Origin of the sequence: Chryseobacterium sp. FH2 (genome assembly GCF_001045455.1) — a bacterium.
Taxonomy (GTDB): domain Bacteria; phylum Bacteroidota; class Bacteroidia; order Flavobacteriales; family Weeksellaceae; genus Chryseobacterium.
The window spans coordinates 1-115,343 of record NZ_LFNE01000005.1; the positions used below are offsets into that span (position 1 = coordinate 1).

At 33.8% G+C, this 115,343-nt stretch carries 107 protein-coding genes and 1 tRNA gene (1 of these 108 running past the window's edge); 36 read left to right on the forward strand and 72 right to left on the reverse strand.

The genetic code is table 11. The features are described 5' to 3' along the window. Nucleotides 1-223: 223 nt before the first annotated feature. From ACM39_RS09005 to ACM39_RS09045, 8 genes are all read right to left on the reverse strand, one after another. Nucleotides 224-622, reverse strand: a complete 399-nt coding sequence (locus ACM39_RS09005) for a VanZ family protein (RefSeq protein WP_410470245.1) — start codon at nucleotides 620-622, stop codon at nucleotides 224-226. Beyond that, nucleotides 576-953, reverse strand: a complete 378-nt coding sequence (gene gcvH / locus ACM39_RS09010; protein WP_048510726.1) for a glycine cleavage system protein GcvH — start codon at nucleotides 951-953, stop codon at nucleotides 576-578. Before gcvH ends, ACM39_RS09005 begins: the two co-directional genes overlap by 47 nt. 106 nt (nucleotides 954-1,059) lie before the next feature. After that, nucleotides 1,060-8,067 (reverse strand): cell surface protein SprA, encoded by a 7,008-nt coding sequence (sprA, locus tag ACM39_RS09015; protein ID WP_048510727.1) that lies wholly within the window; start codon nucleotides 8,065-8,067, stop codon nucleotides 1,060-1,062. 57 nt (nucleotides 8,068-8,124) lie between these two features. Further along, nucleotides 8,125-8,709, reverse strand: coding sequence for a Holliday junction branch migration protein RuvA (gene ruvA / locus ACM39_RS09020; protein ID WP_048510728.1), 585 nt, complete (start codon nucleotides 8,707-8,709; stop codon nucleotides 8,125-8,127). 181 nt (nucleotides 8,710-8,890) lie between these two features. Then, nucleotides 8,891-9,970, reverse strand: a complete 1,080-nt coding sequence (gene gwsS / locus ACM39_RS09025) for a grasp-with-spasm system SPASM domain peptide maturase (protein WP_048510729.1) — start codon at nucleotides 9,968-9,970, stop codon at nucleotides 8,891-8,893. 175 nt (nucleotides 9,971-10,145) lie between these two features. Beyond that, complete coding sequence (gwsG, locus tag ACM39_RS09035) at nucleotides 10,146-11,042, reverse strand: grasp-with-spasm system ATP-grasp peptide maturase (protein ID WP_048510731.1); 897 nt, start codon at nucleotides 11,040-11,042, stop codon at nucleotides 10,146-10,148. A 2-nt stretch (nucleotides 11,043-11,044) separates the two neighbouring features. Beyond that, complete coding sequence (locus tag ACM39_RS09040; RefSeq protein ID WP_048510732.1) at nucleotides 11,045-11,911, reverse strand: hypothetical protein; 867 nt, start codon at nucleotides 11,909-11,911, stop codon at nucleotides 11,045-11,047. Nucleotides 11,912-12,072: 161 nt separating this feature from the next. Continuing rightward, a complete protein-coding gene (locus ACM39_RS09045) occupies nucleotides 12,073-12,276 on the reverse strand; it encodes a TIGR04139 family peptide modification target (RefSeq protein ID WP_048510733.1) in 204 nt (67 codons plus the stop codon). A gap of 228 nt (nucleotides 12,277-12,504) precedes the next feature. Here ACM39_RS09045 and ACM39_RS09050 point away from each other — a divergent pair, with 228 nt between their 5' ends. Next, nucleotides 12,505-12,873 carry a helix-turn-helix domain-containing protein gene (locus tag ACM39_RS09050; protein WP_048510734.1) on the forward strand — a complete coding sequence of 123 codons (369 nt, stop codon included), beginning with the start codon at nucleotides 12,505-12,507 and terminating at the stop codon, nucleotides 12,871-12,873. 52 nt (nucleotides 12,874-12,925) lie between these two features. Here ACM39_RS09050 and ACM39_RS09055 read toward each other — a convergent pair whose 3' ends face one another. The 3 genes from ACM39_RS09055 to ACM39_RS09065 all read right to left on the reverse strand — a co-directional run bounded on the left by ACM39_RS09055 (nucleotide 12,926) and on the right by ACM39_RS09065 (nucleotide 16,427). Continuing rightward, the gene (locus ACM39_RS09055) at nucleotides 12,926-15,211 is read right to left on the reverse strand and encodes an NADP-dependent malic enzyme (RefSeq protein WP_048510735.1); all 2,286 of its coding nucleotides are present in this window, start codon (nucleotides 15,209-15,211) and stop codon (nucleotides 12,926-12,928) included. Nucleotides 15,212-15,226: 15 nt separating this feature from the next. After that, the gene (locus ACM39_RS09060) at nucleotides 15,227-16,078 is read right to left on the reverse strand and encodes a BadF/BadG/BcrA/BcrD ATPase family protein (protein ID WP_048510736.1); all 852 of its coding nucleotides are present in this window, start codon (nucleotides 16,076-16,078) and stop codon (nucleotides 15,227-15,229) included. Between the two features lie 85 nt (nucleotides 16,079-16,163). After that, a complete protein-coding gene (locus ACM39_RS09065; protein WP_048510737.1) occupies nucleotides 16,164-16,427 on the reverse strand; it encodes a hypothetical protein in 264 nt (87 codons plus the stop codon). A 242-nt stretch (nucleotides 16,428-16,669) separates the two neighbouring features. On the opposite strand from ACM39_RS09065, the gene ACM39_RS09070 reads away from it, so the two are divergent. The 4 genes from ACM39_RS09070 (at nucleotide 16,670) to ACM39_RS09085 (ending at nucleotide 20,393) form a co-directional block, all read left to right on the forward strand. Then, nucleotides 16,670-17,128, forward strand: coding sequence for a GtrA family protein (locus ACM39_RS09070; RefSeq protein WP_048510738.1), 459 nt, complete (start codon nucleotides 16,670-16,672; stop codon nucleotides 17,126-17,128). Between the two features lie 3 nt (nucleotides 17,129-17,131). Beyond that, a complete protein-coding gene (locus ACM39_RS09075) occupies nucleotides 17,132-17,860 on the forward strand; it encodes a lysophospholipid acyltransferase family protein (protein WP_082140560.1) in 729 nt (242 codons plus the stop codon). A 42-nt stretch (nucleotides 17,861-17,902) separates the two neighbouring features. Then, a complete protein-coding gene (locus tag ACM39_RS09080) occupies nucleotides 17,903-19,348 on the forward strand; it encodes an MFS transporter (RefSeq protein ID WP_048510739.1) in 1,446 nt (481 codons plus the stop codon). A 91-nt stretch (nucleotides 19,349-19,439) separates the two neighbouring features. Then, nucleotides 19,440-20,393 (forward strand): DUF3810 domain-containing protein, encoded by a 954-nt coding sequence (locus ACM39_RS09085; RefSeq protein ID WP_117590737.1) that lies wholly within the window; start codon nucleotides 19,440-19,442, stop codon nucleotides 20,391-20,393. Nucleotides 20,394-20,829: 436 nt separating this feature from the next. Here the strand turns inward: ACM39_RS09085 and ACM39_RS09090 are convergent, their stop codons facing one another. The 5 genes from ACM39_RS09090 to ACM39_RS09110 form a co-directional block, all read right to left on the reverse strand. Further along, nucleotides 20,830-21,678 carry a thiopeptide-type bacteriocin biosynthesis protein gene (locus ACM39_RS09090; RefSeq protein ID WP_228377090.1) on the reverse strand — a complete coding sequence of 283 codons (849 nt, stop codon included), beginning with the start codon at nucleotides 21,676-21,678 and terminating at the stop codon, nucleotides 20,830-20,832. Further along, complete coding sequence (locus ACM39_RS09095) at nucleotides 21,679-23,865, reverse strand: lantibiotic dehydratase family protein (protein ID WP_048510741.1); 2,187 nt, start codon at nucleotides 23,863-23,865, stop codon at nucleotides 21,679-21,681. Beyond that, on the reverse strand, nucleotides 23,866-26,094 hold the full coding sequence (locus ACM39_RS09100; protein WP_048510742.1) for a CocE/NonD family hydrolase: 2,229 nt from the start codon (nucleotides 26,092-26,094) through the stop codon (nucleotides 23,866-23,868). It lies immediately after the preceding gene. Nucleotides 26,095-26,229: 135 nt separating this feature from the next. After that, nucleotides 26,230-26,445: a hypothetical protein gene (locus ACM39_RS09105; RefSeq protein ID WP_048510743.1), complete on the reverse strand. Its 216-nt coding sequence runs from the start codon at nucleotides 26,443-26,445 to the stop codon at nucleotides 26,230-26,232. A gap of 11 nt (nucleotides 26,446-26,456) precedes the next feature. After that, nucleotides 26,457-26,657: a hypothetical protein gene (locus ACM39_RS09110; RefSeq protein ID WP_048510744.1), complete on the reverse strand. Its 201-nt coding sequence runs from the start codon at nucleotides 26,655-26,657 to the stop codon at nucleotides 26,457-26,459. Between the two features lie 272 nt (nucleotides 26,658-26,929). On the opposite strand from ACM39_RS09110, the gene ACM39_RS09115 reads away from it, so the two are divergent. The 4 genes from ACM39_RS09115 (at nucleotide 26,930) to ACM39_RS09130 (ending at nucleotide 34,053) form a co-directional block, all read left to right on the forward strand. Further along, nucleotides 26,930-28,573: a helix-turn-helix domain-containing protein gene (locus ACM39_RS09115; protein WP_165585110.1), complete on the forward strand. Its 1,644-nt coding sequence runs from the start codon at nucleotides 26,930-26,932 to the stop codon at nucleotides 28,571-28,573. Nucleotides 28,574-28,963: 390 nt separating this feature from the next. After that, nucleotides 28,964-30,490, forward strand: a complete 1,527-nt coding sequence (locus ACM39_RS09120) for a thioredoxin domain-containing protein (RefSeq protein ID WP_048510746.1) — start codon at nucleotides 28,964-28,966, stop codon at nucleotides 30,488-30,490. A 73-nt stretch (nucleotides 30,491-30,563) separates the two neighbouring features. After that, nucleotides 30,564-32,759: a peptidase domain-containing ABC transporter gene (locus ACM39_RS09125; RefSeq protein ID WP_048510747.1), complete on the forward strand. Its 2,196-nt coding sequence runs from the start codon at nucleotides 30,564-30,566 to the stop codon at nucleotides 32,757-32,759. Then, on the forward strand, nucleotides 32,749-34,053 hold the full coding sequence (locus ACM39_RS09130) for an HlyD family secretion protein (RefSeq protein ID WP_048510748.1): 1,305 nt from the start codon (nucleotides 32,749-32,751) through the stop codon (nucleotides 34,051-34,053). Before ACM39_RS09125 ends, ACM39_RS09130 begins: the two co-directional genes overlap by 11 nt. Before the next feature lie 448 nt (nucleotides 34,054-34,501). Here ACM39_RS09130 and ACM39_RS09135 read toward each other — a convergent pair. The 7 genes from ACM39_RS09135 to greA all read right to left on the reverse strand — a co-directional run bounded on the left by ACM39_RS09135 (nucleotide 34,502) and on the right by greA (nucleotide 40,409). Further along, nucleotides 34,502-34,575, reverse strand: a tRNA-Met gene (locus ACM39_RS09135). 44 nt (nucleotides 34,576-34,619) lie between these two features. Next, nucleotides 34,620-35,906, reverse strand: a complete 1,287-nt coding sequence (locus ACM39_RS09140) for a TlpA family protein disulfide reductase (RefSeq protein ID WP_048510749.1) — start codon at nucleotides 35,904-35,906, stop codon at nucleotides 34,620-34,622. 61 nt (nucleotides 35,907-35,967) lie between these two features. Then, nucleotides 35,968-36,192: a hypothetical protein gene (locus ACM39_RS19100; RefSeq protein ID WP_048510750.1), complete on the reverse strand. Its 225-nt coding sequence runs from the start codon at nucleotides 36,190-36,192 to the stop codon at nucleotides 35,968-35,970. Between the two features lie 5 nt (nucleotides 36,193-36,197). Continuing rightward, nucleotides 36,198-38,165: a T9SS type A sorting domain-containing protein gene (locus ACM39_RS09150; RefSeq protein ID WP_048510751.1), complete on the reverse strand. Its 1,968-nt coding sequence runs from the start codon at nucleotides 38,163-38,165 to the stop codon at nucleotides 36,198-36,200. Nucleotides 38,166-38,242: 77 nt separating this feature from the next. Then, on the reverse strand, nucleotides 38,243-39,430 hold the full coding sequence (clpX, locus tag ACM39_RS09155) for an ATP-dependent Clp protease ATP-binding subunit ClpX (protein WP_048510752.1): 1,188 nt from the start codon (nucleotides 39,428-39,430) through the stop codon (nucleotides 38,243-38,245). A 72-nt stretch (nucleotides 39,431-39,502) separates the two neighbouring features. Further along, entirely contained in the window at nucleotides 39,503-39,892 is a 390-nt protein-coding gene (locus tag ACM39_RS09160; protein WP_048510753.1) for an HIT family protein, read from the reverse strand. A 46-nt stretch (nucleotides 39,893-39,938) separates the two neighbouring features. Then, entirely contained in the window at nucleotides 39,939-40,409 is a 471-nt protein-coding gene (gene greA, locus ACM39_RS09165) for a transcription elongation factor GreA (RefSeq protein WP_048510754.1), read from the reverse strand. A 109-nt stretch (nucleotides 40,410-40,518) separates the two neighbouring features. Here greA and ACM39_RS09170 point away from each other — a divergent pair, with 109 nt between their 5' ends. Further along, nucleotides 40,519-40,971 (forward strand): hypothetical protein, encoded by a 453-nt coding sequence (locus ACM39_RS09170; protein WP_048510755.1) that lies wholly within the window; start codon nucleotides 40,519-40,521, stop codon nucleotides 40,969-40,971. 42 nt (nucleotides 40,972-41,013) lie between these two features. On the opposite strand, the gene ACM39_RS09175 is transcribed toward ACM39_RS09170, so the two are convergent. From ACM39_RS09175 to ACM39_RS09185, 3 genes are all read right to left on the reverse strand, one after another. Next, nucleotides 41,014-41,856 carry a GLPGLI family protein gene (locus ACM39_RS09175; protein ID WP_165585111.1) on the reverse strand — a complete coding sequence of 281 codons (843 nt, stop codon included), beginning with the start codon at nucleotides 41,854-41,856 and terminating at the stop codon, nucleotides 41,014-41,016. 78 nt (nucleotides 41,857-41,934) lie between these two features. Next, complete coding sequence (locus ACM39_RS18720) at nucleotides 41,935-42,720, reverse strand: GLPGLI family protein (RefSeq protein ID WP_082140561.1); 786 nt, start codon at nucleotides 42,718-42,720, stop codon at nucleotides 41,935-41,937. A gap of 12 nt (nucleotides 42,721-42,732) precedes the next feature. Beyond that, complete coding sequence (locus ACM39_RS09185) at nucleotides 42,733-43,002, reverse strand: hypothetical protein (protein ID WP_048510757.1); 270 nt, start codon at nucleotides 43,000-43,002, stop codon at nucleotides 42,733-42,735. 108 nt (nucleotides 43,003-43,110) lie between these two features. Between ACM39_RS09185 and ACM39_RS09190 the strand changes: the two genes are divergently transcribed. From ACM39_RS09190 to ACM39_RS09200, 3 genes are read left to right on the forward strand one after another with little or no spacing between them, the layout of a single operon-like run. Further along, a complete protein-coding gene (locus ACM39_RS09190; RefSeq protein ID WP_048510758.1) occupies nucleotides 43,111-43,449 on the forward strand; it encodes a helix-turn-helix domain-containing protein in 339 nt (112 codons plus the stop codon). A gap of 1 nt (nucleotide 43,450) precedes the next feature. Further along, nucleotides 43,451-43,900 carry a D-aminoacyl-tRNA deacylase gene (dtd, locus tag ACM39_RS09195; protein WP_048510759.1) on the forward strand — a complete coding sequence of 150 codons (450 nt, stop codon included), beginning with the start codon at nucleotides 43,451-43,453 and terminating at the stop codon, nucleotides 43,898-43,900. Between the two features lie 30 nt (nucleotides 43,901-43,930). Beyond that, entirely contained in the window at nucleotides 43,931-44,614 is a 684-nt protein-coding gene (locus ACM39_RS09200) for an FKBP-type peptidyl-prolyl cis-trans isomerase (RefSeq protein ID WP_053073314.1), read from the forward strand. Nucleotides 44,615-44,692: 78 nt separating this feature from the next. Here the strand turns inward: ACM39_RS09200 and ACM39_RS09205 are convergent, their stop codons facing one another. The 9 genes from ACM39_RS09205 to ACM39_RS09245 all read right to left on the reverse strand — a co-directional run bounded on the left by ACM39_RS09205 (nucleotide 44,693) and on the right by ACM39_RS09245 (nucleotide 50,942). Beyond that, the gene (locus ACM39_RS09205) at nucleotides 44,693-45,205 is read right to left on the reverse strand and encodes a hypothetical protein (protein ID WP_048510760.1); all 513 of its coding nucleotides are present in this window, start codon (nucleotides 45,203-45,205) and stop codon (nucleotides 44,693-44,695) included. A gap of 51 nt (nucleotides 45,206-45,256) precedes the next feature. Beyond that, nucleotides 45,257-45,796, reverse strand: a complete 540-nt coding sequence (locus ACM39_RS09210) for a hypothetical protein (protein WP_048510992.1) — start codon at nucleotides 45,794-45,796, stop codon at nucleotides 45,257-45,259. A gap of 172 nt (nucleotides 45,797-45,968) precedes the next feature. Beyond that, a complete protein-coding gene (locus tag ACM39_RS09215; RefSeq protein WP_048510761.1) occupies nucleotides 45,969-47,339 on the reverse strand; it encodes a DUF4153 domain-containing protein in 1,371 nt (456 codons plus the stop codon). Nucleotides 47,340-47,358: 19 nt separating this feature from the next. Further along, nucleotides 47,359-47,844 carry a Coq4 family protein gene (locus ACM39_RS09220; protein WP_048510762.1) on the reverse strand — a complete coding sequence of 162 codons (486 nt, stop codon included), beginning with the start codon at nucleotides 47,842-47,844 and terminating at the stop codon, nucleotides 47,359-47,361. Nucleotides 47,845-47,862: 18 nt separating this feature from the next. Beyond that, nucleotides 47,863-48,162, reverse strand: a complete 300-nt coding sequence (locus ACM39_RS09225; protein WP_048510993.1) for a hypothetical protein — start codon at nucleotides 48,160-48,162, stop codon at nucleotides 47,863-47,865. 3 nt (nucleotides 48,163-48,165) lie between these two features. Then, nucleotides 48,166-49,011, reverse strand: coding sequence for a metallophosphoesterase (locus tag ACM39_RS09230; protein ID WP_048510763.1), 846 nt, complete (start codon nucleotides 49,009-49,011; stop codon nucleotides 48,166-48,168). A gap of 62 nt (nucleotides 49,012-49,073) precedes the next feature. Then, on the reverse strand, nucleotides 49,074-49,364 hold the full coding sequence (locus tag ACM39_RS09235; RefSeq protein WP_048510994.1) for a winged helix-turn-helix domain-containing protein: 291 nt from the start codon (nucleotides 49,362-49,364) through the stop codon (nucleotides 49,074-49,076). Nucleotides 49,365-49,425: 61 nt separating this feature from the next. After that, a complete protein-coding gene (locus ACM39_RS09240) occupies nucleotides 49,426-50,043 on the reverse strand; it encodes a hypothetical protein (RefSeq protein ID WP_048510764.1) in 618 nt (205 codons plus the stop codon). A 134-nt stretch (nucleotides 50,044-50,177) separates the two neighbouring features. Then, a complete protein-coding gene (locus ACM39_RS09245) occupies nucleotides 50,178-50,942 on the reverse strand; it encodes an enoyl-CoA hydratase/isomerase family protein (RefSeq protein WP_048510765.1) in 765 nt (254 codons plus the stop codon). 253 nt (nucleotides 50,943-51,195) lie between these two features. Here ACM39_RS09245 and ACM39_RS09250 point away from each other — a divergent pair, with 253 nt between their 5' ends. From ACM39_RS09250 to ACM39_RS09260, 3 genes are read left to right on the forward strand one after another with little or no spacing between them, the layout of a single operon-like run. Further along, nucleotides 51,196-51,747 (forward strand): phage tail protein, encoded by a 552-nt coding sequence (locus tag ACM39_RS09250; protein WP_048510766.1) that lies wholly within the window; start codon nucleotides 51,196-51,198, stop codon nucleotides 51,745-51,747. A gap of 32 nt (nucleotides 51,748-51,779) precedes the next feature. Further along, entirely contained in the window at nucleotides 51,780-52,601 is an 822-nt protein-coding gene (locus ACM39_RS09255; RefSeq protein WP_048510767.1) for a T9SS type A sorting domain-containing protein, read from the forward strand. Nucleotides 52,602-52,649: 48 nt separating this feature from the next. Continuing rightward, nucleotides 52,650-53,582, forward strand: a complete 933-nt coding sequence (locus ACM39_RS09260; protein WP_048510768.1) for a phosphatidylinositol-specific phospholipase C — start codon at nucleotides 52,650-52,652, stop codon at nucleotides 53,580-53,582. A 66-nt stretch (nucleotides 53,583-53,648) separates the two neighbouring features. Here the strand turns inward: ACM39_RS09260 and ACM39_RS09265 are convergent, their stop codons facing one another. The 18 genes from ACM39_RS09265 to ACM39_RS09350 all read right to left on the reverse strand — a co-directional run bounded on the left by ACM39_RS09265 (nucleotide 53,649) and on the right by ACM39_RS09350 (nucleotide 69,706). After that, entirely contained in the window at nucleotides 53,649-54,338 is a 690-nt protein-coding gene (locus ACM39_RS09265; RefSeq protein ID WP_048510769.1) for an SMUG2 DNA glycosylase family protein, read from the reverse strand. Nucleotides 54,339-54,539: 201 nt separating this feature from the next. Beyond that, entirely contained in the window at nucleotides 54,540-57,038 is a 2,499-nt protein-coding gene (paaZ, locus tag ACM39_RS09270; protein ID WP_048510770.1) for a phenylacetic acid degradation bifunctional protein PaaZ, read from the reverse strand. 95 nt (nucleotides 57,039-57,133) lie between these two features. After that, nucleotides 57,134-57,385 (reverse strand): hypothetical protein, encoded by a 252-nt coding sequence (locus tag ACM39_RS09275; protein ID WP_048510771.1) that lies wholly within the window; start codon nucleotides 57,383-57,385, stop codon nucleotides 57,134-57,136. Beyond that, nucleotides 57,385-58,212 (reverse strand): alpha/beta hydrolase, encoded by an 828-nt coding sequence (locus ACM39_RS09280; protein WP_053073315.1) that lies wholly within the window; start codon nucleotides 58,210-58,212, stop codon nucleotides 57,385-57,387. Before ACM39_RS09280 ends, ACM39_RS09275 begins: the two co-directional genes overlap by 1 nt. A gap of 22 nt (nucleotides 58,213-58,234) precedes the next feature. Next, the gene (locus ACM39_RS09285; RefSeq protein ID WP_048510772.1) at nucleotides 58,235-58,828 is read right to left on the reverse strand and encodes a transferase hexapeptide repeat family protein; all 594 of its coding nucleotides are present in this window, start codon (nucleotides 58,826-58,828) and stop codon (nucleotides 58,235-58,237) included. A 163-nt stretch (nucleotides 58,829-58,991) separates the two neighbouring features. Then, nucleotides 58,992-60,197 (reverse strand): 3-oxoadipyl-CoA thiolase, encoded by a 1,206-nt coding sequence (gene pcaF / locus ACM39_RS09290; protein ID WP_048510773.1) that lies wholly within the window; start codon nucleotides 60,195-60,197, stop codon nucleotides 58,992-58,994. Between the two features lie 68 nt (nucleotides 60,198-60,265). Continuing rightward, on the reverse strand, nucleotides 60,266-60,679 hold the full coding sequence (locus ACM39_RS09295) for a PaaI family thioesterase (protein ID WP_048510774.1): 414 nt from the start codon (nucleotides 60,677-60,679) through the stop codon (nucleotides 60,266-60,268). Between the two features lie 2 nt (nucleotides 60,680-60,681). Further along, on the reverse strand, nucleotides 60,682-61,011 hold the full coding sequence (locus ACM39_RS09300) for a hypothetical protein (protein ID WP_048510775.1): 330 nt from the start codon (nucleotides 61,009-61,011) through the stop codon (nucleotides 60,682-60,684). A gap of 70 nt (nucleotides 61,012-61,081) precedes the next feature. Then, nucleotides 61,082-62,212, reverse strand: coding sequence for a 3-hydroxyacyl-CoA dehydrogenase NAD-binding domain-containing protein (locus ACM39_RS09305; protein WP_048510776.1), 1,131 nt, complete (start codon nucleotides 62,210-62,212; stop codon nucleotides 61,082-61,084). A 105-nt stretch (nucleotides 62,213-62,317) separates the two neighbouring features. After that, nucleotides 62,318-62,602 carry a four helix bundle protein gene (locus ACM39_RS09310; protein WP_316932889.1) on the reverse strand — a complete coding sequence of 95 codons (285 nt, stop codon included), beginning with the start codon at nucleotides 62,600-62,602 and terminating at the stop codon, nucleotides 62,318-62,320. 35 nt (nucleotides 62,603-62,637) lie between these two features. Next, entirely contained in the window at nucleotides 62,638-63,438 is an 801-nt protein-coding gene (locus ACM39_RS09315; RefSeq protein WP_048510777.1) for an enoyl-CoA hydratase/isomerase family protein, read from the reverse strand. A 123-nt stretch (nucleotides 63,439-63,561) separates the two neighbouring features. Next, nucleotides 63,562-64,026, reverse strand: coding sequence for a 1,2-phenylacetyl-CoA epoxidase subunit PaaD (paaD, locus tag ACM39_RS09320; RefSeq protein WP_048510778.1), 465 nt, complete (start codon nucleotides 64,024-64,026; stop codon nucleotides 63,562-63,564). Between the two features lie 238 nt (nucleotides 64,027-64,264). After that, entirely contained in the window at nucleotides 64,265-65,014 is a 750-nt protein-coding gene (gene paaC / locus ACM39_RS09325; RefSeq protein WP_048510779.1) for a 1,2-phenylacetyl-CoA epoxidase subunit PaaC, read from the reverse strand. Nucleotides 65,015-65,106: 92 nt separating this feature from the next. Next, nucleotides 65,107-65,388 carry a 1,2-phenylacetyl-CoA epoxidase subunit PaaB gene (gene paaB / locus ACM39_RS09330; RefSeq protein ID WP_002981782.1) on the reverse strand — a complete coding sequence of 94 codons (282 nt, stop codon included), beginning with the start codon at nucleotides 65,386-65,388 and terminating at the stop codon, nucleotides 65,107-65,109. A 79-nt stretch (nucleotides 65,389-65,467) separates the two neighbouring features. Beyond that, nucleotides 65,468-66,406: a 1,2-phenylacetyl-CoA epoxidase subunit PaaA gene (paaA, locus tag ACM39_RS09335; RefSeq protein WP_048510780.1), complete on the reverse strand. Its 939-nt coding sequence runs from the start codon at nucleotides 66,404-66,406 to the stop codon at nucleotides 65,468-65,470. A 114-nt stretch (nucleotides 66,407-66,520) separates the two neighbouring features. Beyond that, nucleotides 66,521-67,606, reverse strand: a complete 1,086-nt coding sequence (locus ACM39_RS09340; RefSeq protein WP_048510781.1) for a 2Fe-2S iron-sulfur cluster-binding protein — start codon at nucleotides 67,604-67,606, stop codon at nucleotides 66,521-66,523. After that, nucleotides 67,603-68,922 carry a phenylacetate--CoA ligase family protein gene (locus ACM39_RS09345; protein WP_048510782.1) on the reverse strand — a complete coding sequence of 440 codons (1,320 nt, stop codon included), beginning with the start codon at nucleotides 68,920-68,922 and terminating at the stop codon, nucleotides 67,603-67,605. The genes ACM39_RS09340 and ACM39_RS09345 overlap by 4 nt, the downstream gene beginning before the upstream one ends. Before the next feature lie 193 nt (nucleotides 68,923-69,115). After that, entirely contained in the window at nucleotides 69,116-69,706 is a 591-nt protein-coding gene (locus ACM39_RS09350; protein WP_228377091.1) for a TetR/AcrR family transcriptional regulator, read from the reverse strand. 331 nt (nucleotides 69,707-70,037) lie between these two features. Here ACM39_RS09350 and clpB point away from each other — a divergent pair, with 331 nt between their 5' ends. From clpB to ACM39_RS09375, 4 genes are all read left to right on the forward strand, one after another. Next, nucleotides 70,038-72,632, forward strand: coding sequence for an ATP-dependent chaperone ClpB (gene clpB, locus ACM39_RS09355; RefSeq protein ID WP_048510784.1), 2,595 nt, complete (start codon nucleotides 70,038-70,040; stop codon nucleotides 72,630-72,632). Between the two features lie 370 nt (nucleotides 72,633-73,002). Then, complete coding sequence (locus ACM39_RS09360) at nucleotides 73,003-73,572, forward strand: hypothetical protein (RefSeq protein WP_048510785.1); 570 nt, start codon at nucleotides 73,003-73,005, stop codon at nucleotides 73,570-73,572. Nucleotides 73,573-74,238: 666 nt separating this feature from the next. Next, the gene (locus ACM39_RS09370; RefSeq protein WP_048510787.1) at nucleotides 74,239-75,024 is read left to right on the forward strand and encodes a sensor histidine kinase; all 786 of its coding nucleotides are present in this window, start codon (nucleotides 74,239-74,241) and stop codon (nucleotides 75,022-75,024) included. Next, the gene (locus ACM39_RS09375; RefSeq protein WP_048510788.1) at nucleotides 75,021-75,665 is read left to right on the forward strand and encodes a response regulator transcription factor; all 645 of its coding nucleotides are present in this window, start codon (nucleotides 75,021-75,023) and stop codon (nucleotides 75,663-75,665) included. The genes ACM39_RS09370 and ACM39_RS09375 overlap by 4 nt, the downstream gene beginning before the upstream one ends. 67 nt (nucleotides 75,666-75,732) lie before the next feature. Here ACM39_RS09375 and ACM39_RS09380 read toward each other — a convergent pair whose 3' ends face one another. From ACM39_RS09380 to ACM39_RS09400, 5 genes are all read right to left on the reverse strand, one after another. After that, nucleotides 75,733-77,595, reverse strand: coding sequence for a M1 family metallopeptidase (locus ACM39_RS09380; RefSeq protein ID WP_048510789.1), 1,863 nt, complete (start codon nucleotides 77,593-77,595; stop codon nucleotides 75,733-75,735). A 132-nt stretch (nucleotides 77,596-77,727) separates the two neighbouring features. Then, entirely contained in the window at nucleotides 77,728-78,663 is a 936-nt protein-coding gene (locus ACM39_RS09385; protein WP_131701435.1) for a hypothetical protein, read from the reverse strand. Between the two features lie 303 nt (nucleotides 78,664-78,966). After that, nucleotides 78,967-80,430, reverse strand: coding sequence for an AraC family transcriptional regulator (locus ACM39_RS09390; protein ID WP_131701436.1), 1,464 nt, complete (start codon nucleotides 80,428-80,430; stop codon nucleotides 78,967-78,969). Nucleotides 80,431-80,546: 116 nt separating this feature from the next. Next, nucleotides 80,547-81,374, reverse strand: a complete 828-nt coding sequence (locus ACM39_RS09395) for an endonuclease/exonuclease/phosphatase family protein (protein WP_048510996.1) — start codon at nucleotides 81,372-81,374, stop codon at nucleotides 80,547-80,549. Between the two features lie 133 nt (nucleotides 81,375-81,507). Continuing rightward, nucleotides 81,508-82,389, reverse strand: coding sequence for an SDR family oxidoreductase (locus ACM39_RS09400; protein ID WP_048510792.1), 882 nt, complete (start codon nucleotides 82,387-82,389; stop codon nucleotides 81,508-81,510). Nucleotides 82,390-82,516: 127 nt separating this feature from the next. Here ACM39_RS09400 and ACM39_RS09405 point away from each other — a divergent pair, with 127 nt between their 5' ends. Then, nucleotides 82,517-84,817, forward strand: a complete 2,301-nt coding sequence (locus ACM39_RS09405; RefSeq protein WP_082140562.1) for a GH92 family glycosyl hydrolase — start codon at nucleotides 82,517-82,519, stop codon at nucleotides 84,815-84,817. 70 nt (nucleotides 84,818-84,887) lie between these two features. On the opposite strand, the gene ACM39_RS09410 is transcribed toward ACM39_RS09405, so the two are convergent. Next, nucleotides 84,888-85,274: a winged helix-turn-helix transcriptional regulator gene (locus ACM39_RS09410; protein ID WP_048510793.1), complete on the reverse strand. Its 387-nt coding sequence runs from the start codon at nucleotides 85,272-85,274 to the stop codon at nucleotides 84,888-84,890. A gap of 112 nt (nucleotides 85,275-85,386) precedes the next feature. On the opposite strand from ACM39_RS09410, the gene ACM39_RS09415 reads away from it, so the two are divergent. Continuing rightward, entirely contained in the window at nucleotides 85,387-85,989 is a 603-nt protein-coding gene (locus tag ACM39_RS09415) for an FMN-dependent NADH-azoreductase (protein ID WP_048510794.1), read from the forward strand. Between the two features lie 119 nt (nucleotides 85,990-86,108). Here ACM39_RS09415 and ACM39_RS09420 read toward each other — a convergent pair whose 3' ends face one another. Continuing rightward, nucleotides 86,109-87,446 carry a dihydroorotase gene (locus tag ACM39_RS09420; protein ID WP_048510795.1) on the reverse strand — a complete coding sequence of 446 codons (1,338 nt, stop codon included), beginning with the start codon at nucleotides 87,444-87,446 and terminating at the stop codon, nucleotides 86,109-86,111. 161 nt (nucleotides 87,447-87,607) lie between these two features. Between ACM39_RS09420 and ACM39_RS09425 the strand changes: the two genes are divergently transcribed. The 8 genes from ACM39_RS09425 to ribA all read left to right on the forward strand — a co-directional run bounded on the left by ACM39_RS09425 (nucleotide 87,608) and on the right by ribA (nucleotide 94,659). Further along, nucleotides 87,608-89,035 (forward strand): oligosaccharide flippase family protein, encoded by a 1,428-nt coding sequence (locus tag ACM39_RS09425; protein WP_048510796.1) that lies wholly within the window; start codon nucleotides 87,608-87,610, stop codon nucleotides 89,033-89,035. Between the two features lie 149 nt (nucleotides 89,036-89,184). Further along, on the forward strand, nucleotides 89,185-90,201 hold the full coding sequence (locus ACM39_RS09430) for a sugar phosphate nucleotidyltransferase (protein WP_048510797.1): 1,017 nt from the start codon (nucleotides 89,185-89,187) through the stop codon (nucleotides 90,199-90,201). 105 nt (nucleotides 90,202-90,306) lie between these two features. Beyond that, nucleotides 90,307-91,149 (forward strand): DUF4292 domain-containing protein, encoded by an 843-nt coding sequence (locus ACM39_RS09435; protein WP_048510798.1) that lies wholly within the window; start codon nucleotides 90,307-90,309, stop codon nucleotides 91,147-91,149. Further along, nucleotides 91,146-92,708 (forward strand): murein hydrolase activator EnvC family protein, encoded by a 1,563-nt coding sequence (locus ACM39_RS09440; RefSeq protein ID WP_048510799.1) that lies wholly within the window; start codon nucleotides 91,146-91,148, stop codon nucleotides 92,706-92,708. The genes ACM39_RS09435 and ACM39_RS09440 overlap by 4 nt, the downstream gene beginning before the upstream one ends. A gap of 34 nt (nucleotides 92,709-92,742) precedes the next feature. Continuing rightward, nucleotides 92,743-92,955 (forward strand): twin-arginine translocase TatA/TatE family subunit, encoded by a 213-nt coding sequence (locus tag ACM39_RS09445; RefSeq protein WP_048510800.1) that lies wholly within the window; start codon nucleotides 92,743-92,745, stop codon nucleotides 92,953-92,955. 19 nt (nucleotides 92,956-92,974) lie between these two features. After that, nucleotides 92,975-93,586, forward strand: a complete 612-nt coding sequence (locus tag ACM39_RS09450; protein WP_048510801.1) for a DUF4254 domain-containing protein — start codon at nucleotides 92,975-92,977, stop codon at nucleotides 93,584-93,586. Continuing rightward, nucleotides 93,583-94,041, forward strand: a complete 459-nt coding sequence (locus tag ACM39_RS09455; RefSeq protein ID WP_048510802.1) for a hypothetical protein — start codon at nucleotides 93,583-93,585, stop codon at nucleotides 94,039-94,041. The genes ACM39_RS09450 and ACM39_RS09455 overlap by 4 nt, the downstream gene beginning before the upstream one ends. Nucleotides 94,042-94,062: 21 nt before the next feature. Next, complete coding sequence (gene ribA, locus ACM39_RS09460) at nucleotides 94,063-94,659, forward strand: GTP cyclohydrolase II (protein WP_053073316.1); 597 nt, start codon at nucleotides 94,063-94,065, stop codon at nucleotides 94,657-94,659. A gap of 83 nt (nucleotides 94,660-94,742) precedes the next feature. On the opposite strand, the gene ACM39_RS09465 is transcribed toward ribA, so the two are convergent. Next, nucleotides 94,743-95,252 (reverse strand): hypothetical protein, encoded by a 510-nt coding sequence (locus tag ACM39_RS09465; RefSeq protein ID WP_048510803.1) that lies wholly within the window; start codon nucleotides 95,250-95,252, stop codon nucleotides 94,743-94,745. Nucleotides 95,253-95,367: 115 nt separating this feature from the next. On the opposite strand from ACM39_RS09465, the gene ACM39_RS09470 reads away from it, so the two are divergent. From ACM39_RS09470 to ACM39_RS09490, 5 genes are read left to right on the forward strand one after another with little or no spacing between them, the layout of a single operon-like run. Beyond that, nucleotides 95,368-97,104, forward strand: a complete 1,737-nt coding sequence (locus tag ACM39_RS09470) for a glycoside hydrolase family 3 protein (RefSeq protein ID WP_048510804.1) — start codon at nucleotides 95,368-95,370, stop codon at nucleotides 97,102-97,104. Nucleotides 97,105-97,108: 4 nt separating this feature from the next. After that, nucleotides 97,109-98,257, forward strand: coding sequence for an N-acetyl-alpha-D-glucosaminyl L-malate synthase BshA (gene bshA / locus ACM39_RS09475; protein WP_048510805.1), 1,149 nt, complete (start codon nucleotides 97,109-97,111; stop codon nucleotides 98,255-98,257). Between the two features lie 27 nt (nucleotides 98,258-98,284). Then, nucleotides 98,285-99,559 (forward strand): DUF2851 family protein, encoded by a 1,275-nt coding sequence (locus tag ACM39_RS09480; RefSeq protein WP_048510806.1) that lies wholly within the window; start codon nucleotides 98,285-98,287, stop codon nucleotides 99,557-99,559. Further along, nucleotides 99,552-99,773, forward strand: a complete 222-nt coding sequence (locus ACM39_RS09485; protein WP_048510807.1) for a PspC family transcriptional regulator — start codon at nucleotides 99,552-99,554, stop codon at nucleotides 99,771-99,773. The genes ACM39_RS09480 and ACM39_RS09485 overlap by 8 nt, the downstream gene beginning before the upstream one ends. Before the next feature lie 2 nt (nucleotides 99,774-99,775). Then, nucleotides 99,776-100,288: a GNAT family N-acetyltransferase gene (locus ACM39_RS09490; protein ID WP_048510808.1), complete on the forward strand. Its 513-nt coding sequence runs from the start codon at nucleotides 99,776-99,778 to the stop codon at nucleotides 100,286-100,288. 139 nt (nucleotides 100,289-100,427) lie between these two features. Here ACM39_RS09490 and ACM39_RS09495 read toward each other — a convergent pair whose 3' ends face one another. The 3 genes from ACM39_RS09495 to ACM39_RS09505 all read right to left on the reverse strand — a co-directional run bounded on the left by ACM39_RS09495 (nucleotide 100,428) and on the right by ACM39_RS09505 (nucleotide 102,872). After that, nucleotides 100,428-101,162: an SIMPL domain-containing protein gene (locus ACM39_RS09495; protein WP_048510809.1), complete on the reverse strand. Its 735-nt coding sequence runs from the start codon at nucleotides 101,160-101,162 to the stop codon at nucleotides 100,428-100,430. Between the two features lie 81 nt (nucleotides 101,163-101,243). Then, on the reverse strand, nucleotides 101,244-102,017 hold the full coding sequence (locus tag ACM39_RS09500) for a hypothetical protein (protein WP_082140567.1): 774 nt from the start codon (nucleotides 102,015-102,017) through the stop codon (nucleotides 101,244-101,246). A gap of 60 nt (nucleotides 102,018-102,077) precedes the next feature. Continuing rightward, entirely contained in the window at nucleotides 102,078-102,872 is a 795-nt protein-coding gene (locus tag ACM39_RS09505; protein WP_048510811.1) for a hypothetical protein, read from the reverse strand. 181 nt (nucleotides 102,873-103,053) lie between these two features. Here ACM39_RS09505 and ACM39_RS09510 point away from each other — a divergent pair, with 181 nt between their 5' ends. Beyond that, the gene (locus tag ACM39_RS09510; protein ID WP_048510812.1) at nucleotides 103,054-106,194 is read left to right on the forward strand and encodes a UvrD-helicase domain-containing protein; all 3,141 of its coding nucleotides are present in this window, start codon (nucleotides 103,054-103,056) and stop codon (nucleotides 106,192-106,194) included. A gap of 58 nt (nucleotides 106,195-106,252) precedes the next feature. On the opposite strand, the gene ACM39_RS09515 is transcribed toward ACM39_RS09510, so the two are convergent. The 8 genes from ACM39_RS09515 to folE form a co-directional block, all read right to left on the reverse strand. Beyond that, on the reverse strand, nucleotides 106,253-106,762 hold the full coding sequence (locus ACM39_RS09515; protein WP_048510813.1) for a ferritin: 510 nt from the start codon (nucleotides 106,760-106,762) through the stop codon (nucleotides 106,253-106,255). A gap of 127 nt (nucleotides 106,763-106,889) precedes the next feature. Beyond that, nucleotides 106,890-107,348, reverse strand: coding sequence for a hypothetical protein (locus ACM39_RS09520; protein WP_048510814.1), 459 nt, complete (start codon nucleotides 107,346-107,348; stop codon nucleotides 106,890-106,892). 180 nt (nucleotides 107,349-107,528) lie between these two features. Then, nucleotides 107,529-108,542: a hypothetical protein gene (locus tag ACM39_RS09525; protein WP_048510815.1), complete on the reverse strand. Its 1,014-nt coding sequence runs from the start codon at nucleotides 108,540-108,542 to the stop codon at nucleotides 107,529-107,531. A 139-nt stretch (nucleotides 108,543-108,681) separates the two neighbouring features. Beyond that, nucleotides 108,682-111,333 (reverse strand): 4-alpha-glucanotransferase, encoded by a 2,652-nt coding sequence (locus tag ACM39_RS09530; RefSeq protein ID WP_048510816.1) that lies wholly within the window; start codon nucleotides 111,331-111,333, stop codon nucleotides 108,682-108,684. Nucleotides 111,334-111,457: 124 nt separating this feature from the next. Further along, nucleotides 111,458-112,627 (reverse strand): T9SS type A sorting domain-containing protein, encoded by a 1,170-nt coding sequence (locus tag ACM39_RS09535; RefSeq protein WP_048510999.1) that lies wholly within the window; start codon nucleotides 112,625-112,627, stop codon nucleotides 111,458-111,460. Nucleotides 112,628-112,924: 297 nt separating this feature from the next. Then, complete coding sequence (gene cysS / locus ACM39_RS09540; protein WP_048511000.1) at nucleotides 112,925-114,391, reverse strand: cysteine--tRNA ligase; 1,467 nt, start codon at nucleotides 114,389-114,391, stop codon at nucleotides 112,925-112,927. Between the two features lie 154 nt (nucleotides 114,392-114,545). Continuing rightward, on the reverse strand, nucleotides 114,546-114,977 hold the full coding sequence (locus tag ACM39_RS09545; protein WP_048510817.1) for a DinB family protein: 432 nt from the start codon (nucleotides 114,975-114,977) through the stop codon (nucleotides 114,546-114,548). A 10-nt stretch (nucleotides 114,978-114,987) separates the two neighbouring features. Continuing rightward, a protein-coding gene (gene folE / locus ACM39_RS09550; protein ID WP_048510818.1) for a GTP cyclohydrolase I FolE crosses the window boundary here: on the reverse strand, nucleotides 114,988-115,343 show its 3' portion. It continues 313 nt past the right edge of the window; the window shows 356 of its 669 coding nt (coding positions 314-669); its start codon lies off the right edge, out of view; the stop codon is at nucleotides 114,988-114,990.

The following is a 115,343-nucleotide window of genomic DNA, read 5'->3' on the forward strand; positions in this document are numbered from 1 at the left end:
AAAATTTTATACTCAGGAACTGTTATTTATATTATATACACTAGACCCGATAGAAACGCTTACCCCGCAAAAGGATGCTGGAGAAAAAGGGGTGCAGAGTGGGAAGCCATAGCCTGAGGAATAAGTCGTGCGGGAAACACATGCTTATCAAATGCCGTGTGAAGATGAGTTTTTGAGATTGCTTCGTCGCTTCGCTCTTCGCAATGACAAACGTTTTCCCAGATTAGAAAAATCGCTTGACAAGTATCTTATATATATAATACCCGATCAAACAGCCAATAGTATCTGCTACAATATCTAGCGTTTCCATAGATCTTCCGAATCCCATTTCTTCCTGAAGAATCTCGGTAAGGAAAGCATATATAAGAATGATTTGAAAAAAGTAAGAAAATTTGATTTTGGGAAAGGTCGCCATAAAACAGAAACCCAGCATGCTAAAGATACTTAGATGCAAAACCTTATCGATACCGTTGAACATGAACCAATATTCATGGTTCTCTTCTCCCGGTTTGAGAAGCATGTATGTAAGAAATGCCCAATAAATGGGCAATATCTTACTAAATATTTTTGAAATTTTATCCAAGGATTGCCTGGTATTCTTCAGCAGAAAGTAATTCTGCATGATCTGCTCCGTCAGCAACTTCTAATTTGATGATCCATCCGTTTCCGTAAGGATCTGTATTCAATAATTCCGGCTGAGCTTCCAATTCAGAATTAAACTCAATAACTTTTCCAGAAACAGGCAAAAATAAGTCTGAAACAGTTTTTACCGCTTCAACACTTCCGAAAACTGCTCCTCCTTCTAAATCATCATCTACAGTATCTACATCTACGTATACGATGTCTCCAAGTTCTCCCTGAGCAAAATCTGTAATACCAATTGTAGCAACATTACCTTCGATCTTTATCCATTCGTGATCTTTAGTGTACTTTAATTCTGATGGTGTGTTCATTTTTAAATTTTTATTTTTACAAATGTATTCAAAATTATATCAGCTTCAAATACCAGGAATAAAAAAGTCTCTCAAAATTGAGAGACTTTTTTATTCCTGGTATTTTCTAGAAACCACCTCCGGAATCACCAAACGTAAACGTCGCAGAAATACCCGCTCTGATTGTTGATAACGGGAATGCCGTAGAGATTTTATACTTAGACGTCATCTGCTCATAGAACACTCTCAGGTTAAGGTTTTCTGAGACGTTGTAATCAGCAGAAATTTTAATATTCATTAATTTTTGCCCTCCCGTAATCTGAGAGTCATTTAACAAAATATTTGTGATACTTGTTTTACTATCTCTTAGAGAAAAATCTCCCCTGATGTTAAGATCGCTTCCTTTTCCTTTACCTCTCCCTCTTACATTAGTCATTCCTAATCTAAAGTTTCGGATGATATATCCTACCCTAACTACATATTCTGAGTTTGCATCTTCGGTAAGTGTATGGTTTACCAATCCTAATATCAACATTCTGTTTCTATTATACTGTAAACCAAACTGCATATTGTTTCTCATTGTAACATCTACCCCAATAAGTGGTGAGAATGATTCTACGTATCCAACCTGAGAGAATGTAAATGGATTGATATAATCTCCGTTAACATCAAATCTCTCATCAAGAGGCATTGAAAGGCTGTTAAAATAATCTATACTTGACTGAATGCCTGTCGCTGTATACGTAGCAGTGTATCCATGTAAAATATCAAACTTAGAGAACTGCCCGTTAATAATCGGAACATTTCTCAATCCTGAATAAGTAACTTTCCAGTTTGGCATCGGTAGTCCTGCCTTTTTAGCATCACCAACGGGTTTCCCGGATTTCCCTTCAACCGCAGCTCTGAATGCAGGAATTAAAACATAAGCATTTGCAATACTGTGGCCTTCGGTAAATCCATCAGTTCCGACCGTACCTCCCATTTGTTGAGATATAGCTCTCGCATTTTCTCTAATAGACTTATAAATCGATGCTCCGTCTTTAAAAGCAGTTTTCAGAAGTATGACAGAATTTGAATAGGTCACAAAGTCATTAGCAAAAACATAATCGTGATTTGCGGTTGCTAAATTTTCCCTTAAGTTGTATCCAACCTGAGAGAAGTTTCTGTTATAATTATGCAAAGCATTGATATCAATCCGGAGTTCGTTTATAGGGACTACCTGTAAATTTGCCCGCAATTCCTTCGTAGATGTCTGCATATAAGGATCTGTCATATACGCAGAATCTCCAATCCAACCATTCTCAATAGCTGTTCTTCTGATGTCAGCTTGCGAACCTAACAGGAAACCAATTGTTGGGCCTCCAAGTGTTTGTCCGTAGCCGTACCAGTTTGGAGCAGATATTAAACCAGGAAGCACAGTACCATTATTTTCAGAATAATTAATATCCAGCTGTTTCATTGAAGTCAGCAAGAATGCCGCACTCTGTAAGACAGTCAGTCTGTTTTTGAATTTATATTTCTTATATGTATATCTGTTCTTTTCCCATTGCTGAGTATACACATTATTTAAAGAGTCGATTTCTTGTTTACGTTTCTGAAGTTTGGCTGAAATATTTTTGAAATATTTAAACTGACCAAAGAATTTAGGGAAATCGGCCGTAGCCGTAGCCTGGATTACATTCGTATTCTGACCGATTGAGCCTAAACTTACCTGTTTGTTTGTATCAGGATCAAAGAAACTGCTCAATACCGTAGATCTTGCATTCCAGTTATAAGTGAATCCGTACCCTAATTCAGCATCAATGAAATCCAAATACGGTAAATACTGGAATGGCAATTTATAATTCAACTGTACTCTGTGATTGTATAAAACAGGTCTACCCGATCTGAATACATTTCCAAAGATTGAACTATTATCCATCGTATTCACATCAACCTCATCATTAAGAGTCCTCATTGCAGAATTGATATCTAATTTCAACGATTTTGTAAAGTTGAAGCCTAAGCCATACTGCCAACCGAAATAGAAGTTCCTGTTTTTAATAGCAGCAAACTCATCGTTCATATTTCCACTCAGGATAGATTCGATATTTCTAAACTCAAGCTCATTATAATTTCTGTCAATCTCTGTTCTGAAAGATAATCTTGTAGGAATAGGATTTAAATTAAATTCTTTCACCCATCTCAAATACTTCGCTGATTTTGCCGTATCACTAATCAATTTATTGAAAGGCTTTATCACCCAGGGTTTGAATGTATAATTGTAATCAATATATCCTCTAAGATATTGCCTTAAGTTTTTCTTAGTATAAATATCCCTGTAATAATCATCATTATAGACTGCAGTTACAGAAACGTTTTCTATATCATAAAACTTAGGTTTCTTATTCGGATTTACTCTTTCTTTGTGCATATTCACAACACCCAAACTTCTTTGTTGCGTGTAAGTTCTTGCTACTTTTTTCAGCTCTTCTTTATTCGCTGCTTTACTAAACTCAACATCAGTATCCAAAGGATTATATTTTGGATCTTCAATGGTTTGTGAATAAGAATAATTCACAGGGATTTTTACCCCGCTTTTTTCAGGAAGGAACTTGTCTACATTTACCGCAGCATTAATACTAAACGCCGATTGCGTAGACTGATTTCTTTCTGCCGGCTTAGAATCAATATTTCCGAAACCTACTGAAGTATATGAAGCTGCTGTATTAATAACAGCAAAATCTCCAAGGTTAAAGTTTAAGCTTGCATTTCCGGCATAACCTCCATCGTTCTCAATTTCTGAAAGGCGGATTTCGTTTATCCAAAGGGTTCTTCGTATTGCCGTGCTTCCCGCATTTCGGATACCTAAAACAATTGTCGTAACGGCTCCTAAACTTGGACGTCCTTTGATGTATATTTTCTTAAAATTATCTCCTGCATCAAAGGTTGGGTCTGCAATTCTTTTAGCAATATCATTCGGATTATTTTTATCCCTTCTGATTTTAGCATCGACTAAATCCTGAATATTTAATTCTACATTGTTTTCAACAGGCCAGATTTCTAATGGAGTTGTTGCATTTTTTTGAGTGATATTCAAAGATGCTTCGTATTCGTAATAGTTATCTGTAGCATCACTACCAAAACGGATGAAAAATTTAGTATTCGGTTCTAATCCATTTTCTCTGTTATTTAAATCTTCAGCATGTACAAAAAGTTTTAATTTTTTATATCTTCTCATATCCAAGTTTGTATTCTTGAATACCCCCCTAGCTTCAGTTGTAGGTAATGCATCCACCTTCATATATAGAGAAGATTCATTTTGTCTCTGCGCTCCTGCATTTCCACTAAGAACCTGTCTGTCGATTCCCGGAGGCAATACATAAGGAGGCTGGTTCAATGCATTTTCTTCAATATTTACACTTCCTATTTCTAAAATAGATAAATCAAGAGGTGTAAGAGCAATCGAGCCTTCATCAGTTGCATCTCCCGTAGTTTTAGCAATATTTTTAGGATACGTTCTCCAATCTGATCTTACTAAATCTAATGTCCCGAATCTTAACGTTGAAGTCTGGTCAAAACCTGTTAACATTAATCTTGCAAATCTTACATTATTTAAAATTCCCGGGTCATGATCACCCGCCGCCGGATCAAATTTTGAAACCGGAATCCTGAATAAATACCATTTTACATCTGCAGACTGTCCGTTTTGGAATTGTCCTTTTACTGTTTTTACATCTACGATATTGTTATCACCTAACTGTAAGCTCGGCTGATCTAACCTAATTTCGTATTGGTTATAACTTTCGGTTTGATCTAAGTTGTAGTCTTTATTAATATCTTCCGCATCCGGAGTCTGAGAAGCAACTTCCAAAGAATTACTTTTCGAGTTTCCTTCCGGGCCTCTGAAATATTTATATCTCTGAACAACCGAAGAAGCCATATTTCCTGTAAACTTATCAGACATAAAGAATACGAAATCATCCACCGCAGGGTCAGCTAAATTGGTAACCGGGTTTACAAATGTATTCCCGAACCTCATCGCTTCCTGATCAGAGCTAAGACCATCATATCCCAAATCCTGCACTGTTCTGTCCTCCCCTTCTGTAGAGAATGCATATAAAATAGGTGGCTGCTTTGGCTGCACTCCCCAGTTTGAACTCGTTGTTGTAGAAGGCGTAGAAGCAGTTGGTAAACCATTTTCATACTGCATATACCCATCCTTCAATACGTCTTCAGATACGTTCCCTAAATGTAGTAACATTTTAGGGTTAGCTCCTAAAGTATTACCATCGGCATAAGGATCCATCATCCAGAATTCTACATACTCAATATTTGAATTTACAAAGTTGGAAACACTGATTGGTCTCATAATACCTGCCCATCTTTGCTGTGTGGTTTCATTATTCGGATTTACGTTATAAGGTCCTTTTTCCTGAGGATAATATGAAATATCGAATGTATTCGTATAAGTCTGCTCACCCGCAACAAAATCTCTGTTGTTATAAATTTCAGAATACTGAACCCTTCTCGAAGCGTGATTAGAAACTGATTGTGGAGTGATCCCCGCAGGAGCTTTACCTCCTATACCCCAGAATCTTGGATCAATATTATACCAAGACAATAGCCCTCTGCCATATCCACTTGTAATATCATCGTTCGCGGTGCCTGTTCCAAAAACTCCACCTGATTTTTCAGGTTTTGAAGCTAAGCTCCAGGCCGTGGGTTCTTTTAATGAAATTTTAGAAGTTGTCTGTTCAAAATCGTCAATATAAGATTGGTCATTTGTTCCTTTATTTAATCCCGGAAGCAAATAAGCAGCTTCCATTTTGAAATTTAAGTTTGACGGCGCTTCTGTTTTTACTAAAGGAATTTTATCTGTAAGTCTTGTCAGGAATGGCAACTCATTGTTGTACATTAAGTTGACTCCTGCCATTGTATTATTTACAGCTTCCTGTCCGTAATTTACCTTTTGCGTCAATGGTGATTCAGAATAATTTACAACAGTTCCTCCTAAAATAAAGTTTTCATTAAATCTTCTCTCTAAATTTACCCCCAAAAATCTCTTTCTTTGAGTATTAAATGTCAATTGATTCTCCAATGAAATATTAATAGCCTGTCCGGATTGTTTTACCTGCTCGTTCAGGATTGTCACTGTTCCAAGCATATAATCTACCGTATAGTCTACCCCTTCCGAAAGCTGTACTCCATTTGCTGTTACTTTTACTGAACCTTGAGGAACGTTTACTGCCCCCAAAGAAATCCCCTGCCCCTGTGTACCTTTATAGCGTCCTTCTAACGTATATCGCTGAGCCAAATTACTCGAAGTCGCCACCTGCTTCTGTTGGTTATATAAATCTGAGAATACATACTGCGGATCATTACTTCCCAAGACCTCCTGCATATAGCTGCCAAAAGGCTGAACTTTCGTAAAAATTACTTTTCCTGTTTCAGGTCTGATGGTAATCCCGTTAACAAAGTCAAAGATACCATCTCCGGTACCTCCTCCGGCTCCGGTCTGTAAATCGCCGTTCATATTCAGACGATCCCAATTTAATAATTTTAATAAATTCAAATCCTTCACGGGTGTATCAGGAAGATAGTTTACTTTACCTCCCGTTTTAGGATCTCTGTAAAATAAATTAAGAATAAAGCCATCTTGGTTTACCTGCCCCGCATCTAAAGAATAGATGTTTTTCATCATCAATTTCCACATCGGAGAACTTGTGTTTATCACATTATTCGGCTTCAAAACTTTTGTAACCAATACAGGGCTTTCTTCTGAGAATTCCCCTACTTTGTAGACTTTATTGTCCCCGTTGGTATATGAATACGAAACCGCCAAAAGCTGGTTATCATTTAGCTTTTGATTCAATGAAATGTACCCTAATTGCGGCTGATAGATATATTCGTTTGAACTTAATCTTCTTGCTTTTGTATTATAGATAAATTCTTCTCCATTTTGGTAAGGAGTTGCAGTCCCCGGAAATGTCTGCCCCTGGAAAGTACTCGCATAATTTTTCCCTGCATCTCTTGGAGTCCCCATTGCCGTAGAAATAGCCGCATAAAGGCCATTTTGAGAGTTGTCAGGCAAGCCTGCACCTTCCCCTAAATCTCTAATACCTACAATACTTTTTTGATAAGCCAGGTTACTGTTCCCCTGATCTAAAACCCAAACTTCTAATCTTGTAATGTTAACTTTAGAATTGATTTGAGGGTAATTAAGCAGCGATCCGTCATATTTATCCAGGAAATAGTGTCCTAAAAAGTAGTGTTGGTTCTCTTCGTAATCAATTGCATTTAATTTGAAGGTATTCATTACACCTCCTCCCTGTACGACAATATTACGGGCTTCACCTCTTTGCTGCGAAAGCACCACTGTTCCGTACGTTTTACCTAGCTGGAACTCAGTTTTTACCCCAAACAAAGACTCGGAACCACGAATAAGGCTCGTAGAAAGCGGCATATTTACGTTACCAAATTCTACTCTTTTTATGATTTTATCTTCACCTCCTGCATTGGGTGCATTTACATCATTCAGACCTTTTTGCTGAAGATCTTTCCAGCTTCCTTTTGCCTGCCAGACCAGATTCATCCTGTTCTCAAAAGCGAAACCGCTCTGTGTGTCATAATTCGCTTTTAATTGAAGGTTTTCCCCTACTTTTCCCAGCAAGCCAAGCTGAATCCTCTGATCAATATCAAAGGTAAAACTCGTTCTGTTTTGCGGTAAAATCAGCGGATTATCAATCTTTTGGTAAAGTCCTGCAAAATCGAAAGAAGCATACCCCGAAGGGATAATTTCAATTTTATTGCTTCCGAAAATCGTTTCGAACAGCTTGTTTCGAATCGTAAGAGAAGGAATCAGACCCTTTCTGGCTGCATCGCTTTTATCTTTTCTGAAAAGCAAATTATATCTGTCTGACTTTTCTTTATAATAAGCCCGCGACTGAGTGGCGAGCATAAATTCTTTGTATTCTTCGGGAGACATCGCGGTAGGAGGCCCCGTGACTGTATTTCCGATTTTCGGATATACATAATACATTCCGGTTTTTATGTCATAAAAGGCTTCATACGTAGTAGGATCAGCCAATTCATAGTCTTTCTTAATGATAGGAGGTCCGGCAGGAACTTGCTGTGCAAATGTACTGACCGACATGCATAAGAACGACAGGAACAAAAATATATTGAGATACTTATTATTTGCCACCAAATGTTAAATGTTTTTTAAAATTTGTTTCACCAGTTCCTCTACAGAAATGTCTGGTTCCAGTTTTATTATTTTATCCGCAAGCTTCTCGCTCATACGTTTAGGAATCCCTAAAACTTCTAATGCAGATAACGATTCTTCCTTGATTTTATTATTCGCAAATGTAGAAATATTTTGCTCCGGATCGCTGAATTTTTGGACTTTATCTTTTAAGTCAACTATAATTCTTTCAGCGGTTTTCGCTCCAATTCCTTTTGCTTTTTGAATCAACGCGCTGTTGCGGGAAAGTATAGCCGAAGCTATCTCATCAAGACTCAAAGTTGACAATAAAATGAGTGCTGAAACAGCTCCTACCCCGTTAACGCTTATTAACAGATTAAACATCTCTTTTTCAGAACGAGTGTTAAACCCAAAAAGTAAATGCGCATCTTCCCGGATGATTTGTTGAATAAAAAGGAATGTTTCCTTATTTAAAGCTAGTGTTTGTGAGGTCATCAAGCTGATACCTACATAGTAACCAACTCCCTGTACGTTGATCACTGCGTAAGTAGGCGTAAGTTCCTGAACATTGCCTTGTAGTGAAAATATCATTATTAATTTTTAAAACTCCCAAATATAGTAATTTAAACTAATTAATGTTTTCATTTCACGCGCGAATGATTTTTAACTTAATTTTTGTTGATGATTTTAAAGATTTTGCACAAAAACAAAAAACTCCAAAATCTGGAGTCTCTATTAATGTATTACTATTATACTGTCAAAAAGTAAATATTTATCTGTTATCTTTCTTTTCATAATACTGTATTGCTTTCTGCTTTAGAGGATTTGTACTCCATTCTTCCCATTCTCCGGTGTAGGGATCATAACCGCATTTCAAAGGTTTTGAAATGTCTAATCCGTTTTCATTACTGTGGGTTCTTTCTGTATATGCTCTGCAATCTGTACAAATGTACCTGAACTCACAATCTTTGCAGACTTCTATTTCATCTTTGGTAAGATTCCAGTATTTTTTGAAATCAGCATGTTGTAAAGCCTGCTCTAAAGTTGTATTTTTAATATTTCCGAAAGATTGTGGCATTGCAGGACAGTTTCTAATATTCCCGTCTTTGTCTATTGCTATTTTTTTGTGAAGGCAGGAATTGTGATTGACCGCTTCCAAAACTTTGGGCAGATTGGTGTTGAAATATTTCAAATCTACTTTCCCACAGGAATTTATCTGTATTTCTTCTTTTATAAAAGATAGGGCAAATTTATATTTATCCTCATATCCGAACGGACTCTTTGGACAGCTGAAAAATACCAGATGGTAAATCCTGCTGCAAAAACGGTCTATCGTTGCAAAGAAAGATTCATTGTGAGTTTCATGGTATCTTGAAAAAATTTCTATCGATGTTACAGTCGAATTTTTGAATGTTTCTTCGATAAATTTCATTTCTTCTGCATTTAATATCTTGTTGTAATATATCACAACATGTTCAGTTCCCAAATTTGATAATGATTTATTTATTTGATTTAGAATGATGATATTTTCAATCTCTAGGTAAGCATTTGTAATGTTATTTGGACTAGAAAAATCATACGAAAGAGATGGGAAATTTTTATCCCAATCATTTATAGAAATGAAGCCGTATTCTTTTTGTAAAAGTATGTCTATATATTCTTTTACAAATTCCTGTGATTCAAAATCATAAGAATTAATAACATCCTCAATAGATTTTTTACTTAGTTCAAAAAAAATATCGTTAAACTCTAAAGGATATAACTCAGAATTATCACGTTGTAAGTCAGTAACTAAGACTCTTTGAATACCTTTTGTGACCAAAATGTTGCTAAAAAGATTAAAATAATTCACAGTAAACGAGTAATTGATTTATATGGTTTAGATCTTACCAAAAACTCTGTTTGGTATTTTTCGCATTCAACGAAAAATGTTAGTTTGGATTTATCTTTAATTGGTAATTTATTTTTTGAAAACTCAATATATTTAAAAATAAGAGGTAAAATATTTTTTTCTTTAGATATTTTTTTCATAAACTTATTGCTATTTCTCTATTTAATTCATAATTACAGTAAGTTGAGACATTTCCAAACTGACCAATAGCATTTACTTCTAAAAAGTAATATTTTTCGCCACTTTTTATAAAATCTAAAGAACCTGAAGTTAAATCAAGTTTATCCATAAGCTTTATGATTTTATTTTCGACATCTTGAGGAAGATTATATCTTACATTTCTATTTGGTTTGTCTTTGTTGTACTTTCTATAATCTACCTTTGTTTGATCATCATTTTGTGAAAAAATAGCCATAGACCATAGTTTTTTATTAAGGTAGAATGTTCTTATTTCAAAATCTTTGTCTATCTTTTGTTGAAAAAAAGTAATAAAAAAATTCTTTTTTTCCTTTTCTTTAACAATGGAAGTATACATTGTTCCATTATAGTCCTTAAATTCTAAAATTCCATTTCCGGCTATTGTTTTAGTAATAGTATTTTCAACTATTACTTCATTTGTATTTTCCGCTAAGAAATAATCTGGAATATCAAAACCGATTTCTTTTGCAATATCTAATACAATTAATTTATTAAGATGATAATTACTTTCTTTATTGATGTGTTTCTTCCTTTCTAAATAATTTCTAACATAGTCCTCCAGCCAATGTTGATATTCATTCATGTGAAGATTAATTGCCAGTTCTTCATACCTTATTCTTAAAAACCTAAGCCCACCCCTTCTGAACCATACACTTTTGATTTCATCAATAAAAAAACAATTCCTATGGCTTTCGATGTAGATTCGCTTTTCTTTTACCTTTATTTCAAAAATCTCATCCTCATGCACACGGATGAATTTTTTATTCAAAGAAACCAACCAACGGATTATTTCATTAGTTGTTCTTTCATTATTTTCAGAAATTATAAGTATCATATTTATTCTTTAAAATAATCATCATGAATTTTTTTTGCATGTTTCAAACTAGGCATCCCTATTTTTTTACGGTTTTTATCAGTTTTTGCAGAATCTACAATAGGCACATTGCTAAAAGTACAATAGATACAATCAGTTTTATTTATCATACTATATTTATCAACCATACCAGCATAATCATCGGGAGGGCAATCTCCTCTTTTTACATATTCTAAAATCTTTTCTTTAAAATATTCATATCTTTTAGAGTCTGCTGCATGATTTAGTATAGAAATCATTGGCATAAAAGTATTATTATTCCCCCAAAGACCTATTTTCTGTAGAGAAGGATACCCATAATTATTAAATGTCCAAAGAAGTAGTAGCTCATTCTTTTCATCATTCTTTCGCCTTAAGACAGCATCTGATCTATGTTTTTCTTGATCACGAAAACTGGCAACTGAGAAGGAATCAACTAACTTTTTATTAAGAGTTTTTTTCCAATCATCAACTTTCTTTTCAACTTCCAGACTGTCTATTCCATATTTTTTATAGAGAGCGAAATATTTATCATCCATTCTATTATATTTCCAGTTTGGAGCTATTAGAGGAATCAGTTTATAAAGACTTTCTTTTCCTCCAAAATCTTTGTTATATTTATCTGAAATGATAATATAAGTCTGATATTCTTCGATAAGAGGAGAATTATGCGGAAGATATTTTTTAAATAATTTTTTGTATTTTTTTAAAGCAGTAAGACTATCATTTTTTATTCGGTAAATACTATCAATTTCATTTACTTTGTTTAGATAAGTAATATGATTATAACTTCTAGTTTCACAAGAAAATAGAACAGATAGAAATAAAATATAGAAAATATTTTTCAACATTACATAAATTTTAAAATAAACAGCTAAAATTAATTATACTTCAGCAGCAGCCCTTTTTTGAAAGTATGAAGGATTTTTCGAAATATATTAATATCAAATAAGACTGTTGATAGTTGATAAATAAAGGCTGTCATTATAATCTAAAGACAGCCTTAACTTTTTTAACAATCAGCACCAGTTTGTCCGCCACCCGTTCTTACGCCATCTACGTAAATATAAACATCTTCACATCCATTATCACATGTGCCATTTGACCATGTATCATTAGAAGCAGCCATTAAACCACCATTGATTGAAGATAAGCTTGATAATTTTTTGTTTTCTAAAGAAGAAAAATTTTTCTTCATTCCTGTTAATTTTTTCATTTTTTATAATTTTAATTAATAAATTATCCTTGCCATATAAAAACTCTGACATGGAATTTTAAAAATCTATTTTGTACTGTACACATACAAAATAGATTATATCAACGTTGATGAATCAAAACTAAAAATAAAAATCCAAGAATAGAGAAATAAAATTTGCATTTTTTGTGCATTTTTCTTGCAAAATGTGTACATATTTTGCATATTTGTATAAAACATACAGAAATGATGGTTCAGGAAAAATTAAGAAGTCTAAGGAAACAAAAAGGCATATCACAAGAAAAAATGGCAAAAATATTAGGCACTGATACCTCTAACTATTCACGAAAAGAACGTGGAGAAGTAAGAATTTTTGATGACGAATGGGAAAAAATGGCAAAAACGTTAGAAGTTCCTCTAGAAGATATTAAAGGTGAAGAAGCGAAGTTTTCTTTTCAATTTGAAAATTCTACTTTTCATGACCATTCAGGTAGTAATATTACCTATTCAAATGTTCCTGATTTCTTTTTAGAAACCCAAAGAAAATATATAGAAAAGCTGGAGAAAGAAAATGCCGTACTTCTTGAAGAAATTACCGCTTTGAAAGCTCAGAAATAAAAATAAAAAAACCGTCAAAAGACGGTTTTTTTATTTCGATAGATACCATTATTTATTTCTTCTCTCTTCTCTGTGCATCAAGAACTGCCACAGTAGCCAAGTTTACAATTTCATCTACACTTGAACGCATCTGTAAAACATGAACAGGCTGCTTTAATCCCATCAGGATGGGCCCTATAACCTGAGCCACTTTCATTCCTCTGATGATTTTATATGATAAGTTTGCACTTTCAAGATTCGGGAATATGAACGTATTGGCCGGGGTTGTCCCTAATTTTGAAAAAGGATAATCACTCAAATGATCTGCATTCATCGCAAAATCCGGCTGAATCTCTCCATCCACAATCATTTTAGGGTATTTTTCGTGAAGAATATTTACCGCTTTTGCTACTTTTTTGGAAGTATCAGAAATAGCAGCAAAGTTTTCGAAACCTAACATGGCAATTCTCGGCTCAATAGCAAAAGTTTTAACAGTAATTTCCGCCATTTTAGCAATATTTACCAAATCTTCAGCCGTCGGGTTCTGGTTAATAGAAGTATCAGCGAAGAAAATAGGCTTCTTCTCAGATAAAATCATCATCATGGCTGCTACTTTATCTACTCCTTTATCTTTTTCGATAACTTCTAAAACAGGTCTCAGAACTGAAGTATAATTTTTAGAGAAACCAACGATAAGCCCGTCTGTATCACCATGTCTCAGCATCAATGGCCCGAAATAATCTCTCTGACGAACAAATCTTTTCGATTTGTATTCGTTCATCCCTTTTCTCTGGCGAAGTTTCCACAGCGTTTCTCTATATTTCTTTCTGTTCTCTTTTTGATCATCATCACTTGGATCGATGATCGGAACATCTAAATTGATACCATAACGCTCCATCTGTTTTTTGATGTACTTCTTATCTCCTAAAAGACTCGGATAGGCAATTCCTTCTTCATAAAGAATCTGCGCAGCCTTCAATACATTATATTCTTCGGCATTTCCTAAAGTAATTCTTTTCGGATTAGATTTTGCACGGCTCTGCATCATTCTTACCAGCTTCTCATCTCTTCCCATCCTGTCAAGAAGATGATTTTCATATTCATCAAAATCAGCAATTGTTTTTCCGGCCACTCCGCTTTCAATAGCTGCTTTCGCCACCGCACTTGACACTTTGGTAATCAATCTGTTATCAAATGGTTTCGGAATAAAATATTCTCTGCCAAATTGTAAATTCTGAACATTATAAGCCAGGATTACAGCTTCGGGAACCGGCTCTTTTGCCAAATCAGCAATCGCATGAACAGCAGCCAGTTTCATTGCTTCGTTGATTCCTTTTGCCTGAACATCCAATGCTCCCCGGAAAATATAAGGAAATCCAAGGACGTTATTTACCTGATTGGGATAATCACTTCTTCCCGTCGCCATGATAACGTCTTTACGGGTTTTCAGCGCTACATCATAAGCAATTTCAGGATCCGGGTTTGCCAATGCAAAAACAATAGGATTTTCGTTCATGCTCAACAACATTTCCGCAGTCATTACATTTCCCTTCGACAGTCCCACAAAAACATCAGAACCTTTTACCGCATCCTCCAGTGTGTCAATATCAGTCTGCGCTACGAAGTCTATTTTCTCAGGGGTAAGGTTTTCTCTTTTGTGATTGATAACCCCTTTACTGTCACACATCAGGACATTTTCTCTTTTCAGCCCTAAAGAAATATATAAATTGGTACATGCAATAGCCGCTGCTCCTGCCCCGTTTACCACCATTTTTACCTCTTCAATCTTCTTATTGGCAATTTGCAATGAATTAATCAATGCTGCCGCAGAAATAATTGCCGTACCGTGCTGATCATCATGCATCAAAGGAATATCCAGCTCCTCTTTTAATCGCTGCTCGATGTAGAAAGCTTCAGGAGCTTTAATATCTTCAAGGTTGATCCCCCCGAAAGTAGGTGCAATACCTTTTACAATTTCAATAAATTTATCCGGATCCTTTTCATTAATTTCAATATCAAAAACGTTGATATCTGCAAAAATTTTGAATAAAAGACCTTTCCCCTCCATTACAGGCTTTGAAGCCTCTGCTCCGATATCACCCAAACCAAGAACCGCCGTACCATTGGAAATTACTGCTACCAGATTCCCTTTTCCTGTATAATCGTAAACAGTTTCCGGTTTCTCAAAGATTTCCATACAAGGAACGGCCACTCCGGGAGAATATGCCAAAGACAAATCTCTCTGAGAAGAGTGTGGTTTTGAGGGTATTACCTCTATTTTACCTTTCGGCTCTACCTTATGATAATCTAATGCAGCCTGTTTAAAATTATTTTCGTCTCGATGAGTTTTACTAGACATAAAGATTCTTTTTTGTTAAAGTATATATTTAATATGGTAACCGACTAAACTTTCGATAGGTTTTTGTACAACATTACCAACATTTAAATTAAGCTCTGCCGCTGCAGAACGTAGTATATTTTCGTAATAATAAGCAATGGAACCGATAAAATTGATTTCAACATTTTTTGCCTCTTCGTATGGAAGCACCTGATAATCGAAGAAATTTTTCATCTCATCAAAAACCATCTGCCGGAAATACGGGTGGTCTTTTCTTTCTACTACAAATTTATTGAAATTTGCCAGATAAGCATTGGGCCTTGTTTTATGATACATGTTTTCAAGAGCCTCTTCAATAGTAAGATTGTAGGTTTCTGTAAACTGCTGCTGTAAGTCTTCCGGAAGCTTCTTCATAAAATATCTTCGCACCAATTGTTTTCCAATGGCACTTCCGCTTCCTTCATCACCCATAAGAAAGCCCAAAGAAGGAAGTTTTATTTTTAAATTTTCCCCGTCGAAAAAACAAGCATTAGAACCTGTGCCCAAAATACAAACGATTGCAGGTTTTCCACTATACGCCGCATAAGCAGCAGCCATGAGATCTTCCTTAGCCGTAACATCTGCTGCGGTAAAAAATTTTTTCAGCTCACGCTCAATAGTAGCACAGTTTTGTGGTATCCCACAGCCTGAACCATAGAAAAAGACTTTTGTAATAGAAGTTCTAACAGAACCCAGGCTGATATTTTTTTCAATTTCCGGAACAATAAGTTCTGCTGCAATATTATTAGGATTAAAACCAATGGTTTCAGTTTTTAGAAAGACTTTGTTGAAGTCATCCAAAATCACCCAATCACATTTAGTGGAGCCACCATCAACAATAGCAACCATATTTTACATTTTAGTTTAAGGGTGCTAAATTAGGAATTTATCTTCAAACAGCCCTTACAAACACTTCGGAAGCTGTCTAAAATCACTAATGTTTTATATCAGCTTTCTTCTCATTGAATTGTATCAGCCAGTCTTCTATTTCATCTTCCAGATATGACGTTTGCAGAATCATGGCGTTGATAAAATCATCAGGAACAGGATCGCCATTAGAATTTTCAATATTCCAGAGCTCATTTGACATATTTTCATACTCAGAATACACTCTTTTGAAACGGGTATTCTCTTTTTCAAGGGCCTCAATATTTTTCTGCTGAAGCTGAAATTTTCTGTATTTGTTTTGACGTTTCATACAAATAATGGTAATTAAGTGGCAATAAAGCGGTTATAATTTGAGAAGTATGACAAGTAGCCATGCTTTACAAGATAGAAAAAACCATCAACACAAATAGTTGAAAATGAATTTATTATCAGGTTATATCATTCGGTCTTCAATAGAATAAAATTAGAAATTATTTTGATTCAAAAAAAATATTTAACATCTTTTTTTACTGTTTAACATATAGTTATAAATTTGCACATCATATATATTGAATGAAAGAATTAATACTACGTCAGAAACAAATTTTGTTCTTCATCCTTGCAGGAGGACTCAGCGCGGTTGTAGAAATCGGAAGTTTCAAGCTATTCAGCACCCATCTTCCAAGCATCATTTCTAATGAGCAGAATTTCCACGGAATACATTACCCGCTAAGTAATATTCTTTCTACAAGCTGCGGAATTATCAGCAATTATTTCCTGAGCATTTGGTTTGTATTTGAAAGAGGAAAACATTCTAAGAGAAAAGAGTTTGCTTATTTTATGGTTGTTTCTTTCATCTCGACTTTATTAAGCCTTGGTTTTTTCCAGGTATTCTACAGCTTTATCTTTAAAGACAATATCGATTTGAGTATTTATACACTAAGTCCCGAAATTATTAGTAAAATCGCGGCAATTTTATTAGTTTCGGTTCTGAATTATTCGATTAAGAAAAAAATAATTTTTAATGGTTAACCTGTGGTAAAGATTTTAAATTATCTGTGGAGATTCTGGCTTTTGCTGCTGGCTTTTGTTTTGACAATCACTTTCGGGATTCCGGTTTACATTTTATCTTTTAATAAAAAGCACTATAAATATGCTTATAAATTTATCAGGTTCTGGAGCTACGGAATGTTTTACGGAATGGGCCTGAGATATGAGATAACCCATCTCTCTGATCAAAAAATTGACAGGAACAAACAATACGTCATTATTTCTAACCATACTTCTATTATGGATATTATGCTTACCTGTATCTTGTTCCCACATCATCCTTTGTGTTTTGTGGGTAAAAAAGAACTGGTAAAAATCCCGATTTTCGGGACTATATATAAAAGGATATGTGTAATGGTCGATCGAGGCAGCGCAAGAAGCCGCGCGGATGTATACCGAAGATGTGCAGAGAAAATGGAAGAAGGAAACAACATTGTCATTTTCCCCGAAGGCGGAGTTCCGGACGATACTTCTATTATTTTGGATGAATTTAAAGACGGCGCATTTACTTTATCTTCAAAACATCACTCTCCTATTGCAATCCATACTTTTGTCGGTTTAAAGGATATTTTTCCGTTTGACAGCTCAAAGGGTTATCCCGGTAAAGTAAAAGTTTATTTTAACGGAATTTTAGAACCTTCCGACTCTCCGAAAAACCTTAAACAAGAGGCTTTTATTGAAATAAAAAAAACATTGGCGAAACACGCTATTTAAAAGAAATAATATATATTTGTTATTAAGAAATTTTTAACAAACATGTCAAATTATTCAAAACAAACTAATTGGGGACAATTTATACCATTAGTTACTGTATTTTTTTTCTGGGGATTTGTAGCGGCAAGTAATGACATTCTCATCCCGGTTTTCAAAAAGGCATTTAATCTATCTCAAACCGAAAGTATGCTCGTGCAAATATGCTTTTATGTGGCATATACTGTAGGTTCTCTTATTTATATGGTGGTTTCAAAAGGCTTGAAACAAGATTTGGTAAACAAAATCGGTTATAAAAATGGTTTAATTGTAGGCCTCCTCATTTCTGCAGCAGGAACTTTATTATTTTATCCGGCAGCTAATATGGGATCGTTTCCATTAATGATTTCCGGCCTGTTTATCGTAGGTCTGGGATTCTCTTTACAGCAGATTGTTGCCAATCCTTTGGCCATAGAAATCGGGCCTTCCGAAACAGGTTCTCAAAGATTGACAATGGCGGGAGGTATTAATAATCTGGGAACGACAATTGGCCCTCTTATTGTTTCTTTTGCTATTTTCGGTTCTGCGACTGCTGCCAGTAATGATATCAGTATTGAAAGTGTAAAAGTTCCTTATCTTATTTTGGGAGCAGCGTTTGTTTTGGTTGCAATTATGCTTAAATTCTCTTCCCTTCCTACCATAACTCCGACAATCACTGAAGATACGGATGATTCTACTCCGGGAGAACACAGAAAATCTGCACTCCAATACCCTCAGCTGATTATGGGTATGATTGCCATATTTGTATATGTAGGTGTAGAAGTTTCTACAGCCAGTAATTTACCGGCGTATATGGAAAAAGATTTAGGTTTTGAAACGAAAGATGTAGCGCCCTATATTTCTTTATATTGGGCATCAATGATGATCGGCCGTTGGACGGGAGCGGTAGACGCTTTTGACTTCAGCGCAGGATTCAAAAAAATATTAAGATTCTTAGCTCCATACCTGGCCTTCGGCGTATTCCTTTTGGTAAATGCTATTGCCAAACATGATTTACAGCCTTTCTATGTTTACGGATTAATTATTATTGCAATGATCATTTGCGACATAATAAGCAAAGGTAATCCGGCAAGAATGCTTCTTATCTTCTCTTCTGCAGGGATTGCAGCATTATTAACAGGGATGCTGACAACCGGTATGGTTTCCGTATATGCTTTCACAAGTGTCGGGCTTTTCTGCTCTACTCTCTGGCCTTGTATATTTGCATTGGCAATCAATGGTCTTGGAAAACATACGAATCAAGGTTCCGGCCTGCTAATCATGATGATTATGGGAGGTGGTATTGTAAGTTTAATTCAGGGTTATGTAGCTGACCTTAGTACTATCCATGTAAGTTATATCGTGGGAGTTGTCTGTTTTGCTTACCTTGCTTTCTATGCCATCCGTGTAAGCGGAATCTTAAAAGCTCAGGGAATTGATTTAGATAAAATATCAAAAGGCGGTGGTCACTAATACTATAAAAATACTATATAAGAAAAGATTTTGGGCGGGTTTGTTACTTGCCCAATTTCTTTTGTTCTTTGTTTTCTCAAAACTGAAATTTATGATTTCTTTTTTTGAATGCTTCTTTGAGTTTCAGAAAAACCTTCATCAGGTTCTGTTCTCCTGGTTGCCTTTTTCGTTTGGAGATGTTTTATATATTTTATCCGGCATTTCCATTTTGTACTTTATCATTAGATTTTTTAAAAAGAAAAAAAGGCATAAATCTCTTTTAAATATTTTGATTTTAATTAATATCTTTTATTTCGCCTATCAGATTTTTTGGGGAATGTTATATTTTCAGACTCCGATCATAGAAAAGCTTCCGAAGGGTGAAATAACGCTAAACAAAAGGAAAGAATTAGCCCTACAATATCTTGAAAAATGTAAAACAACCAGGAAATTAGTATCCCAGGACAAAAACGGAATTTTTGTGGTGACAGACCTGGAATCTATCCAAAAAGAAATCCTTCGCAATCAGGCAAAACTTCCCAGGTATATTTCTGATAAAAAAGCGACACAGATCAATTCCTTTAAACCAAGTCTTTTCAAAAACGTTATGAGTTTTACGGGAATCCTGGGATACTATAACCCTTTTAGTGCAGAAGCTCAATATAACTCCGAATTGCCATCTACTTATTTACCTTTTACATCCGCTCATGAAAGTTCCCATCAACTCGGCTTCGCAAGAGAGCAGGAAGCAAACTTTATCGGGTATTTAATCGGCGTTAATTCAGAAAATCCGGAATTAAGGTACAGCACGGAATATTTTACGTTAAAAAGTCTCTTAAACTCTATCGTTGAAGAAGACGAAAATTTTGTAAAAGCAGCTTTAAAAAACTACTCCCCAGAAATGAAAAGGGATAGGCTTTATGAAAAGGCTTTTATTTATAAACATCAGGGATTGCTGGACGATTTTTTCAGGTTTACCAATAACCTGTTTCTTAAAAGTAATCAACAGGAAGGCTCTGTTACTTATTCATATTTCATCGGCTTATTGGTACGTTATGAAAAGTAGTTATAACAAAAGAATCGTATCAGGCGATACGATTCTAAAAACACAAATGATGAAAAAAAATTTATTACCTTGACTTGTTCCCTCATTCAAGGCGATGTAAAAGTACAACATATTTTATAAATACAAAAACTTTTCTATTCTTTTTTAAAACTTTATGAAAACTTTAAGATTTTTTAAGTTCAAGCCTGAATTTTATGAATAATTCACAATTGAAAGACATTTAATAAAAATTTATAATCAATAATGAAATTATATAAAAATTTAAATTTAATCACAAAAAAATCACGAATCCAATCAATTGATTGAATCGGAGCGTTTCTTCATTATCTCAAACTAAGACTTTATATAAATTTTCAAAAAAAAGCTCAAAATAAAATTTGAACTTTTTTGTCCTACTATTTCTAAAAAAAATTTAAAATCTTCGCAAAATAGAACTTTATTTTTGATTGTTTTGAAACGAAACTGTTTTATAATACCGATATAGATAATCATAAATAATCATCTCAAAGATTCTCTGATTAGATACAAACATCCTGTTGATGCTCATATGGAACAAACTCTGGAAGAAACCCTTCAAAAAATGTTCATCGCTTTTAGAGGTAATATCTCGCATACTGCATCCACATTCCCTGATATTTGATAAAACTACATTTCTAAAATCAAGATAGTCAACAGACTCAAGAAAATCCAGATATTTAGGTTTAAATAATCTGTATTTTTTATCCAGCTGGCTGTTCAGCTTCTTATCTGCATTGAATTCGGCTTTAAACGAATTATTAAAATCTCTTATCCAATCAAGTTTTTTATCTATTGGAAGCCCCAGATTTGAAAGCAATTCATCAATATAAAATAAAGAGGTTATTATTTTCTCTTCATCATCTAAAAACAAACATTCTTTAATGAAAAATTCACTGTTTTTAAAAAACAAAAACTCGGCTTCATTTATCGTCTGCGTTCCATATCTTTCTAATTCTCTATTGTAAATATCGAATATAAGACTTGAAATTTCGCCGGAATCAATATAGTCGTTAAGAACTTCCCGAATCTTCAAAAGAATAATATTGTAATTATTAATATCATTCAGCTCAAATCGAATTCTCAAATGAATTTTAGGATCATTATACCGAATAAAAAACCATTTTTTTATAAGATTTTCTTTAAGTAAAAAAGTTACTAATGGCTGAATTGCTTCGTCAAGAATGACATCAGCAGTCTTAGCTCCAGTGTATAATTTCAGATATAGCCATTCACTTCCGGGAACAAATTTTCTCTTTAATTCCATCATTTACTTAGCTTTATAAAGTGAAAACACAAATTCGCGCCTATAATCATCATTTTTATTCCAAAGAAATTCTTCAATAAAAACTATTTTATGCTTTTTGACAATATCAATAAATAGTTTTGCAAAATCATAGTTTTCCAGGTTTATTGTTAGCGTATTATCAGACATTGCCCACTGTATCCATTTTGGAATTTTTCTTTTATCTCTCCAATGTTGTAATTCGCTTAAAAAATCCTCTTTGTTTTTTATAATGGAAATGAAAGCCTGAAGATCTTTTTCTTCGATTTTCCATTGAGCTTTCGATAAAATAACATTTTTATATTCTATTCTCGGAAAAAATGTATATATATTTTTCAGTCCGCCCCAATCGAAATACACTCCACTTCTTCTGTTTTGGGAGTAAAGGTCACATAAAAAATGATAAACGGGCAATGAATCCCCAGAATAATTATGAGCATTTGTCAGATATGGCATTATCTCCTTATTCAGTCTTTGAGATCTTAGAATAATTCTATTATTTTTTACAGAAATATATAAATCATCAATAGTAATCTGATTTTCTTCCGGCAAAATAGATTGTGCTAAATACGGAATTTCATAATTTCTTAATGTTGGTCTTCTGATAATATTCCCAATTCTCGCATCAGGAAGATGAATAATTTCAGCTAAAATTTTATTCGGATTTAATTCTTCTTCTTTTCCGGCAATACGTTTTGCCAGATTCTGTATCTCCGATTTTTCAGAACAAAATCGTCCCAATAAATTGGCTGCGCTATTTCCACCGCCCCCTTTTATACATAGTTTCTCCTGTCCGTCTGAAATAATCTCAGCCATAAAAGATATGGTATCCGGCAGATCATCCCAATTTTCTTCGAAATCTTTAAAATCAGCATCGGTCAGCTCAATTTTGTATTGACTTTCAAACGTTAATCCCTGCAATTTTCCATTCAAAACCTGTTGAACAGGATTAAGCTGAATCATCAGATTCGATTTTTTCTGGCTAAAAGGAATATTTAAATCCTCCAAATAAGGATGAAGCCCTTTTGCCTTAATACCTTGTAGATAACCAATTCCTATTTCAGAATCTAAAGCATAACCAAGTGGTACTTCCTCTGTTTCAAATCTTTCATAAAAAGCTTTTTTAAACTTTTCTATATACGTTTCTTTCTGGATCAGTGAAATTTTATTTAAAAAACTAACTGTTTTTTTCAGTTCTTTTTTCCAATGCTGGGGTAATTTATATTCAGAATCATTATACAAATCTGTTTGAAAAAGGTATTTCTGCTCATATTTTACTTGAAAAGATTTAATCAGTTCTTCAATTTCGATATACTTTGCTGTAGAATTCCCAATATTTTTATCTAAATCGATGAGTTTCTCCTGGATCTGAATTAAAGTCTGAAGCTGATCTTCTGCATTAATCTTCTTTAATATTGAAATAAGAGTCCGCAAAAAATCTTCACCAGAAACATTGGGTTCCAGCTCGCTCACCAAAACCTGGTTGTCTATTAATTCATCTATAAACTCAGAGGCATCTTCTTTTGTTATCTCTTCATTAATAAGGATTTCTTCCAATTGGTGAGTCGTTTTTCCTTTTTGGGCAAACTTTAGGATATTATCCAATTCTTCTGAAATTGGTGCTGAAGAAACAATATATTCTCTTTTTCCCTCGGAATATTCATATTCAACATATCGAATTTTATTTCCGACTCTATTTAGACTGTTGTTTGGAAAATACTGCAAGTGATTTCTTATTTCAGGAATTGTAACCAAATGATGAGACAATGCCACCAAAAAATGCATGTCTAATTTGGTGTCCCGAATTAATTGGGCAGCAGAAGATCTTGGAAATTCATCATTATCAAACCTTCCGATACCGACATTGGAAAATAAACCGAATGGAGTACAACGAGTACTCATCCGGCTGTAATATTTGAGAAATGTATTTTTAAGTTTTTGAGATTGTTTGTCTGAAAACTTTTCTCCGGATTTTACCCATTGCCGGATTTCTTCATATAAATAAGGGGATGCCAAATAAAGAGCTTCCTGAAAAACAGGATTATTACAAATTTGTTTTACATCAGACTCTAACAGTTCATGACCTTCAAGTTTATTCCAAAAACTTTCCCGGGAAAACACAGGGGAACGAACAACAAATTCTTCAAAAAAACGATATGGGAATTGGGACATTTAATTTTTTATAATAGGAATTTCTATATAGCTATCATTATACCATTTTACTTCTAAAGGCTCACCTGCATCCTTTATCGTTTCATCACTTACATCTTTACCGGTACCGTAATTTATTTGATTATAGGAATTTTTATTTATGCCTAATCTTACAACCAATTTACTTCCCTTAGGAATTTTCTTACCTACAAAAGTACTATTTGTAAGGTAAATTGTTTCTATTTTTCCAGGTTTTAAAAGATGTCTTTTTTCTCTGTTTTTGGCATAACTGGCACGTCCTAAATAATCAGATAAAAAGAAGAAGCCTCCACCCGGTTTTATTTGATATAAAGATATCGTAATATCAATATCTTTTTTATTAATAGCAGTGCTCAGTTTTGTTATAAAGCTACCATTAATAATAACATCTTTATCAAAAATTTCGGTTTCGTATATTACAGAATTATTTACATATAAGCTATCTTTCCCGAATTTATGATAAACTGCTTTATCGTTTCTGTCTTTAAAATCAATAATTTGTTTTACAAAATCCTTTTTCTCACTTTTTTCTTTTGTCAGAATAAGGCGAGAATCAGATTCTTTGGCCAGATAAAGTTTCAGTTTGTCATCATGCGTTTTTTCTAATGTTGGAGAATGGTACCATTTATCAGTATCCATAATCTGAACATTGACTTTATCTTTCAATAGCTCAGGCTTTGATCCATTCTTCAATATATAATCAAACCATGAAAAAGCAAGATCACTGATATTGATTTTGGCCACCTTATCCAATTGATATCCTCTTAAAATATTAGTAGCATAACTTTGAGCGCCACCATGATCATAAGGGCCAATAACTATATAATGATTAGGGTTTTTATTGTATTTATAAAATTCTCTAAAATAGTACATCGCTCCCAATTGATCTGCATCATAAAAACCAGTCGTACTCAAAACAGGAATATTTATTTTAGAAAAATCTTTTTTGTAGGGAATCATAGCTTTCCAATATGCATCATAACTTGGATGATCGAGCCATCTTTGAAAAATTTCATTTGATTTTCCTGCTATAGAATCTAACGCTCTAAAGGATTTTCCACTTTTATACCATGCAGTATTTATAGAATCCCATTTATTGTAATTTTTAAAATCTGCTTCATCTGTCAGTTTGTTATTAGTAACATAAGTAATCCACTGGAGCATATAACTCATGAATACATTATTATTCATCGGATAATCTATACCAATTCCTACGGAAACTTGGGGGACTATTGTTTTCAGGGCAGGATGTAATTTTTTTGTAGCAGCCCATTGACTAAACCCCAGATAACTTCCACCAATCATTCCTACCTTACCATTACACCATGATTGTTTGCTTATCCAATCAATCACATCATATAAATCTTCTGACTCATGTTCAAAAGGTTCTATTGCATCAGGACTATTTCTTTTTCCTCTCGTATTTACAACTGCCCCAATATAATCATAAGCTGCAGCTCTTTTCCCTAAAGCATTATCATACGTTCCTGCATAAATATTATTGGTAAGAATAACTGGCAGGGCTCGTTGATTTCCTATTTTCCGGGTTATTGTAATATTTACAGTTCCTCCTTTTTTCGTCATTAGCTCAATCGATTCAACAATATATTTATTTTTATCTTTTAAAGCTAATAATTTTCTTACTGTCGCTTGAGTTTTTGAAATAGTTTTATAATCTAAATAATTAATACAGAGATTTACCACAGATTTACTGTCAATGCTATCTTCCTTTATAGATTCTAACGCCTTTTTTATCTTTTCCTTACTATCTGATACATCTTCTTCTAAAATATCAGCAAAACGAAATGAATACTTATCGGGAAATTCAGAATATTTATTGTTGAAAGCTTTATCAAGTGCTTGTGAAAATGGTATTTTTTCATTCAATTCTATGTCTCTTGCAAGAGCATAAATTTCAAAATTTGCGAACTTAATACTTGCGCTGCTTTCATTAGCCAATGTTTGTTTATACTTGCGTATAGTTGATATAGATTGCTTAAAATGTGTTGCTAACATTTCTAATTTAAATAACTTTTCTAGTGAATCTAGAGATTTTGCATCCTTGTAGTAGTTTGAAATTTTAGCTGCAATATCTGATATTTTCTTTTCAAGGACTAAAGAATCGTTAAGCTCATTTTTGGACAAATAGATTTTTTGTGCATGATAGATATTCGTTAGAAATAATGCTATCATTAATAGTTTGATCTTCATTATTAGGTATTTATATTATAAAAGAAATTCTATAAAACATTGATTGTTTTATAGAATTCTTTATTCGCAAACAAATTATCATCTGCTATTCTCTAAAATTTAAAAATATCTTTAATATGTGAGTTTGGCTAATTATTAAGGTAATTCAGATAAAATTATGTCTGTCCCGCCTGTTTTCGTGGGTTTAGTCACTAAAGTATTATCACTTGGTTCCGGCAGGTAAACTGTAGTAAAGACAATGGGAATCGTTACAGGATCATCGCCTCCTCTGATTTTACTAAGATTGTTAATTCTTGTTAACTGTAGTTTTTTTAGAGACAATTTTTTTTCTTCTCTATCTTGTTTTTTCATTTTAGTATTTTTTAACCATAAATGTTAGTATCCCAACCTAATGTTTCTTTTGGTTTTGTTGGGCTTGTTTCCCCTGTATCGCTATCGGAAGGGTTAATACCATTATCAGTACCTAAACCTTTACCTCCGAAAATTTTATTCAAATTATTAATTTTTGCTAATTGCAGCTTTTTTAAAGAAAGTTTTTTTTCTTCTCTATTTTGTTTTTTCATAATTAAAAAAATTGAATAACAAATAAAGTGATTTTAATTAATATGATGTAAATTCATAAATCTAAATTTATAAATCTATGCCTAAAATAAATATAAAACAATGATTATCAGTCAATAAAAAAAATAAAAAATCATTACATATGGTAAATGGTAAATAAGTAATATTTTTGTAAAGTTATTTTTAATAAATGAAAGTAAAGTTTTTTTTCATACTCCTATTATTAACCATTTATAATATTTTTAAAGCTCAAACCGCTTCAAAGGATATTTCATTGAGCGAATACTCCTACGGAGATCTTAAAACTCATTTTTATGAGCTATTCCATACAGATAAAGTAAATGAGTCAAAAATAATAGCTAAATATTATCTTAAGAAGGCAAAACTTGAGAAAGATGATAAACAAATTGCGGAAGGATATGTACTAAATCATTTCAGTCAGGACCTACCCATTGCTTTAAAATATATAGACAGCATAAAGGTTCTTGCAAAAAATTGGGACAAAAAAGTATATCCTGCAAGAATATATATGCTAAAAGGCAATTTATATTTTAAATTTGATAATCTGAAATTTGCTTTTGAAAACTATCTCTTAGGATTAAAATATGCCAAAGAAAATAATAATGAACGTCAAATAGCATTTACGGAGATCAATATAGCTTATTTAAATAACTATATTGGTAAATACGCTGAGGCTGAAAAAGTCTTTAAATTTTATCTTGCTCATCCGACAAAATTAAAAGAACCTGAAGTTGCAGAAATTCGTCAAAATTTAGTCAATGCTTATCTTAAAACCAATAAGTTAGACTCAGCAAAAACTCTGATTGACAATGGTTTAAAATATACTTCAAAAAATAAAGATGTATACAATTATCATATGTATTTATTTTTTAAGGGAGCATATTATTTCAAATCAGGCAAGTACAATGAGTCTATAAAAGAGCTTAAAACCTGCGAAAAGTTTTTCTCTATTAATCCAAATGATCTGAATATGTGTAGTGTATTTTTTATCTTGGGAAAAGACTATATTGCTCTTAATAAAAAAGACATAGCAGTACAATACTATACCAAAATAGATTCAATTATAGCTAAAAGAAGTAATTTATTTCCGGAACTAAGAGAAATATATACTTTTTTAATCGACTATTATAAAGAAACAAACGACAAAGAAAAACAATTGTATTATATTGAAAAATTCTTAACAATAGACAGAAAGCTAGATGCCCAATTTAAGTATCTTACTTTCGAAATGCCTAAAAAATATGACATTCCTAAGTTTGCTAAAGAAAAAGATAATATCATTGACGATTTAAAAAGCAGAAAAATGTACCTCAATCTTTTTCTGGTACTATCGATCATTCTTGTATTATTTTTAACTTATCTATTCTATCAATCTAAAAAAGCAGAAAAGAAACAAAAACAAATTGCTCATGATTTGATAGTTTCCATTGAGAAAAATAACGAAAGTAAATTCGTTATTACAGGAGAAAATAATATTAATGTCCCGATACATAATATAACGCAAGAAAAAATTGATAAAGCTCCAAAATCTCTTCCGGAAGAAACTATCGGGTTTATTTTGAAAGAATTGGAAAATTTCGAAACTAAAGAATATTTTTTAAAAAAAGGTATTACCCTAAATAGTTTAGCCAAAACCATTAAAACTAATTCTACTTATTTGTCGGATGTTATAAATACTCATAAAGGGAAAAACTTTGCCACTTATCTAAATGATCTCCGTATAGATTATGCTCTAAAGAGATTGGTAAGAGATAAAAAATTCCGTTCTTATAAATTATCTGTCATTGCGGATGAACTTGGATATAATAATGAACAGGCTTTTTCATTAGCTTTTAAGAAAAAAACAAGTACAACCCTTACAATCTACCTTAAAGAAATTGATAAAGCTAATACTTAGCAAATAAAAACAACCAATCACAAATAAATGAAATACAACACGTTACCTATTAAAAATATCTAAATTTATAAATCTAGACACCCTACATTTTTGTCCTGACATTATCTTCTGTAAGTTTGCCTCGGGTAAAGACACAACAACACTATCTTTTGATTGATGTGCAGAAGATAAAATAACCAGAAAACTATTAATGAATGGGAATGCATTTCTAGATTGTATGTATATACTTTTACATCAGAAGTGGTTCATGAAAAAGGAGGAATATTCCTCCTTTTTTAAATTTGTAGAAATTATTTTAAATAAATGGGTTAAATCAATATAAATCACTTACGAAAGAAAAACACTTGCCTATTCTTAAACATCTGCGTATTTTTAGTTCAAAATATTAATATGATATTCGATAAGCTAATAAATCATCTTAAACTTGATAAACAGGAATTTTTGTTCCAGTTTAATTCACATCCAAATTATCCTTCTGCCTTAGCTTTTAGCGATACGCTTAATTTTATGGGAGTACGAAATGATGCTTATGAGCTGGACAAAGAATATTGGGATGAATTACCTGAAGAATTTATCGCAATCGTTAATAATTCTTTCTCATTAGTAAAAAAAACAGGAAATAACTACTCAGTTTATTCAGATAAAGTTAAAAATGTAAATAAAAAAGAACTTTACAACAATTCAACAGATTTTGTTTTGTTATTTGAAAAAATCGAAAATACAGAAAACAAATCAATTAATAATGTAAAACCTTTAATATATGCTGCTTTAGGAATTATTATTCTATACACTCTTCTGAATCATACTTGGTATGAAAGCATGTTCAATATTTTATCTTTAGCTGGTCTTTACATTTCTTTAGAAATTTTCAGCCAGAAATTTGGAAATACATCTGCTGTTATCGGAAGTATTTGTGGAGGCGATCCCGCGAATCAGGCTGTGAATTCTTGTAATAAAATTATTAATCAGGATAAAACAAGTATATTAGGATTAAAATTTGCAGATTTTTCATTGATTTATTTTATCGGAGTCACCGTACTTGGCCTTTTCTTTCCTGCAACAGCTTATATCATTAAAGCATTTACATTTGTTTCTATTTTAGCAATCGGCTATTCATTATATATACAGGTATTTGTTGAGAAGACGTTCTGTAAAGTCTGCCTTATAATTATTACAATTCTGGTTGCTCAATTATTGATTAGCTCAATACTTTTTGAGAATCTATTTTTAGAAATAAAAACTTTATTATTAGTTTTAGCCTTATGGATAATTATATTTTCTTCAGTTTTATATATAAATAATACACTTCAGGAAAAAGAAAAACTCCAAAAATCAAATGCGAAAAATTTAAGATTTAAAAGGAACTATGAGCTCTTCAAAAGAGAGCTTGTAGAAAACGAAAAAATCAGTTTTGAAGACAAACAAACATTCTCATTAGGAAATAAAGATGCTAAACTTCATATTTCAATTGTTTCTAATCCTTATTGCGGCTTTTGCAAAGATGCTCACAAAATAATGGAAGGATTATTAAAAAAATATCCCAATGATATTTCTGCCCAGATAAGATTCAACTACTTTCCGGAAAAAAGTAATGAAAAATACACCAATCTAATTTCCGATTTTGTTAATATCTATAAAAACAGGTCCCAAAATGACTTTCTTACTGCTATTGAAGATTGGTTTGAACATAAAAACGAAGAAAAAATCAATGAAAAATCAGATAGAGGAACATCTGCCGAAGATTTGAACCCGATTACCAGAATGTCACAAGACAACAGCAATTTGGGATTAAATTTCACTCCGGTATTCATCATTAATGGATATCAGTTTCCTGAAAAATATGATCGTGATGATATTTGGTTTTTTGTTGATGAGCTATTAGATGATGAAGATTTTCAATTAAATCCATCTTATTAAAATTACTAAATCTTTTACATATATATAAATTGGAGACTATATATATTTATGGTCTCTAATTTTGATTAAATTAATGAAAAAAAAATTTCCTAACTATATTCAGCCCGATTCCAAAGACTGTGGCCCCACTTGTCTCAGGATTGTAAGTAAATACTACAAAAGGAGCATTTCTCTGCAGCAAATCCGCAATCTTTCTGAAACAACCAGGGAAGGAAGCAGTTTATTGGGTTTAAGTGATGCCGCTGAAGATTTGGGGTTCCGTTCTTTGGGAGTTCAGATCGATTTTAATACCCTTAGAGACGAAGTTCCCTTTCCCTGTATACTGCATTGGAACAAAAATCATTTTGTTGTTGTTTATGATATCGATAAAAATGATAAGGTCTACATTTCAGATCCCAGCTACGGATTAATCACTTATACAAAAGAAGAATTTATACAATTTTGGATTGGAGAAAATGCCAATGAAAATACAGAAGAAGGTATTGCCTTGATTTTGGAAACAACTCCTTCATTTTTCCAAACCGAATTTGATGATAGTGAAAGTAAAGCCAGTTTTTCTTTTCTTTCAAAATATTTATTTAAATATAAATCACTTGTCATTCAGTTGGCTATTGGTTTATTAGCAGGCAGTTTACTTTCCCTGATTTTCCCATTCCTTACCCAAAGTATTGTAGATGTGGGAATTCAAAATCAGGATTTAAATTTCATCTATCTTATCCTGGGCGCCCAAATTATGTTGTTTTTGGGTAGAATGGGAATTGAAGTCATTCGAAGCTGGATTTTATTGCATCTCTCAGCAAGAATCAATATCTCTATTATTTCAGATTTCTTTATCAAATTAATGAGACTTCCTATCAGTTTTTTTGATACGAGAATGACCGGAGATATCATGCAGAGAATTAATGATCATCACAGAATCGAGCAACTTTTAACGAGCTCTTCTTTAAACACCTTATTTTCTTTGGTAAACCTTATCATTTTCAGTATCGTTTTACTGTTTTATGATTACCAGTTATTCCTGGTTTACTTTGTAGGAGCAGCTTTATATATTGGATGGATTAGCTTCTTCCTTAAAAAAAGAAAAGAACTTGATTATAAAAGATTCTCTCAGGTTTCTCAGGAGCAAAGTAAAGTTATTGAGTTAATCAACGGGATGCAGGAAATCAAAATGCATAATGCAGAAAAGCAAAAACGTTGGGACTGGGAATTTCTCCAGGTAAAACTATTCAAAATCCGGATAAAATCTCTTTCATTAGAACAATGGCAGTCCGTAGGAGGAAATTTTATCAACCAAATGAAGGATATTCTGGTAAGTTTCCTTGCCGCAAAACTGGTTTTAAGCGGAAGCCTTACTTTGGGGATGATGCTTTCTGTACAATATATTATCGGGCAGCTGAACAGCCCTTTATTACAGCTTATTGATTTCATCAAACAATTTCAGGACGCTAAAATTTCACTGGAAAGATTAGGCGAAATCCATGATAAAGATGATGAAGAAAATAAAGAAGAACAATACGTTTCTGAAGTTCCAGAAAAAGACATAGAAATCAGCGATATGTCTTTCAGATATATTGGTTCCGATGCTTTTGTTTTTGAACATTTGAATTTAAATATTCCTTATCAGAAAACAACTGCAATTGTAGGCTCCAGCGGAAGCGGAAAAACTACCCTTTTAAAATTATTAATGAAGTTCTACGAGCCGAATGAAGGAGAAATCAAAATCGGAAATACAAAATTAAGTTCAGTTTCGCCAAAATTCTGGAGAGATCATTGCGGCGTAGTAATGCAGGAAGGATATGTCTTCAATGATACAATTGCCAACAATATCGCAATTGGAGAAGATCATGTAGACAAACAGAAACTAAGAAAAGCTGTAGGAATTGCCAATATTAAAGATTTTGTTGAAAGTTTGCCTTTAAGCTACAATACCAAAATCGGAAACGAAGGTTTAGGAGTAAGCGGAGGGCAAAAGCAAAGACTTTTCATAGCAAGAGCCGTATATAAGTCTCCGGAATACATTTTCTTTGATGAAGCAACTTCTGCTCTAGACGCCAATAATGAGAAAATTATTATGGAAAATCTGGAACAATTCTTCAAAGGTAAAACGGCTGTAGTGATTGCCCACAGGCTGTCTACAGTAAAACATGCCGATAAGATTATTGTTTTAGACAGAGGAAAAGTAGTTGAAGAAGGAAATCATACAGAATTGGTTGCTTTAAAAGGTGAATATTACAGACTGGTAAAAAATCAATTAGAACTTGGAAACTAAAAAAGACATATTAGATAATATAGAATTACGCTCAGAAAGCGTTCAGGATATTCTTACCCAGCCTCCTCATTGGATGATCCGATGGGGAAACAGCATTATTTTTATAATTCTTATCCTGATCCTGGTAATGAGCTACATTATAAAGTATCCGGAATTTATTCCTGCTCCTATTATTGTAACGTCGCAAAACCCTCCGGAAAAACTGGAAGCCAGAACCAATTCTAAAATTGAAAAAATATTCATCAAAGATCATCAGGAGGTAAAAAAAGACGATGTTCTGATGGTAATGCAGTCTACGGCAAACTATAAAGATGTCCTTGAGCTTAAAAAACTGGTAGATTCCATCACACCTAATAATCTGTATTCTTTTCCTGTTATTCAGGCTTCACGCTTCAAATTAGGTGAATTACAGGGTGATTATAATAATTTTGCAAAAGCTTTTCAGGATGAACAGCTTTTCACAAGATTACAGCCTTATGCTCCCGAAAATTTGGCGGCTAACCAAAGTATATCAGAATACAGAGGCAGAATACTTACTTTAAAACAACAAAAAAGTTTAGAACAAGCTAAATATGATCTGACAAAGAAAAACTATCAGCGCTCACAGGAACTTTTTAATCAGGGAGTAATTGCTGCTGTAGAATTGGAAAATGAAAAAATAAAATATCTTCAGGCCCAGCAAAACCTTGAAAATATTAATATTTCATTATCTCAAATGGAAGAAGGCATTTCCAATTTTAATAAAACAAAAAGCGGAGCTGCCATCAATACAGAAAAAGATAAAATCACGTATTCTTCCCAGACTCTTCAATTGTTTGAGCAACTGAGAAAGTCTTTAAAACAATGGGAACAAAATTACCTTGTCATTTCATCAACTGATGGTATGGCGAGCTTCCAACAATTTTTTGGTGAAAACCAATTTGTAAAAACCGGTGATGCCATCCTGTCAATTCTTCCCAAAAATAAAGAAAAATTGGTTGGAAGAATGTCTGTTCCTTCTATGAATTCAGGTAAAATTACTCCTGGCGAAAAAGTGCTAATCAAACTTGATAATTATCAGTACCAGGAATTTGGTATCATTGAAGGTAAAGTCCAAAATATCTCGCTTTCTCCCGATAAGGATGGAAATTATTATGTGGATATAGTGCTTCCCAAAGGTTTAAAAACATCATATAACAAAACGCTTCCTTTTGACAAGGAGCTTCGGGGTAATGCGGAAATTGTAACTAAAGATTTAAGGTTAATTGAAAGATTTTTCTACCAGATTAGAAAATTGCTGGGATATCAAAGTTAAATATAACTGAAAATAAAAATCAGAACGCCTGCAAAAAATTTGCAGGCGTTCATTGTAAATAATATCTAATAGATAACGATAGAAATTTATCTCGATTATTTGACTTTTAATATAATCAGTAAAAAGTTTTGTGCTTTATAACGGAAATATTTTATAAGAATCCAGACCGTTTTTTTATCTTCTAAATAAGACCTTCAACGCTAGATGTTCCCTTCGAAAATTTATTACGCGATTTCTACCTATTTTGATTTATTGTATACTAATGTTAAACGGTTATTAGTATATAATAAATTAACTAAACGAGATATCATATGGTGGATAATAATTAAAAATTTAAGAAAACATTCCTTAGAAATAATAAAAACAAATATTAGAAAAATGTTTTAAATCATTACCTCTATTATAAAACAAAAAACCGAAACAGATGTTTCGGTTTTTCTCGCTATTGTAGCGAAGACGGGAATTGAACCCGTGACCTCAGGGTTATGAATCCTGCGCTCTAACCAACTGAGCTACCTCGCCGTTTTGGTGGTGCAAATATAGAAAATATTTACACAACACCAAAATTATTTTAGCTTAAAATATTCTAAAACATCGCCTACATGGTCTGGTTTACTGATTATCTTATTGTTAGCATCTAAAATAAAATACGTTGGAGTTGCATGAACATTGTAGGTATCTGTATAACTGCTGTTCCATCCTCTCAATTCAGAATCATTTATCCATGGAAATGCAGAAATTTTCTTGGTATAAGAATCTTTGTCAGTATCTAATGACAGGCCTATCACCTGAATATTCTTAGCTTTTAAATCATTGTATTTTTCCAATAATTTAGGCAATTCACTTTCACAATGTGAACAAGTAGATGACCAGAAAACAATTACTTTTTTGTCTGCTTTTACATCATAAATAGACTTTGCAGTGGTATTTACCGCTGACTGGAATTTATTATTTGGGAACATTGCTCCTATTTCTACATTTGAATTAGACTTAAGAGTGGATGCCAATCTATCAGTAATAGTACACTTAAGATTTTTGGCAAGATTAAGATATCTATCTTTTAAATCTTTCATCTCGTATACATCAAAAATATCAATCAATTCAGATAAAACGGTCTGTCCGCGAGGAGTTTCGACTTTTAATCTATCCAACAATTTATCCACAGAACCCGGAACATCAGAATTACCTCCGGCATTTAAATAAGCAACCAAAACAGGTCTTAACAATGATGAAGTTTCAAGCATATCATTTGACTTATCTATAAAATTAATGATATCCTCTTGGCTCACTTTCTTATTAGGATCATTAGAAAGATACTTAGCATAATTCGTATTATAATACGAAATAAATGGATGCAAAGCAGGATCCATATCGCTGCTTGTACCGGATAACCTGTTTATCTCGGCTTTCAATGCTTTTCCAAACTCTGTATTATCCTTATAATATTCCTTTATTTGAGACAATGCAGGTAGAATAAGCTCTTTTTTCTGAGAACTTTCCTGCACTTTAAACATTAAATTATTCGCCTCATCCAGGTAAGTAATATCTTTTATTTTATTATTCTGAACATCCAATTTGATATCCACATTTTTATTTTCAGAAATGAAACTGATAGTGTTATTTGAATCCGGAAAATAAACCTTCATCATCCCCGAATAGTTCTTAGGATATTTGAAAGTCAATATATGATTTTTAATAGATTCTTTGGAAACGATGATATCTTTAGAGCCATTTAATGTATATAAAATTGCATCCTGATCTTTGAAATCTGCTGGTGCCTGAATGGCGATTGTAAATTGCGCCTGTAAAGAAAATGCAGCTAATAATGCTAAAACTATAGAAATCTTTTTCATAATGTAAAAATAAAAAAACTCTCTGAGTAATCAGAGAGTTTAATATTATTTTAATAAAAATTTATACTTTTTGAGTATTGTATTTTTTTGCAAAAAATACAGTCAACATTACTGCTACCAGCACTAACCCGATAATATACATATCGATGGGTGACGCAGGTGCTCCCGGCCCTACAGTTCCACCACCATCATCATCTCCCGGAGGCGGCATTATTGGAGTGTCTGCGTAAGCAAAAGTAACGATGAATAAAAAAAGAGCCAATATTAGTTTATTTATAGTTTTCATATATTTTATTTTAAGATTTTAGTGTTAACAGTTTCTCCTTTGTCAGAAACAATTTTTACAACATAAGAATTTTTAATAGCGTTATTCAATTCGATAACAAAATCTGTAGATGCATCAACTGCTTTTTTAGAGATAACTAGTTTACCGCTCATATCATAAACTTCAATATCTGCCTTTTTCCAGCTAGGGTCAAATCTAACAATGTAGTTTGTAATGTCTGGATTATAAACAACCATTGTTCTAGAAGGTTTAGTAGAAGGTTTCTCAACTGCTAAAACTCTATCTGGTTCTCCATAATATAAATCATAATCGTCGTTAGTTACAGGAATTACATCTCCTTGTTTTGCTTCCATTATAGAACCGTTTGCAGCTTTGTAATAGAATCCAATACCAGAAGACAATTGGTGAGTACCATTTGCAACTAAGTCTGCATTTTCTCTAATTTCAAATTTGTATGATTTAACTTTATTAAGGTCATAGTTAATTAACTTAACGTTCTTCCCTTTAAAGTTATTTTCATTAGCTTCGTTAATATATAACCAATAGCTATTGCTGTAGTTATTATCAATACCGCCAGTAGGAGCTTCTTCGTAAGTACCCAAAACATCTACAGATCTAGCTGTTACCTGAGTTTTACTACTTCCGGAATGTCCTGTTGTTCCGTTAGGATAAACTACATAATAAGTTCTTGCAACTTCATTTCCGGCAGCATCTAAACCGATAACCCCTAATTGTTTTACAGTTCCCGTTTTAGCAGCATTTTTATTAGCTGTCACACTGTAACCTGTAGTTGCAGCTCTACTATAATAATTGAATCTTCTTAAATTCGCAAAATTTAGCTGATCTGCATTTACATTGTTATTAAGCTTAATTACAAATGTTCCTAAAGGTCTTACCATCACATAATCAACATCTCCCGTAGGCACTCCTGAATTAAAGGTAATAAATTTACCCGGTGTTGTAGTTCCTGTTCCGGCAGATGTAGTGGTAACCTGTCCTGGATCAAGTCTTACTCCATAAATAGTGCTTAAGTTCACTCCATCGTTACTACCACTGGAAACAGGTTCATCATAAGCAATATTAGCTAAATCCAGATTTGTAAGGAATGGGTTTGCAAACTGATAAATATTTTTACCATAATCACCTTGCCAAGAGCTTCCTCCTGATGCAATAGCCCATCTATCCTGAACATAACTTTTATATGTTTCATTATAAGCATTTGTACCAAGACCATTTGTACCGAAGTTAACTCCGTTACCTGCATTCTGTAAAGTTACTGTTTGACCGATATCAGTTACAGGACGTCCTTTCAATGTCTTTAAAGCTGAAGATACATCTAAGCCTTGTCCCCCTAGCATATAGTAAGCATATGCCGGAGCAGAACTCCCGACTGTGAAAGATGTACTGGCTCCATGACTCACAACAGCAGCATTATCATAATACAGTACTTCATTCTGAGAATTTCTTACATTCGTAAATGTTTTCCCCAGTTCATTACTTAGCGTATATACTGTTTTGTTATAAAAAGGAAGACCAATTTGTTGATAGCTACCATGTTTTACAGATCTATACTCCTGATCTACGATACCTGTAATGTTAGTCTGTGGGATACCAGCAATATAAAGCTGGCCATAAGTGTAAGTAGGTGTAGCCGATGAGGAATTCTCATTCGGAACTGCATAAGCGTCTGGCTCATTCAGCTTGTTGACAAAATTAGCTATTGTGGAACCTTCTGCTTTGTCTGCTCCACCAGTAGTAATTGTTTTAAAAGAATCAGTGGCCGATCCACTCACCATAAAATTACCGTGATTTTCAACAACCCCGTTCCCTCTCATTTGTAAGCCGCCACTGTTATAAACCAGTGTACCTTTACTTACGTACGTAGTAGCAGCGTCATCTACGTGTAGAACATTCTGCGCCTGAACAGAACAAACTGCTGCTAATAAACCAATAGCAAATAAACTTTTTCTCATTGTATGTAAATATTTGTGTGTTAATACAATCTTCACCCGCAAAGGTATGATTTTTTTTGTTAACAAAAAAAAATATTTTATTTATTAACAAAAATATTATCTTGCGTTAATATTATTTTACTTTCTTCTCCTATTGAAAACATGTAGTCTTCAAGGACTTTTTCAGTCGTTCCTCTCAATCCTCTGGCTCCTAATCCCTTTTCTATCGTTTCATCTACGATTTTTTCAATTGCGCTATCGGTAAATACCAATTCTGTACCATCCATTTTGAAAAGCTCCACAAATTGATTCACAATCGAATTTTTTGGTTCTTTCATAATTCTTATCATGGTTTCTTTTGTGAGTTTATCGAGATAAGTGATGATTGGAAATCTTCCTAAAAGTTCGGGAATTAATCCGAAAGAGCGAAGGTCAATTGCATTAATATTTGTTAATATATATTCCTCTTCATCAGTTTTATTTATTTTTTCAGAACTGAATCCTATTGCCTGCTTATTCATTCTTCTTTCAATGATTTCTTTGATACCGTCAAAAGCACCGCCTGCAATAAATAAAATATTCTGGGTATTCACCTGAATGTATTTCTGATCAGGATGCTTTCTCCCTCCTTGTGGCGGAACGTTTACAATACTTCCTTCAAGCAGCTTCAATAAACCCTGCTGCACACCTTCTCCTGAGACATCCCTGGTAATACTCGGGTTATCAGATTTTCTGGCGATTTTATCTATTTCATCAATAAATACGATTCCTTTTTCCGCTTTTTCTACGTCATAATCTGCTACCATCAAAAGTCTTGATAAAATACTTTCAACATCTTCCCCTACATACCCGGCTTCCGTCAAAATAGTTGCATCAACGATGCAAAACGGAACATTCAGTTCTTTGGCAATAGTTTTTGCCAGTAAAGTTTTCCCTGTTCCGGTCTCACCAATCATGATGATATTTGATTTTTCAAGCTCTACTTCTCTGTTTTCTTCCTGAGCGTGGAGCAATCTTTTATAATGGTTATAAACTGCAATAGAAAGCTGTTTTTTAGCTTGATCCTGCCCTATCACATATTCATCAAGAAAAGTTTTTATTTGTTTGGGCTTCTTTAATTCGTCTATATTTTCCGCAGGTGAAAATCCATCTTTTGAAGCACTGTCTTTTACAATAGCATGTGCCTGTTCTATACAATTTTCACAAATGAAACCAGTCTGACCAGAAATCAACATCTGTACTTCATTTCTTTTTCTTCCACAGAAAGAACATTGGTTTGAGTTCATTTTATATAATATATATAAGGTATATGATTAAAGAAACTCGTAAAAGTTAAGTTTTACGAGTTTCTGTTATTTCTAAGAATTAATAATTGAGTTCTGAATCTCAGTGTACTCTTCGTTTGTCAATTTTAGTCTCTCATTTTTAAAATTCATATCTTCCATTTTATTTAAAGGAATCAAATGAATATGTGCATGAGGTACTTCTAATCCTACAACAGCCACGCCTACTCTCACACATGGGATTGCATTTTTGATTTTCTTTGCAATTTCCTGGGTAAATCCCCAAAGCTTTTTGTAATCTTCACTTTCCAAATCAAAAATCAAATCAACTTCCTTTTTCGGAACTACTAATGTGTGACCTTTTACTAAAGGCATAGCATCTAAAAATGCAATAAAATTTTCATCTTCGGCAATTTTATACGAAGGGATTTCGCCATTGATGATTTTTGTGAATATTGTGCTCATTTTTATTGAATTAGAGGTTAGAAAACCAATTTTAGTTTTTCTTTAGTTATAGGGTAATATCTAATACTTCGAAAGATAATTTGTTTCCGTTTGGCAGAATGATTTCAGCTGTTTCGCCTATTACTTTGCCTAACAAACCTTTAGCGATAGGTGTATTTACTGAAATTTTTCCAGTCTTCAAATCACTTTCGTTATCGGGTACCAATTTAAATACCTGCTCCTGATTAGTGGCATTATTTTTAAGTCTCACTGTTGTTAAAATTGAAACTTTTGAAGTATCTAATTGGCTTTCGTCTATAATCTTTGAAGAAGCAATAATATCTTTTAGCTTAGAAATTCTCATTTCAAGCATCCCTTGAGCTTCTTTAGCCGCGTCGTACTCTGCATTTTCGGATAAATCCCCTTTGTCTCTTGCCTCTGCAATTTGCTGGGTGATTTTTGGTCTTTCCACAGTTTCCAACTGCTCCAGCTCAGCTTTCATTTTGTCTAATCCCTCCTTTGTAACATAGCTTGCCATAATTTTCAAAATTTAGTTTTAGTATAAAAAAATAATCCGACATTTGTCGGACAATGTTTTCGCGTTGTAATCGTTTAATTTTTACAAATATATAAAAATTTAAATTGAAATGAAAAAAACTTTTTCAATACTATCTATTTTCACCTTGCTGACAATCAGTATTTTAACTATAAAATCATGTGGAAGTACGGAAGATACAGTCAACTGTTTTCCCAATTCTCCGATTAATGTGAGTATTAATCTAAACCTTCCGGCTTATAATACTTTGAACCAGGTTGGCAGCTGGATTTATTTGGATCAGCAGCAATCCGGAACAAGAGGATTAATTATTGTCCGTTCTTCAGATACAACATTTAAAGTCTATGATAGAAATGCGCCTCATATTTGCCCGGATACCAACACAACTTTAGAAGTTAAGGATAATATCAGTGTTGTTTGCCCAAAAGACAATGCTACATGGATATTATTGACCGGCCAGCCAACACAGGGAGCCAATGTTCCTCCTAAAACATATCAATATAATTACAATTCTGCTACAAGAGATTTAAGTGTTTATTATTAATAAATTAAACCGTCGTCCAAGTGGTAAGGCGGTTTTTCTTATTTATTCGGGATATTTTACAGCTTTGTTCAATTCTATAGGATTGTTAAAAGATTTTATTTTTATTCTTTCGCTTTTCTCGGCTGGTTTTAATTGTTCTTTTGTCAAAATCGTTCCATCTTCTAATTGGAGTTTTTTACCTTTCTCAAGTGCAAGACTCATCCCACTACCATTAAGAACATATTTAAAAGGATTTTGATAAAGATCTAATTTCAAATTATTTAATTTTTTATAATTTGTTTTTATTGCTCTTGATTTAAAACTACCCAACGTATAGCTTTCATAAGCTTTAGGAATTTTTTCACTTTTTATAAGCTTAAAAATATAATCTTTTTGAATATCATATATTTCAATAATTAATCCGGGCAAACCATTAAATTTATATGGTCCGTAGGACAACGGAATTTCTTGAGCGAACCAAGCAATCCATTTTCTTCCTCCAAAATTTGTTTCTGCTTGTTGTAATTTTAGATTATTTATAGTTTTTGTACTGTCGGAGATTTTCCAATTGAGATTTACAGGTTCTTCTAATTTATAAAAATTAACATCTCCTATATACTCGTAACTTTCATAAAAAGTGTTTTTAGTCTTTTTAGATAAGAATGACGTTAACCTAAATTTTTCAAAACCGAATACTTGAGTTTTAGCATACAAAGAATCATTAGTATAATACAGCCTATTGTAATAAGTTATCCCTTCCTGAGTAATATCTAAATTATAATTTTCTTTTGTAATCTCAGTAGAAGCGGAATCCTTTTTATAATCGATTTCATACACAAATCGGTCATTCTGAGAATACAATAAGCAAGCATACAACATTAATAATAATGCAATTGTTTTTTTCATAATTATGTTTTTAAAAAGTTTCATTATTTATAATTTCAGATATAAAAAGAACCGTTCTGCTGAACGGTTCTTTGTTTCCTATCTTTCAAGAGGATTGTTATTGCTCCTGTATATATCTTTCAAATGTTCTTTTTTATCTCTATCCATAACCCTGCCCGGATAAGGATCATTCCTAAACTCTTCTCTTTTTTGGATATATTGTTCTCTTGTAACAGGTATTCCTTTTTGAAGAGGAACTATTTCAACTTGCTTTTTCTGTATTCCTAAAGCTACAAATGAGTGATAATTTTTCTCATCGCTAAGCTCCAGAATAAGTCCAGGCAAACCTTTAAACCTATATGGTCCTTCTGAAATAGGTATATCCTTAGTATACCAGGCTGTATAAACTTTATCATTAAAAACCGTGGTTGCTTTGTGGCATTTATATCCCAAAATACTTTTTTCTTCGTTATAGGCAGTATTCCACTTTAAAAAACCGGACTCAAATGTATAAAAATCCCTATATAAATTACTAGTTACATAAATTTGAGAACCGTTTTTATAAACTGAATATCCAATTTTATATTTCGGTAAATCGGCAATTTTAATTTCAGGAGTTACATTGGAATTTCTAGCTGTACTGATTATATCTTCAAGAATATCACGTCTTTTTATATAGCCTTCGCTATAGTATATGGAAGAATTCATATTTAAATCCAATATCATTATTTCTTTTGTTCTATGGGTTATATCCATATCGGCTGTATCCCTAACAAAGTTATAATCATATTTTATTTCTAAATCAGACAAATTCTTTGTTTCTTTTTTTTGACAAGAAAAAAAAGAAAAAACCAACAAAAAAAATATTATAAAATATATACGCATTTTATCTTATATTTAACAATAACCCCATCCCTCGAATGGTGCAATACATTCTTCCTCCATTCTATCAATCTCAACTTCCAGACACGACATGGATGAACCACCAAGATTAATAAATTCAGTGTAACCACACGAAGAAGTAACTTTTATGGGATTATAAACCATTAATAATTTGAAAGATTGGACTTTTTCACTTACATCAAAATCTTTCTCTAGCTGAACATTACTTTTTGCATTCATTAAACCTGCAACACATAATGTTGCAACAAAGATAACTTTTTTCATAAAATGTTTTTTTATTTGTTAAACATTTCAAAAGTAATAGAGAAATTTCAAAACAATAATAAAATAATGAATAAAAATAGTATTTTTACACATAAAAATATCTAAATTATGAATACGATAGGTTCCAGAATCAAAAAATTCCGCGAAGAAAAAGGCATTAAACAAGAATTCATGGCTCATGAATTGGAGATTTCTCAAAGTAATTATGGTAGACTAGAAAAAGACGACAGCAGGCTGACTGTCCCTAAACTACAAAAGATTGCTGAAACGCTTAATGTTTCTGTTTCGATTCTTTTTGGTGAAAAAGCCGCTAATATTATCCATGAAAATCATGGTGATAATGCACAAAATGGAACCATGATTATCAACAATGAGAAAGAACATATCGAAAGCTTAAAGGAAGAGATTACATTTCTAAGAAAAATGCTGGAAGAAAAAAATAAGTAACATGAAAGCTGTCATACAAAGAGTTTCCGAAGCCAGCGTACAAGTGGACGGAAAAATTGTCGGGAAAATTGAAAAAGGATTAATGCTTTTAATCGGCATTGATGAAAATGATGAAAAAACAGATGCAGACTGGCTCGTTCAGAAAATTTTAAATCTTAGAATTTTCGCTGATAAAGATGATAAGCTCAATCTTTCTGTAACAGATATCAATGGTGAAATCCTTTGTGTAAGTCAGTTTACTTTAATTGCTGATTATAAAAAAGGAAACCGCCCGTCTTTCATCAAAGCCGCAAAACCGGATAAAGCAATTCCGCTTTTTGAATATTTTAAAGAAGAAATTTCTAAATCAGGATTAAAAACCGAAAGCGGAATTTTTGGTGCGGACATGAAAGTTTCATTAATTAATGACGGCCCGGTAACAATTATAATGGATTCCATTACAAAAGCTTAAATTTACCAAAATAATATTTACATTCAAAAAATGAAAAAAACCTTAATTACTTTAGTTCTTTTGACAGGATTTAATTTGTCTTTCGCTCAAACTTCGTACACGGATGAACAAAAAGCATCATATTATATAGGCCTGGATATTGCCCAAAACATGAAAAGACAAGGATTTTCTATAGATCCTAATCTTTTGGCTCAAGCTATTAAAGATGAGTTTGCCGGTAAAGCAACCCTGCTTCCAAAAGAAGAAATGCAAACTTTTTTACAGAGTTTCATGCAGAAGCAGAATGAAAAGAAGCAGGCTGAAGAGAAAGTAAAAGCTGAAGAAAATAAAAAGAAAGGAGCTGAGTTTCTTGCGAAAAACAAGCTAAACAAGAAAATAACTACGACAGCAAGTGGTTTGCAATACGAAGTTTTGCAGGCGGGTGACGGGAAAGCAAAACCTACCGCTTCAAGCACAGCCAACGTAACATACACAGGAAAATTGATGGACGGAACAGTTTTCGATTCTACGGATAATCACGGTGGAAAACCAATCGAATTACAACTTTCAAGCGTAATCAAAGGCTGGACAGAAGGTATTCAACTGATGACCAAAGGTGCGAAATACAGATTTTACATTCCGTCTGACTTAGCGTATGGCGACAATGGAGCCGGCGGCGTAATTCCTCCGGGAGCCACTCTTATTTTCGATGTAGAATTGGTAGATTTTAAATAATTCTAAATCAAAATATTCGTAAAAAATAAAAAGGTCTTTCAAAATTGAAAGACCTTTCCCATTAAACTTTTATAAAAACTATTCAGCAGGTACACTGCTAAAATTAAGTGCAATTTTTAAGTTCATATCTGAACTTGTCTGATTTTTCAACTCATAAACCGTTCTCACAGTAAGACCTGAGCTTTTTACCACTTCATCCAAAAATCCTGTATCATTTAGGTCTAGATTTAAACTTGATGTGTTTGTAGAAATATTCGAACGTGAAGCAACCAGTTTTTCACCTGTGCCACTTGAAGAAACGTATACTTTTACAGATTTTAAAGCACTCAGCGTTCCTCCTGAAGGGGAAACTACCGATATTTTAGCATCAGAAATTCTTACATCCTTGATCTTGGCATTATTATTTCCGCCAACCCATGTCTGCACGTTGGAAGCTGTAGCGGTGGAAGAAACTTCTTTATCAGCAGGAACTCCCGTAGAAATCAAAACATTAGCTGTATAAGGAAATGTATTTTGTACCAGCGATTGTACTGTTCCACAACTCACCAGAGCGGCAGGAGCAACGACAGCTGTTAAAAATATATTTTTCATAATATTAAATTTTAAATTTAGTTTGCAGAAATTATACCAAATTGGTTAAAATTACTCTATACTTATTGTAAAACTTCCTTTGGTATTCCCTGAAGCCATATTACTCTTTCCGATAATCAGCCAAATTTCGCCCTTATCTTTTATATCATACGTAATTTCTCTGCCGAAAGGACCGTCATAATCACCATTGGGTAATTTTATCTGATTAAATCTTATATTAAAATCTTTCTCTTTGGTAGAAATCGAGGCTTTAATATTTGGTTTATTATAATTTGTAATCTTCAGGATCAGCTCCTGATCATCTTTTGTAAACTCTTCACCCAATTTAAAAGGAAGCTGTTCCGCATCGGCAGTTCTTACAATCTGTCCTTCTTTTTCATTTCTCATTACTCCTTTTTTCAAAACCTGTTTGGTAACCGGTGCATTATTAATGATTGAATCTTTTTTTCTAAGCGCCACAGAATCAATCCCTGAATCCGGATTTTTCTGTTCAGAGACAGCAATAGAATCCTGACTCGGATTTCCGGTTACCGGAGCATCTTTTTTACACGAAATAATAATTAATGGAATTAGGAATAAGATTTTTTTCATAATAATTATTTTAAAAATTTCACAGCAAAGAACCATGAGAAAATTTAAATACCAAAATTGTTCCATAAAACCGTCAAAAAGTAAGTCTACTTTAGATTTATGAGAGAAATCAGTTTATTCTTTTTGTCCTACTATCTGTAAAATAAGCTCTATACAATTAACAATGCCTGCTCTATCTAACAGTTTGATAATATATTACCTGAGAGAGAAAGCTTTCGTTTTTTTGTGGCTGTACCTGTAGCAAAATTTCTTTTCTGAGCTTTTCATCATGTTTTTCTTCAGCATATTTTAAAAGCTCTTTTTTATTAAAATAAAATTCTCTTTTGTGATAATCTAAGTCAAAATCTTTTCGCTGCATATTGTAATATGTAATCATTCCACCCCAATTGACATAACTGATAACCAAAATGGTGGCATAAAAATACCAAGTCATTGTATTGAACAAAAAAGCGTTCTTTTTTTGCTTTTGAATCTTAATCAGCGTAAGAATTAAACCAATTAATGATAGTATAAGGAAGGCGTAAACTCCTAATCTTTTATAAGTGATTCCGTAATTGATGATGTATTCTGTATTTTTTACCATTGCCGAAAAAACCAGGATTACATTCAGGAAAATCCAGGTTTTAGCTAAAATTTTCATTAAACCGGCTTTCGGATCAAAATTGAAACTTGATTTAAAATAAAACATAATCACCAAAATCGCCATAATTATGGAACCAATTACCGCTCCTACTCTTTCGTGTGTTTCTTCAGACAATTGATTGGGTGTTTTTACCACTTCATAAAACTGTTCATAATTAAAAGTGACAATGAAAAATATCAATAAAATATTTAAGGCAAAAAAAGAAATTACACCGCTCATTCTTTCGGAATTTAAATCCAGAAATGAATAGGTAGGCTTTTGAATTCTATCTTTATCCTGAAAATGATTATCCAACATATAATTTTGCTTATAAATATATTTTTCAACGACATAATTCCAATAATTAAAAGCAATAAAAAAACCTATCGCCGAAATACATAACAATTGCCAAACATTAATATCAAGCTCATAATTGTTGAAAAGATTCGCAAAATGGTCACTCCCTGCCGAATAAATTCCAAAGAAAATACTTACAAGCGCTAATGGAATTAATATAAAAGCCAGGGTTTTCTGCCAGACCCCGGATATGTTTCTTTTTGGTAACCAATCATCAAAGCTGAAAAACCGGCATACAAAAGTAAAACAGTTCGTCACAAAAACCGGGATGATTAAAAGTGTTTTCGCTTTTCTGTTTTTAGATTTAAAAGATAACAACATTAATGAGCTTATTTCGGCCAAAAACGATGGAAAATCGCCGTACCAGGCAAATGCAAAACTTGAAAGAATACTTGTAATAAAGAGTACTAAGAAAGTTCTGTCCCTGTTTTTTCCGGAAGTTTTGTAAAGAGTAAGAGCTGCATAAATTACACCTAAAATCCCGAGATTTAACCCCATATTTTCACCATAAAACAATATGATAAACAGGGCTGTTGTAAGAAATATATAATGATATGTTTTCATAATAAAAAGATGTTGAATGTTAGTATAAAACAGGAGTTTGCTTTTGTTCAAAAAAATTTTTCACCTGTTCAAAGTTTTGCCAAAGCAATTCTTCAAAGTCCAAATGATGAAAAACTCTCATATTTTGTCCTTTTCTATAGGCTTTGATATACATTTTAGTATATTCAGGAAGAATAACTGCTCCTAAAATGATAGCTGCCAAAAGATGGGCATTAAGTTTTCCGTTTCCTAGAAGTAAAAACTGCATGGCAATTTCATCCTCAAAATTGGTTCCGCAGCCTGTTATCAGATGATGCACATCATGATTTTCCATTTTCGGAATCATTGTAAAGCCGTGTTTCTTATAGAACTCACCAAGCTTTCTTCCCAGAGAATCTTTGCGGAATTCCAGCAGCTGCTTTTCATTGAACTGCCATTGCCTTTTTTTCTTTTTGAAATATTTTCTGTATAATTTCTGGGTTTTATTGTATACAAAGACTAAGAACTGAACGCGCATTTTTTTCATAGTTTATTATTTAATCAGTTAAAATTTTACCAGATTCATCCCTATCATAGCATATAGAATTGCCACAGGAATGTTGATGAGAATTATTTTGATGGCCTTAAGACAGATATCCGGTTTATTTTTTTCAATGGTTCCATAAATTACCAGAATCAATATTGCCGCTAAGTTTGTGACGGTACCAAAAACAAGTAACAAGTACCCATATATCGCAAAGTCAATATGCTTTGTCAAAATGTATCCGAAAAGACAAATATTTCCGAATAAAAAAGAAACCCGGAAAAATAACTTCCCAATGTTTAAAATAGTTTTGTCGCTCATCATTTATTTTTCAGCCTGAGTTAGAGTAAAAACAGTAATTTCCGGACGAACCATAAACCGAACCTGAAAAGAATGTCCCAAAGCACGGTTGATGTAGAGCATTCTTCCGTCCTTCAAATCAATTTCACCGGAAACATATTTTTTATTTTTCACGGGAAGAACCGGAGTTACAATACCCGGAATTCTACACTGTCCCCCATGAGTATGCCCGCTGAGAACCCAGCCTTGGTAGCCATTCCAAATATCACGATCACAAGCATCCGGGTTATGGCAAAGAACAATATTGGCTTTTGATGAGTCATAATCTTTCATTACAAGCATCGGGTCGAAATTCGGCGACCATAAATCTTCAAATCCTATAAAATTCAAGCCATTATTTTCCTGTTGAGCATTGTTCAACATTGTAATTCCAAAACTCTCCAGCATGTTGCAGATATTTTCAGAAGATTTTATATTTTCCCATTTTGCTCCATAATCATGATTTCCTAAAACCCCGAAAGTTGCTAAACTTCCGTGAACAGCATTTTCCATTACTTTTTTTAAATTCAAATTATCCTGAACACTTCCGTGATTAACAAAATCTCCTGTATAAACCACAAAATCAGGATTGAATTTTTTAGCTTTTTGAAATGATTTAATTAAAAACCTCCAGTCAAAACGATCACCAACATGTAAGTCTGAGATCTGCATTAAAATTTTCCCTTCCAGTTCTTCCGGTAAATTTTTAACAGGAAGCTTCCTTTCAACAAACTCTAGCCAGAAAGGTTCTACCTGCCATGAATATAATGCAGGGAAAGCCCCGATAACCGAAAGCTGAAAAAGTCGTTTTAAAAATAATTTTCTATTCATTTATATTTACTTATAACAAAGAACTTTGAATTACAAAGTATATATTAAAAAAAATTTAAGCTCTATTTTCCTAATAATTTTTCGAGTGCATTTAAATGTTCCGTAAATGCCGATCTTCCACTTTGAGTAACCCTGTATGAAGTTCTTGGTTTTTTACCTACAAACTCTTTCTTCACTTCGATGTAGCCTGCTTTCTCCAGAGCATTGCTATGACTCGCCAAATTACCGTCTGTTATTTCTAATAAGTTCTTCATTTCCGAGAAATCAACCCAGTCGTTGACCATAAGAACGGACATGATACCCAATCTTACACGGCTTTCGAATTCTTTATTGAGTTGATTTATTTTTATCATAATGATGTAGATAGGCTTTGGATTCCAGGTATGAATCACCGGAAGCCCGCAAATTTAAGTTTTATTTATATTTTTTGTGCATTATCAAGCCGTAAACAATATGTAAAATACCAAAACCAATGGCCCAGAAAACCAGTCCCCACCCTAAAAAGAATAAAGAAATCAATCCTAAAACGATTTGGCAATAGCCTAAATATTTTACGTCTGTTAAAGTGTATCTTTCTGCATTGACCAAAGCTATTCCGTAAAAAATCAATGTTGCCGGGGCAATCCAGGCATACAGATGGTGATAAAGAAGGGCTAAACAAAAGATTCCGCCAGTTACCAAAGGAACGGCGAAAGTAATTAAAAGACGTTTTGTGGTTGCATCCCAGATTTTCAAACCTTTCTTCTTGCTTTTTTTAGCCGTAAAAATATATCCGCTAAAAATGGCAGCAAATAAAATCACAATTCCCGTCAAAACCAATTGTTTCACTAAATCAGGATTGTAAATATTTCTGTCCCCGTTAAAATAACTGACTTTCGCACTCTCTAAAACAACATAAACATATCCTGCTCCTATGAGCGCAGCCAAGCCAGCAAAAACTCCGGACAATCCGCTCAAAGAAATAAATCTGGAAGAACGCTCCATCATGGAACGTATATGTAATAAGTCTTCGTGATAGTTTTTCGAATCCATAAAAAGAACTTTGAAATACAAAGTTATAATTTATTTTTAATCAGCAAAATATTTTCTTGAAAAATATTTTGCTGATTCATAAAAAGCCGTCGGAATTTCCAACGGCTTTTTATCTTTTTATTTAAAAGTCAAAACTATTTGGTCCTTAATCTTTCTTTAATAGATTCGATATTTTTTTTTGCAGAGTCTTCCAAAATCAAACTTGCACTCATGTGGATTCTTGCAGGCATCAATTCATTGAAATGATCTGTTCCTTCCCATGAAACTTTCTTAATCAAAGCTAAAGCATCACTGCTTCTGGAAGCTAAAGTCTGAAGAAATTTCTCCAATTTTGTATCCATTTCTTCAATATTTTCTGAAACCGAATGATATACATTATGCTCTTCTGCCCATTCTGCAGATCTGAAATCTGCATCAATTGCCATTGCAGAAAATTGAGACTTCCCAATTTTTCTTTCAACATAAGGCCCGATGACGAATGGCCCTATTCCTAAATTGATTTCTGTAAGTGCCAATGCTGAATCTTTAGTTGCAAAACAGTAATCTGCTCCACAGGCAATTCCTACCCCGCCACCGGTTGTTTTTCCCTGAACTCTTACAACAACGATTTTTCCGCAATTTCTCATCGCGTTCAAAACCTTTGCAAAACCACCAAAAAATTTTGTAGATGCCTCTAATTCTTCGATTGCTAAAAGCTCATCAAAACTTGCTCCTGCACAGAAAGCTTTTTCCCCGTCACTTTTTACTAAGATAGCTTTTACCTCATCTTTTGAGCCCTCATCAAGAATTGTCTGAGCCAATTTTTCAAGAATTGCACCCGGCAAGGAGTTACTTTTTGGTGTTCCGAAAGTGATTTCGGCGATATTGTTTTTTAGTTCTGAAACTACGAATTCGTTCATTTTTAGTTTAATTGGATTGATACAAAAATACGAAATACACTGCTTTCCAGGAAAATAAAACACCATAAATTAACCAATAAATCCAGGCATTACGTAGAAATACGGATCACTCAATTTGGTGTTTTCTACTCTAGTCTTCCTTTTTTATATGCCGTTACTTTGGATTATCATTTTAAAGAAATAATTACAACCTAAACGGCGTAATCCGAAAAGCCATAAAAGAGTAGGAATTAAAAACTGAAAAAAAATAATCATGGACGAATACATTGGAATTGTAAAATTATTTGCAGGAAACTTCGCACCAAGAGGCTGGATGATGTGTAACGGGGCGCTATTAAACATCAATACCAATACAGCTTTGTTTTCAATCCTGGGAACAACGTATGGTGGCGACGGAATAAGAACATTTGCTTTACCTAACCTGACCGGTCGTATGGCCTTAGGTGCAGGAAACGCAGGTGCTGACAAGTCATACCCACTGGGTATTGTTGCCGGAAATGATCAAACAACAATTTTACAGCAGAATCTGCCCAGCATCGGAAGCGGATTCCAATTTAAAGTTGCTAATAAGAATGCCAATTCTTCAACACCTACAGGAACATCAGTCATCGCTATCACAGGAACACAGGTCGGAAGAGACTTCAATGCCGTACCCAGCTATGTGAGTGATACCAACCCTGATACTACCATCAATGGGCAGTCTATTTCATTCGTAGGGCAGAATATACCTGTTAATAACATGCCTCCTTATTTAGGATTAAACTATATAATCTGCGTAGAAGGAATCTATCCTCCAAGAGATTAAAAAATACAAACCAATTTTAAAAATTAAAAATCATGAAAAGATCTGTCTTTTTTACGATTTGCAGTCTACTCATCTCCGTATTTTCATTTGGGCAGACCAGTACTGAAACATTCGAAACCGAATCACATAATAGCACGAGCTTTACCGACAACGGCGTGATCTTCAATATAATTTCGCATGTTGGCACATTTGACATCCAGGCAAACTATCCCGGAACAGGATGGAATGGAACCAGTAATGACAACAGATACATTGATAATTCTAATGATGCAGCTTCACCACCCTCATTTAGTATTAAAACTACTTCAAATTTGTTTAAAGTAAACAGATTCTGGATGTATCTTTCTGCTCTCAATCTGGATCTAACGGTATCCGGAACTCTTACAATAACAGGAAAATTAAACGGAGTAACTAAATTTACCCAAACGAAAACCACTGGATTTAACACATCAATTGCGACTGCAAACGGGTATACGTTGATAGATTTAAGTAATCTTAACGGGCAGAATTATACTAATATTATCATTGATGAACTTCAGCTTACTTTGGGAGGGCAATTTAGATATGCCGGTTTCGACGCTTTCACTTGGGTAAAAGACAGCAATATAGTTTTAGCCACCAACGAAATAAAAGTTGTAAAAAAAGAATTCAGTATCTATCCTAACCCTACAAGTGGCCCCCTGACTGTTAAAACAGGTCAAAATAGTAAAGCTGAAATTTACAATATGGAAGGTAAATTAATAAAAAGTGTTGAGGTAAAAAAAGGAGAAAATACTATAAATATTTCTGATGTTCCTGATGGTACTTATATATTCAAAACACCTTCTGAATCATCGAAAATTATTAAGAAGTAGATTATAAAGTTTTAGAATCAAATCATCAAATATTAAAAAACTAAAACCATGAAAACTTTTTATACTCCAAAAAATTGGATGAGCTATATCGAAAATGGTAAAATGCTTACCGAATTGACGATACCAGGAACTCACGACAGCGGAACGTATCCTTCCAATTATGCTCCGGCCAAATGTCAGACGATGAACTTTACAGATCAGCTCAATTCCGGAATACGTTTTTTAGATATCCGTTTAAAGCGCGGATATGATGCAGACAAAGACCATGTATTATGGGTTTATCACGGTATCGCTGATATGGATATCAGTTTTAATGGTAAAGTTTTAGGAGATTGCTTTCAATTTCTTAGAGATAATAGCTCTGAAACGATTATCATGTCTATTAAAAACGAATCCAGTCCGAGTAAAGATGGCGACAAAGAAAAGTTTTATGATGATTTAAAAATTGCAATGGGCCAATTTCCAAATCTGTTTTATACCGAAGACAAAATCCCTTCACTGAAAGACATCAGAGGCAAAATTGTTTTAGTAAGAAGATTCGGATTGGGAAAAAGAGCTCCGATTGGGTTAAACCTTTATGACAACTGGCCTGATGATTCGGCCAATTATTTGAGTAATAACGGAATCACGTATTACGTACAGGACGTTTATTACAATTGGTCTTCCGGAAGTGATAAAGCTAATAAGTTTAATACTTACGTTAAAAATGCTCTGATAACAGCAGAAAATGGAGAAAGAAGTATGCTTTGTTTCAATTTTACAAGTGCAACAGGCGTTACAGGTGGGGTTTTACCTTTTGCTTCCACTCCCAGGGATTTGGCAGAAGCGGTAAACCCTCTATTCCTACAGTATATGAAAAGTAATAATAAAGGAAGATACGGCATCATTCCTATGGATTTTCCGGAATTTCCTTCCAATAAAGACTTGATAATGGATTTGATTGCAAGTAATCAATTCATTGCAGCTTCTTCAGTTGTTTAAACTTAAAAGTTACGATGATTCTAATTGCATAAATGATAAAAATCTCTTGAATATTTTCAAGAGATTTTATTTTTTCAGAGTCAAAATATACTTATCAATATACAATTGTTTTTCTTTCGATTTATACTGTTGAATATATCTTGGATGTTCCAAAACTGTCATTTTATCAAAAAGTTCAGCCTCTTTATTTAATTTTGAAATAAATTCCGCATTTCTCTTTCCGAGAATAAACACTTCTGAAGTATCAAGATGTAGGCTGATATGTTTCTTTAAAGAATCAATCATAAAATCTTTGACATCATTAAAGAGCTCTTTGTCGTCATAATAATTTGCGTTCAGCCAACCATTTTTAGATTTTCTGACGATAGCCAAAGGAAAAGGCGAATTAATATAAACATCTTTGTAAAACTCATCAGCCCCACCGTATTCAGCAATCATATCGTATATAAAAACTGAAGATATTTCATGAGTGTAAGCTGATGCCATTTTAATCCCGCAAACACTCTCCAGTCGTTTGGTATCGGTAAAAGGAACTCCTGTGACTCCTGCTCCATGACGACTCGGATTGATTCCGATAATGAATTTTCTTTTGTTTGAATCATTATAATATTTCCGGTAAAATTTCTGCATAACCTCTATTGTTTCAGGATTTTCCAGATAAGGATTCAATACCTGAAAATTTTCAGGTAATTTTCCGGGATAATGTAAGTTTTTATTAAACTCAACTACTTCATCTGCAAATGTTTTATTTTCCATAATTTAATCCTAATCAAATTCTTTTCAATTGAAGCAGCCAATTCACTATTCGGGAAATTTTTAATATAATCTATTGCCGAACAACTATTTTCCCTTCAAAAACCTGTAAAGTAAAAGCCTTTTAAAATTGTAACTCCATATTTACTAAATTAAAAAAAGGAGCCAATAAAAGCTCCCTCAAATATCTTTATTTATTTTGAATTAAATCATCAGTCCAAACTGCTCAAAATGGTGTGTAAAATGTTTTTTATGCATCAGTTCCCACATTTCTTTGTTTAATTTTCCGAAAACAAAATTCATGTGTTCGGCCTGTGGATTTTCTTTATAATAAATTATAAATCTCTTTAAATTATCCAAGAAAGACTGTTTGGCGGTTTCAAGATTTTTATGTTTTAATTCCAATAACTTTTCGTCATCAGCCAAGAATGGCGCGGGAAAATCTTTCGGCATCTTTCTGTGATTATAAAGAGAGTCCTGCCATTTTTCCAACTGTTCCTCAGGAGTGAAACATTTTTCAGCTTCCGGTTCGCCCAAACTTACTAAAACCCCATGCTCCAAATGCTCAATCATTTGTTGAGGAGACATTTTACCCCAATTTGGTGGTGTTGTTTCAGTTAAGCCGTTCAATACTTTTTGAATATTTTTTAAGTTTAGATCAATAAAAGGAGATTGTTTTGCAACTAATGTCAAAATTGTCGCTACACAAACAACTTCATCCCTTTGATTTACAACTTCAACCAACCATTTTACAACTCCGGAAGGTATATTTCTTCCTTTTACCCCTCTGTTGATTTTTTCTTTTGCCGTTAAATAAACCGTAATTGTATCTCCCGCATAAACAGGTTTGAAGAATGAGCAGTTCTCAAGACCATAATTTGCAATAACAGGTCCTTTTTTACCTGAAACGAACAGTCCGGCTGCCGCGGAAAGAATGAAATATCCGTGAGCAACTGTTTTATCGAAGATTGTTCCTGTCAAGCTCGTTGCATCTGTATGTGCATAAAAATGATCCCATGAAACATTGGAGAAATTCACGATATCTGCATCAGTAACCGTTCTTCCTGCTGTTTCCAAAGAATCTCCAACTTCAACTTCTTCAAAATATTTCTGGAAAGGATGCTTATCGGAGAATTTTTTTTCTGCTCCCTGCTGATACATCCTTGTAATCGCCGTCAAAGTATCAGGAGAACCCTGGATTGCCGTTTTTTGAAGGAAGAAATGAAGACCGCTCAAACCGCCCATTTCCTCACCACCACCCGCTCTGCCCGGACCTCCGTGCATCAACGTCGGCAGCGGCGAACCGTGACCTGTACTTTCTTTAGCATTATCTCTGTTTAGCACGAAAATTCTACCGTGTTGAGAAGCCATTTTCCATGAAGTCTCTGCTACGAAATTGTCATCATGAGAAATGATAGAACCTACCAAACTTCCCTTTCCTCTTTTCGCCAATGCTGCCGCTTCTTCTGCATCTTTGTAGGGCATCAATGTAGAAACCGGACCGAAAGCTTCGACATCATGAGAGATATTTTTCTCAAAAGGTCTGTCATTTAAGAACAATTTAGGACTCATAAATGCTCCATTTTCGTAGTTTGCATCTACCAATTCGTGTTGTCCGTCGTAAACCAATTCTGTTTCAGCTTTTAATAAATTGATTTTTCTTAAAACCTCATCGTATTGCTGTTTTCCAACTAAAGAACCCATTCTTGTTTCCCGACTCAGCGGATTTCCTATTTTTGTCTGGTCTAACGCTTTAGACAAAGCATTCTGAACATCCCCAATCAAATTTTCAGGCACGATGATCCTTCTGATAGCCGTACATTTCTGTCCGGCTTTCGTTGTCATTTCGTTCCTAACTTCTTTGATGAATAAATCAAATTCCGGTGTTCCCGGTTTGGCATCCAGACCAAGAATTGAGCAGTTCAAAGAATCTGCTTCCATGTTGAAACGAACCGCATTTCCCGCAATTGATGGTAAAGATTTTAATTTCCTGCCTGTCGTTGCTGAACCTGTAAACAAAACAGAATCCCCATCCTGAACATAATCCAGAATATTTCCCGGTTCACCGCAAACTAGCTGAACAGCACCTTCCGGAAGAATTCCACTTTCAATCATATCCTGGAAAACCGCATTCGTTAAATAAGATCCAAACGGAGACGGCTTTATAATGGAAGGAACACCCGCCAATAAAGATGTTGATAACTTTTCCAACATCCCCCAAACCGGAAAATTATAGGCATTGATTTGTACGGAAACCCCTTCACTCGGCGTCAAAATATGAGTTGCCAGGAAAGTTCCGTTTGCAGAAATTTTCTGAGTATCACCATCCACCCAAAACGGAGTATTCGGAAGCATTCTTTTTGCCAATCCAGAATAGGTAAAGAATGTACCAAAACCGCCCTCAATATCTACCCAGGAATCAATATGAGTTGCCCCTGTTTTATAAGATAATTCGTAATATTTTTTCTTTCTTTCTAAAAGATAAAGCGCTACTTTTTTCAACATTTCCCCACGATCATAAAAAGTCATTGAAGAAAGATTTTTGTAACCTACTGTTCTTCCGTAGTCAAGAGCCTGCTCAAAATTCAGTCCTTCTGTATCAGAAACAGCGACCTGCTCTCCTGTCACGGCATTATACAAAGGAATACCGTTTCCGTTTCCTTCTACCCATTCGCCGTGGATATAGTTTTTTAACTTTTCCATATAGTTTTTACTTAATATTTTATTTTTTGCCCATTGAAAAGCTCCTGCAAATTTTCTAAGTTCTGTATACTTTTAATTTCCATAAAATGAACAATTTATTTCGCAGATTTTCTAATTACATAATACATTAAAAACAAAACCATTGCACCATCCAGAACCAAAACAATATCCACAATAGCATTATAAAGGTGTTGTTTTGCTTCAAGCCTTGCCAATTTATCCTGTCTTGCAAATCCTAACAGATAATTAACTTCCAATAACTCAACATAGAAAAAAAATCCCAAAACATTGATTTTAAAATATAAAACCAATACTACAAACCAATATTTTTTGAAATTTTCTATCATTATTTTGACTCCTGATATGGAAACAATTTCAACAAACCTTCATATAAGCTTCTATGAAGAATCGTTGCGTGATTATCTGTTTCCATCATTTTATATTCTACTGTCCAATTTTTCTTGTTTGAATTTTTAAGGATATCATATAAAGATTCTGTATCTTTTACCATTACAGGGTGTTCCCCTTTTCCCACAGAAACATAAATAAACTTCTTTGTATCACGAGTTTTAGATAGTAATTGATTCGCCTGTTTCAAAAGACTTTCATCATCCCACCACAGACTCGGGCTGATGATAAAATAATTGTTGAACATTTCAGGTTTTTTCAAAAGAATTTCCGTTGCCAGAAGCCCTCCAAGAGATTGGCCAAACAAATACTTATCTGTTGTTTTAAACTGACTCTCAACAAAAGGCTTTAATTCTTTCTCAAGAAAACCGATAAACTTATCAGAATGCCCAGTTGTAGGATAATCTCTTTGTAAATCTTCTAAATCTGTATGAAACGTAAAATCTCTTTTTCTGTCAATATTCGCAATTCCTACCACAATAGTTTCCGGCATGGAATACATTAAATTAAAAAACTGCACTAATCCTGAAACATGAATAAAATCTTCATTCATACTACCATCCAAAAGATAAATAATGGGATAAGATTTTGTTTTGTTAAAATTTTGCGGAAGATAGATATTTAATGTCCTTTCTTCATTTAAAATTTTCGAATATATGGTTCTGACTTCTCCGATCGATAATGGTTTCACATTTCCATTTTGAGCCGGGACCATAAACTGAAACGCAAATAAAATACCGCAGAAAATGAAGATTTTTTTAATCATATTAGCTTTTTGTGAGGCAGAATTATTTCACATCATCCCAAATACTATAATCAACGGTTTTTGTAGGTGTTTGCTGAATGTATTCTGTAAACGGTTCGCAAGGTAAAATAGCATCCTTTCCTTCTCTTGCTAACTCCTGATACAATTTCGTCCCTTCCGTTTTCCATTTAATCATTTCATCAGAAACATCACGAATGATTCTTGCAGGACTTCCAACGATTAATTTTCTTGGTTCACATCTGAAATTCGCAGGAACAAAAGCCAGAGCACCGATAATACATTCATCACCGATAACTGCTTTGTCCATCACCACAGAATTCATTCCGACCAGACAGTTCTTCCCGATATGCCCGGAATGAATGATTGCGCCGTGACCAATATGTGCGGATTCTTCCAAAATGGTTTCGATACCCGGAAAAACATGAAGTGTACAGTTTTCCTGAACATTCGCACCGTCTTTAATAATAATTTTACCCCAGTCGCCACGAATAACCGCATTCGGACCTATATAAACTTCTTCTCCGATTTCTACATTTCCGATAATCACCGCTTGCGGATGGACGTAAGCGGAAGGCTTTATGATGGGGCGAATACCATGATATGAGTAAATATTCATAATTTTTTATTAAAAATTAATGTACCAATATATCAGTCTAACAGTTTATCAATGAGATTCTTCACTACATTTTATTTCGTTCAGAATGACAAAACGCAAAAAATTGTTACATTGATATATTGGTAAATTGTTACATTGTTCTCTTGTTACATTATTGAAAACGTTACACTTTTTCAATGATCATTGCATACCCCTGTCCGACACCGATACAAAGCGTACACAATGCGTATCTTTTATCTTGTTTTTGAAGTTCCATTGCAGCAGAACCAACAATTCTTGCTCCGGAAACTCCAAGTGGATGACCGATTGCGATAGCTCCTCCGTTTGGATTTATTCGTGAATCGTCATCTTCTAAACCTAAAGTTCTTGTTACTGCCAAAGCCTGAACCGCGAAAGCCTCATTCAATTCGATAATATCCATATCGCTTAATGAGAGATTCAGTCTTTTTAATAATTTTTGAGTCGCTTCAACAGGTCCGATTCCCATAATCCTTGGTTCAACACCTGCAACAGATGAACCTAAAATTTTAGCTTTTGGTTTTAAACCATATTTTTGTACAGCTTCCTCACTCGCCAAAATTAAAGCAGCTGCTCCGTCATTCATTCCTGAAGCATTTCCTGCTGTTACCGTTCCTTCTTTTCTGAAAGCAGGACGAAGTTTTCCTAAGCCTTCCATTGAAGAAGTCGGTTTGATAAATTCATCTGTATCGAAAATTTTCGGTTCGCCTTTTCTCTGTGGAATTTCAACTTTCACAATTTCCTCCGCCAATCTTCCGCTTTGCTGAGCTTTAGTTGCTTTTTGCTGTGACCAAAGGGCAAATCTATCCTGATCTTCACGACTGATATTATGCATATCTGCTAAATTTTCAGCAGTATCGCCCATTCCGTCAACACCATATAATTCCTTCATTTTTGGATTGATAAATCTCCACCCGAAAGTAGTGTCAAACATCTGGCTGTCTCTCCCAAAAGGGGCACTTGGTTTAGACATGACATAAGGTGAACGCGTCATATGCTCTACTCCACCCGCAATGTAAATTTCACCTTCTCCCGAAGCAATCGAACGGAAAGCATTTGCCACCGCCGACATTCCTGAAGCGCAAAGTCTGTTTACCGTTTCGCCACCGATTTTATACGGAAGTCCAGCCAATAAAAGTCCCATTCTAGCTACATTTCTATTATCTTCACCAGCCTGATTAGCGCATCCGAAAATAACGTCCTCGATTTCCTCAATTGGAACTTCAGGGTTTCTAGCCACAATTTCCTTGATAACAACTGCCGCTAAATCGTCTGCGCGAACTTCAGAAAGTCCTCCTGACAATTTTGAGATTGGCGTTCTTACATAATCTATAATATATACGTTGTTCATTTTTTATTAGATTTTAGATTCTCGATATCAGACAAACGCAATCTGTTATCTGATATCTCTTATCTTTTTTATAATTCAGTTACTTTTTTCCCGATTTTATACACTGTTCCGACGAATTTTGCAATCAATTCTTCGTTTTGATTGGTAATTTTAATATCGTAAACGGCGGTTTTTCTGGTGTCGTTTACCAAGATACTTTCTGCTCTGAAAATATCACCTTCTTTTCCTGCTTTGGTAAAATTGATAATACAGTTCAACGCAACAGCCGCATCTCCGGAATTATTAGACGAAAATGCCAATGCAGAATCCGCAAAAGCAAATGTAACACCCCCGTGGACGGTTTTTAATCCGTTTAACATTTCTTTTCTGATAGGCATTTCCAGTAAACAATAATTTTCTTTGATTTCGATCATTTTGATATTCATCCACTGGGAAAAATAATCCTGATCAAACATATATTCTGCAACCTGTCTTGGATTCATTTTTAATTTATGTTTGTTATTTCTTCATATAATTCATCAACCAATTTGTCATAAATACTCATGGTTTTACCAAGAATTATCTGCTCGTATGTGTAATTCTTTTCATTTGATGGATTTTGGGCTTGATAAGGAGCATTCAAATCAATTCCATTTTCATTGGCTAATCGTTTGATAAGCTCTTTATATTTTTCATTGAATGTTCCTAATAATTCAAGTCTTTCCTGATAATCATCCATCGAAGAAAGCTCCTGAATTAGATATTCTTTTTCAATGATAAGCCTTGTCTCCAATTCGGTTCTAAATCCGTCTATATCCATTATTTTCAATGTCATAATTTAACAATGATACTTTGACAAGCTCAGCATGACAGTGCGATTGCCACATTGTTAGATCGGTATATTGTTACATTTTACGCAGTAACGGGCTTTGTCTGTATCGTTCTTCCTGATATTCCTCATAAAGATTTTGAAGGGTTTCAGAAATTTTTTCGTATCCGATTTCTTTACCCCATGCCAATAAACCTTTTGGATAGTTTACCCCTTTCTGCATTGCCAATTCGAGATCCTCATCATTCGCAACACCTAATCTTTTGGCTTCAACTGCTTCATTGATCAACATTGAAATAATTCTTAAAAATATTTGTTGATAAAGCGCATCACCTTTTTCTGCAACAGGCCTTTCTACTCCTTCAGAATAATCATAAAACCCTTTTCCCGTTTTTCTGCCGTGAAGTTTTGCTTCTGACATTCTTTGCTGAAGAAGAGATGGTTTGTATTTCGGATCGTAGAAATATTCGTTGTAAACAGTTTTTGTTACTGAGAAATTCACATCAACACCAATTAAATCCATTAATTCAAAAGGTCCCATTTTGAAGTTTCCTAAAGTTTTCATGGCATCATCTACCTGTTCTACAGTTGCAATGTTTTCTTCAACAATTCTTAAACCTTCCCCGTAATATGGACGGGCTATTCTGTTAACGATAAAACCTGGAATATCTTTAGCAATAACTGGAGTTTTACCCCAATCTTTCATGAGGTCGTAAATTTTTTCCGCTAAAGATTTTTCTGTTAATAAAGAAGGAATGACCTCAACTAAAGGCATTAATGGAGCCGGATTGAAAAAGTGAATTCCAATGAAACGCTCCGGTTTTTGTAATTCTGCCCCAAGAGAGGTGATGGAAATGGATGATGTATTGGAACCAATAACACAGCTTTCTGAAACGTGTTTCTCTAATTCTGTGAAAACTTTGGTTTTGATTTCTTTGTTTTCAATGATCGCTTCGATGATTAATTCACAATCTTTAAAGTCCTTCAATTCCGTAGCAATGGAAATATTAGCTAAAATCTCAGTCATTTTTTCTGCCGAAATTTTTTGTTTATCAACCAATTTAGTTAATGTTTTTTCCAAACCTACGGTTGCCGCTTCTACTTGTTTTGCGTTAGTGTCATAGACCCAAACTTTGCATCCGTTTGTTGCGGCTACTTGTGCGATGCCAATTCCCATAGTCCCAGCACCGATAATTCCTACGTTCATAATTTAAAATTTGAAAATTTGAAAATGAGCTATTTGAAAATTATTTAAGCTTAGAACTTGAAATAATTTTAGAAAGAATTAATAAAATTTATTTTAAATCAGAGATTAATCGTTTGGAGATATTAGATGTGAGGATTTTAAATACAATAAAAGCCAATATTCCGTTTCATCCGCTTTTTTCGCAGCTATTTTTAACTTATGAATAAAATCAGCCTTACTTTCTGCGTTTTGAGCTTCTCTCACATCAGCACCAATCGAAGTGCCTGATTTAAAAATCTGATTTGCTAAAGGAAATCTATTAGCATTATATAAATCTTCTGAAAACTCAATAATGTTTAACGCAAAATCGAAAGTCTTATTTACAATAATATTTTCTTTGTCATTTCTCATTTTCAAATTCTCAAATTAGCTCATTTTCAAATTGATTACCTTCCTTTATAATTAGGTTTTCTTTTTTGTAAAAAGGCATTTACACCTTCAATGAAATCTTCTGTCTGAGCTGCTTCCTGCTGTAAATCTCCTTCTAACTCCAATTGTTCTCTCAATGTATTATTGTATGATTGGGCAAAAGCTTTTTTGGTTAATTTAATCGCTGCAGTCGGCATATTAGACATTTTTTCAAGGATTTCCATTGATTTTGAAGAAAATTCTTCTTCATTGAAAACTTCTGCAACAAGACCGTAAGACTTTGCTTCCTCACCGGATAATCTCTTCCCTGTGAAAGCCAAATAATTTGCCAGCTGTCTTCCCAATAATTTCGGCAAGAAATATGTTCCGCCCGTATCAGGAATCAATCCAATATTTGAAAATGCCTGGGCAAAATATGATGTATCAACTGCCAAAACAAAATCACAAATCAATGCCAACATTGCACCCGCCCCTACTGCAGGCCCATTTACCAATGCAACAACAGGCTTCTTGCAACGCGTAATTTCTGTCACCAAAGGATTGTAATAATCCACTACAATCTTTCTAATGATATCGTTATCATGATGCTCGTTACCTTGTACAAAAGCATCATCCAGATTTTGACCGGAACAAAAGGCTCTTCCTCTTCCGGAAATTGCCACACATCTTACTGTTTCGTCTTCACTGCACTCTTTAACAAAATCTTTTAAATCTGATAAAGATGGTTTTGTAAGTGCGTTCATAGTTTCCGGCTGATTAAGGTACGCGATTTTAAGTTTCCCGTCAAAATGCGTTTCAATATCAAGTTGTGTATACATAGTATTAATTTTTAAATTTAATAATGTACTAATTTAATAAAATGTAGCAATGTATCAGTTTAACAGTCTAACAATATTCAAAAACATTGGTAAATTGCTACATTACTAGATTGTTACATTGATTTAGTGACATTTAAAATAGTCAAAAGGTTCCAGACAATCTAAACATTGATAGGAAGCTTTGCATAATGTAGACCCGAATCGACTGATTTGTTTTGAATTCATAGAACCACAACGAGGGCATTTTTTCGGTTTCCCGATGTGGTGTTCGTCAGCTCCTTTTTCGGGAGGCGTAATTCCGTACATACGAAGTTTTTCTCTCGCTTCATCCGTTAACCAGTCTGTTGTCCAAATCGGAAACATTTTGGTTACTACTTTTGCATCCCAACCGTTTTCTTTCATGATTTTTATGATATCTTCCTCAATGGTAAACATAGCGGGACAGGCAGAATAAGTCGGCGTAATCGTTACTTCACAAGAATTTTCGCTGGTAACTTTTGCTTCTCTCACAATGCCTAATTCCACGATATTAATTACCGGAATCTCCGGGTCGGGAACTAGCTCTAATATTTCTAAAGGATTTTTCAATCTTTTTTAATCTGATTTTTAACGCTAAGTGCGCTAAGTTTTTTTGACTACTAACTGTTGTTTTTGAGTTCGCAAAGTCAAACAAAGAATAAAATTCAATGGCAGTTTTATTATTACATTATTATAAACCGCTATATTTTATATCCCCAATTTTACATATCTGTTCTCGCTGTAAATTACAAACGTTATTCTTATTCTTAAACCTAACAGGTTTTAAAAACCTGTTAGGTTTGTATCTCTACCACGTACACCCCGGATACGCTCTCTGCATATATTGCAATTCACAGAGAATATACCCAAAATATTCTGTATGATATCCCGTTCTGGATTTTGGCTGCATGAAAGGATTCGCAGGATATTCTAAACCATATTCCGCAAAATCTTTTTGTGTGATGGAAAGATATTCTTTGTACAGTTCATCAACATTCGGAGCAATATTTAAAGCAATTAAATCATCTTCTCCTTCCACTTTTGCGAATAAACCTTTTGTATATTCCCAGATATTTTCAAGAGCTTTTATCAAACGGTCTTTACTCTCTTCTGTTCCCTGAGCAAAAATTTTCATCCAGGACGCAGCGTGAGTATAGTGATATCTCACTTCTTTCAAAGATTTCTGAGCAATTGCAGAAAGTTCAGCATCCGCTGAATTTGACAATGCTTCATACATCAATTTTTGATATACAGCAAAAACATAAACTTTCAAAATTGTCTGCGCATAATCCTCATTCGGAAGTTCTACCCAATGTGCGTTTACATATTCGTGTTCGTATCTTAAAAATGCCAAATCATCTTCATTTCTACCGTCATCAACTACTCTTGAAGCATAAACATAAAAGTTGTTCGCCTGGCCAAGTTCATCCAAAGCAATGTTCGTCAATGCAATATCTTCCTCCAAATAAGGGCCTTCACCACACCATGCAGACAAACGCTGTCCCATAATGAAGCTGTCGTCTGCTAGTTTTAATAAATAATTATATAATGGGTTCATTGTTTAATCAATTTGAAGACAAATAGATGATAGACTGATAGAAAATAGATTTTAAAGTCTTTTATCTATTCGTCCATTATCTCCAAGTCTTATTACATATTTTTTACATCATTAGGAATCTCGTAGAACGTCGGGTGACGGTACAATTTGTCATCCGCAGGATCAAAGAACGCTTCTTTATCCACGCCTTCCGAAGTCACAATATATTTACTTGGAACGACCCAAACAGAAGTTCCTTCTTTTCTTCTTGTATAAACGTCTCTTGCGTTCTGCAAAGCCATTTCTGCTGTTGGCGCCTGTACTATTCCAACGTGTTTGTGAGATAATCCCGGTTTAGTCTGAATAAACACTTCCCACATATCTAAATTTGCCATATTTTAATTTGAAAATTTGAGAATTAGGTAATTTGAAAATTTACACGTGGTAAAGGAATTTTCAAATTATCTCATTAAATTATATAACTTCTTTTTGTTGTTTCTCTGCGAAAGCAACCGCTGCTTCTTTTACCCAAGAATTTTCTCTTTGAGCTTTTCGTTTTGTTTCGATACGTTTTTTATTGCAAGGTCCGTTTCCTTTTAAGATTTCCATGAATTCATCCCAAGGAAGTTCTCCGAAATCGTAATGTTGCCGTTCCTCGTTCCATTTTAAATCTTTATCCGGAATGGTTAATCCTAAGAATTCAGCCTGAGAAACCGTAACATCAATAAATCTCTGACGAAGACTGTCGTTACTTTCTCTTTTTACTCTGTAATTCATAGAGATTTTAGAGTTTGGCGAACTGTCATCATTTGGGCCAAACATCATTAAAGCCGGCCACCAGAAACGGTTTAACGAAGCCTGGGCCATTTCTTTCTGTTGTTTTGTACCACGGCAAAGCGCCATTAAAATCTCGTAGCCTTGTCTTTGGTGAAAAGATTCTTCTTTACAGATTTTCACCATCGCTCTTGAATAAGGACCGTAAGAATTTCCCATCAACATTACCTGATTCATAATCGCTGCGCCATCAACCAACCACCCGATTGCGCCAATATCGGCCCAACTTAATGTAGGATAATTGAAAATACTTGAATACTTCGCTTTTCCTGAAAGCATATCGTCGTAAGTAGCATCTCTGTCCGCTCTGATACTTCCGTCTCCTAACGTTTCCGTCGCTGAATACAAGTATAAACCGTGACCTGCTTCATCCTGAACTTTCGCCAAAAGAGCCATTTTTCTTCTTAATGAAGGAGCTCTGGAAATCCAGTTGGCTTCCGGCAACATTCCTACAATCTCAGAATGTGCATGCTGTGAAATCTGACGAACCAATAGTTTTCTGTAATCATCTGGCATTACATCTTTTGGTTCTACTTTATTTTCTTCGTGAACGTATTGTACAAATTTTTCTAAGTCCATAACTTTCAATTTAGCAATGTATCAATTTAGCAATGTACTAATAAGAGATGCTTCGACAAGCTCAGCATAACAGTGATTGTTACACTGGTAAATTGGTAGATTGTTACATTAATTTTAAACATCATAATTAAGCATCACCACATTCGTTGTCGGGTGACATTGACATGTCAGAACGTAACCTCTGGCTACTTCTTCTTCGGTAAGCGCGTAGTTTTTTTCCATGAAAACTTCTCCTTCCAACACTTCGGCTTTACACGTGCAACAAACTCCTCCTTTGCATGCAAAAGGTACAGGAAGATTGTCTTTCAATGCTTTATCTAAGATACTCTCTTTTTTAGAATTAAGATGGAATGAATATTCATCATCATCAATAATTACAGTTACCATACTTTCTATATTGGCAATTGCCTTGAATTCTTCACTCATTTCCTCCGTATTTTCTTCATCCGGAGCGGTGAAATATTCAAATAAAACCTGAATGGCAGGTACTTTTTTATCTTTCTTCAAATAATCTGCAATCCCTTTAATCATTTCTGAAGGTCCACAGATGAAATACGTAGCTTCCTTTACATTGATATCTGTATATCTTTCAAATAACTGGTCTAATTTTTCCGGAGAAATTCTTCCTTCAAAAATAGGGTCTTCATGCTGCTCACGGCTTACAAGATAAACGACCTTTAATCTTCCGTTAAAAGTTTCCACCAATTTATCGATTTCAGCCTTTTTCATCACATGGTTCATGCTTCTGTTGCTGTAGAACAGATAAGCATTCGAATTTGGTTCCTGGTAAAGGCTCTCTTTAATATTTGACAACACCGGAGAGATTCCGCTTCCTGCTGCCAAACCAATATACGTTTTTACGTTTGTCGGATGGTAAGAAGTATTAAAACCACCCATTGGAGGCATCACCTCAAGGATTTCATCCATGTGAAGATGTTCGTTGAAATAACCGGAAACCTTTCCGTTTTCTAACAATTTCACTAATACTTCCAGCGTGTTGCTTTTTTCACTTGGTGCATTGCAGATAGAATAAGAACGCCTTTCTTCATTTCCGTTAATCATCATTCGGAAATTAAGATACTGTCCCTGCTTGAATCTGAATTTATCTTTCAGTTCCTCAGGAATTTCAACGGCTACATTTACTGCATCGTTAGTATCTTTCTGAACCTTTACAGTTTTTAATTTATAAAATGAATTCATTTTGTTTTTAGTATTCTATTAATTTTTCCACCTTCGCATTTCGGTAAACTGTCCTGAGCATGGATTTTTACTTTCGTGGTGATTCCTACTCGTTTTTTTATTTCGTTTTCTATACTTTTCCCAAAATTTCCGACAAAAATAGCATAATCACCGGTATTAATTTCAATTTGTCTGGCTTTCACAAACTCATCATCAATTTCCAAATCAATATCTAATGCAACACACATCTGTTCTTTTTCAATGGGTGTTAAATAATAATTCGGAACCACCCCTTCTACATGAGAAAATGCCTCTTCAATCTGGCTTGGATACACGTTTACACCTCTTACGATCAGCATATCATCGGCTCTTCCAAGAATCGGACGCATTTTCACCATTGTTCTTTTGGCATTTTCGTCATAATAAAGACTTGTAATGTCGTTTGTCCAATAGCGCAAAAGCGGCATCGCTTTTTTAGTTAAAGTAGTAATCACCAAAACTCCTTCTTCTCCGAAAGGAACCGGCTGCTTTGTAACTGGGTCTAAAATTTCGGGATAAAAATGGTCTTCCCAAATGTAAGAACCTCCTTTTTCCTCAAAATCTTCCATTGAAACTCCGGGCCCGATAATTTCACTTAATCCGTAAATATTAGTTGCATGAACGCCTAATCTTTCTTCAATATGATGTCTGATAATTTCCGTCCAAGGTTCGGAACCTAAAACAGCATATTTTAAGCTGATTTCATCTGCGGAAATTCCACGGTTCGCAAATTCATCTGCTATCGTTAAAGCATAAGAAGGCGAACAACAGATAACTTCCGGTTTAAAATCCATGATTAAATCTACCTGTCTCGACGTCATTCCTCCCGAAATCGGAAGAACACTCATTCCTAATTTTTCCGCTCCATAATGAAGTCCAAGCCCGCCAGTGAAAATTCCATAACCGTAAGCATTGTGCAATTGCATCCCCGGTTTTGCTCCTGCTGCATTCAAAGATCTTGCTACCACTTCGCTGAATAAATCAACGTCTTCTTTTGTATATCCTACTACCGTTGGTTTTCCCGTAGTTCCGCTTGAACAGTGAATTCTTTGCAATTCATTTTTCGGAACGGTAAATAACCCGAACGGATAATTATTTCTTAAATCCTGTTTATAAGTAATCGGCAGTTTCGTAATGTCTTCAATTGTCCTTATTTCCTGAGGCGATATTTGTAATTCATCAAATTTCCCTTTATAAAAATCCGACTTCTCCCCAAGATATCCCACCAATTTAGCCAATCGCTCAGATTGAAGCTGTCTCAATTGGTCGAGCTTTAAATATTCAACTGAAAAATCCATACACTTAACTAACTAACATTTGTTAGGTGTAAATTTAAAAAGATTTTGCAACGTAGCAAAATTTTTATGACTTTCGTCATATTTTGAACGATTCTAAATAATGTTGAAGTGAAACATCTCTCTAAAATTAGGTATAATAGATTTCTCCTCTGGCGGAATGACAAAGCTAAACTTTATGAAAATTTTTCAGGAATTATTTCTGCTGATTTCCTAGTAATCCAAAAAGAATCTTATCTCTTATTTCATCAGTAATTTCTGTAGTAGACTCAATGTTTCTTTTGAACCAGAAATAAGAGTTATTTAACGTATGAAGAATAAATCTTGTGGTAAAAGCAGATGATCTCAATTCCCAATTTTCAGCTTTGTAGATTTCTGAAATTAATTCTTCCACTTCCTGTTGATAATTTTTTCTTAATTCCACAAATTCGGATAACCGTTCTTCTAAATGCCGCCATTCGTTCGAATAAATATGAGTAACATCACGGTTTTTAAGAACTACGGATAAATGTTTATCAATGAATAAGTTTAATTTATCTTTCGGATTGATGTCTGTATTTTTTACCTCTTGGAGCTCAGCAAAGAATTCATGGGCAATTCCGAAGCAAATCCATTCTAAAATTTCTTCTTTCGAACGAATGTGCGCATACAAAGAAGCCGCTTTAATATTGAGCTTAGTTGCCAAATCTCTCACAGAGCTGCCCATATACCCTTTCTCTTTGAAAAGTTCTACGGCAACGTCTAGTATTTTCCTTTGTTTATCTTTAAGTTCCATCAATGGAAGCAAAAGTAATTATTTTGATTTAATCTATACTTCTTTCAACCACAAAAGACATAAAAGTTTTTTAAACTTTATTAAAACTGACGACTTTTCCATCATCTAAATAAAATTTTTAATTATCGGAAATTTTGTCAAGTTAATTTTACGTTAAAAATACAATATTCGGAAATTTTGTCTATATTTTTTGTAAATTTAATAACAGAACGATTTTTGTGATAAGGTAATCGAATTAAATGATAAATAATTGATAGCATTAAGAAGCTAAGCCTGAAAATTTAGTTTCTTGATGTTTTTAAAAAAAATTAAACTAAACTTAATCATTAAAAAAATATAAAATATGAACTTAAATCAATATACCGTAAAATCACAGGAAGCCATACAGGCAGCACAGCAAGTGGCCATGGAATTTGGTAACCAGCAAATAGAACCTCAGCATTTACTTGAAGGAATCTTTCAGGTAGATGAAAATATTTCACCTTTCTTGCTCAAAAAATCTGAAGCGGATGCCAATCTTGTAAGAGAGCGTAACCGTGAAAATCTTGAAAAACTTCCGAAAGTACAAGGCGGAAACATTTATCTTTCACAATCTGCCAACAAAGTTTTATTGGATGCGCCCAACATCGCTAAAAAAATGGGCGATGAATTCGTGACCATCGAGCATTTATGGCTTTCGCTTTTAGAAACCAATTCGGAAGTTTCAAAAATGCTGAAAGATATGGGCGTTACGAAAAACCTTTTGGAAGGCGGAATCAAAGAATTAAGAAAAGGTTCGAAAGCTACTTCTGCAAGCTCAGAAGAGACTTATCAATCCTTAAATAAATATGCGAAAAACTTCAACGAATTAGCAGCCGAGGGAAAATTGGACCCTGTCATCGGTCGTGATGAAGAAATCAGAAGGGTTTTACAGATTCTTTCAAGAAGAAGTAAAAACAATCCGATTCTGATTGGAGAACCCGGCGTTGGTAAAACGGCCATTGCTGAAGGAATTGCCCACAGAATTATCAGCGGTGATATTCCTGAAAATTTGCAGGATAAAACTTTGTACTCTTTGGATATGGGTGCTTTGATTGCCGGCGCAAAATACAAAGGTGAATTTGAAGAGCGTTTGAAATCTGTTGTGAATGAAGTCATCAAATCTGACGGACAAATCATTCTTTTCATCGACGAAATCCACACATTAGTCGGAGCCGGAGGTGGTGAAGGCGCGATGGATGCCGCCAACATTCTGAAACCGGCCTTGGCAAGAGGCGAATTAAGAGCAATCGGTGCGACTACTTTGAATGAATATCAAAAATATTTTGAAAAAGATAAAGCATTAGAAAGACGTTTCCAGAAAGTGATGGTGGAAGAACCGGATACGGAATCTGCAATATCAATCCTTCGTGGAATCAAGGATAAATATGAAGCACACCACAAAGTAAGAATCAAAGACGAAGCAATTATTGCTGCGGTGGAGATGTCTCAACGCTATATTTCAGACCGATTTTTACCGGACAAAGCGATTGATTTGATTGACGAAGCTTCGGCTAAGCTGAGAATGGAAATCAATTCAAAACCGGAAGAACTGGATGTTCTCGACAGAAAACTGATGCAGATGGAAATTGAATTGGCGGCTATTTCAAGAGAAGGCAATCAGACGAAAATCGACCATTTGAAAGAAGATATTGCGAAAATTTCTGAACAAAGAAATGAAATCAATGCGAAATGGCTCAAAGAAAAACAAAAATCTGAGGATTTAACGAACATCAAAAAAGATATTGAATCTCTGAAACTGGAAGCTGAAAGAGCTTCGAGAGCAGGAGATTATGCAAAAGTTGCGGAAATCCAGTACGGAAAAATAAAAGAGAAGGAAGATGCCTTGCAAAAGCTTGAGCTGGAGATGCAAAATCATCAGAATGAATTGATTAAAGAAGAAGTAACTTCCGAAAACATCTCCGAAGTGATTGCAAAATGGACAGGAATTCCTGTAACCAAGCTTCTTCAATCTGAAAGGGAAAAACTGTTACACCTTGAAACCGAGCTTCATCACAGAGTTGTCGGGCAAGACGAAGCGATTCAGGCAGTTGCCGATGCCATCAGAAGAAACAGAGCGGGATTGAGCGACGAGAAAAAACCAATTGGTTCTTTCTTATTCTTAGGTACAACCGGTGTGGGTAAAACTGAGCTTGCAAAAGCGTTGGCAGAGTTTTTATTCGATGATGAGAACAATATGACAAGAATTGATATGAGTGAATATCAGGAAAGACACAGCGTGTCCAGGCTTGTTGGTGCACCTCCGGGATATGTTGGATATGATGAAGGCGGCCAGTTGACGGAAGCGGTGAGAAGAAGACCTTATTCAGTTGTCCTTTTAGATGAAATTGAAAAAGCGCACCCGGATGTTTTCAACACGTTGTTACAGGTTCTTGATGATGGACGTTTGACGGATAACAAAGGCAGGGTCGTGAATTTCAAAAACTCGATTATCATTATGACTTCGAATTTAGGTTCACACTTAATTCAGGAGAATTTTGAAAATATTACAGAGGAAAATCAGGATGAGATTGTGGACAAAACAAAAGATGAGGTTTTCGATTTATTGAAACAGACCTTGCGTCCGGAATTTTTAAATAGAATTGATGAGGTGGTATTATTCCAGCCTTTGAGAAAAAAAGAAATCGGAAAAATCGTAACCTATCAATTGAGAGGATTTAATGATATGCTGGCAAAACGCAACATCATTATGACCGCAACCCAAGATGCTGTAGACTACCTGATGAATAAAGGATATGACCCTGTTTTCGGAGCCAGACCATTGAAAAGAGTCATTCAACAGGAAGTTTTAAATAAATTATCAAGAGAGATTCTTGCAGGAACTGTGAATGACGGCGACAGAATTACCTTGGATTATTTCGAGGAAACAGGTTTGGTGTTCAGACCTGCTGAAAAATAAGTAGTTTTTTTCATATATATTATTTTTGTAATAAGTGCTGTAGATTTTTGTCTGCGGCACTTATTTTTTTATTGGATACGGAATTTAAAACTTAATCAGGCTCATTATTGGAAATAAATTTGCAACAGGCTACATCCTTGACAAAGCCAAAATAATAACAATAATTTAGGTGAATATGATAAGAAAGACATCATATCTAAGTAAAACACAAAATTATTTTATTAATCATTCAATTTCCTAATAATTTTAATTAAAATTTACAATCCGTAAAAACCCCATAAATATTCAGGAAAAAACCGTGTCGTAAGAACATATTTTTTACCGAAATTTGCAGTACTAACTAACATTCTACTATAAAAAAGCTAACATTATGAAAACAGAACCTATCTTAAATGGTGACAATATTGCAATAATGTCCGAACCTAGTGTTTTGCCCATTGATTTTGTTCAAAATTTAATTGACAATTATCGCAGCAATCAGCTACAGGCAATCAATAAAGAAATGCAGACTACAGATGCACATTCTATTTGGTTTAGTCTAGAAAAATTAAAAAAACTCATCAATGACATTGAAACTGAAACTCAAAAAGTGGATTCAAGTATTGGTGTGAAAGAATTAGGAATAAGATTCTACTACGCGGCCTATCCTAAAATAGAAGATTGGACAAGAATGGAAGGATATTCTATTCCTGATACATACGCCGGAAAGCATACTTTAGTAATGATTCCGACTTTGAACAGACAGGATGAGCAAGGAAATTATTTTAATTTTGATTTTAACCCGTTAGATCAAAATTCATATACAGAAGCAGTTGCAGGAAAAGGAAAAGGAAAAGGAAAAATAATTGCAATGGCAGCAAAAGTAGCTCAACAGCAGACTATTGCAGATAATCACGGAACGCTTTCTCCACCAGCCGATCCCAAAGCTGAGCTATTTTAAAAATTAATAAAAGAATTATATTTACATACGAACAAACACAATGAGTGAATTTCAGAAAGTACTACAAGAATCTCTGATCTGGGTCGAAGGACTAGCGGCTTTTATTTCTATATTATATTTTAACCGTGCAAAAGATCGGTATTGGAAATACTTCTCTTTTTATCTCATCTTAATGTTTGTATGCGAAGTAATTGGAAAATGGGGAGAAAAATTTATAGAATATAGTAAACCCGCATTTTTCAATTATTTTGTAATACCTATTGAATTTTTATTTTTTTACTGGCTCTATGCTGCAAAGTCCTTAAAAAAACCAAAACTATTTTATGTTATATCGTTACTGTATTTACTTACATTTATTCCAAGCGATTACTTTTTTGGAACAAGAAAAATAATCTTTTCATTTAACTATACATTCGGATGTTTGATGCTGATGGTTTTAGTAATAATGGAATATTATAGACAGGTTAATTCTTCAGAAATTTTAAATTTTAGTAAGAATAAAATGTTTTATATAAACCTAGGGGTTACTCTTTTTTATATTGGCACTTTACCATTCTGGACATTTTTTAGTTTACTAAATGAATATAAAGAACTTTGGAATATTTACTTTAATTATTTCCTGATTTCCGGAATCATCATGTATTTATTATTTTCAATTTCATTTATATGGGGAAAACAGAGCTCTTAATAACGATTATCCTGTTCAACATATTTTTTGTGTTGTTTGTGGCTGCCGTGATGGTTTACATCCGAAAGTACAAGCAGCGCAAAAAGGAATATTTAAATGAAATTGAAGTAAAAAACGAAATTCATAAACGGGAAATTCTTGCTACTCAACTGGAAATCCAACAGGCGACAATGCAGCAAATCGGTAGAGAACTGCATGATAATATCGGGCAAAAACTAACTCTAGTAAGCCTTTATACACAGCAGCTTTTGTACGAGAATAAAGTTCCTGAGGTAAGTGAAAGAATAGAACAGGTTTCTCAAATCATCAATCAATCACTTCAGGATTTAAGAAGCCTTTCAAAAACTTTGACGGATGATAATATTAATCAAAAGGAAATCGTAACTTTAATACAGGAAGAAGTTGACAATACCAACAGCTTTAAAAAGTGTAAAGTAAGTTTTGAGCATAATTTTAAACAATTAGATTTAGGATTTGTACACAAAAATGTACTCCTCAGAATCACCCAGGAATTTATTCAGAACAGTATAAAACATGCCAAATGCAAAAATATTTTCATTAATCTGAATACTTCTGAAGAATCACTTTGGGAACTTAATATCAAGGATGACGGTGTAGGATTTGATAAATCGAATACAAAATCAAACGGAATAGGACTCACCAATATGAAAAACAGAGCCGAAATCATCGGAGCCAGTTTCAGCCTTGAAAGTCAGGAAAATATAGGAACTACACTCAATATTATTTTAAAAAGACAGCCATGAAAAAGAGTATAGTAATTGTTGATGATCATGTACTTATTGCAAAAGCTTTAGAAGGAATTATTGATAATTTTAAAGATTTTGAAGTTATCTACGTTGCTGAAAACGGTAAAGATTTGATTCATAAATTAGAAAATAACAACAAAATTCCCGACATTATTTTGCTTGATATCAGTATGCCGATTATGGATGGTTTTGAAACTGTTCTTTGGCTCAAGGAAAATCATCCGGACGTCAAAGTAATGGCATTAAGCATGCAGGGAGACGACAAAAGCGTCATTAAAATGATAAAAAACGGGGCAAAAGGCTATATGCTCAAAAACACTCATCCGAAAGATTTAGAAAATGCTCTTATTAAACTCAATTCAGAAGGATTTTTCTATCCTGAATGGGCATCAAGAATCATTTTTTCAAACCTCAATAATGAAAACAGTTCTGAAAATACAGTGAAAATTTCTATTCGCGAAAAAGAGTTTTTAAAATATACGGTGACAGAACTTAGTTACAAGGAAATTGCCGATAAAATGTGCTGCAGCCCAAGAACTGTCGAAAGCTACCGAGATCAGCTTTGCGAAAAACTAGATTTAAAAACACGTGTCGGGCTTGCTGTTTTTGCCATTAAAAACGGTTTTGCGGAATCATAAAAATATATTTTTCAGTCATAAAAAAATCCTTTTCGCTCTGAAAAGGATTTTTATTTTTAGTTGAATCTCATAAATTTTTGGAATTATCTTCCGGTGTATAATCCATGAAAAGGCCTCCGTCTAATTGTACAGATTTCATTTTCTTTTTAATAGGAATCGTTAAATCTGTCTGTTTCTGATCTTTCTCCCAAACTGATGGTGAAAAATGAAGCCTTTCCACAGTTCCGTCTTCATATTTTAAAATAGTATCAAACGGAATAACAAAACCTCCAACATTATCTACATTTATCGTAAGAAGATCATTTAGCTGTGAAACATTTTCCACTTTTAGATCAATATAATTGTTTGTGTAAAACCAATTGTTGAAAAACCAGTTCAAATTTTTCCCGGAACCCGTGTTCATAGAATTAAAATAATCCCACGGGATTGGATGTTTGCCGTTCCAGTTATTCATATAATGATGCAATGCTTTCTTAAATAAATCGTCGCCTAAATAATCTTTCAAAGCCAGATAAGACAAAGATGCTTTCACATAAGAATTGTTTCCATAGCCGGCCCCGCTCACCTGTGTACTCATTGAAATAATGGGTTGATCCTGTTCTGCAGAAGGATCATTGATCCATTTTTTCACTCTGAAATCCTGGTAAAATTCTTTTGCAGCGGATTCTCCGTTTTCTTCAATTCCAATAAGATATTCCAACGTTGTAGCCCAGCCTTCATCCATAAATGCATATCGCGTTTCATTGATCCCCATATAAAAAGGGAAATAAGTATGGGCAATCTCATGATCAGCAGTCAGTCTTGCATCCTGAAAATCATCGGGAATACTCGTGTCATTAATCATCATGGGATATTCCATATCTGCATATCCCTGAATGGCCGTCATCACGTTATACGGATATTCTACACCCGGCCAGTTTTTTGAAAACCAGTCAAGATTATAACGCATCCACTCAACATAATGTTCAAAATCTTTTGCTCCTGCTTTGTATCCTGCCTGAACACTTGCCCTTTTCGTTTTCAGCTGAACACTTGATGCATCCCAAACATAATGATTGCTTAATGCAAAACAAAAATCTGTGATATGATTCGCTTTAAATTTCCAGACATTCCATTTATTTTGCTTAGTTACTTTACCTGATTTCATATCAGTTTCCGAGGCTATATGGATGATTTTATCACTTTTTAAAGACGATTTATACCTGTTTAAAAATTCCGGCTGAAGTACAGCCTCCGGGTTCAGAAAATCTCCCGTTGCCCAAACTACAAAGTTTTTCGAAGCCGTAATAGCGAAAGAATAATCATTAAAATCATTATAAAATTCCTGCCTGTCAGAATGCGGGAGCATATCCCAGCCATTATAATCATCATACACAGAAATTCTCGGAAACGAATAAGCCACATAAAAAGTTTCGGGATCGATTTGCCCTTCTCTTCCACTTTGCACCGATAAAGGATATTCCCATTCTATCTTGACCTCAGCTTTTGTTTTCGATTTTAAAACAGAATTTAATTGTACCTTTTCCACAGTCCCCCAATCGTCACTATTGACAATATATTTTTCACCATTTACGGTCAATGATTTAATATGTAAACCTGATGACAAAAAATCTTTTGATACAAAGCCTGATCTTGGAGATTGAGGCTTATGAAGGTTATTCACAAATCGAATCGCCAATTCATCCAAATCATTCGGGCTATTATTACTGTAAACAATCGTTTCTTTTCCTGAAACAATTTTAGTACTGGCATCTACTTTTACCTCAACGTTGTAGATTCCTTTATTCTGCCAATAATTTTTCCCCGGTGCACCTGAAATATCTCGAGTTCCATTCTCATATGCCTTCTTAATATTTCTCGGCATATACAGTTCCTGCGCGGAAAATTGCCAAGAAGCGATTAAGAATAAACCAACAATAAATCTTTTCATTAAAATCTTTTTTAAGATAAATAACGAAGCTAGTAAAAAAGTAACAAAAAACGGCAATAAAAATTATTGCCGTTTTATTTAATTATGTTTTACAATAAGTATTTTCATAATTACTGAATTTAAAATCCGTAACTATGGTATGACAATCCATTTAGTTCCTGTACCCAGAATTTTGAAAGAGCCACTTTTTGAGGTTATGGCAATCCCGTTTTCTGTCAAAGCCGTTCCTGAAAAATTAACTGAGCCGCCTGCAATATCATTAGCTATTGTATAGATTTTCCCGGCAACGGATGCAGGAAGTGTAATCACAATTCCCGAAGCAGTGTATACTACCGTCTGATCCTCAGTAAGCAGAGTATAGGCAGCGTTTACATTTTTATAATTATAAGTGGTCATATCTCTCCAGTCCAGTTTTGCTTCATTATTGGGGCCGGCTGCAATATTTCTGGAAACCATTACCATCCCGTTTTGCCTTACAGAGTTGGTTGGGAAATAGTAGGTTTCATGATCTGAACCGGTTTTACTGAAGGAAAATCTGATACCTGCATAATCTGCTTCATTTCCATCCATTCCCAAAGAATGATTTACAAATAAGTAAGAATTTCCTGCTTCTGTCTCATTTAATCTGATTGTCTGCAAAGTGATTCCTGTTCCTGAAGCAGTAATAACGCCTTGTCCATGTTGACTTAATGCATTTAAATTAATCTGCGAATTAAAATCATCTACTAAGTGAAATACATCCACACCATAATTAGTTGTATTATTATAAATTCCCTGCTCGAAGTGGGACTTTCCCTGTGCTATAAAACTGGTATACTCTCCTGAAAAGGGGCTGTCTTCGGTTCCGTCTGAAACCATCAGCAGGTTTCCCACCAGATTTGCACCCCAAATTGCAGCATCAGAATTCGTATCAATGACATTGATAGTGCTTCCAGCCTTTTTTATTGTCCTGAAATCCCCGTTTACATCCAGAGTTCTTTTTGGATCTGTCATATTAATCCCTACATTTCCGGTAGTCTGAGCAGAAATTACTCCGGAGTAAAACACCATTAATAGTATTTTTTTCATAATTTAATGTTTAAGATATTTGTGTTTAATTTTCACTTTACAAAAGTATTTTGAAGAGCCTCAAAAGAAAAGCAATAGTCTTTTGGATTTATGAATTCCAAAAGACTAATATTTTAAACAAATGAATATCAGTAAATTAAATTACAAAAAAGCACTAGGATATTATTTTTCGAATTAAAGAATTTAAAATATTGTATGAAAAATAATGGGTAGCATCTAAGATTAAATTAAACCAAAAACAAAATATAACATCAGTTTATAATCAAGAGTAACAAAAATATTGACGGTATTACTAAAAGAATATTATGACTTTCGTGCGCTAAAATTCATAAAATTAGAAGGAGAAACTCCTGTAATTTCTTTAAATTTTGTAGAAAATGCACTATGGGAAACAAATCCTGCATCTTCAGCTAAAAAGCTTATTTTATATTTTTGATAATCGGAGTTTTCATTTATTTTTTTGATGATATAGCCGATTCTCAGGTCACTGATATAATTATTAAAATTTTTACCGTAATGCTGGTTAATAATCCTGGAAAGGTAGTTGGTATTTGTATTCAAATCAGAGGCTAAAACAGATAATGACAGCTCTTTATTTCTAAATCCTTCATTGTTCTCAAATTTTTTCAGATTTTGTAAAATTTCTCTTTCAATTTCTGAATTTATAGCAGGTTTGCCAACCGAAAAATGATTAGCAGCAGCTTCCGTTCCTGAAACAGGTTCTTTTGTTTTCTGTTCTCCGACGAATTTCAGGTACTTCTTTTTCTGTTTTCTTACATCCAGAAAATAAAATGTGGTAGACAATACAAACATCAAAAGAATAACAGCTAATATTTTGTACAATATAGTAAGATCTCTGTCTTTGCCGGCAATAATTGCGGTCTTATCCTTACGGATTTTATTTACAGCCAGCTCCAGTGCTTTCCCTTTATCTCTTTCCGTTTTTATAGCATACAGTTGTGAGCTGTCTGCAAATTTTCTGGCATTTCCTGTGTCATTCATCTGAACATACGTTTCAGACATTTTCTTAAACACATTAGCTTTTACATATTCAGGAATATTTTTCAACAATAGACATTTCTGATAATAATCTATTGCTTTTCCATATTCTTTTTGAACTATACATACATCCGCCAAACCCAGATACTGATAATACAAATTAATTTTTTCAGGACTTTTTAAACTTTGCGACAACCCTTTTGTATAATAATAATTGGCACTATCGGGTTCATTTATTTTCAGATAATTATTACCTAGCCCCAGGTAAGTATAGCTCACCACCTTATAATAAAAGCTCTGGTTCGTTATTTTTTTGCTTAATAAAAGATTTTTGTGGAAGATTTTAATAGATTCATCATTATTATCTTTGAAATAATAAATATTCCCCAAGAGTGCATTAATGGTAGTCTTTAATTCAAGATTTTCTCCGGAATCTTTCAATCCTTCGGAGTCTTTTAAGGCTTTCATTAAATAGTCCTCAGCCTCTGTATACAAATTGAGCCAGACATAAGCTTCGGCAAGGCTGCAGGAAATTTTTGTTCTGCAAAATGTATCTCCCGATTTTATGGCAAAATCATATGCTTTCTCAAAACACATTTGCTGTTGCTTTACATTTCCCTTTACCATAAAGGCATACCCCATAGAACGGTAGATGTATGCCCTGTTTTTATCTGAAACATTTTTATTTAAAAGCTCGCCACTTATCTTCAGTACCTTATCGGGTTCTGCGAATTTTATCCTGTCTAAAACTTCAACAAGGCTATCCACCCCTTTCCTGTTTTGTGAATAACAGTTTGAATAACCCAAGAGAAATAAAAAAATAAGGCTGTTTATAAATACGGCAAATTTCAAATCATGTGTTTTTGCAAAATTAAGGCTTATTCCTAAAAACTCAGCTCAGTAATTACGGGAAAATGGTCGGAAGGATATAATAAATTCTCCCTTCTGTCATTAATATGCCTGTGAGATTTTATTTTAAATCCTTTTACGAAAATATAATCAATCCTATCTTTTGAAATTTCATTCACATTGAAGGCCGTAAAAGTTCCTGTGGGACCGTAGTGTTTTGTTTCTGAATTATAGAAACTGTCTTTCAGGTTTTGAGAAAGAATCTTAATTGGCTCAGTATCATCCGTTAAATTAAAATCACCGGTTAATGTTACAGGTAAATTTTTAGGATTAATTTCTTTGATTTTCCTTAAAATTAAATCCGCAGATTTCACTCTTGCCACATTTCCTATATGGTCGAAGTGAAGATTCATTGCTAAAAATTCTTTTTTAGATTTTTTATCCTTGAAAACTGCATATGTACAAACTCTGTTGTAAGCTGCATCCCAACCTTTTGATGGTTTTTCAGGTGTTTCTGAAAGCCAGAATGTACCAGAATTTAATACCTGAAGCCTTGATATATCATAAAAAATTGCAGAAAATTCTCCTTTTTCTTTTCCGTCATCTCTACCAACTCCTACATAATCATAGTTCTTCAACCCATTTTTAATGTCTTTCATCTGCTCCGGAAGAGCTTCCTGCACACCAAAATAATCAGGATGATAATAACTTAACAAGTCTACTGCATCTTGCTTTCTCTGCGTCCAGGCATTTTCTTTATCTGACTCTACCTGAAGCCTGATATTAAAGCTCATCACTTTAAGGTCCTGGGAAAAACCCAATGCAAAAAGCATCAGGAATACGATTGAATATCTGAAATTCATAACCATATAATTTTAATTAATAAAGGAACAAAAATAAAACTTCTCCCGAAGAGAGAAGCTTTAAATGTATGATTATTATATTAAATTTAAATAAGCAATATGAACTCACCACCTATATAACAAATAACTTTTATCAGTTTGATTTTTTAGCCTTAATCATAGCTTCCAAAGCGTCCCACATTTCCTGTGGAATATCTTCCAGCATATTAAATTCGCCTGCTCCTTGTAACCATTCACCACCGTCAATTGTCACAACTTCACCGTTCATATATGCTGAATAATCCGAAACCAGATAAGCAGCAAGGTTAGCCAGTTCCTGATGCTCTCCTACTCTTCTCAACGGAACTTTTTTTCTCATATCAAATTTTTCCTGTAAATCTCCCGGAAGCAATCTGTCCCAGGCGCCCTTTGTAGGAAATGGTCCCGGAGCAATAGCATTAAAACGAATTCCATATTTTGCCCATTCAACCGCCAACGACCTTGTCATTGCCAAAACTCCTGCTTTTGCACAAGCCGATGGAACAACGTAAGCCGAACCTGTCCAAGCGTAAGTTGTTACAATATTTAAAACAGTTCCTGAAGTTTTTGAATCAATCCAATGTTTTCCGATGGAAAGCGTACAGTTTTTTGTTCCTTTTAAAACGATATCCAAAATAGAGTCAAAAGCAGAATGCGTCAATCTTTCTGTCGGAGAGATAAAGTTCCCTGCGGCATTATTTAATAAAATATCAATTTTTCCGAATTCTTTTAATGTTGCTTCTTTCATTACTTCAACTTCCTCCCAATTTCTCACATCACACGCAACGCAAAGAATTTTTCCGCCCGTTTCTGCTTCTAATTCCTTTGCAGTCCCCTGCAATTTCTCCAGATTTCGGGAAGTGATTACCACTTTTGCACCCAATTGAAGGAAATATTTAGTCATTGCTTTTCCAAGACCGCTCCCGCCACCTGTAACGATGGCAACTTTATCTTTCAGCGCATCTTCACGCAACATCGGTTGTGTATATAGATTCATACGTTTAATTTTTCTTAAAAATAATAAATATTGAACGGATTCTGTCTAAATTAAATTTATAAATAATGTCATAAATAATATTCTTTGATTTTTTAGTTAATTTTATCCTCTGAAAATATACTTATACATGAAAAGGTCAGGAACTTCTGTTTTTCTATTTCTTTTATTTTTTAGTTTACATTTTAAAGCTCAAAAATTCGAAAAATTAATTCAATACATTAATCCGTTAATCGGGACTGAAAAAATGGGACACACCTATCCCGGGGCAGCCACACCTTTCGGAGCAATTCAGTTAAGCCCGGAAACTGATACCATTTCTTACGAACTTAACGGAAAATACAACGGTGATGTTTATAAATATTGTGCTGGCTATCGATATGAAGACAAAACAATTGTAGGTTTCAGCTCTACACACTTCAGCGGAACCGGGCATTCTGATTTGGGAGATTTTTTGGTCATGCCCACTGTTGGAAAATTACAGTTGAATCCCGGAACTGCAGCAAATCCTGAAAACGGTTACAGAAGTAGATTTTCTCATCAAAATGAAAAAGCAGAAGCCGGCTATTATAAAGTAAAACTTGATGATGACAATATTTTGGCGGAATTAACGGCTACAACCAGAGTCGGGGTTCATCGCTACACTTTCCCGAAATCTGATCAAGCCCATATTATTTTGGATTTAATGGCAGGAATTTATAATTATGATGGGAAAAATATCTGGACTTACGTTCGCGTTGAAAACGGCAACACCATCACGGGGTATCGACAAACCAACGGTTGGGCAAGAACGAGAACAGTTTATTTCGCTATGAAATTTTCAAAACCATTTAAATCTTACGGGCAAAAAAGCTATGACGGGAAGCAGGTTTACAATGGGTTTTGGAGAAAATTTGACCAGACGAGAAATTTCCCGGAAATCGCAGGAAAAAACCTGAAAATGTATTTTGATTTTGATACAAATGAAAATGAAGCGATTGAGGTTAAGCTGGCCATTTCACCTGTCAGCCAAACGAATGCGTTAGAAAATTTGGAAAAAGAAATCGGAAATTTATCTTTTGACCAAGTTAAAGCGCAAACACAGGAAAATTGGAATAAAGAATTAAATAAAATTATTATTAAAGGTTCTGAAACAGAAAAGGTGAATTTTTATACGGCAATGTATCACACTTTTATCAATCCGACCACTTATATGGATGTTAACGGAGAGTATAAAGGTTTAGACCAAAACATCCACAAAGCAGAAGATTTTACAAATTATACAACATTCTCCATTTGGGATACATACCGTGCGCTTCACCCATTCTTTAACATTATTCAACCAAAAAGAAACGGTGATATGGTTAAATCGATGATGGCACATTACAATCAGTTTTCGATGAAAATGTTACCGATTTGGTCACATTATGCAAATGATAATTGGTGTATGAGCGGTTATCACAGTGTGAGTGTGGTTGCTGATGCTATTATTAAAGGAAATTATAACGGCGGCAATGCCAAAGAAGCCCTGAAAGCCTGTGTAGAAACAGCCAGCAAAAGAGATTACGAAGGAATTGGTCAATATATAGATTTAGGGTACGTTCCTGCCGAAAAGAATGGAACTTCTGTTTCAAACACATTAGAATATGCTTATGATGACTGGGCGATTGCTCAATTAGCGAAATATTTGGGCGAAACGGAAATTTACAATCAGTTCATCAAACGTTCTGAAAACTGGAGAACTCAATTTGATAAAACGACAGGATTTATGCGTCCACGTTTAACTGATGGCAGTTTCAAAAAAGATTTTAATGCCTTGAGTACACACGGACAAGGTTTCATCGAAGGAAATTCCTGGAATTATAGTTTCTTCGTTCCACAAAATCCGGATGAACTAATCAAAATGATGGGTGGAAAGAAAAAATTCGCTGCAAAACTAGACGAATTATTCACAATGCATTTGCCTGACGAGTTTTTTGCAGATACAGAAGATATTACAAGAGAAGGAATTATCGGTGGATATGTTCACGGAAACGAACCGGCTCATCATGTTGCTTACCTATACAATTGGGCAGGGCAACCTTGGAAAACTCAGGCACAAATCAGAAGAATTTTAGAAATGCAATATAAAGCAACTCCCGATGGATTAGGCGGAAATGATGATGCGGGACAAATGAGTGCTTGGTATATTCTGAGTTCGCTTGGTTTTTATCCTGTTGCTCCAGGTTCGGAAGATTATGCAATCGGAAGTCCGGCAATTGACAATGCAGTTTTAAATTTAGAAAACGGTAAAACATTTGAAATTGAAGCCATCAATCAAAGTCCGAAGAATGTGTATGTTGAAAAAATTCTGTTAAATGGAAAGCAAATTAAAAACTTCATGTTGAAACATTCTGATATTATGAATGGTGGAAAATTGAGTTTTTATATGAGCCCTAAACCTAAAAAATAATTACCAAATTTTGGATAAAGAAAAAGACTGCTGTTTTGCAGTCTTTTTTTTATTTTTTAATAAATTGATTTTATCCAAAACTAAAAACATCTTCTCTGATATTTTGTTTATGGCTCTTTCCCCATTCGGAAAGCGATATTATAACAGGCTTTAAGGTTCTGCTATAATCCGTAGAAATATATTCTACTACAACAGGTGTTTGCTCGGCATGTACTACCCTTTTTACAAAGCCATTGAGCTCCAAATCCTTTAATTCATTTGACAAAACTCTTGCTGAAATCCCGGTAATGGTCCTTTGCAATTCATTAAACCGAACATTTCCGAATTCCTGCAAAACGATAATGATTTTCAGTTTCCATTTTCCTCCAATGACGTAGATGGCATCTTCTACAGCAGAAAGATTCTCACTACAAGCTCCTTTACAAGCAATTTCTTCAGTTCCGACCGGATTTTCCATAAAAAATGATTTTAAAACTAACCAAAAGGTTACTACTAACCTTTTGTTCACTACTTACTTTTGATAAGCAAATGTACATAATTTTGCTGAAGAAATTTTAATCATCAAAAAAATGAAAAACATACTTCACATTATTTCAAGTCCGAGAACAAACGGCTCGGCAAGCAGAACATTAGGAAATGCCATTGAAGAAAAATTGCAGGAAGCTTATCCGGAACATTCGATTACTACGTTGGATTTACTGAAAACTCCGTTTCCGCATTTGGGTGAAGAGCAGGTCGATTCTTGGTTTATCCCGGCAGAAAACAGAACTCCGGAACAGGACGAAGCGGTAAAACGTTCTGATGATGCAATTGCCCAATTGCAGGCGTCGGATATTATTGTTATCAGTGTCCCAATTTACAATTTTGGGATTCCGTCTGCTTTGAAAGCTTATATCGACCATATTGCGCGTGGCGGAATGACTTTTCGTTATTCGGAAAATGGTTTTGAAGGCTTGGTGAAAAACAAAAAAGCGTATATCGCAGTTGCAAGTGGTTCTGTTTTTTCCGAGGGAGACTACCAATCTTATGATTTCGTTGTGCCCTATTTGAAAAGTGTACTTGGTTTCATTGGCATTACAGATATCAGTGTTTTCCGTGCAGAAGGTTTGGGACTGCCACATCTTCAGGAAACAGCTTTGGAAAAAGGAATTGAAAGTATTGTAATTGCCTAATTAATTGTTAGATAATTCTCTCTCGCAGACTTTGCAGATGAATTAGAAAAAATCGGCTTTACCTGTTTAATCTGCGAGAGAGTAAAAACAAAAGACTGCTAATTTTGCAGTCTTTTTATTTATTCTTCAACTTCGAAAAGCAGGCGCTCCCCGAATTTTTCTTCACTGATTTTTCCATTTTCGTAAACCAGATTTCCATTGACAAAAGTGTGTGTTACTTTAGAATGAAAATTCATCCCTTCAAGCGGGCTCCAACCGCATTTGTAAAGGATATTTTCTTTTTTTACCGTCCAGTTTTCGCTTAAATCAACCAAAACCAAATCTGCTTTATAACCTTCTCTCACAAAGCCTCTCTTCTCAACTCTGAAAAGAATAGCAGGATTATGAGCCATTTTTTCAACGATTTTTTCTAAAGAAATTTTTCCATCGATATAATTTTCCAACATTACAACTAAAGAATGCTGCACCAATGGTGCTCCGGAAGGGCATTTTGTATAAATATTCTGTTTTTCTTCCCAAGTGTGAGGCGCGTGGTCAGTCGCTATTACATCGATTCTGTCATCCAACAGCGCTTCCCAAAGTCCGTCTTTATCTTTTTGAGTTTTTACGGCAGGATTCCACTTGATTAACCCTCCTTTTGTTTCGTAATCTTCATTCGTAAAAGTAAGATGATGAACACAAACTTCCGCCGTTATTTTTTTGTCTTTTAAAGGAATATCATTTCTAAAAAATTCTGTTTCCTTTGCTGTTGATAAATGGAAAACGTGAAGTCTCGCTCCTGTTTTTTGAGCCAGCTCAATTGCTTTGGAAGAAGATTTATAACAGGCTTCCTCGCTTCTTATCAGATGGTGGAATTTCACAGGGATATTTTCACCGTATTCATCTACATACTTTTGAGTATTTTCCCTTATTGTTGCTTCATCTTCGCAATGAACAGCAATTAACATTTTTGTATTGCTGAAAATGTTTTCCAGTGTCTCGGGATTGTCAACCAACATATTTCCTGTGGAAGAACCTAAAAATAATTTAATTCCGGGAACATTTCTTGGGTTTGTTTTTAATACCTCTTCCAAATTATCGTTGGTTCCTCCCATCATGAAGCCGTAATTCGCATAAGCTTTTTGAGAGGCAATCCCGTATTTATCCGCCAATAATTCCTGAGTTATGGCGTTTGGAACTGTATTCGGCTGGTCGATAAAACTTGTAACTCCACCGGCAATTGCAGCTCTTGACTCAGTTTCGATATCACCTTTGTGTGTCAAACCCGGTTCACGGAAATGTACCTGATCATCAATAACTCCCGGCAAAAGATATTTCCCCAAACCTTCTATAATTTGATCTGCTTCTTCAGAAATATTGGAATCTATTTTAGATATTACATCATTTTCAATTAAAATATCGCTTTCAAGGATTTGTCCTTCGTTGACGATTTTTACATTTTTGATTAAGGTCTTCATTTTTACTTAGAAATTAGATATTAGATATAAGAAGTTATATTTAAAATACCCCTTCTTATATTTTAAGTATAAAAGCAAAATTAAGGTTTATGAATGAATTTTAACCTTGCTGATAAAAAATCAATTTCTAAATATTTACATTTGCATAAAAAATTTCGATTTTGTATAAGAAACTATTAGGGCAAACCATCATCTACGGAGTAGGAGCTATAGCCCCAAGAATTATTTTATTCATTCTTAATCCACTTTTGATCTATAAAATCCCCAATGAAGGTTTTGCGATTTTCACACAACTTTACGCTTGGATTTCATTTGTTAATATTATACTTTCTTTTGGTTTTGAAACGGCATATTTTCGATTTTCTGCCGAAGAAGGTAATGAAAAGAAAACTTTCAACACTTCATTTTGGTTTTTGTTTTGTACCTCCACTGTTTTCCTGGCATTGTGCTATTTATTCAATCAACCAATAGCTGATTATGCAGGTTATCATGATAATCCTGAATACATTAAATGGTTTGCATTAATTGCCTTTTTTGACAATTTACTAGTTATTCCGTTTGCATGGCTACGTTTTCATAATAAGCCAATCAAATATTCAGCAGTGAGAATTGTTCAGGCTGTATTTCAGGCAGTTTTTACAGCAGCATTATTCTTTTGGATTCCGGAAAATATTTCAAAAAGCCTTGGTTTAGACCAAAATGTTGACTATCCGTTTTTCAGTAATCTAGCTGGAAGTGCCTTAGGTTTTTTATTATTATTTCCTATTATATTAAAGGTAAGGTTTCAGTTTATCACTTCTTTGTTCGGACGTATGATTAAGTATTCATTTCCGTTAATGTTAGCCGGTTTAGCCTTTATGGTGAATGAAAATTTTGACAAATCGATTCAAAGAAACCATATTTCAGACGAAGAAGCCGGTGCTTATGGAGGCTGTTACAAACTAGCTGTATTAATGACATTATTCGTTACGGCTTACAGAATGGGTATCGAGCCTTTCTTTTTTAAGCAAATGGACAAAGGTGACGCTAAAAAAACATATGCTAAAGTTGCCGAATATTTCGCATTCTTCGCATGTGCTGTAGCTTTGGGAATCATTGCTAATATTGCTTGGCTGAAAGACGTTTTTATTCCTAATAAATCTTACTGGATTGCAATAGATATCATCCCCATCATTGTAGTTGCCAATCTTTGCTTTGGTATATATTACAATTTTTCAACCTGGTACAAAGTAACAGACAGAACCAGTGTTGGAACTGTTATTTCTTGGCTTGGAGCAGGTATAAACATTGCGCTCAACCTTTTAGCATTAAATTACTATCATAGCATGATTGGTTCTGCGTGGGCAACCTTCGGAGCCTATGTTATTATGATGATTGTGTCTTACTTACTGGGGCAGAAATATTATCCTATACCCTATCGAATGAAGAAAATGTCTTTCTTCTTGATTTTACTTGGAATTTTCAGTTTTATCATTGTAAAATATCTACACTTTAATGTTCTGACAAGTAATTTATTATTCTTAATCTTCATTGGGATTTTAATGTATTCCGAGAAAGATATGCTTCTGTCAAGAATCAGAAAGAATTAATTTTGGTCTCCATTTTGCTAATAAACAAATTCTATTAAAAAAAGTTAACAAAGGCTTTAGATATCATAAATATTACCCACCGATGGGTTTTAATTATTACCTTTAACCTAAATTAAAACTAACTAAACAAAACATTCTTAATATAATTTATGAAAATTATTGTTCCTATGGCTGGACGTGGCTCCAGATTACGTCCCCATACATTGACTGTCCCTAAACCTCTTATTCCTATTGCGGGAAAGCCTATCGTACAGAGATTAGTTGAAGATATTGCTAAAGTGGCAGGGGAAGAAATTGAAGAAGTAGCTTTTATCATCGGAGATTTTGGTCCGGAGATTGAAAAATCCCTGATTCAGATTGCTGAAAAATTAGGAGCAAAAGGAAGCATATACTATCAAAACGATCCACTGGGTACAGCTCACGCTATCAAATGTGCTGAAGAATCTATGACCGGAAATGTTGTAATCGCTTTTGCCGACACCCTTTTCCGTGCTGATTTCCAATTAGATAAAAACTCTGATGGGGTAATCTGGGTAAAAAGCGTAGAAGATCCTTCTGCTTTTGGAGTCGTGAAATTAGACAATTACGGATTCATTACAGATTTTGTTGAAAAACCTACGACTTTTGTTTCAGACTTAGCAATTATTGGCATTTATTACTTCAACAGTGCTGAAAAGCTGATGGATGAAATCAATTATATTATGAATAATGATATCAAAAATGGCGGGGAATATCAATTAACCACAGCATTAGAAAATTTAAGGGCAAAAGGCGCAAAATTCAGTTTAGGAAAGGTAAATGACTGGATGGATTGCGGAAATAAAAACGCAACCGTAGAAACAAACAGCAAAATTTTAGCATACGAAACAGAAGAAATGTCTCAATATCCGGCTTCTGCAGTTATTGAAAACTCTTTGATCATTCAGCCATGCTTTATTGGTGAAAATGTAAAAATTTCAAACTCTAAAGTTGGTCCTGGGGTTTCTTTGGGAAATAATACAATAATTGTAAATTCAAATATCGAAAATTCCTTGATTCAGGAAAATACAACAATCAATCACGGAAACCTTTCTAATTCTATGATTGGTAATTCTGCTCAATATTTTGGCGTTGCAAGAGAAATTTCTTTAGGAGACTATTCAGTTTTAGATTTTCTGTCTAAATAAACAATTATTTTAATTTTAAATAATATATATTCAGACCACACAAAATGTATTTGTGTGGTTTGGCGTTAATATTGCAAAGTATTTTTTAATCGAAAAGATAAATACATGAAAAATTGGATATCCTTATTATTGTTACTTCTCGTTTTGTCCTCTTGTAAGACAAGAAATGCGGCAAAAAACACAAATGGTATTGTACAAGACAGTACCTCCATAGAAAATAATGATAATCCAAAAGATACAAATGAACCTGTAAGAGATAAGCTTACATTTTACGAGCACGTTCTTATTCCTCCAAAATTTGATCAAATAAAAATCAGCAGCAAAGTAAATGTGGAAACAGGAAGTTTTATACCAACATTAGATGCTACAATTTATATTGAAAATAATAAAAAAGTCTGGATGAACCTTCAGGCGCTCGTATTCAATGTGGCAAGAGGAATTGCGACTCCGGAAGGTGTAAAAGGTCAGGACAAAACAAGTAAAACTTATATTGATTCTGATTTTGATTATCTCAATAATTTATTGAATGTAAATTTTATCGATTATAAAGCTTTAGAGAAAATCTTAATAGGAAGAACCTTTGTTAAAATCAGCGACTCACAATTTACGCTTACCAAAAATGCTCAGGGTTATAAAATGACATCCAACGGTACTCAGAAGATCGAGACTGATGAAAAAAAGAGAGAGTACAAAATTACTTTGCAATATGATCAAAATTATGATTTATTAAATGTCAATTTAAAAGATATTTTATCTGCGGACGAATTGGAAATTTCTTATAGCAATTGGGATGAATATAACGGAATCCGACTTCCAAAAAATGTTAAAATAATTATAAAAGGCTCAAAAAGCAGCCAGATTTTACTGGAAAATACGAAATTTGACTTTTCGAGGATGGAAACACCTTATTCTGTACCATCTAGTTACAAGAAAATTGAGATTAAATGATTAAAAAATTTAGCTTTTTAATAGGTATTTTGTTGTTTGGACTGTACCAAGGCCAGCAGAAAAAAGAACAATTACAAAAACAAAATACCGAACTTAAAAAACAAATTGCCCAAATAAATAATGATTTAGCTAAGACAAGAAGCGAATCTAAACTTTCGATCGCCTATCTTACCAGCGTAAATAAAAAATTAGCATTAAGAGAAAAGGTCTATAACAATACCCAAAAGGAAAAGAAACTCATTGAAGATGAAATATATCTTCGTCAGTTAGAAATCAACCGGCAAAACAGGGAATTAGCAATTCTCAGAAAAAATTATGCCGAGGTTTTAGTAAACGCTTATAAAAATAAAGGAGTACAAAATAAAGTAACCTTCATTCTTTCTGCCAAAAATATGGGAGAAGCAATTAGAAGGATACAATACTTAAAGCAATACGCTGATTATCAGGATAAAAAAGCTGCCGAAATTTCAAATGCAGCAGCACAGATTAAAAAATCAATTGCTCAAAAACAAAATTCTGCAAGAGAAAAAGCAAATCTTCTGGTAAACCAGCAAAAAGATTTAGCTACTATTAACGTTGAAAAGGCTCAGAAAGAGCAATTGGTCTCTGATTTCAAGAAAAACGAATCTAAATTGACCGCAGAGCTTAAACAAAAACAAACTCAGTCTAAAGCATTAGAAGGACAAATCAGAACCATTATTGCAGAAGAAATCAGAATTGCAAAAGCGGAAGAAGAGGCCAGAAAGAAGGCTGAAGCTGAAAAAATCCGGCTGGCAAAATTAGCTGCCGAAAGAGAAAAAGCAAGGATTGAAACTGAAGCAAAAGCAAGAGCTGAAGCATTGGAAAAAGAAAGATTATTAGCCGAAGCTGAAGCAAAAAAAGCTGCCGATCTTGCAGCAAAAAGAGCCGAAGAAGAAAGAAAACGTACAGAAGAAGCTGCAAGGGCAGAATCTAACGCCAGAGACGAAGCACGAAAAGTAGCAGCTAAAAAGGCCTCTGACGAAGCTAATGTAAGAGCAAAGGAAGCCGCTGATAAATTAACTGCAGCGAGAGCCGCCGAAGCAGCATTGAACAAGAGAAAAGAAGAGGACAAAAAAGCTGCCGAATCTAAAGCAATGACAAACTATGGAGTAACGACAGTAGCCGGCAGTAATTTTGCAGATAACAGAGGCAGATTGGGATATCCTGCTGATAGAGTGGGACAAATCACCCACCGCTTTGGAAGACAGCCTCACCCGGTTTTCAAAAATATCTACGAAGAAAATAACGGTATAAAAATATCTGTCCCTTCGGGCACACGTGCAAAGTCTGTATTTCCGGGAACCGTATCTTCAGTCATAGCTAGTAGTGACGGAACTAAAACCGTGATGCTAAAGCATGGCAATTATTTCACTATTTACTCAAACTTAGGAAGTGCGAGCGTTTCTAAAGGCCAGCAAGTTTCAGCGGGCACTATTCTCGGGACTGTCGGCCAGGATTTTGACGGTTCTTATACACTTGATTTTCAGGTATGGAACGGAAGTACACCTGTTGATCCATTAGGCTGGGTTTCTTATTAAAAAAAGGACTAACTTTGTAAAAAAGATTTAAGTAATGAATACATTAACAATACTTGCCTTATCTTGGCAGCATATCCTAATCGTAGCAATACTTCTTGTATTACTTTTCGGAGGTAAAAAAATTCCGGAACTAATGAGAGGTGTAGGTTCAGGTATTAAAGAATTTAAAGATGCCGTAAAAGAAGAAGATAAACCTGGTTCTGAAAATAAAAAGTCTTCAACTGATAATAATCCTTCTAGCAACTAAAAATTCTTAAAATATCTCAATGAATTTTACAGAGACTGCATGGAAAGTCTTCAATCAATCTATTGAAGACTATCACCTGTCTGATGACGTTAACACTCTAATTAATAACCCGTTCGAAAAAGATAGTTTGGAACGGATTTTGTATGCAAAGAACTGGATTGATACCGTTCAATGGCATTTGGAAGATATAATTAGAGATGAGAATATAGATCCTACTGATGCTCTTGCATTAAAGAGAACGATAGATGCATCTAATCAGAAAAGAACTGATTTAGTGGAATTTATTGACAGTTGGTTCCTTGAAAAATATAAAAATATCACTCCTAAATCTGACGCAAAGATAAATACCGAAACACCTGCATGGGCTGTAGATAGATTATCAATACTTGCTTTAAAGGTTTATCACATGTCATTAGAAGCAAACAGGGACTCTGCTTCTGAAGAACACCGTCTAAGCTGTCAGGCTAAGCTCGATGTACTTCTTATGCAAAAAGAGGATCTATCAACTTCTATTAATCAGTTGCTTACTGATATTGAGAACGGTGACGTTAAGATGAAAGTTTACAAACAGATGAAAATGTATAACGATGAAAGTCTTAACCCAATCCTTTATCAAAAGGGGCAAAAATGAAACGACTATTTTTTTTCGGAATAATACTGATAATCACATCTTCTTGTGCTACGGAAAAATTAAATTTTTCTCCGCTATCCAATAGTTTTTATAGTGAGTCAAAAGGAGATACAGATAAAAAAGGACTAAAAAAAAGCATTGAAATCAATATCAAAGAAAATGTAAATGCTTCAGAAATATCCAATTTGATATCTACTTTTCCGCGATTTAAAAATATAGATGTAAACGAACAAGTCACCGAACTAAAATACAGCCTTCAAAACTATCTTTACGCAATCGATGCCGGTAATATTTCTGGAAAAGACAGAGCCATTAAAAGCTTTGAAAAGTCTTACAAGAAAATTCAGAAAATAAGACAGCATCTTAGTCAGGATGATGATGAAGTTCTTAACAGATATTTGGTACGATTAAAAACCAATATTAATGTTATCGAAGATTCTTTAAAAGGAAATTAAAAACTAATTTAGGACTAATTAATGATTAAAATTCAGGCGGAAGCCAATGTTCCTACAGAACATGGTTCTTTCCGAATGATTGCTTTCTCCGAAAACGAAAATGATTGGATGCCTCACATGGCAATTATCGCTGAAAATACAGACTTTTCTAAACCTGTAAATGTGCGTTTCCATTCTGAATGTATTACGGGAGAGGTTTTCCATTCAAAAAAATGTGAATGCGGGCAACAATTAGATGCCGCAATGAAATATACCCACGAAAACGGGGGAATTATTATCTACCTCCGCCAGGAAGGGAGAAATATTGGGATAATCAATAAGCTTAAAGCTTACTCATTACAGGAAAAGGGATTTGATACGGTAGAAGCTAATTTAAAATTAGGGCTTCCTGCTGATGACAGAAACTTTGGGATAGCAATTGAGATTTTAAATATTTTAAACGTAAAAGACATTAACCTGCTTACCAATAACCCCGAAAAGGTAAAGTATGTGACCGAAAGCAATATTCATTTAAACTCAAGAATACCTCTACAAATTCCTGCAAACGAAATTAGTAAAGGATATTTACAAACAAAGAAAGATTATTTTGGTCATTTACTAGATGACAACGATAATTAAAAAATAAAACAAAGACAAAATCCCTTGAAAATTAATTTTCAAGGGATTTTTAATTATAAAAAACTGAAAAGATATATTCTTAATTAATTTGCTTTTGTAACAGGTACTTTTGAATCATCTAATCCATAATACTTGATTACAGCGTTATAGTCATTTGTATCGACAGTGTTAGTATTTTTTCCTGCACTTGCTGGAACTAATACAATTCTAAATATTTGATTGTTTAAATATGTGCCTGCTTCAGCACTGGAAAGTGTACTAGGATCGATACCATCAACGTAAATTTCTACCTGTTGAGAATTGAAAAGAAAATTATAATCTAATTCTCTCCCTCCAGATAGATAATAAGTTTTAGGGATAAGTTGCCAACCGTTATTTTGTGCTACATCTCTTCTGTAAACCAAAACTACATCCGTACTATTAATACTAAGAGGTTCAACATATCCGTAGTTATTCGAGCTATTTAAAGTCACATTTACATCTCTCATTTTAGAATAGGTATTACCATCTGCAACTACATTATCATCGTTATCACAGCTATATATGAATAAGCTCACAAAAGCCAGAAGTAAAATTGGAAGAAATTTTTTCATTTTTATAAAAGTTAAGTTATTATTTATAATCCATATTCAAATCATATACCAAAAATCACAAAAACCTTGTTTTCATCATTTTTTTAATCGTATTTTTGTTCATATTCAAAAAATCATGAAGAAATTAGTTTATACTTCACTCTTTATATTAATATGTATAAGTTCAAAAATCACAGCCCAATATCAGCCTAAAAATATTTCGAAAGAAGATTTGAAAAAGGCCAATCAATGGGTTGATAAAACATATAAATCTCTTTCACAAGACGAAAAACTGGGACAGCTTTTCATCGTTGCGCTTTATACTAACAAAGGTGAAAACGAAATTTCTAACGTAAGAAAAATTGTTGAAAATGATAAGATTGGCGGATTGATTTTAATGCAGGATGACGCAGCAAGAGAAATTAGCTTGGTGAATGAATTTCAGCAAAAATCAAAAATCCCTTTAATGATTGGGATGGATGCAGAATGGGGATTGTTCCAAAGAATAGCAACAGCATATAAATTTCCCTGGGCAATGACTTTGGGTGCAATTCAGGATAAAAAATTAATCGAACAGATGGCTGCCAAAATTGCTGAAGATTGCCAAAGAATGGGAATTAATTGGGATTTTGCACCAGTTGTTGATGTAAATACCAATCCGGACAATCCAATTATCGGGAACAGAAGTTTCGGTTCTGAAGTAAATAATGTAATTACTTCTGCTTTGGCTTATTCAAACGGCCTTCAGGGTAATAATATTCTTGCAGCAATTAAACATTTTCCAGGACACGGCGACACCAATACAGATTCACATCTTGATCTGCCTGTTGTTTCTCATAATTCAGAAAGATTAAACAATATCGAACTCGCACCTTTCAAAGCGTTGATGGATAAGGGAATTGGCGGCGTTATGGTTGCACATTTATACGTTCCGGCTTTAGAATCAGGAAAAGGAATTCCGGCTTCGGTTTCTAAAAATATTATCACAGGCTTATTGAAAGAAAAATTAGGTTACAAAGGACTAATTATCACCGATGCTCTAAATATGGGCGCTGTAGCCAACAAATACAATCCCGGAGAACTCGATGCGATGGCTTTTAAAGCTGGAAATGATATCATGCTATTCTCTCAAGGTGTTGCAAGCGGTAAAAGATTAATCCAAAAAGCAATTGACAACGGAGAAATTTCACAATCAAGAGTTGAAGAAAGTGTTAAAAAAATCCTTTTAACAAAATATTTTTTAGGCTTAGACAAATATTCACCGAAAAATCCTGAAAACATTAATTCAGATTTAAATAATGATTCTCATAAAGTTTTGGTTCAGAATTTATATTCAAATGCTTTGACTTTATTAAAAGATGATAAAAAATTACTTCCATTAAACGGAAAACAAGTGTACTATGTCCCTCTGGAAGAAGCACCTTATCAGACTTTTGTAAATCAATTAGGCCCCAATATAATTATTAAAAAAGCAAATGAAACCATTACAATCCCGGCAAATTCTACGGTAATTGTAGGTTTACATAAAGATAATTCTACGGCTTATAAGCCTTATAAAATTTCAGATACTTCAAAAAAAGTTTTAGCTGATTTAACCAAGAATCAAAATATTATTCTAAATGTTTTCGGAAGCGCCTATGCTTTGAAAGACATTGATATTTCAAAAATTTCAACGGTTTTGGTCTCTTATGAAAACAACGATGATTCGATGACCGCAACAGCCGGTGCATTAAATGGAAGAACAAAAATCTGGGGCAGGCTTCCTGTTTTAGTTAACGATAATTTAAAAGCGGGCATGGGAATAGATTTGAACCCGGTAACTGCTTCTGCAAATGTGAATTCAACAGTATTTACAACATCAAAACAACAATAAACTAATGAAAATAGGCATACTTTGCTATCCAACATACGGAGGAAGCGGAATCGTGGCAACAGAACTGGGAATGTCCCTTGCCAACAAAGGCTATGAGGTACATTTCATAAGCTCTGCCCTTCCTGCAAGACTTGACATCACGAATCCTAATATTTTTTTCCACAGAGTGAATGTCCAGACCTATCCGCTTTTTCAGTATCAGCCTTATGATATTGCGTTGAGCTCGATGATTTACCGAGTGGTCAATCTCTACAAATTAGATTTGCTTCATGCACATTATGCTATACCTTATGCGTATGCTGCTTTCACGGCAAAACAAATGTTAAAGGAAGACAATAACGATATTCCTTTGGTAACAACGCTTCACGGAACAGATATTACATTGGTTGGGCAGCATCCAAGTTATAAACATGCAGTAGAGTTTTCTATTAATCAATCAGATGCAATCACTTCTGTTTCTGAAAGTTTAAAAAGAGATACCCTGCAATTTTTCAAGATTAAAAAAGACATTCAGGTCATTACCAATTTCATCGACAATTCTGAATTTGATGAATGCAATGAGTGCCAAAGAACACAGTTTGCAAATCCTGACGAGAAAATTCTGATCCACGTTTCAAATTTGCGGCCTGTAAAACGTGTCGATGAAGTCTTACAAATCTTTAGGAATGTACAAAAAAAGGTGAAATCAAAATTAATTATCATCGGTGAAGGTCCTGATATGGAGAAGGTCAACCAGTTTCTGGAAGAAAACCCTGATTTGATTTCTAAAATCCGCCTTCTTGGAAAGGTTAATGATTTATACAGGATTCTTCAACTTTCTGATGTGTTTTTACTTCCTTCCGAACAGGAAAGTTTTGGTTTGGCAGCTTTAGAAGCAATGGCAGCCAACACACCGGTGATCAGCTCGAATGCAGGCGGAATCCCGGAAGTAAATATCCAGGGCGAAACAGGATTTTTGGCAGAAATCGGGAATGTGGAAGCCATGAGTAACTATACCATCAAATTGCTGAGCAATGACGAACTTTTAACCAAAATGAAAGTAAATGCGAAAGAACAGGCAATAAAATTCGATTTGAAAAACATTCTTCCTATATATGAAGAAATGTATAGAACAACCATCGAAAATTTTAAAAAAGAGTTGACAAAAGTATAATATATCTATTATCTTTGTGTCACACTCATGACGGAAAAACTGCTTCAATATCTTTGGAACTTTAAGGTTTTCAAACATTTTGACTTCAAGGATATTGAAGGGAATTCCGTTGAAATATTAAATTCCGGTACATGGAATACAGACGCCGGTCCGGATTTCTTAGCGGCAAAAATTAAGATCAATAATATTATTTTCGCCGGAAATATAGAACTTCATGTAAAATCCTCCGACTGGATTTTTCATAATCATTCTCAAAATCCCAATTATCAAAATATCATTCTTCATGCCGTTTTTCAAGATGATATAGAAGTGGATGAGCTTAAAAATAAAAATATTCCGACTCTGGAATTGAAAAGCTATATTGATGAAAATGTTCTTTGGAAATACGACAAACTGGTTAGCGGAAATCAATTTATTCCATGTGAAAATATTTTGAAATCAACTCAAATCCCCATCAATTTTCATGAAGAAAATATTTTCAAAAAACTGGAGGAAAAATCTTCGGAATTCGAGAAAAATTTAGAGCAATTTAAAAATAATTTTGAAGCGGTTTTGTTTCACAGCCTTGCTTATTCTTTTGGATTAAAAGTGAATGCTTTTGTTTTCAAACAAATTGCAGAAAGCATTGATTTTAGTGTTATCAACAAAATCCGGCAAAATGAAACTCAACTAGAAGCATTATTATTCGGAATTTCAGGCTGGCTGGAAAATCCGGAAGAAGAACCAATGAAAATCTGGAAACGTGAGTTTGATTTTATTAAAGCTAAATTCAACATTTCCGATTTAAAATTTCGTCCAAAGTTTTTGAGGTTAAGACCACCCAATTTTCCGACAGTTCGTTTATCCCAGCTGGCCAATCTTTATCATCAGCATCAAAATTTATTTTCAAAAATTATTCATGTTAAAAATACAGATGAATTATTTGAAATTTTCAAAAATGTAAAAGCTTCGGAATATTGGGACAATCATTACAATTTTGGAAAGATTTCAAAAGCTAAGCAACCTAAATTTTTAAGTAAAGAGTTTATTGATTTACTAATTTTAAACACTATTTTACCTTTAAAATATACTTATCATAAATATCATAATGAAGAAATTACAGACGAAGTTTTAAGTTTTTATCAAAATATCGCTGCAGAAAAAAATTCAATTATTGATGATTGGAAAAAATTGGGTTTGAAATGTAAAACTGCCTTAGAAAGCCAGAGTTTGATTTATCACTTTAAAAATTCATGCGAAGAAAAAAATTGCTTAAATTGCAGTATCGGATTTAAACTTTTAAAAGAATCTTCACATGTTTGATAATATTCGCCACAAAATGGAAAGAGAATGGTTTGGTGTTTTGACCAGAATGGGCGCAAAACTGGGAATTCCTGTGTCTAAGCTGAGAATTTTTTTCATTTACTCTACTTTTGCAACGGCAGGTTTTTTCTTCCTGATCTATTTAGGATTGGCATTTATTCTTTGGATTAAAGATATTTTCATTACAAGAAGACCGAGCGTTTTTGATTTATAATCATGGAATTTTTACAAATTACTTCTCCTGATGATTACAGAGTTCAGGAAATTTTCGATTCATATTGCCATACTTTTCCAGAGGACGAGAGGAGAGATTGGGGCAAATTGGCTGCTCTTTTTTCCAATCCAAAAGTCAAAATAATTTCTGTTTCACACGAAACCAGAAATGTCGGATATCTCATCATCTGGGAACTTAGTAATTATACTTTTGTAGAACATTTTGAAGTTTTCCCAGAGTTTAGAAGCCAAAAATTAGGCTCACACATTACAGGGTATCTTTTTAATAATTATCCAAGGATCATTTTAGAGATTGAGCCCGAACATTTGGGAGATGATGCGAGAAGACGTTATGCTTTTTATCAACGAAATGGCTTTAATCTGATTGATGAGATGTATGTGCAGCCAAGTTATGGACAAGGCAAAAGGCCTCTGGATTTGTGGCTGTTATCCAATTATTCTCCCGATAATCTTAAGGAAATTAAAGATGAAATTTACGATGTAGTCTACCATTAAAATATAAATCCGAAGAAATTATACTTCGGATTTTTTATTTTTTACCTTTTCAGCAAATTTCACAGATTTGCACAGATGTTTAAGTTTTTTAATAAATTTAGAATTATTCGTAGTCATCTGCATAAATCTGTGAAGCCTTTTAATTCACTTCGTATTCCAATTTAATCGTAATACTCGCTTCTTTTTCTTTGGAAGAAGTATTGAAAGTTCCACCGTAAGAATAATCTTCATTAGAATTCGGGGCAGTAATCTGAATGACTCCCATAGTTGCCTTTTTTAGATTTCCCAGGCTGCTTCCTGAGTTTTCCGCAATTTTTTCGGCACGTTCTTTAGCATCTTTTGTTGCAGATGCAATCATTTCCTGTTTTACGGTTGCTAATTTAGTGTAAAAATAATTCGGAGAAGATGAGGTAAATTCAATTCCGCGATTGATAATCTCTGTAATATTTCTTGAAAGGTTTTCGATTTTTCCGACTTCTTTACTTTCAATAGAAACTTTCTGTGTCAGGTTATATCCTGAGAATTCCCCCTGCACATAATTTCCATTCGAATCATTATAGCTTCTGAACTGTTTTTGAATGTCTACAGAAGAAAAAACAATTTCATTTTGTTTAATTCCTTTTGACAACAAATAATCATTAATAACTTTTCGATCTAAAGCCAATTCATCATAAGCCGCCTTTAAATCAAAATTATTTTTAGAAAAACTTCCAGACCAGGTAATTAAATCGGAAGTAAATTGTTTAATTCCCAAACCGGTAACTGAAATTGTGTTTTCAGATTTATTCCTGTTTTTGATTGCGCTTCCTAAAAGTCCGAGACCGATGATAAAGCCTAGTGATCCAACGGCAATCGCAATAATGTTTTTATTCATAAAATTTTTGTGAATTGATTTAATCCAATTATTATATCAATTCTCATTCCAAATTTTAAGATTTTATTAACATTTAACCTATTACTTTCTTGTATTCAGCCTTTCAATATACAAAGGAATTGCCTCTTCCATTCTCAATAATACTCCTGAAAGATTTTTAGCCTTCACATATGTTCTCACATAAGGTTTTGCATAAAAAGAAAATTCAATGAACTCAGAGATTTTCTCCTCAGGAATTCCGGCTTTAGTAAAATAATCATCATCTACTCTATCTCGAACCCATTTAATGTGTTCCTGTAAATCATCATATTTGTATTGACGTTTCTGTCTTCTTGCTTTTCCACTCACCAAATCGTAAACTCCCTGCACATTCAGCTGTCCTAAAAGTATCGGAATCAATACCTGTTTTACTTCCGCAGGCTTTTCTCTCATTTTTCCCACAGGCTGAGGAAGACCCACAGCATCACGAACGGCTTCTCCTTTATCAGCCTTTGCCACCATTCTGGAATCTGTTTCCAAATCTCCGGTAGGTTTCTTCGCTACTTTTACTTCCTCGATTACTTCAGGAATTTTAATTAAAGTAATCAGTAAATACGGATTGCTCCCGTCTAAAAGTACCCTTCCCGAAATTCTTTCATAGCCTGCCCTTACAAATCTTAATTCATCATTTTTTGAAGCTTCAATAGAAAACTCACCCAAAGAATTACTGTAAGTTTTACTGTCCTTCGTTATATTTATGACCGTAGTACCCGCAAGAATAATCCCGTTTTCATCACTGATTTTACCGGTAACTGTTTGTTGGGAAAACAAATAATTACAAACAAACAAAAGGAAAAGAAAAACTATTTTCCTCATCAATAAAATCATATTTTTATGTTTAAGATTCAAAATTGTTTTTTCTTTAAAATTAAATTATCAATTTCCAATTTTATTAGTTTGAATATATTTCCCAAAAGCAACCCGTAACTCAGATTCAATTTCTACAACATTAAAAGTTTTTCTGTATTTTTTAGACAAATCACGAGTTTCTTCCGCATACATTAAAAAATGATCTATCTGCTCTTCTGTCATTCCATATTGTTTGAGGAAACCTAAATTTAAGTCTGATTTTACTTTATTTATAAAATTTTGGGTTTCGTTATAAGTAGGTTTGGTAATTTTTGGTTGAGTTGCTTTTTTTACAAGGCCTTTTGCAAGGTTGAAAACCCCTAATAAATCAGCCTGCCCAACTGTAAAGTCATGTCCTGTAAAGGTTTTTGAAATTTCGTTTTTAGGCAAAGGCTCATTAAGCGGGCTTCTCATATAATCATTTAAACCGGATTTTAAAGTAGAAAGCTTTCTAGATTCACCATAATGCTTACTGTCCCTTTCTAAATTTCCGGTAGGCTTGTAAGTGATCTTAACTTCAGGAATCAAAGTTTCTGCACGAAGAAGAAGAACATTCATAACGCCAGCCATATTTTCTTTTGCGATTTTCCTGTCGGTTCGATAATAAGTATCTTTTATAAAACGAACTTCATCATTTTCATTGGCCTCAATCGTAAAATTCCCAAAAGAATCTGAATATGCCGTTTTATTATTATTCATGTTTTTTACTAAAACAGAATTTAAATTCAGTCCGTTTTCATCAATAATTTTTCCGCTGATTTTTTGAGCGTTGATGTTAATTAAGAATAGCGTAAATAAGACAAAAAGTAGTTTAGTTTTCACGGATAGTTTTTTACAAAGCAAAGCTAAAATTATTTTTAATGCAAACAGGAAGTTTAACCACAGTTAACGCGTTTTAGCAATTCTTTTAGAATTTTCATTACGGAACTGTTAAATAGCCAATCGAAATTGTTAAAATTTAAGTCAAATTTTAGTTAACTTGCACCTTCAATTCTATCTAAAAATGCAAAATTCTTACACAGTTATCAATGCTTCTGCAGGCTCGGGAAAGACTTACGCTCTCGTGCAAAGACTTTTGATGATTTGTCTTCGGTATCCTAATCAGCAGCAATCGATTAGGAATATTTTAGCATTGACTTTTACCAACAAAGCAGCCAATGAAATGAAGGAAAGAATTTTGTCATGGCTGGGAAACTTCGTTGGAGATAGTTTTGCGGAAAATCCTGATTTAAAAAATATTCAAAAAGCATTTGAAAAAGAAGGATTAAAAATTACCCTTGATGAATTGCATCATCGGGCAAAAAAATTGCTGGATTACGTGCTCCATAATTATTCCACTTTAAATATAGGCACTATTGACCGTTTCAACTCACGATTGGTAAGAAGTTTTTCTTACGAATTAGGTTTGGCGAAAAATTTTAACCTTGAAATAGAGGCAGAGCCATTTTTGATTGAAGCTGTTGATAAAATGCTTGATCAAATCGGTGAAAATGATATTATTTCAAACTCCTTCATGGATTATGTAGATTACAGTCTGGAAAACAATGAAAGAATTAATTTGAATAAAAATCTTTATGATTCGGCGAAAGAGTTTGTAAAAGATATTCATTATGAACATCTTAAGAGTAATAAAGATTTCGATAATTCTAATTATGAAAACATAAAAAATACGCTCAGAAAAGAGATTATTTTTAATAAAAAACATGCGGTAGAACTTGCAACCCAATCAATTGAATTGTTTAAATCTAGAAATATTGAAATTGAAGATTTTGCACAGGGAAAAAACGGAATCGGAGGATTTTTTACTAAAGTTTTAGATTTTTATAATCAAAAAAGAGCCGGATTCCCTTTTCCGACAACTCTTGAGGAATCTGTGGTTAACAATTACAGAAAAGGAGCATCATCAAAAGCAAAAAGTAAAGAACCTGATATTTTTGAAATATTGGATCAATTACTGGAAAACAGAATGCAGTTGATTCTTTTATACATTGAAACGCAAAAAAAAGAGAAAATTTTATCTGCGCTTTTACCTTTAAAAGTAAATAAGGACATTCAGGATGAGCTTAAAAAAATTGAGGAAGAAAATGATTTGGTGCTACTTTCAAAATTCAACATTCTCATCAATGAAAACCTCAAAAATGAGCCTTCTGCTTTTATTTATGAAAAAGTTGGTTCACAGTTTCAGCATTATTTTTTTGATGAATTTCAGGATACATCAGAACTGCAATGGCAAAATTTTGTTCCGCTGAGAGATCATTCTATTTCTACGGAAAACACTTCGTTCACATTGGTTGGCGACCCGAAACAGAGTATTTACCGTTTTCGTGGTGGAGAAAGCAAACTGATGCTGGATATTATCAATAAGAAAGAATTCTCTCCAAAACAGGCTGATTTACTTGTTTTACAAGATAATTGGCGAAGTGCAAAGAATATTGTTCAGTTCAATAATGAATTATATCAATATCATTCTGAAGATTTAACAGAGGAACATAAAAATATTTTTGGGACTGACGGAAAGCAAAATTCAAAATCGGCAATCGAAGGCCGGGTAAAAGTAAATCTCATTGAAAATTTGACCAACGATGATTTTTACAACGATACTTCGGAAAGAATGCGGAATGATATTCAGGAGAGTTTAGACAATGGTTTTAAATTTTCAGATATAACGATTCTCTGTCGTGGAAACTTTGATATTTTTAGCTATTCTCAAAAATTAGGAAGTCTGAAAGTGAATTATCGTGGAGAAGAAACGAACATTAAAACTATTTCTGAGAAAGGCCTGACTTTAGAACTATCCAACACATTAAAAGCTGTCATTGAGTTTTTGAAATGGGAGGTAAACCCGAAAAATAAACCGAATCTGATTATGATGATGTATTATCTGAATAAATTAGGAAGAGTTTATATGACAGATTTTACGTTGGAAATGAAACAAATTCTGGAAATTGAAACGCATGAAGAAATTCTTCAGTTTATTCAAAATACATATTCCTTAAAACTGAAACAGGATAATTTTCCAAAGTTTAATTTATACAATTTTGTAGAATATTATATCAATGAATTTTCCGTCGAAAACAAGGAGACGGATTTTCTTTTGAACTTTTTGGAAATGTTATTCAACTTTACCCAAAATGCAGGTGCCAGTACAAAAGAATTTTTAAAATATTGGGACGAAGAAGCCTCAAAATATACAATTCAGGCATCAGATAATATTGATGCCATTCAAATCATGACGATTCACAAAGCGAAAGGTCTGGAATTCCCGATTGTTTTTATTCCCATGATGAATAAAAATCGTGATGCTGAATTTACCAATTGGTTTGAAACGAGTAATGACAGTGCTTTGAAGTCGGTGAACATTAATCAGTTTAATAAAAATCTTGAAGTTTATGATGAGGAAATTGAAAAGTTTAATACACAAAATTCTTATAAAAACTTTATAGACAGGCTTTGCTTGCAATACGTAGCCACAACACGGCCTGTAGAACAATTGTTTTTTTACATCCAAAAAGCAAATAAAACATCTAATAATCTGGAGTTATTGGAATTTCTTCAATCAAAAAATACGGAGAGCCTTGATGAGTTTGACTTGTATGAAGTCAATCCTGAAATGTTGAAAAAACATTCAAAAGAAAAAACTTCATCTTTCAAAACACAGGACATTCAAAATCTGAAAAATATTAATGAAAAAAGCACTTCTATAAAAATTGCCACGCCTTCAAAAAACTATCAGGTAAGAAATGAAAAGGTGAGGATTGGGCTTTTTGTTCACGAATTATTATCTAAAATCAATACTGAAAAGGATATTACGAAGGTCTTGGAAAGTTATGTTTTGGATGGTCAGATTACCATCGAAGAAAAATACGAGATTCAGGAAATTTTAGAACAAATCATCAAAACATATTCCGAATTTTTCGATGAAAAATGGGAAGTCGCCAATGAAAAAGATATTATGATTTCCGAAAAGGGAGAAAGCAGAATTTATCGTCCGGACCGAATTTTAAAAAGTGATGACGGCTATATTATCATTGATTTCAAAACGGGAGAAGAAACGGAGAAAAATGAGATACAGATTGAAAATTATAAGAATATTTTAGAAATGCTTGGAAAAAAAGTTCTGAAAACCCAGCTTATCTATTTATAAAAATTTTCGGCGACACCAAAGGTGTCGCCGAAAATTTTATTTCTTGTAAATACTTTAATTACGCCGTTGTATCAGCAACAAATACTCTCTGTGCCAATTCCTGATCAAAAAGATATAGGGCAGAAGGGTTATCACTTACCATTTTGATTTTAGTTACATATTGTGATGCACTCGCTTCCTCTTCCACTTGTTCGTTGATAAACCACTGCATGAAAGAAGTTGTAGCAAAATCACCCTCTTCATTAGCATTTTTTACTATATTGAAGATACTTTTTGTAACTGTTTTTTCATGTTCTAATGCTTTTTGAAAAATATCAATTGCACTTTCGAATTCATGTGGAGGTTTTGCAATTTCTCCAATAATGATTTCTCCCCCTACATCATTCAAATAGTCAAACATTTTATCCGCATGCATGAGTTCTTCTTTGCTTTGTACTCTGAAATAATTAGCTATTCCATCCAGATCTTTACTGGAAAACCAAGCAGACATTGAAAGATAATATTGTGCAGCGTATTGTTCGTGAGCTATTTGTTCGTTAATTAATTTTGCAATTTTCTCGCTAATCATAAATAATAAATTTATAGTCAAAATTAGGGAATAAAACCCCGAAATCAAAAGATTTAATGAAATTTAATACGAAAAGGGCGGAAATACATCCACCCTCTTAACATTAAAAAATCGAAATTACAAGTTATTAATTAGCTCCAGGAGTTACCGTATTCATTGTCTTTTTCATTTTCCCACCTTTCATTCCTTTCTCTTTCATTGATGCTTTTCTTTCCTCCATTTTAGCTTTTTTGTCAGCTTGCCATTTATCATATTGCTGAGGTGTCAAGATTTGTTTCATCTCCGCATCCATCTGTGTTCTCTTTGCTTTCATCTCCTGCATTTTTGCTTGTCTAGCTTCTTTGTTTTTATCAAAGTCTGCTTTCATTTCACCTTTTCTCTTTTCGTGAAGAGCCTTGATTTGAGCTACCTGAGAATCATTCAAGTTTAAATCTTTTTGCATTTTAGCCAAATGCTCCTGTTCTTTTTCTTGTCTTTTTTGCTGAAATTCAGCCTTCTTTGCTTCTCTATCTTGCGGAGTTGTCTGTTGAGCCATTGCAAAACTTCCCATTCCGATAAATGCTATCGCTAAAACTAATTTTTTCATCTTTTTAAATATTTAATTAATTGTTATACATCTTTTTGATTATCAATTAAAACTAAAGTTAAAAGAAAACATTCATAAAAAATGTTAAATTTTAATATCAATATAATAATTTAAAAAACAGAAAAAAGGACAGATTATAAAAACCTGCCCTTCACACCACTTAAATATAATATATGAAAATTAATTATTAGCTAATTTGTTCCTAAAACCAGAACCTCTATTTTCGTTTCCGTTGCTTCTGGCCTGTTCTCTAGGAGCAGAATTTTCGGTTCTCTGCCTGAAACCGCCTCCATTATTTTCTCTTCTGGGAGCTTCACTTCCTCCACGGAACCCTCCGTTATTTCTAATGCTTCCGCTGTTACTGGCTCTCTCATTTCTGAAGCCACCGCCGTTATTTTCTTTTCTTGGAACTTCACTTCCTCCACGGAATCCTCCATTGTTATCGGCTCTCTCATTTCTGAAACCACCGTTATTTCTTACTCCGTTATTATCATTTCTGAAACCTCCTGAGTTATTACTTCTGTTACTTGGCTGATTTCTGAATCCTCCAGAATAGCTATTGTTTGATCTTTCGTTTCTTACAATGTTAAAAGTAGGATTATCATTTCTACGGAATTTTGCTCTGTCAACTCTGTAAATATTGATATTTACATTTCTGTAACGAGGTATCGGTCTGCATATTGCTGCATAATGTGTTCTCCTGTAGTTTTGGAAATATACAATAGGACTGCTTCCACGATAATAATTGTTTTGGAAAACTATAAAAACTCTCGGTCCCATAATTCTTTGCAGAGCATAGAATCTATCATAATACCATCTGTCCGGATTATATCTGTAGAAGCTATTCCATGAGGAAAAACTTACATACAGATTGTTCAGTCTCATAATCTGGTCAATCTGCCAGGGAGCTAATCTGTTTTGGGTAAAGAAAACATTCCAGTTTATATTGACAATACTGTTTCTGTAGTCATTGTAATTACTCTGGTAATAATCATTTGGATAATAATCCTGAGGATAGTTATAATAATAATCATCAGGGAAATAATTCTGATCATCCTGATCACTGTAATAACCATCATTGCCTCCATTATTTCCGTAATATCCGTCGTCATTTCCCCAACCGTTATTCGGATATTGTTGAGCGAACGAAAAAGTCGCCACGCTCATAGCAAAACCTATTAATATTTTTTTCATTTGTATAGTCGTTAATTGGTTAGTATATAGTAGAATATCTCTATTCTATCTTTTGGATATAAATAAAAAAAAGAAGTTAAATCTTTCGATAAAACTTCTTTCAATTTATTATTAAATAATTGATAATCAGATGTTAAATTTATAACCTTCCGCTATCTTTTACCCAAGATGCTATTTTTTGATTAAAATCTGTCTTGTTTTTCAAATCTTCCAGGTTTAAATGCATCCTATAACGCCAGTAATGTGGAAAAACAGCAGGATTGTTAATCCTTTCATTATCCATTTTAGGATTTGTGAGCTCTCTGTCTGTTGCTAAAAACTCCTGTAAAGGGAAAACTGCCAACATTGCATCATTATAAAGGTGTTGCTTCATAATAATTTCAGCTAAATGAGCATCCATTTCTTCGGGTGCTTTTCCGTACTGCACTAGTTGTTGATTAAAATATTTCTGTGTCAAAACCGGGTCTTCCTTCCACCATTGCCTCAAAGTTGAGCTGTCATGTGAAGAAGCCGTTACAACATTCAAATAGCTTGCATTTTTGGGGTTATGGAATGGAGTATTATCCGAAGGCATACGTTGAACTTTCAAGGCAACAATTGCTAGTTCATCCATTACAACAGGTACACAATCAGGAACCATTCCTAAATCTTCACCACAAATCAACATTTTTGTTGCATTCAAAATCACCGGAAGTTTCTCCATAGCTTTTTCGTACCAAAGACGATCCTGCCTTTTGAAGAAATAGTCGTGATATAAATCGTAGATAGACCGTTTTTCCCAATCTGATAAATATTTATAAGAATCTGTATTATAAACATTAAATCTTGGATGATATACAACCTGCCCGTTTTTCTCTTCTATTAAAAATAAAACATTTGCACAAAGCGAAATTAATTGATCTTCAATGGAACCTCTCGGGTTTTTCTTAAAGAAATCTGATAATTTTCTCTGGCTATTAAATTCTTCCTTAAATGAATAAGTTCCGTCATAATTATTATTGATAAATTCAAGCGCTTTACCACTGTTCTCACCAAAATAATTCCAAAGAATCTGGTCATTGATAAACGGTTTGCAATATCTGTCAAAATTAAACGGAATATGCCTAGCGTTGAATTCTTCCAACGTAATCGGAATAGCAGGATAAAAATATCCTAAAATACCTTGTGTCGCAGCAATCGGCATTCTCCAGATTCTGAAAAAACCTAAAATATGGTCAATTCTCATTGCATCAAAATACTGTTCCAACGCCTTGAATCTATTTTTCCACCATTTGTAATTGTCAGCTTTCATGGCTTCCCAATTGTATGTAGGAAACTCCCAATTTTGCCCTAATTCTGTAAATTGATCAGGTGGAGCACCGGCCTGGAAATCCATCCCGAAAAGTTCAGGTTCTGCCCAAGCTTCAACTGAATGCCGGTAAATCCCAATCGGCAGATCCCCTTTTACTGAAACACCTAAACTATGTGTATAATCGACTGCATCTTTTAATTGTTTGTGAAGTTGGTATTGTACCCATGCATGGAGCATTGAAGCATCATAATCTTTACTTTTTGCAGTAAAAAATGACGCAATTTTTCCGGCAATATATTTTTTATGTGTTTTCCATTCGTTAAAATTCGGAGTTTTGTATTTATCTCTTAAAACACAAAACGCTGAATACGGAAGCAGCCAGCTTTCATTATCTTTAATAAACTTTTTAAAGTTCCTGTCTTTATAAATTTTTTCTTTTTCTATATTAAAAACCGCCTTCAGGTATTTCCATTTTCTGGAAATCATTTTTTCATAATCAATTAACTCTAAAGAATTTAATTCTTCTTTTTCATTTTTATATTCTTCAACTAAATCCTTAGGCAGTTTAAAATCAAGATTTTCTAAAGAGATATATTGCGGATGCAGTGCATATACAGAAACTGCTGCGTAAGGATAAGAATCTGTCCATGAATAATTTGCTGTTGTATCATTGATTGGCAAAATCTGGATAATCCCAAGACCGGTTTGTTTATTCCAATCTGCCAGTTTTTTCATATCAGAAAATTCTCCGACACCGAAACCATTTTCCGTTCTCAATGAGAAAATCGGAACTGCAACACCTGCATCATGATACATTTGATACAGCTTGAATTTAAAATAATGATTTGAAACAATCTGTAAAACATCTTTCGATAAATTTGGCAAAGCAAATCTGTTTTCACCTGTTTCAACATCAATTACTTTACCTTTATTGATATCATAAAGACAGTATTTGTATTGAATAAATTCATTCTCAGGAATTTCAACAGAAGTTTCCCAAATCCCAAAATCCGTCTGAGATAAATGAATTGCTTTTTCGTAGTCCCAATTTCCTAAAGAGGCTGTATTTCCAAACAAAACAAGCTTCCAATCTGAATTATAAATTGGCGCTTCAATCCGGAATAAGTGGGTATGTTTTTTTAAAACTGAAATTTTTTCAGGGCTGAACTGATTTAGTTTATTATAAAGGATTTTGTTATTCAAATAATTCTCAGGAAAATTTTTATTATTCCATTCGTCGAAAATTGTAAATTCCTTATAATTATGAGGAAAATTAAGGTGATGCAGTACAAATTCTTCTTTCAGAATATTTCCCCTTTCATTCACCAGCTGATATTTATACGAAATTGATTTTGAAAAATAGTCCACTTCAGATTTCCACAAACCATTTTCTGAATAGAACATTGCATGTTTTTGCGGAACAGCTCCTTCTTCATTGATAATCAACTGCAAAGATTCTCCCACTTTTGCATTGTATCCTACATTAAAGTATAGCTTCATTTATATTTTTTTATAAAAATACATTATAATCTTGAAAAATAAAACTTATTGAATATCAAATATTCATTAAAAAAACCTTCTCAAAATGTCTGAAAAGGTTTATAAGTTTTAACAAAGTTAAAGATTATTCTGTAACTAAAATTTTCTTAGTTAATAATATTTTTCCTGATTCATTGGTGATGCTTACCAAATAAGCTCCGCTAACCAGATTTTTAAGATAAACCTGCTGGTTTAACAAGCCTTCTTTTACCATTAAATTTTCTGTAATTAGACTTTTTCCTGATACATCGAAAACATTTAATCTGATATTTCCTTTTACTGTTTTATCATTCACATTTACATTAATAAAATGTTCTTCAACACGAGTCGGATAAATATCGAGGTTGGCAAAAACATTATTTGAAACAGTTGCTTTATCATTAGCAAAATATTTACTTGCTAAATCATAAATATGTAAATTCTGTTCACCAGCAATTTGTTTTGCCTGTAAAGTTTTCAAATTAACTTCATACAAAGGAGCACCTTTTGCACTTGCAATCACCACATTTCCTTTTGAATTTACCGCAGATCCATTCACTGAATAATTTTCAGGAATACCGGAAATTTTCCCAATAAACTTCGCTCTTAATTCCTTTGTTGAAATTTTAAAGACATTTCCGGAGGTTGCAAAAACATAAAAATTATTATCTGTATCAGCAATCATATCTCCTCCAAAGCCGGTTTCAATCGTTGTAAAAGAGTTTTTTCCGTTGGAAACATCATCTTTAATGATTCCAAGATCATTTACAACATACTGATTTCCTTTTTTACTGATTTTCAAAAATTGAGTCCCTGCATTATTGATAGCATAAATATCTCCGTCATAACCTGCTGTCATCCTGGTCATATGAGAATTGATATCACACGAGGTAATTCTTGCCACATTATTTTCCACTAAAATAATTTCTTTAGTTTTTTGATTCAAAACATAAACATTTGATGAAAACATAGGCATATATACCAGATTATTGTTGGTTGGATCATAAGCCAATGTTGCCATTGTAATTGCTTGAGAATTGTTATAAGAATTTTTTTCCTCAGTTATTGAGGTGTTTCTTGTCTGTGAGAAAACTTTTGCAGAAGAATCTGCAGTAAAAATTTTCTCTCCTGAAGTGCCATTTGTGGCATCAATCGCCCGAAAATCATTGAAAATAATACTAGGTGTATCTTTGCCAACCAACGCAAAAAAATCTTGCTGGGCATTTACATTTACGCTTAATGTCAGCAAAAATAAAGGGAATAAAAGTTTTTTCATACATGTAGATTTTAGATTCGTAATCATTTTAGTATGACTAAGTTACACAATTTTCAAATTAAATAACAAAAAATCTCCAGTGTTTGAATAAGAATTTTATATGATACGAGTACCTTATCATTTTGAGCAGAACACAGTGAAGTAAAGAATCTAAATTATAAATAGATTTCTCCTTCGCTGAAATGACAGAAAAAAGCAAAAAAAAATCTCACAGATTTTGCGGATTAACAGATGATGATGTAAATAAAATCTGTGCAATCTGTAAAATCTGTGAGAGATATATTTAAAACTTTTATTTTAATTCAAAACATACGTTGTTCCGTCTCTTCCATCCTTTAACTCAATGCCTTCTGCAAGGAGTTTGTCTCTGATTTGGTCTGAAAGATCAAAGTTTTTAGATTTTCTAGCCTGATTTCTCAATTCAATTAAAACCTGTAATGTCTGATCTAATTTTTCATTATTATTCTCTTCAATTGCCTGAAGTCCTAAAACATCAAAAATTAAAGCATTTAAAGTAGATTTCAAATCCTCTAAATCTTTAGTTGAGATCGTTTCTTTAGCATCATTTAAAGCAAAAATATATTTTACGGCTTCGAATAAATGGGCAATCAAAACAGGAGAGTTGAAATCATCAGTCAAAGCATCGTAAGCTTTATTTTTCCATTCTTCTAAGTTAAAACCAGATTTTTTTTCATCATTTGGAGCGATTAAGTTTAATACTTTAACAGCTTCCATTAATCTGATAAACCCTTTTTCGCTTGCCAGCATCGCATCATTAGAAATATCGAGAACACTTCTGTAATGAGCCTGTAAGAAACAAAAACGTACAATTGACGGATGGAAAGGCTTTTCAAAAAAATCATTTTCTCCAGTAACTAACTGCATCGGTAAAATGTAATTTCCTGTGGATTTGCTCATACGTTGTGCATTCATTGTCAACATATTGGCGTGCATCCAGTAATTTACGGGAGCGGTATCATTGCAAGCTTTTCCTTGTGCAATTTCACATTCGTGGTGTGGGAATTTCAAATCCATTCCACCTCCGTGAATATCAAAAGTCTCCCCTAAATATTTCGTACTCATTGCAGTACATTCAAGGTGCCATCCTGGGAAACCTTCTCCCCAAGGCGAATTCCATCTCATAATGTGCGCCGGAGAAGCCTTTTTCCAAAGCGCAAAATCCTGTGGATTTTTCTTTTCACCCTGTCCGTCTAAGTCACGGGTGTTGGCAAAAAGTTCTTCGATATTTCTTTTTGAAAGTTCACCATAATTCAAGCCTCTTCTGTTGTATTCCAATACATCGAAATACACAGAACCATTGCTTTCGTAAGCGAATCCTTTTTCAATTAATTTTTGAGTTAATTCAATTTGCTCAACAATATGACCCGTTGCAGTAGGTTCGATATTTGGCGGCAATAAATTGAACATATCCAAGACTTTATGAAAATCGACTGTGTATTTTTGTACGATTTCCATTGGTTCTAATTTTTCCAAACGGGTTTGCTTAACGAATCTGTCATTATTTACGTCTCCATCGTCGGTAAGATGACCTGCATCAGTGATATTTCTTACATATCTTACTTTGTAACCAAGATGTATTAAGCTCCTGTAAATAAAATCAAAAGAAAGGAAAGTTCTCACATTTCCCAAATGCACATTGCTGTAAACTGTAGGTCCGCAAACATACATTCCAACGTTTCCATCTAAAATGGGTTTAAATATTTCTTTTTCTCCTGTAAGCGAGTTGTATATTTTTAATTGCATCGTTTTTGTTTTTAATGGTAATGATGGTAAGTTTAGTATAAAAGTTTCAAAATTCATTAAAAGATAAAAATCTCTTAACAACAGCATTTACAGCAACAACAAATAATTGTGGTTACAAAAATCTTCTGCGAAACTTTTTTAAATTTTATCATTACTATATAGCTTTTAAATGATGTTGTAAATGACCAATATAATCATTTATAATAAATTCTAACGTGAAAATCTGAAGTTCATTTTTTGTCATATCACAGGTTCTCTGCAAAGCCCCGTCAGGAATATTTTCAACGGTGTTCACAATCTGAAAGTTCAAAAATTTCCATAGATTAATAGTATCCTGAGTTGGAATATTCTGATAATTTTGGGCTCTTACCCAAAAATTCTGGTCATAGACAATATTCTCATTTTCTTTATATTGGGTAATTATAAATCTTCTGATATTTGATAGTGCACTATCACAAAGGTGGCCTAAAATTTCTTTTTTTGACCACTTTTCAGGAGAAATTTTATGCGACCATTCTTCTTCAGAAATATTTTCAAATCTCTGAATCTCGGCTTCAACTATATTTTTAAGTATTTGATAGTCCATTTACATTAAACTAATAATCCAATTTTGCATGGCTTCCCACATAATGCAAAAATTCCTGTCTTGTAATAGGATTGGTCCTGAAAATACCGCTCAATTCCGCTGTGATGGTCGAACTTGCCGTATCTTTAATTCCTCTGCAATTTACACAAAGATGCTTTGCATCAATAATACAAGCCACATCTTTTGTTCCCAACGCTTCTTTCAGTGCATCTACAATCTGCATGGTCAATCTCTCCTGAACCTGCGGCCTTTTTGCATAATAGTCAACAATTCTGTTGATTTTTGAAAGACCAATCACTTCTCCATTAGAAATGTAAGCAACATGTGCCCTTCCGATAATCGGTAAAAAGTGATGTTCACAGAATG

What these genes read in the sequence shown, in the direction of transcription:
- ACM39_RS09005 (WP_410470245.1), bottom strand. Translation starts at nt 622, where the DNA reads ATGCAGAATTACTTTCTGCTGAAGAATACCAGGCAATCCTTGGATAAA.
- gcvH (WP_048510726.1), bottom strand. Translation starts at nt 953, where the DNA reads ATGAACACACCATCAGAATTAAAGTACACTAAAGATCACGAATGGATA.
- sprA (WP_048510727.1), bottom strand. Translation starts at nt 8,067, where the DNA reads ATGTCGGTCAGTACATTTGCACAGCAAGTTCCTGCCGGACCTCCTATC.
- ruvA (WP_048510728.1), bottom strand. Translation starts at nt 8,709, where the DNA reads ATGATATTTTCACTACAAGGCAATGTTCAGGAACTTACGCCTACTTAC.
- gwsG (WP_048510731.1), bottom strand. Translation starts at nt 11,042, where the DNA reads ATGATACTTATAATTTCTGAAAATAATGAAAGAACAACTAATGAAATA.
- ACM39_RS09040 (WP_048510732.1), bottom strand. Translation starts at nt 11,911, where the DNA reads ATGTTGAAAAATATTTTCTATATTTTATTTCTATCTGTTCTATTTTCT.
- ACM39_RS09045 (WP_048510733.1), bottom strand. Translation starts at nt 12,276, where the DNA reads ATGAAAAAATTAACAGGAATGAAGAAAAATTTTTCTTCTTTAGAAAAC.
- ACM39_RS09050 (WP_048510734.1), top strand. Translation starts at nt 12,505, where the DNA reads ATGGTTCAGGAAAAATTAAGAAGTCTAAGGAAACAAAAAGGCATATCA.
- ACM39_RS09055 (WP_048510735.1), bottom strand. Translation starts at nt 15,211, where the DNA reads ATGTCTAGTAAAACTCATCGAGACGAAAATAATTTTAAACAGGCTGCA.
- ACM39_RS09060 (WP_048510736.1), bottom strand. Translation starts at nt 16,078, where the DNA reads ATGGTTGCTATTGTTGATGGTGGCTCCACTAAATGTGATTGGGTGATT.
- ACM39_RS09065 (WP_048510737.1), bottom strand. Translation starts at nt 16,427, where the DNA reads ATGAAACGTCAAAACAAATACAGAAAATTTCAGCTTCAGCAGAAAAAT.
- ACM39_RS09070 (WP_048510738.1), top strand. Translation starts at nt 16,670, where the DNA reads ATGAAAGAATTAATACTACGTCAGAAACAAATTTTGTTCTTCATCCTT.
- ACM39_RS09080 (WP_048510739.1), top strand. Translation starts at nt 17,903, where the DNA reads ATGTCAAATTATTCAAAACAAACTAATTGGGGACAATTTATACCATTA.
- ACM39_RS09085 (WP_117590737.1), top strand. Translation starts at nt 19,440, where the DNA reads ATGATTTCTTTTTTTGAATGCTTCTTTGAGTTTCAGAAAAACCTTCAT.
- ACM39_RS09090 (WP_228377090.1), bottom strand. Translation starts at nt 21,678, where the DNA reads ATGATGGAATTAAAGAGAAAATTTGTTCCCGGAAGTGAATGGCTATAT.
- ACM39_RS09095 (WP_048510741.1), bottom strand. Translation starts at nt 23,865, where the DNA reads ATGTCCCAATTCCCATATCGTTTTTTTGAAGAATTTGTTGTTCGTTCC.
- ACM39_RS09100 (WP_048510742.1), bottom strand. Translation starts at nt 26,094, where the DNA reads ATGAAGATCAAACTATTAATGATAGCATTATTTCTAACGAATATCTAT.
- ACM39_RS09105 (WP_048510743.1), bottom strand. Translation starts at nt 26,445, where the DNA reads ATGAAAAAACAAGATAGAGAAGAAAAAAAATTGTCTCTAAAAAAACTA.
- ACM39_RS09110 (WP_048510744.1), bottom strand. Translation starts at nt 26,657, where the DNA reads ATGAAAAAACAAAATAGAGAAGAAAAAAAACTTTCTTTAAAAAAGCTG.
- ACM39_RS09120 (WP_048510746.1), top strand. Translation starts at nt 28,964, where the DNA reads ATGATATTCGATAAGCTAATAAATCATCTTAAACTTGATAAACAGGAA.
- ACM39_RS09125 (WP_048510747.1), top strand. Translation starts at nt 30,564, where the DNA reads ATGAAAAAAAAATTTCCTAACTATATTCAGCCCGATTCCAAAGACTGT.
- ACM39_RS09140 (WP_048510749.1), bottom strand. Translation starts at nt 35,906, where the DNA reads ATGAAAAAGATTTCTATAGTTTTAGCATTATTAGCTGCATTTTCTTTA.
- ACM39_RS19100 (WP_048510750.1), bottom strand. Translation starts at nt 36,192, where the DNA reads ATGAAAACTATAAATAAACTAATATTGGCTCTTTTTTTATTCATCGTT.
- ACM39_RS09150 (WP_048510751.1), bottom strand. Translation starts at nt 38,165, where the DNA reads ATGAGAAAAAGTTTATTTGCTATTGGTTTATTAGCAGCAGTTTGTTCT.
- clpX (WP_048510752.1), bottom strand. Translation starts at nt 39,430, where the DNA reads ATGAACTCAAACCAATGTTCTTTCTGTGGAAGAAAAAGAAATGAAGTA.
- ACM39_RS09160 (WP_048510753.1), bottom strand. Translation starts at nt 39,892, where the DNA reads ATGAGCACAATATTCACAAAAATCATCAATGGCGAAATCCCTTCGTAT.
- greA (WP_048510754.1), bottom strand. Translation starts at nt 40,409, where the DNA reads ATGGCAAGCTATGTTACAAAGGAGGGATTAGACAAAATGAAAGCTGAG.
- ACM39_RS09170 (WP_048510755.1), top strand. Translation starts at nt 40,519, where the DNA reads ATGAAAAAAACTTTTTCAATACTATCTATTTTCACCTTGCTGACAATC.
- ACM39_RS09175 (WP_165585111.1), bottom strand. Translation starts at nt 41,856, where the DNA reads ATGAAAAAAACAATTGCATTATTATTAATGTTGTATGCTTGCTTATTG.
- ACM39_RS18720 (WP_082140561.1), bottom strand. Translation starts at nt 42,720, where the DNA reads ATGCGTATATATTTTATAATATTTTTTTTGTTGGTTTTTTCTTTTTTT.
- ACM39_RS09185 (WP_048510757.1), bottom strand. Translation starts at nt 43,002, where the DNA reads ATGAAAAAAGTTATCTTTGTTGCAACATTATGTGTTGCAGGTTTAATG.
- ACM39_RS09190 (WP_048510758.1), top strand. Translation starts at nt 43,111, where the DNA reads ATGAATACGATAGGTTCCAGAATCAAAAAATTCCGCGAAGAAAAAGGC.
- dtd (WP_048510759.1), top strand. Translation starts at nt 43,451, where the DNA reads ATGAAAGCTGTCATACAAAGAGTTTCCGAAGCCAGCGTACAAGTGGAC.
- ACM39_RS09200 (WP_053073314.1), top strand. Translation starts at nt 43,931, where the DNA reads ATGAAAAAAACCTTAATTACTTTAGTTCTTTTGACAGGATTTAATTTG.
- ACM39_RS09205 (WP_048510760.1), bottom strand. Translation starts at nt 45,205, where the DNA reads ATGAAAAATATATTTTTAACAGCTGTCGTTGCTCCTGCCGCTCTGGTG.
- ACM39_RS09210 (WP_048510992.1), bottom strand. Translation starts at nt 45,796, where the DNA reads ATGAAAAAAATCTTATTCCTAATTCCATTAATTATTATTTCGTGTAAA.
- ACM39_RS09215 (WP_048510761.1), bottom strand. Translation starts at nt 47,339, where the DNA reads ATGAAAACATATCATTATATATTTCTTACAACAGCCCTGTTTATCATA.
- ACM39_RS09220 (WP_048510762.1), bottom strand. Translation starts at nt 47,844, where the DNA reads ATGAAAAAAATGCGCGTTCAGTTCTTAGTCTTTGTATACAATAAAACC.
- ACM39_RS09225 (WP_048510993.1), bottom strand. Translation starts at nt 48,162, where the DNA reads ATGAGCGACAAAACTATTTTAAACATTGGGAAGTTATTTTTCCGGGTT.
- ACM39_RS09230 (WP_048510763.1), bottom strand. Translation starts at nt 49,011, where the DNA reads ATGAATAGAAAATTATTTTTAAAACGACTTTTTCAGCTTTCGGTTATC.
- ACM39_RS09235 (WP_048510994.1), bottom strand. Translation starts at nt 49,364, where the DNA reads ATGATAAAAATAAATCAACTCAATAAAGAATTCGAAAGCCGTGTAAGA.
- ACM39_RS09240 (WP_048510764.1), bottom strand. Translation starts at nt 50,043, where the DNA reads ATGGATTCGAAAAACTATCACGAAGACTTATTACATATACGTTCCATG.
- ACM39_RS09245 (WP_048510765.1), bottom strand. Translation starts at nt 50,942, where the DNA reads ATGAACGAATTCGTAGTTTCAGAACTAAAAAACAATATCGCCGAAATC.
- ACM39_RS09250 (WP_048510766.1), top strand. Translation starts at nt 51,196, where the DNA reads ATGGACGAATACATTGGAATTGTAAAATTATTTGCAGGAAACTTCGCA.
- ACM39_RS09255 (WP_048510767.1), top strand. Translation starts at nt 51,780, where the DNA reads ATGAAAAGATCTGTCTTTTTTACGATTTGCAGTCTACTCATCTCCGTA.
- ACM39_RS09260 (WP_048510768.1), top strand. Translation starts at nt 52,650, where the DNA reads ATGAAAACTTTTTATACTCCAAAAAATTGGATGAGCTATATCGAAAAT.
- ACM39_RS09265 (WP_048510769.1), bottom strand. Translation starts at nt 54,338, where the DNA reads ATGGAAAATAAAACATTTGCAGATGAAGTAGTTGAGTTTAATAAAAAC.
- paaZ (WP_048510770.1), bottom strand. Translation starts at nt 57,038, where the DNA reads ATGGAAAAGTTAAAAAACTATATCCACGGCGAATGGGTAGAAGGAAAC.
- ACM39_RS09275 (WP_048510771.1), bottom strand. Translation starts at nt 57,385, where the DNA reads ATGATAGAAAATTTCAAAAAATATTGGTTTGTAGTATTGGTTTTATAT.
- ACM39_RS09280 (WP_053073315.1), bottom strand. Translation starts at nt 58,212, where the DNA reads ATGATTAAAAAAATCTTCATTTTCTGCGGTATTTTATTTGCGTTTCAG.
- ACM39_RS09285 (WP_048510772.1), bottom strand. Translation starts at nt 58,828, where the DNA reads ATGAATATTTACTCATATCATGGTATTCGCCCCATCATAAAGCCTTCC.
- pcaF (WP_048510773.1), bottom strand. Translation starts at nt 60,197, where the DNA reads ATGAACAACGTATATATTATAGATTATGTAAGAACGCCAATCTCAAAA.
- ACM39_RS09295 (WP_048510774.1), bottom strand. Translation starts at nt 60,679, where the DNA reads ATGAATCCAAGACAGGTTGCAGAATATATGTTTGATCAGGATTATTTT.
- ACM39_RS09300 (WP_048510775.1), bottom strand. Translation starts at nt 61,011, where the DNA reads ATGACATTGAAAATAATGGATATAGACGGATTTAGAACCGAATTGGAG.
- ACM39_RS09305 (WP_048510776.1), bottom strand. Translation starts at nt 62,212, where the DNA reads ATGAACGTAGGAATTATCGGTGCTGGGACTATGGGAATTGGCATCGCA.
- ACM39_RS09310 (WP_316932889.1), bottom strand. Translation starts at nt 62,602, where the DNA reads ATGAGAAATGACAAAGAAAATATTATTGTAAATAAGACTTTCGATTTT.
- ACM39_RS09315 (WP_048510777.1), bottom strand. Translation starts at nt 63,438, where the DNA reads ATGTATACACAACTTGATATTGAAACGCATTTTGACGGGAAACTTAAA.
- paaC (WP_048510779.1), bottom strand. Translation starts at nt 65,014, where the DNA reads ATGAACCCATTATATAATTATTTATTAAAACTAGCAGACGACAGCTTC.
- paaB (WP_002981782.1), bottom strand. Translation starts at nt 65,388, where the DNA reads ATGGCAAATTTAGATATGTGGGAAGTGTTTATTCAGACTAAACCGGGA.
- paaA (WP_048510780.1), bottom strand. Translation starts at nt 66,406, where the DNA reads ATGGACTTAGAAAAATTTGTACAATACGTTCACGAAGAAAATAAAGTA.
- ACM39_RS09340 (WP_048510781.1), bottom strand. Translation starts at nt 67,606, where the DNA reads ATGAATTCATTTTATAAATTAAAAACTGTAAAGGTTCAGAAAGATACT.
- ACM39_RS09345 (WP_048510782.1), bottom strand. Translation starts at nt 68,922, where the DNA reads ATGGATTTTTCAGTTGAATATTTAAAGCTCGACCAATTGAGACAGCTT.
- clpB (WP_048510784.1), top strand. Translation starts at nt 70,038, where the DNA reads ATGAACTTAAATCAATATACCGTAAAATCACAGGAAGCCATACAGGCA.
- ACM39_RS09360 (WP_048510785.1), top strand. Translation starts at nt 73,003, where the DNA reads ATGAAAACAGAACCTATCTTAAATGGTGACAATATTGCAATAATGTCC.
- ACM39_RS09370 (WP_048510787.1), top strand. Translation starts at nt 74,239, where the DNA reads ATGGGGAAAACAGAGCTCTTAATAACGATTATCCTGTTCAACATATTT.
- ACM39_RS09375 (WP_048510788.1), top strand. Translation starts at nt 75,021, where the DNA reads ATGAAAAAGAGTATAGTAATTGTTGATGATCATGTACTTATTGCAAAA.
- ACM39_RS09380 (WP_048510789.1), bottom strand. Translation starts at nt 77,595, where the DNA reads ATGAAAAGATTTATTGTTGGTTTATTCTTAATCGCTTCTTGGCAATTT.
- ACM39_RS09385 (WP_131701435.1), bottom strand. Translation starts at nt 78,663, where the DNA reads ATGAAAAAAATACTATTAATGGTGTTTTACTCCGGAGTAATTTCTGCT.
- ACM39_RS09395 (WP_048510996.1), bottom strand. Translation starts at nt 81,374, where the DNA reads ATGAATTTCAGATATTCAATCGTATTCCTGATGCTTTTTGCATTGGGT.
- ACM39_RS09400 (WP_048510792.1), bottom strand. Translation starts at nt 82,389, where the DNA reads ATGAATCTATATACACAACCGATGTTGCGTGAAGATGCGCTGAAAGAT.
- ACM39_RS09405 (WP_082140562.1), top strand. Translation starts at nt 82,517, where the DNA reads ATGAAAAGGTCAGGAACTTCTGTTTTTCTATTTCTTTTATTTTTTAGT.
- ACM39_RS09410 (WP_048510793.1), bottom strand. Translation starts at nt 85,274, where the DNA reads ATGGAAAATCCGGTCGGAACTGAAGAAATTGCTTGTAAAGGAGCTTGT.
- ACM39_RS09415 (WP_048510794.1), top strand. Translation starts at nt 85,387, where the DNA reads ATGAAAAACATACTTCACATTATTTCAAGTCCGAGAACAAACGGCTCG.
- ACM39_RS09420 (WP_048510795.1), bottom strand. Translation starts at nt 87,446, where the DNA reads ATGAAGACCTTAATCAAAAATGTAAAAATCGTCAACGAAGGACAAATC.
- ACM39_RS09430 (WP_048510797.1), top strand. Translation starts at nt 89,185, where the DNA reads ATGAAAATTATTGTTCCTATGGCTGGACGTGGCTCCAGATTACGTCCC.
- ACM39_RS09435 (WP_048510798.1), top strand. Translation starts at nt 90,307, where the DNA reads ATGAAAAATTGGATATCCTTATTATTGTTACTTCTCGTTTTGTCCTCT.
- ACM39_RS09440 (WP_048510799.1), top strand. Translation starts at nt 91,146, where the DNA reads ATGATTAAAAAATTTAGCTTTTTAATAGGTATTTTGTTGTTTGGACTG.
- ACM39_RS09445 (WP_048510800.1), top strand. Translation starts at nt 92,743, where the DNA reads ATGAATACATTAACAATACTTGCCTTATCTTGGCAGCATATCCTAATC.
- ACM39_RS09450 (WP_048510801.1), top strand. Translation starts at nt 92,975, where the DNA reads ATGAATTTTACAGAGACTGCATGGAAAGTCTTCAATCAATCTATTGAA.
- ACM39_RS09455 (WP_048510802.1), top strand. Translation starts at nt 93,583, where the DNA reads ATGAAACGACTATTTTTTTTCGGAATAATACTGATAATCACATCTTCT.
- ribA (WP_053073316.1), top strand. Translation starts at nt 94,063, where the DNA reads ATGATTAAAATTCAGGCGGAAGCCAATGTTCCTACAGAACATGGTTCT.
- ACM39_RS09465 (WP_048510803.1), bottom strand. Translation starts at nt 95,252, where the DNA reads ATGAAAAAATTTCTTCCAATTTTACTTCTGGCTTTTGTGAGCTTATTC.
- ACM39_RS09470 (WP_048510804.1), top strand. Translation starts at nt 95,368, where the DNA reads ATGAAGAAATTAGTTTATACTTCACTCTTTATATTAATATGTATAAGT.
- bshA (WP_048510805.1), top strand. Translation starts at nt 97,109, where the DNA reads ATGAAAATAGGCATACTTTGCTATCCAACATACGGAGGAAGCGGAATC.
- ACM39_RS09480 (WP_048510806.1), top strand. Translation starts at nt 98,285, where the DNA reads ATGACGGAAAAACTGCTTCAATATCTTTGGAACTTTAAGGTTTTCAAA.
- ACM39_RS09485 (WP_048510807.1), top strand. Translation starts at nt 99,552, where the DNA reads ATGTTTGATAATATTCGCCACAAAATGGAAAGAGAATGGTTTGGTGTT.
- ACM39_RS09490 (WP_048510808.1), top strand. Translation starts at nt 99,776, where the DNA reads ATGGAATTTTTACAAATTACTTCTCCTGATGATTACAGAGTTCAGGAA.
- ACM39_RS09495 (WP_048510809.1), bottom strand. Translation starts at nt 101,162, where the DNA reads ATGAATAAAAACATTATTGCGATTGCCGTTGGATCACTAGGCTTTATC.
- ACM39_RS09500 (WP_082140567.1), bottom strand. Translation starts at nt 102,017, where the DNA reads ATGAGGAAAATAGTTTTTCTTTTCCTTTTGTTTGTTTGTAATTATTTG.
- ACM39_RS09510 (WP_048510812.1), top strand. Translation starts at nt 103,054, where the DNA reads ATGCAAAATTCTTACACAGTTATCAATGCTTCTGCAGGCTCGGGAAAG.
- ACM39_RS09515 (WP_048510813.1), bottom strand. Translation starts at nt 106,762, where the DNA reads ATGATTAGCGAGAAAATTGCAAAATTAATTAACGAACAAATAGCTCAC.
- ACM39_RS09520 (WP_048510814.1), bottom strand. Translation starts at nt 107,348, where the DNA reads ATGAAAAAATTAGTTTTAGCGATAGCATTTATCGGAATGGGAAGTTTT.
- ACM39_RS09525 (WP_048510815.1), bottom strand. Translation starts at nt 108,542, where the DNA reads ATGAAAAAAATATTAATAGGTTTTGCTATGAGCGTGGCGACTTTTTCG.
- ACM39_RS09530 (WP_048510816.1), bottom strand. Translation starts at nt 111,333, where the DNA reads ATGAAGCTATACTTTAATGTAGGATACAATGCAAAAGTGGGAGAATCT.
- ACM39_RS09535 (WP_048510999.1), bottom strand. Translation starts at nt 112,627, where the DNA reads ATGAAAAAACTTTTATTCCCTTTATTTTTGCTGACATTAAGCGTAAAT.
- cysS (WP_048511000.1), bottom strand. Translation starts at nt 114,391, where the DNA reads ATGCAATTAAAAATATACAACTCGCTTACAGGAGAAAAAGAAATATTT.
- ACM39_RS09545 (WP_048510817.1), bottom strand. Translation starts at nt 114,977, where the DNA reads ATGGACTATCAAATACTTAAAAATATAGTTGAAGCCGAGATTCAGAGA.